This is a genomic window from Microbacterium sp. LRZ72 (genome assembly GCF_033792225.1).
Lineage (GTDB): Bacteria > Actinomycetota > Actinomycetes > Actinomycetales > Microbacteriaceae > Microbacterium.
On the sequence record NZ_JANGEX010000004.1, the window covers coordinates 113,244 to 226,461 of the forward strand.

Below are 113,218 nucleotides of genomic sequence, written 5' to 3' on the forward strand. Positions count from 1 at the left end.
CCGCCTTCATCAAGGGATTCATGCGCGACGAGGTGCTCGAGGCGGTGCAGAAGCTCACGCCGATCGCGCAGCAGGCCGGTCTGAGCATGCCGCAGCTGGCTATCGCGTGGGTGCTGCAGAACCCCAACGTTGCCGCCGCCCTCGTGGGCGCGTCCCGTCCGGAGCAGCTCGCCGACACGGTGAAGGCCTCGGGCGTGACCCTGGATGCCGATACCCTCGCCGCGATCGACACGGCCCTGTCCGGGGTCGTGCAGGACGATTCCGCCGCCACCTACGAGACCTCCCCCAAGCGCCGACTCGTCTGATCGCGGGCGGAGCGCGGACCGCCGACACCCGCGCGGGGCGGGCGCGCCGGCGGGGTGAACTGACAGAATCGCCCCATGCCCCGCTGGCTCCTCGTCGTCATCGCCGCGATCGTCTTCGCGCTCGTCGCGGCGTGGGTCATTCGCCGTCTGCTCGATGTCTACGTCGGCTGGCTTCGGGCGACGATCACGTCCGTCGTCGTCTTTCTGGTGGCGATTCCCGTCGCGACGTGGTCGTTGACGGCGGCGGATGTGATGGTGGACGGCCGGGTCGCGGTCTCGGGCGGGATCGCGCTCGCCTTCTTCGCCCTGACCCTGGGGTGGATGTTCGCCGCGGTCGTCATCGTGGTGCTGACGCTGGAGTTCCTCTGGCCCTCGCACCGGATGCGCAATCCGCTGCGGGTGGTGCGCGAGGCGATCCGCCGACGGGACCGCGCGCGGCGCTACGCGCAGATCATCGCGATCGGCTCGCGGCACGGGCTCGGCTTCTACGAGAGTCGGCGGCGCGGCGACGACGACGAGCTCCCGTCCGCGCTCGTTGCGGCGATGAACGAGGCGGGCGTCACCTTCGTCAAGCTCGGTCAGGTGCTCTCGTCCCGGCAGGACGTGCTTCCTCCCGCCCTGATCGAGGCGTTCTCCACCCTGCAGATGGACTCGACGCCGATTCCCTGGCCCGAGGCCGAGGCGGCGATCACGCGCCAGCTCGGCCGGCCCGTCGACGAGGTGTTCGCTGAGATCGACAGGACGCCGCTCGCGGCGGCCTCCGTCGCACAGGTGCACGCCGCCCGGCTCGTCAGCGGCGAAGACGTCGTCGTGAAGATCCAGCGTCCTCGCGCACGGGCACAGGTGACGACGGACCTGGACATCCTCGCGCGGCTCGCGGCGGATGCGGAGCGGCGCACCGACTGGGCGAAGGACTACGGCATGCGCGCGCTCGTCGAGGAGTTCTCGCGATCCCTGCGCGACGAGCTGGACTACCGCATCGAGGCGGTGAACACCGAGATGCTCCGGGCCACGGTAGCGGCATCCCCGACACAGGTGCTGCGGGTGCCGCGCGTCTTCGAGCAGTACTCGACGCCGCAGATGCTCGTGCAGGAGCGGGTGATCGGAACTCCGTTCGGGCGGCTGGCAGCGGACTCGCTGGCGCCCGAGCAGGCGAGGGCCGTCGCCGACGCCCTCGTCGACGCCGTGATCGATCAGATCGCCGTGCGCGGGGTGTTCCATGCCGATCTGCATCCGGGCAACGTGATCCTCGGCGAGGACGGCGCCGTCACGCTGATCGACTTCGGCTCAGTGGGGGTGCTCGAGGCGAGCATGCGCCGACTGCTGCTGCCGATGCTGATCGCGATGGCGAACGAGGACGACATCGCCGTGACCGACGTGGCCCTGCTCATGTGCGGCCCGCCCGCAGGCGACGGGGACATCACCCTGCTGCAGCGTGACATCGGGGTGATCCTGACGCGGATCCACAACGCGCACCTCGACCAGAACGTCTTCCGTCTGCTGCTCGACGTGCTGCGCCGGAACCGGATGGCACTGCCGCCCTCGCTCCTGCTCGTCTTCCGCACGCTCGCCTCGCTCGAGGGGACGCTGCGGCGGCTCGTGCCCGACTACGACATGATCTCGCGTGCCCTCGAGATCGCCCCGCGTCTGGCGCTGTCGCTGCTCTCGCCCCGCGGGGCGGCCCTCACCGCGCAGACCTGGGCGGCTCTTCTCGCCGAGCAGACGCGCCGGATGCCGCGCCGCCTCGAGTCCCTGACGCGCTCCCTCGACGAGGGCACGCTCTCGGTGCGACTGCGGGCGTTCGAGGGCGACGAGGAGCGCTCGTGGGTCGAGGGGCTGGCCGGCCGGATCACCACCACGATCATGGGCGTCACCCTCGTCATCGCCGGGATCCTCCTGGCCGTCGACGACGGCGGTCCCATGCTCACGGGCGACGCGCCGGCCTTCGGGTTCCTCGGCAGCGTGACCGGGCTGGGGGGTCTGCTTCTGCTTCTGCGCACCCTGCGCAGCGCGCTGCGTCGGCGCTGATCTGTCGAGCTTCTTCTGTATGCGCTCTTTGGTTCGTGGGGGTGGATGCTGCGCCCTTTCTGCCCTAATGTATACATAGAGCGGGGAGGGGATGCGGATGCGGCAGAGCGAACGGGCCTACGCCACGCTCCTCGATGAGATCCAGCGCGGCGTCCTGCCGCCGGGCGCCGTGCTCGGCGAGGTCGAGCAGGCCGCGCGGCTCGGCGTGAGCCGAACTCCCCTGCGCGAGGCGCTCGGCCGTCTCGCAGCGGTGGGGCTCGCCGTGCAGCAGTCCCCGCGGGTCACCGTCGTCGCCGACATCGACGCCGACGACATCCGTCAGCTCTTCGAGGTTCGTGCGATGCTCGAGGCCGGTGCCGTACGACTCGCGGCGGTGCGAGGCGACACGGCCGTGTTCACGCGGCTTGCCGAGGAGTTCACCGCGATCGGTCGGCGCGGCCCCGAGGCGGCGACCGACGCCTCGGACGACTACTACGACCTGATCGCGCGCCTCGACGCCGCGATCGACGCCGCCGTCGACAACGACCATCTCGCACAGGCCCTGGCCACCGTGCGCACCCACCTCGTGCGGGTGCGCCGACTCGCCCGCGACAAGCCGGAGCGATTGGCGGCCTCGGTCGGGGAGCACCGGCTGATCGCCGTCGCTCTCGCCGCCCGCGACGGCGAGCTCGCCACCCACGCCACGCATGTGCACCTGCACAACGCTCTTCACAGTGCCCTCGAGAGTGCCCTCGACAGTGCCCTCGACAGTGCCGTCCCAAGCGCTCCCGCAAGCGCCCCCGAGTCCCCTCCGAGAGGAAACCCATGACCGCCATCCACCATCTGCGGGTGCACCGCAGCGACGAGAAGCTCGCTCGCGAAGGGCAACTCGCGTGGCGCATCGCCGAGGTCGCCGTCGACCAGGTCGCCGTGCAGCCCGACGTGACCGAGATGATCATCAACCGGGTCATCGACAATGCGGCCGTGGCCGCGGCATCCCTCTCTCGTGAGCCGGTCAGCGCGGCGCGCGCGCAGGCGCTCGATCACCCCGTCTCGATCGGCGGTCGAGGCGCCACGGTCTTCGGCGTCGATCCGGGGCGGCGTACGAGCCCGGAGTGGGCCGCCTGGGCCAACGGGGTGGCCGTGCGAGAGCTCGACTACCACGACACGTTCCTGGCCGCGGAGTACTCGCACCCCGGTGACAACATCCCCCCGATCGTCGCGGTCGCGCAGCACACCGGCGCCGACGGCGCCGCCCTCGTGCGAGCTCTGGCGACGGGGTACGAGATCCAGATGGACCTCGTGCGGGCGATCTGCCTGCATCGGCACAAGATCGACCACGTCGCGCACCTGGGTCCCTCGGCGGCCGCGGGCATCGGCACGCTGCTCGGACTCGACACCGAGACGGTCTACCAGGCGGTCGGCCAGGCGCTGCACACGACCACGGCGACGCGACAGTCCCGCAAGGGTGAGATCTCGACGTGGAAGGCGCACGCCCCCGCTTTCGCGGGCAAGATGGCCGTCGAGGCCGTCGACCGCGCCATGCGGGGCCAGACGTCTCCCTCGCCCATCTACGAGGGCGAGGACGGCGTGATCGCCTGGATGCTGGGCGGCCCCGACGCCCGCTACGACGTGCCGCTGCCGGGGGAGGGTGAGCCGAAGCGGGCCATCCTCGACTCGTACACCAAGGAGCACTCCGCCGAGTATCAGGCGCAGGCGTGGATCGACCTCGCCCGCACCCTGCACGGCGAGCACCCCCAGCTGACCGACCCGGCGAACATCGCCTCGATCGTGCTGCACACCTCGCACCACACGCACCACGTGATCGGCTCGGGCGCGAACGACCCGCAGAAGTACGACCCGTCGGCGTCGCGCGAGACGCTCGACCACTCGATCCCCTACATCTTCGCCGTCGCACTGCAGGACGGCGGCTGGCACCACGTCGACTCGTATCTGCCCGAGCGGGCGGGACGGTCCGACACGGTCGAGCTCTGGCGCAAGGTCACGACCGCCGAGGACGAGGAGTGGACAAGGCGGTATCACTCCGAGGATCCGGACGAGAAGGCGTTCGGGGGTCGCGCCGTGATCGCCCTGGCCGATGGCACCGTGATCGAGCGGACGATCGCGGTCGCCGACGCGCATCCGCTCGGTGCGCGACCGTTCGCCCGCGCCGATTACGTGCGCAAGCTCCGGCTTCTTGCCGAGCCGGTGCTCGAACCCGCCGAGATCGAGCGCTTCCTCGCGCTCGTCGAGCGGCTGCCGGAGCTGACGGCCGACGAGGTGGCGCAGCTGACGATCGTGGCGAAGCCGGGCGTGCTGGCCGCCGCTCCGGCCCCGAAGGGATTGTTCTGATGCTGTACGCAAGCACCCCGGCATCCGGCAAGCGCCGTCTGTTTCGAGAGCGGCTCGCGTCGGGGGAGCTGATGCGGCTGCCCGGCGCCTTCAACCCGCTGAGCGCTCGGCTGATCGAGCGCAAGGGTTTCGAGGGCGTGTACATCTCGGGGGCCGTGCTCTCGGCCGAGCTGGGCCTTCCCGACATCGGTCTGACGACGTCGACCGAGGTGGCCGCCCGAGGCGGCCAGATCGCCGCGATGACCGACCTGCCGACGCTGATCGACGCCGATACGGGGTTCGGCGAGCCCATGAACGTCGCGCGCACGATCCAACAGCTCGAGGATGCGGGCGTGTCGGGCGCCCACATCGAGGACCAGGTCAACCCCAAGCGCTGCGGGCATCTCGACGGCAAGGCGGTGGTCGACGAGCAGACGGCGGTCAAACGCATCCGCGCCGCCGTCGACGCGCGGCGCGACCCGGACTTCCTGATCATGGCGCGCACCGACATCCGTGCGATGCACGAGGGGCGGGCGGGACTCGACGCCGCGATCGACCGCGCGAAGGCGCTGGTGGATGCGGGTGCCGATGCGATCTTCCCCGAGGCGATGCGCGACCTCTCGGAGTTCGAGGCGGTGCGGGCGGCACTGGACGTGCCGATCCTGGCCAACATGACCGAGTTCGGCAAGAGCGAGCTGTTCTCGGTCGAGCAGCTGCGCGACGTCGGGGTGAACATCGTGATCTGGCCCGTCTCGCTGCTGCGCCTGGCGATGGGCGCCGCGGAGCGAGGGCTCGAGGACCTCCTGAGCGCCGGGCACCTCACGGGCAGGCTCGACCAGATGCAGCACCGCGCCGACCTGTACGACCTGGTCGACTACGAGGGGTACAGCCGCTTCGACACGAACGTCTTCACGTTCGACGTCCGCCGGCCCTGACCGCCGTTCGTGACCGCCGACGCGGCATCCACCCCACTCATGTCCCACCTTTTCAGCCCACACGGACGCCTATGCCTGCAAAGGTGGGACATGGACGCGGGACGGGGCCACCGATCGGAGGAGAGCGAATGACCGAGACGACCGAGATCAAGAAGGGCCTCGCGGGGGTCGTCGTCGACACGACGGCGATCAGCAAGGTCAACCCCGACACGAACAGCCTGCTCTACCGCGGCTATCCCGTGCAGCAGCTGGCCGCGACCCAGCCGTTCGAGGCCGTCGCGTATCTGCTCTGGCACGGAGAGCTGCCGACGGACGCCCAGCTCGAACAGCTGCGCGACGAGGAGCGTTCGCACCGCGACCTCGACGACAACGTGAGAGCCGCGCTCGATCTGACGCCGCTCACTGCCCACCCGATGGATGCCGTGCGCACCGCAGTCTCGGTGATCGGGGCCAACGACCCCGAGGCGTCCGATTCGTCAGCCGAGGCCGATCTGCGCAAGAGCGTGCGGCTGTTCGCCAAGCTGCCGGCCATCGTCGCCTATGACCAGCGCCGGCGGCGCGGGCAGGATGCCGTCGCCCCTCGCGACGACCTGGACTATGCGCACAACTTTCTCTGGATGACGTTCGGCGACGAGCCGCACGAGGTCGTCGCTGCGGCTTTCGGCGTATCGATGATCCTGTACGCCGAGCATTCGTTCAACGCCTCCACCTTCACCGCACGGGTGATCACATCGACGCAGGCCGATCTGCACTCGGCCGTCGTCGGGGCGATCGGGGCGCTCAAGGGGCCGCTGCACGGCGGAGCCAACGAGGCCGTGATGCAGATCCTCGACGAGATCGGCGAGGCAGACGCGGTCGAGGCGTGGCTGGATGACGCGCTCGCGGGCAAGCGCAAGATCATGGGCTTCGGCCACCGCGTGTACAAACACGGCGACTCCCGCGTGCCGACCATGAAGGCGGCGCTCGACACGCTCGTGGAGCACTACGGCGCGCAGGAGCTCGCCGCGCTCTACGACGCGCTGGAGGCGGATTTCGTTGCGCGCAAGGGCATCTATCCGAATCTCGACTACCCGTCGGGACCGGCATACCGGCTGATGGGCTTCGACACCGAGATGTTCACCCCGCTGTTCGTCGCGTCGCGTGTGACGGGCTGGACGGCGCACATCAGGGAGCAGGCGGCATCCAATGCGCTCATTCGCCCGCTCTCGCTCTACGACGGCCCAGACGAGCGCGCCGTGCCGGGCGCGGATCAGTCGGCCGGGTAGAGCTCCCCGATCAGCGCCCGCGCCATCGTCGTCGCGGGGTCCTGCCCCGCCGCCGTCGGCGCGAGGTTCGCCCAGACGACGAGTGTGACGCCGGCATCGGGTTCGTGTCCCATGAAGGCGTTGTATCCCGGCAGCTCGCCCGTGTGCCCGAGGAAGGGGCCCAGCTGGGCCAGGGCGTAGCCGTAGCGGGGAGCATCGGCCGCGTCGCTCGTCGGCTCGAGGCTGTCGAGGCGGGCCTGGTGCGTCTCGGCGTCGAGCGCCGCACCGGTGCCGAGCACCTCGGCCCAGTCGGCCAGGTCCTCGGCCGTCGAGATGCCGGCCCCCGCCGCCCATCCCCACGAGGGATTCACGAGCGTCTGGTCGTTCGGCAGCAGCGAGCCCTCCTGGGCCGCCGCCTGCAGGTCGGCGGGCAGGGCCGCGACCGACATCGTCATCACGTTGTCGGTGTACATGTAGCCGCGCGAGAAGGGCTCCGGAAGCGTGTTCACGTCGCGGGCGGGCAACAGCGTCTGGTCGAGACCGAACGGTTCGAACAGACGCTCGGCCAGGATCTGCTCGAGCGGCGCGCCCTCGATCTGCTCGGCGATCAGGCCCAGCAGCACGGTGTTGGTGTTCGAGTAGTGGTAGCCCTCGCCCGGCGCGAAGTAGGGCGGCAATGCCAGCCCCATCGCGACGAGATCCTCCGGGTCCCACGCCTTCCCGGGTTCGGCGTCGAGCGCGGCATTGAGCTCGTAGGTCTCGGTGTAGTTGAACAGGCCGCTGCGCATGTTCAGCAGCTGGGCGATCGCGATGTCGTCGCCGCCGGGCACCTCGGGCCGATACGTGGAGACGGCATCATCGAGCGAGAGCGCGCCCTCCTGGGCGAGCTGCAGGATGACGGTGCCTGTCATCGTCTTCGTGTTCGAGCCGATCCGGATGTGCTGATCGGTCGTGACGGGGACGTCGCCGCCCAGTTCTGTCACGCCGTACGTCACGGTCTGCTCGCCGTCGGGTGTGCGCAGCAGCATGACCGCCCCCGGCACGCCCATCTCGAGCGCCATCGTCTCGACGACCTCCTGCAGCTCCCCGGTCTCGCGAGCCTGATAGGTCGGGGCGTCCGGCCCATCGGGTTCGTCGGGTGCGGGCGCGGCGGTGCAGCCGGCGATGGCGATCGTGAGGGCGGTGAGGGTGGCGACGGCGGCTGAGGCGGAGCGGATCCTGGTCACCGCCGCAGGCTAGCAGGGCAGCCCTCCGCCGGTCGGCGCCTGCGACAATCGAGGCATGCGATCAGCGGTCATCGTCGACGTCGTCCGCACGCCCTCGGGTCGCGGCAAGCCGGGCGGGGCGCTCAGTGGTGTGCATCCGGTGGACCTGGCCGCGCTGACGCTGCGCGCACTGCTCGAGCGCAGCGACCTCGACTCGCACCGGGTCGACGACGTGATCCTCGGCTGCGTGAGCCAGGTGGGCGAACAGGGGATGAACGTCGCGCGCCAGGCCGTCCTGGCCGCCGGCTTCGACGAGACCGTGCCGGGCACGAGCGTGGACCGCCAGTGCGGCTCGAGCCAGCAGGCGGTGCACTTCGCCGCACAGGGGGTGATGGCCCGCGCCTACGACGTCGTCATCGCGGGCGGGGTCGAGTCGATGAGCCGGGTTCCGCTCGGATCCTCCACCGCCGATGCCTCGCCCGTCTCACCGGGCCTTCGCGCCCGCTATCCCGAGGGGCTCGTGAACCAAGGTGTATCGGCCGAGCTGATCGCCGCCCGGTGGGGACTGGAGCGCCCGGAGCTCGACGCCTACGCGGCGGCATCCCACGCCCGAGCCGCGGATGCCGCCGCGGCCGGCGCCTTCGCCGACCAGATCGTCCCGGTGCCGCTCACCGGCGCCGAGACCGTCGACGCCGACGAGACGATCCGTCCGGGCACGAGCGTGGCTGCGCTCGCGGCGCTCCCCCCGGCATTCCGCACCGAGGCGACGGCCCGCCGCTTCCCCGAGCTTGACTGGCGCGTGACGGCCGGATCGTCGTCGCCGCTGACCGACGGGGCCTCCGCCGCGCTGATCATGGGTGAGGACGTCGCGGCCAGGCTCGGGCTGCGCCCGCGGGCGAGGTTCCACGCATTCGCGGTCGTCGGCGACGACCCCCTGATGATGCTGACCGGGCCCATTCCGGCGACCCGCCGCATCCTGGACCACGCGGGACTCTCAATCGACGACGTCGACGCCTACGAGGTCAACGAGGCCTTCGCGCCCGTGCCGCTGGCGTGGGCCGCCGAGCTGGGGGCCGACGCGGCGCGGATGAACGCGTGGGGCGGGGCCATCGCCCTCGGTCATGCGCTGGGCTCGTCGGGCACCCGGCTGCTCGGCACGCTGCTCGCCCGCCTCGAGCGCGACGGCGGGCGTTTCGGCCTGCAGACGATGTGCGAGGGTGGCGGGCTCGCGAACGCGACGCTCATCGAGCGGCTCTGACGGGCACGGGGGGCGCGCCCCCGCGCCCTAGAATCGTGGGGGCGGAGGGGTGACGCACGTATGAGCAGCACGGTTCCGGGCGCCTCGCGCCCGCCTGTGGACCCGCGCTCCCCGCACCGTCGCACTCGTTTCGGCCGGCGGATGCTGATCGCTCTGCTGGGCGGCGCCGCGCTGCTGTACGCGGCCGGCATGACCGTCGCGGCGGCGCGCTGGCTGATCAGCCTGGACGACGTGCGCGCGTTCCTCGTCGCCTACCCCGGCGCCTACGCGCTGCCGGCCGGCACGCCGCCCGGCTTTCCCACGTGGCTGCAGTGGCAGCACTTCTTCAACGTCTTCCTGCTGGTGCTGATCGTGCGTACCGGCATGCAGGTGCGCAGGGAGAAGCGGCCCGCGGCGTTCTGGTCGCCCCGGCGCGATCGCAAGCGCCGCATCAGCCTGAACCTGTGGCTGCATCAGGCCGTTGATGTGCTCTGGCTGGCCAACGGGGTGATCTTCGTGGTGCTGCTGTTCGCCACGGGTCACTGGCTGCGCATCGTGCCGACGAGCTGGGAGGTGTTCCCGAATGCGCTCTCGGCCCTGCTGCAGTACGTCTCGCTGGAGTGGCCGACCGAACGCAGCTGGGTCAACTACAACGCGCTGCAGCAGCTCGCCTACTTCACGACGGTGTTCGTCGCGGCGCCGGCGGCGGTGATCACCGGGGTGCGCTTGTCGGGTTTCTGGCCGAGCAACGCTCCACGGCTCGATCGCGCCTACCCCGCCGTGTGGGCGCGCGCGCTGCACTATCCGGTCATGCTCTACTTCGTGGCGTTCACCATCGTGCACGTCGCGCTGGTGTTCGCCACCGGCGCGCTACGCAACCTCAACCACATGTACGGCGGCACCGACGCGGTGAACTGGGCGGGCTTCTGGATCTTCACCGCATCCACCGCACTCATCATCGGGGTGACGGTCGCCGCGCGTACGGCGGTGATCGCGCCGATCGCGGCCCTGTTCGGAACCGTGAAGCGCCGCCGCTGATACGGGGGAAAACCCCACCCGATCACTCCGGCTGACTCGGGCGCGCCCGCAGCCTGCCGCGCTCTACCTTTGAGCCATGACCACTCCTGTTCCCTCCCCGCCCCGCGCCGCAACGGCGCGTCCGTGGCGCGTCGCGGGCGCGATCGCGCAACTCGCGGCACTCGGCATCGTCGGCCCCGTGGCCTTCACCATCCTCATCACGCTCCTGAGCGTGGGCCTCAGCCTCGTTCCGGTGCTCGGCATCGGCCTGCTGCTGCTCATCGGCTTCGTCTACGCCCTCTACGCGCTCGCGTGGCTCGAGACGGCGCGCGTCGACGGGCTCTACGCGTTCGGGCTCGCTCCTCGGGTGCCCCGCCGCAGTCCCAAGAGTGGCTTCGGTGGATTCCTGCACACCCTCTGGCTGCAGTCGATCGACCCCGCCATGTGGCGCGCCGTCGCCAGTGCGGCGATCGCCACCGTGCTGGGCCTCATCGTGCTGCCGCTGGTGAGTCTCGTCGCATCGGGCATCGTGCTCGCCTTCTCGCCGCTGTTCACGCCCGCCGCTCAGGTGCGCCTGGGCGGCACCGGAATCGAGATCCTCTCCGTCTGGGCGGTGCCCACGGGCGCGCTCGCCGCGCTCGTGGCCCTCGCCGCCATCGTGGGTCTGGGGCTGCTGCACGGCGTGCTCGTCCGCGCGATCCTCGTCCCCTCGCGCGAGGCCCAGCTGGCGGCCGAGGCCCGCACGTCGAACGTGCAGCGTGCCGGGGCGGTGCGCGCCGCCGAGGTGGAGCGCACCCGGATCGAACGCGACCTGCACGACGGCGTCCAGCCCCGGCTGGTCTCGGTGGGAATGACGCTGGGGCTGGCCCAGCAGAAGGTCGACGACGATCCCGGTGCCGCCAAAGAGCTCATCGCCGAGGCGCACACGTCGACGAAGGCGGCGATCACCGAGCTGCGACAGCTGGCCCGCGGCATCCACGCCTCGGTGCTCGATGACCGGGGACTGGATGCCGCGCTGTCGGCGCTCGCGGCCCGGTCGCACGTGCCGGTCGTGCTCGATGTGCGACTGACGGCGCGGTGCAGCCGCACGGCCGAGGCGGCGGCCTACTTCTCGATCGCCGAGGCCCTGACCAATGCGGCCAAGCACTCCCGGGCGAGCGAATGCCGTGTGCTGGTGCGTGAACGCGAGGGCGGCATCCTGTGGGCACGCGTGGAGGACAACGGCATCGGCGGTGCACACGTCGTTCCCGGCGGCGGACTGGACGGCATCGCCAACCGGGTGCTCGCAGCCGGCGGCACGTTCGACGTCGTGAGCCCGACGGGCGGCCCGACCACGGTGGAGGTGAGCGTGCCATGCGCATCCTGATCTGCGAGGACTCGGTGCTGCTCCGGGAGGGCCTCGTGCGCCTGCTCGATGACGCGGGCCACGAGATCGTCGCGGCGCTGCCCGACGCCGATGGGCTCGACGAGGCGGTCGCCGAGACGTCGCCCGACCTGTGCATCCTCGACGTGCGCCTGCCCCCCACCTACACCGATGAGGGCATCCGTGCGGCACTGCGACTGCGCGCGGCACGGCCCGATCTGGCGGTGCTGGTGCTGTCGCAGTACGTCGAGGAGCGATACGCGAGCGACCTGCTCGCCGGACGCGGCGGCGCGCTCGGATACCTCTTGAAGGACCGGGTCGCCGACGTGGGCGAGTTCGTCGAGACGGTGGGGCGGATCGCGGGCGGGGCGACGGTGTTCGACCCCGAGGTCGTCGCGCAGCTGCTCGGACGCCGCGCGCTCGACGACCGGATGAGCCGGCTCACCGATCGCGAGTCGACGGTGCTGGCGCTCGTGGCCGAGGGACGCTCGAACCAGGCGATCGCCCAGGCCCTGCACATCAGCGGCGGCAGCGTCGAGAAGCACATCACCGCCGTGTTCCAGAAGCTCGAGCTCGAGCAGGAATCCGGCAACCGGCGGGTGCTTGCAGCCCTCGCCCACATCGAACACGGCGGACACACGCCACAGACAGGAGCATCCCGATGAGCACCACCCTCACACCGCCCCCCGTACCGCCGGCGGAGCCCCCCGCCGGGCCCCCGCGCAAACCGCGGCCCGCCTCGCGCGTCATCGCGATCCTCATGATCGCGCTCGGCGCCGTCGTCGTGCTCGGCGCCATCGCGAGCGCCGCCTTCACGGCGATCGCCGCGGCGAGCGTGCGCACCGACACCCGCACGGTGGATGCGGCGGGTCTCGACGCACTCGATGTGAACATCTCGGGCGGCTCGCTGCGGATCGTCTACGCCCAGGTCGACGAGGCGGCCCTCGACGTGACGAGCGGTTCGGGCGCGGACCGGTGGCGTCTCGACCGGGAGGGAGACACCCTGGTGCTCGAGTCGCCGAACTCGCTCTTCGGCGGATGGTGGTTCGGGGGCAACGGCCGGGCCACGCTCACGCTGCCCGCCGAGCTCGAGCGAACTGAGCTCGACGCCACGCTGGCGCTCGCCGCCGGCGACCTGGAGGCCTCGGGCCGCTTCGGCCAGCTCGCCGTCGAGATGGGCGCCGGCGACCTCACGGTCTCGGGTGCCGCGCGGGACGTCACGGCGGACGTGAGCGCCGGGCGCGCGCAGCTCGACCTCGACGGGGTGAGCCAGGCGCAGATCGCGGTGTCGGCCGGTCAGCTGATGGGCCGGTTCACGGGATCGGCTCCGACGGATGTCGGCCTGACCGTCAGCGCGGGCTCGCTCGAACTGGCGCTTCCCGACGAGACCTACGATGTGCGCGCCGACGTTTCGGCGGGCGATCTCGACAACCGCCTCGACACGTCGAACGCTTCGCCGCGCGTGGTCGAGGCCGAGATCAGCGCGGGTCAGGTGATCCTGCGCAGCGGGCGCTGAGCGCGCGTTTCGTCTCGCGGCTGCGCCGCTCGCTCAACGCCCGGCATCCCGCCCGGTGGTTGAGCGAGCGGAGCGAGACGAAACCGCTCAGCGCACGAATCGCACCTCGGTGATCGTCTCGCCGAGGAACGGCTCTTCCTGGCTGGCCCCGTCGAGGGCGAACCCGTTGCGCACATAGAAGCGGTGGGCGCGGGGGTTGTCTTCCGCGACCCACAGGTAGATCGGCGCGCCCTCGGGTGCGACGGCGTCGAACAGCTTCTGGCCGATGCCCGTCCCGTGCCATGCATCGAGCAGGTAGATGAAGTACAGCTCGCGGTCTCTCGGTGCGTCGTCGTCGCGGGCCGGCCCGGCCCCGACGAATCCCACGATCTCGCCGCCGACCAGCGCCGCGTACTGCACGTAGTCCGGGCCCTGGCTCATCCAATGCGTCCAGAGCTCGGCCATGCGCTTGGCCGACACGCTCTCGAGCGTGGCCTGGCTGACGAGATGGTCATAGGTCTCGTGCCAGCAGGTGGCGTGCACGCGGCCGAGGGCCTCGGCATCCACATCACGGACCGGACGGACGACGACGTCGGCGGGAAGCTCGGCTTGCATGGCCAGACTCTACGACAGCGATCTGACGGTGCGAAATCCTGGTGCCGACGATCGAAACCTTGTATTGATCACACAACGAGATGCCGGATTCGATCACGAATGGCTACGCTCGGCTCCCGTGAATGTGATCTGGCGCACCCTGCTCGTGATGCTCGCGGCGCGACGCCGGCTGCGGCGCGAGGGTGCGGTCGCCCCGTCCTCGCTCGGTCGCCTGCGACTGCGGACCCTGCCGACCGACATCGACGTGCTCCGCCACATGAACAACGGGCGGTATCTGTCGCTGTTCGACCTCGGCCGGTGGGACCTGCTCATCCGGGCCGGACTCGTCGACGCGATGCGCGCGCAGGGCTGGTACGGCGTCGTCTCGGCCGAGACCGTGACTTTTCGCAAGTCGCTCGATCTGTGGCGCCGCTTCACCCTCGAGACCCGGTTCATCGGACACGACGACCGCGCGATGTACCTGGAGCATCGCGCGGTGGTCGGCGGCGAGGTCTACGCCCGCGCGATCATCCGCACCCGCATCCTCCGGCGCGGTGGTGGCACCGTCCCGCACGACGAGCTGTTCGCGGCCGTGGGCAGGCCGGAGGGCCTCCCCGACGTGCCGGACTGGGTGCACGAGTGGGCCGCGGCATCCGCCCTGCCCTCCACCCGGCGCCCCGCGCCGAGCGTCTGGGACTGACGGCGGCGCGTCCCGCCCGGCAGGGCGCCGGGGAAAGGGGCACGCGGCGACCTACTCTGGTCACATGGTGAGCACCGCCGACTCGGACGACGCCGGCACGCCGGCCCCGCACGATGCAGAGCAGGGCGAGGACCTGTCTGCGGCGGCCGTGCGCCTCGCGCATCGCTGGATCGACGAGGGCGGCTCGGCTCCGATCGACGCGGCAGCGGAGCGCCTGGCCGCCGTCATGCGCGACCGGCGCGGTCTTCCCTTCACCCTCGGCTTCGTCGACGGGGTCCTGCGCCCCGAGTCGCTCGTTGCGGCGGCATCCGGGCTTCACCGCGTCGCGCCGCTGGTTCCCGATCTGCTGCCCTGGCACCTGCGGCAGGCCGTTCGGGTGGGCGGCTCGGTCGCGCCCGCCCTGCCGGCGCCCGTCGTCCTCGTCGCGCGACGGATGCTGCGCGAGCTCGTGGGTCATCTGATCATCGACGCCCGGCCGAACAAGCTCGGACCCGCTCTCGAGAAGCTGCGCGCCGACGGCGCCAGGCTCAACCTCAATCTGCTCGGCGAAGCGGTGCTCGGCGAGGACGAGGCGGCCAAGAGGCTGGAAGGCATCCGTGAGCTCGTGCGGCGCGACGACGTCGACCACGTGTCCGTCAAGGTCTCGGCGATCGCGAGCCGCCTGTCGCCCTGGGCGTTCGACGAGATGGTCGACGAGGTCGCCGACACGCTCCTGCCGCTGTATCTCGAGGCGGCCACGAGCGACACGTTCATCAACCTCGACATGGAGGAGTACCGCGACCTCGATCTCACGATCGCGGTCTTCACCCGCCTGCTCGAGGACCCGCGCCTGCGGCGGGCCGAGGCGGGCATCGTGCTGCAGGCGTACCTGCCCGATTCTCTGGCGGCGCTGCGCGAGGTCTCGGCGTGGGCGCGTCAGCGGGTGGATGCCGGCGGCGCGCCCGTGAAGGTGCGGCTGGTCAAGGGCGCGAACCTGCCGATGGAGCGCGTGGACGCCGCGATGCACGGCTGGGCCTCCGCGCCCTACGAGACGAAGGTCGACACCGACGCGAACTACCTGCGCATGCTCGACGAGGCCCTTCGGCCCGAGCGCACGAGGGCGGTTCGCATCGGCGTCGCCGGGCACAATCTGTACGACATCGCCCACGCCTGGCTGCTGGCCTCGGAGCGGGGTGTGCGCGACGCGATGGATGTCGAGATGCTGCTCGGGATGGCGCCGGCGCAGGTCGCGGCGGTATCACGCGATGTCGGGTCGGTGCTGCTGTATGTGCCCGTCGTCCGGCCCGACGAGTTCGATGCGGCCGTCGGCTATCTGGCGCGTCGCCTGGAGGAGAACGCCGCCGCCGAGAACTTCCTCTCGGCGGCGTTCGAGCTGCACCACGACGAGCGGCTGCGCGACCGGGAGCGGGAGCGGTATGTCGCGTCGGTCGAACGCGCCGCCAGCCCGGCGCTCGGAGCGCATCCGCGTCGCCGGCAGGACCGCGCCGGCGGGGAGAGGGCGGTGGCGACGGCGCTCACGGCGGAATCAGCCGGCAGCGATGCGGATCGGGCCGGCGGTGCCGACGTGGACGGTGTCGACAGGGACGGTGCCGACGTGGACGATGCGACCATCCCGATCCGTCGGCCCGCGCCCCCGGCGGAGGAGGGCCTGACGCAGGTCGTGCTCGGGATCGGACGGGGAGCGACCGACGACGGCGCCACCGCCCCGCTCGCGCTCGACGCGCAGCAGCTGTTCTTCGGGGGCGCCGCGCTGGTCGAGACGGCCGTGTACGCGCCGCGGCAGCGGTCCACGGCAGCCGCGGGCGCGCCCGGTTTCGTGAACGTGCCCGACTCCGACCCCGCGGTCGGGGCGACCCGGGCGTGGGCGCGGCGCGTGCTCGAGCAGGTCCCCGGTTCGGCGCTCGGCCGGGACCTCGTCGAGCGCGCCCGCGTCGATGACGCCCCCGCCCTCGATGCCGTGCTCACCCGCGTGCGGGCGGCCGGCCGCTCCTGGGCGCGCCGCGGGGCCGACGAGCGGGCGACGGTGCTCGAGCGGGCGGCGGCAGTGCTCGCCGGTCGCCGAGGCGCCCTCATCGAGGTCGCGGCATCCGAGACCGGAAAGGTCTTCGCCGAGGCCGACGCCGAGGTGAGCGAGGCGATCGACTCCGCCGCCTACTACGCGGCCACCGCACGGGAGTTGGATGCCGTCAGCGGCGCCGTCTTCGTGCCCGACCGCCTCACGGTCGTGGCCTCGCCCTGGAACTTTCCGCTCGCGATCCCCGCGGGTGGGGTGCTCGCCGCGCTCGCGGCGGGCTCCGGCGTCGTGCTCACCCCGGCTCCCCAGGCCCGCCGGTGTGCGGCCCTGATCGTCGAGGCGCTGTGGGATGCCGGCGTTCCGCGCGATGCGCTCGCGCTCGCCGACATCGACGAGGACGAGCTCGGCCACGCCCTGATCACGCACCCGCGCGTGGACCGCGTCATACTCACCGGGGCGTGGGAGACGGCCGCGATGTTCCGCTCGTGGCGGCCGGACCTCGAGCTGTCGGCCGAGACGAGCGGCAAGAACGCGATGGTGATCACCCCCTCCGCCGACCTCGATCTGGCGGCCGCCGACCTGGTGCGCAGCGCGTTCGGTCACGCGGGACAGAAATGCTCGGCGGCCTCGCTCGCGATCCTCGTCGGCCCCGTGGCCCGTTCCCGTCGCTTCGCCCGCCAGCTCGTCGACGCGACGACCTCGCTGCGGGTCGGACTCCCCGAAGATCCGCGCAGCGAGGTCGGCCCGCTCATCGAGCCGCCGACCGGCAAGCTCGAGTGGGCGCTCACGACGCTGGACGAGGGCGAGCGGTGGCTGGTGCGCCCCCGCCCCCTCGACGACGAGCGCAGGCTGTGGAGCCCCGGCATCCGCACGGGTGTCGAGGCGGGGTCGCGCTTTCACCGGGAGGAGTTCTTCGGCCCCGTGCTGGGCGTCATGCACGCCCGCAACCTCGACCACGCCATCGAGCTGCAGAACGCCGTCGACTACGGCCTCACCGCGGGGCTCTACACCCAGCAGCCCAGCGATCTGGCCCGTTGGCTGGCGCGCGTCGAGGCAGGCAATCTCTATGTCAACCGCGGGATGACCGGCGCGGTCGTGCAGCGCCAGCCCTTCGGGGGGTGGAAGAGGTCGTCGGTGGGCACCGGCGCCAAGCCGGGCGGGCCCAATCACCTGGTGGGGCTGGGTGCCTGGCGCGCGGCATCCGGCACGCCCTCGTCGTCGCTGCACCTGCGGGGACTGGACTCGCGCCTGACGACGGTGATCGAGGCCGCGCAGCAGACCCTCGACTACGAAGGGTTCGACTGGGTGCGCCGCGCGGCGCTCTCGGACGCCGTCGCCTGGGACCGCGAGTTCGGCCAGGTGCGCGACGTGACGGGGCTGGGTGTGGAGCGCAACCTGTTCCGCTACCGGCCGGTGCCGGTGGCGGTGCGCGCCTCGGGCGATGCCCCCTGGCCGGCGGTGCTGCGGGTCGTGCTGGCCGGGGTGCGCTCGCGTTCGTCCTTCAGTCTCAGCACACCCGTGGGTCTGCCGGCGCCCGTGCGGCGCGCCCTCGCCGAGCTCGACGTGCCCGTGCAGGTCGAGTCCGAGGCGGAATGGCTCGAGCGGATGTCGCGGCCCGGCGGTGCATCGTCCGCCCGGGCCGACGAACCCCGGCCCCCGCGGGTGCGGTTGGTCGGCGGCGGGGAGTCGGTGCGTGCACTGCGCCGGGCACTGGCCGACGCCGTGAACGGCGACCCCGACCTGACGATCCACGCCGGCGAGGTCACGACGGCCGGGCGCATCGAGCTGCTCACGTTCCTGCGCGAGCAGTCGATCTCGATCACGGCCCACCGTTTCGGCACTTCGGATCCCTGGTCGACCGAGGTGATCTGACCCGCCCCGCGCCCCTGATCGGCATGCGAGACTCGTCGCAGCCCACGATCATGGAGGAGACCATGGCTCTTGCAGATGTCCCCGTCACGACGATCACGGGGGAGCAGACGACGTTCGGAGAGCTGACCGGCGGAGGCGTCGCACTGGTCGTCAACGTCGCCTCGCGGTGCGGCCTCGCACCCCAGTACGAGCAGCTCGAGCAGTTGCAGCGCCGATACGCCGAGCGTGGATTCACGGTGATCGGCTTCCCGAGCAACCAGTTCATGCAGGAGCTCTCGTCGGAAGCGGCGGTGGCCGAGTACTGCTCCACCACGTGGGGCGTCACGTTCCCGATGTCCGAGAAGGTCAAGGTCAACGGCCGCAGCGCCCATCCCCTCTACAAGCAGCTGACCGGCACGCCGGACCTGGCCGGCAAGTCGGGGCGCATCACCTGGAACTTCGAGAAGTTCGTGGTGGGCCCCACCGGCGAGGTGCGGCGCTTCTCGCCGCGCACCGCCCCGGACGCACCCGAGGTCGTGCAGGCGATCGAGGACTGGCTGCCCGTCGACGGCTGAGTCCCGCGGCCTCTGCTCGGCGGAGGAGGTCTGCCGTGGCGAGGTGGCGCTGGCCGGTTTGGGTCCTCCCTCCGGCAGTGCCCCTCTCCCCGGCAGAGGAAGGGCCGGATGTCGGGGCCCGCACTTTCCCTTGATTCAAGCGTTTGAACGACCTATCGTGAAGCACGATATGAATCACCCGACACTGAAGGACGTGGCGCGCCGCGCCGGTGTGTCGGTCTCGACGGTGTCGTACGCGCTCAACGAGGCGAGCACGCTGCCGCTCGCCGCCGCGACGAAGGATCGCGTGCGCCGGATCGCTCGCGAGATGGGCTACGTGCCGAACGGCCTCGCCCGATCGCTGCAGTCCCAGGCGAGCCGCACGATCGGGGTCGTGCTGGGCAAGCCGCTGACCAGCCGCCGCTACGCCGCCATCGTCGAGGGACTCGCGCGGGGACTGGACGCGCGCGGACACCACCTCGCGCTGCTCGCGGAGAGCTCCGCGCTCGCCGCCGTCGACGAGGTGCGGGCGCGCCGCCTGGACGGCCTGGTGTTCATCGGTCACGACGATCAGGGCGTGCCCGATGATCTGGCGGCGGCCGTCGAGGAGTACTCCGTGCCCTTCGTCGCCGTCGACTGCGGGACGCCCGATGCGCACGCGCGCTCGGGCAGCGTGGACTTCGACTACGCCGCCGGCGTGCGACAGGCCTTCGCGTACCTCGCATCGCTCGGCGTGCGAACCGTGCTCTACGTGCGGCCCGACATCGAATCACGTGCCGAGCGCATGCGTGAAGACGCCATCGCGGACGAGCGGATGCGGCATCCGGAGATCGTGGTGACACCGGTGTCGACCGGCGTCACCGTCGACGCGCTCGCACGCCTCGACGCCGAAGAGGCGGGATGGATGACGCGGGCTGCCGCGCTCTCGGCGCGAGTCGCGCAGGCTCTCGACGAAGCGGGTTCCCCGCCGTCCACAGCCGTGCTGTGCGCCTGGGGCACCGACGCCGAACCCGCCTACCAGGCCGCTCGCCGGCACGACGAGCGCGTGCGGGTCGTCGCCCTCGCCGCCGGGGCACTGTCCGACGCCTTGTGGCCGAGGCTTGCGTACTCCCGTCTGCCGCTCGAGACGTGCGGCGGCGAAGCGGGCCGCTTGATCGTCGCGGCCGCAGCCGGCGAAGACGCCGCCGAGCGGGTGCTGCTGGTGCCCGAGCTGGCGACCGAAGACTGAACCGAGAGAAAGAGGCACGAGATGGGTACGCCCAACGTCATCTTCATCATGTCCGACGACCACGCCGCCCACGCCATCTCGGCGTACGGCAGTCGCCTGAACCACACCCCGCATCTGGATCGCATCGCCGAGGAGGGAATGCGCCTCGATGCCGTCTACTGCACCAACTCGATCTGCAGTCCCTCGCGCGCCTCGATCCTCACCGGCACCTACAGTCACGTCAACGGCGTCTCCTCGATCTGGACCGAGATGGACTACCGGGTGCCGACCTTCGTCGAGGTGCTGCAGCAGCGCGGCTACAGGACGGCGATGTTCGGCAAGTGGCACCTGGGCGAGCAGGGGGAGGCGCTGCCGCGGGGCTTCGACGCGTGGAAGATCTTCCCGGGACAGGGCGACTACCTCGACCCCGAGATGATCGACGCGAACGGCTCCGCGAAGGTGACGGGCTACGCCACCGACATCGTCACCGACCTGTCCCTCGACTGGATCGACGGCCTCGAAGATGACGAGCCATTCTGCATGCTGGTGCACCACAAGGCGCCGCACCGGCCCTGGATGCCCGATGAGAAGCACAAGCACCTCTACGCCGACGGCGACATCCCCGAGCCCGAGACGTTCTTCGACGACAACGCGACGCGCAGCAAGGCGGTGCAGGGCGTGCACATGACGATCGCCGACGACATGGGGGCCGAGGATCTGAAGACCCCGGTGCCCGAGCATCTGCGCGGTGAGGAGAACCGCGAGGCGCGCATGCGCTGGAAGTACCAGATCTACATGCGCGACTACCTGCAGTGCATCCAGTCGATCGACGACAACGTCGGCCGCCTGCTGGATCACCTCGACGAGCGCGGGCTGGCCGAGAACACCCTGGTCGTCTACACCTCGGACCAGGGATTCTTTTTGGGCGATCACGGCTGGTTCGACAAGCGGCTCATGTTCGACCAGTCGCTGCAGATGCCGATGCTCATGCGCTGGCCCGCCGAGATCGCCGCGGGCAGCAGCTGCGAGGCGATCATCACGAACGTCGACTTCGCGGCGACCTTCCTCGATGTGTGCGGCGTCTCGGCCGACGAGGCGCTGCCGACGTCGCAGGGACGCAGCTTTCGTCCGCTGCTGCGGGGCGAGCAGGTCGAGGACTGGCCGGATGCCGCGTACTACCGCTACTGGGAGCACGACGACCCGTTCCACGCGGCGCCCGCGCACTACGGCATCCGCACCGCCGACCACAAGCTCATCTACTACTACGGCGCCGGCCTGGGCGTGCCGGGCGCGTCGGACCGGGTGTTCGAGCCCGAGTGGGAGCTCTACGATCTGCAGGCCGACCCGGCAGAGCTGCGCAACGTCGCGGACGACCCGGAGTACGCGCAGGTCCGGGCCGGCCTCGAGGTGAAGCTGGCGGAGTACCAGCGGCACTATCGCGACGAGCCCTACGTGGGGCCGGGTACGCCGCACCCGGAGTGGGCGCCGCACGACGAGGAGGCACTGGTGCGGGTGGAGCGCTACGTCGCGAAGATCCGCGCGACGAGCTGATCCCCCGGCTGCACGCCTCTGCCGAGCCGAGGCTCGTTGCCGGGGAGAGGGGCGAGCCGCCGCATCCGCTCCTCTCCCTGGCAGTCCGCCTCTGCCCGGCAGGGGGCGGGGACGGGATGGGAGGGAAGCGGCAGGGGCGGATGCCGTCGGCGCCTTCCGCCGGCGTCAGGTGACGCGGTACGCCGTGTACCGCACGGCGTCCGCCTCGCGCACGCAGGAGGTGACGTACAGGCTCGCCTCGAATTCACGCAGGCGCGACGCCGAGGTCTCGATCGTCACGGCGGTGCGGAAGTAGTACTCGGAGGGATCAACCTGCTCGCCATGCAGGAGTGCCTCGAGCACGGCGGGTGCTCCGCTTCGCACCCCGACTGAGTGGATGAGCAGCAGCTCACCCTCGTTCGTGCGGGCGGAGTAGTGTCCGTTGATCTCGATCGAGCCGTCGGCGCGCACCACCTGCCAGTCGGCACCGCCGGCCAGCAGCGTGCCCTCGATCTGGCCGGTGATGGTGCCACCCGCGACGGGGATGACGCGGCGATGACCGGCTCGGGTCATGCCGTGGTCCTCGAGCGGACCGAGTCGAGCTTCCACGTCGAAGGCCGGTTCGAGGGCGGGGATCGGAGGGGTGGGAGCCATGCCGGCCACGGTAGCAATCACCGCCGTGCTCTGCGGAGACGAGGAGCATTGCCGGGGCGAGGATCGGCGCGCGGCTCTCGGACCTCGCTTCGGCAGAGACCCTCTGCGGGGCAGAGGGCGAGCCAGGCCACGGGCGTGCCCGCGTAGCGCGGTCAGCCCACCGCCACCGTCACCTCGTGCCAGCCGGTCGCGCCGTCGGGGACGACGCCGACTCGCTCCGAGGTCTGCGTCTCGCCCTGCGCGTTCGTCGCACGGCAGCGGATGCGGTGCTCCCCGGGCTTCGCGGTCCAGGCCAGGCTCCACTGCACCCAGGTGTCGTCCGACATCGCGCGTGCCAGATCCGCCTGCTGCCAGGGCCCGTCGTCGACCTGCACCTCGACGCCCCGGATGCCGACGTGCTGCTGCCACGCCACTCCTGCGATCACTCGCTCTCCGGCATCCACGGAGCCCTGCGGCACGTCGATGCGCGACTGCAGCTTCACCGGGCCCCGCTCGGACCAGCCGCGGTCGGTCCAGTAGGCCGTCGCGGCGTCGAACCGCGTGACCTCGAGATCGACGACCCATTTGGTCGCCGAGACGTAGCCGTACAGGCCCGGCACGACCATGCGCACGGGGAACCCGTGCTCGGCGGGAAGGGGCTCGCCGTTCATGCCGACCGCGAGGATCGCGTTGCGCTCGTCGGTGAGCACCTCGAGGGGCGTCCCCGCGGTGAAGCCATCGACCGAGCGCGAGAGAACCATGTCGGCATCCGCCGAGGGCACGGCTCGCGCGAGCAGCTCCCGAATCGGGTAGCCGAGCCACATCGCGTTGCCGATCAGTCCGCCGCCGACCTCGTTTGACACGCAGGCGAGGGTGACCGCGCTCTCTTCGAGCGGCAGATCGAGCAGCTCCTGCCAGTCGATCGTCACCTCGTTCTCGACCATCCCGTGGATGCGCAGCGTCCACTCCCCAGGGTCGACCTGCGGCACGACGAGGGCGGTGTCGATGCGGTAGAAGTCGCGGTTGGGGGTGATGACGGGCGCCAGGCCCGGAATCTCGAGATCCGCGGCGTCGGGCACCGGCGGCGCGGGGACGGCTGGCTCGGGGAGCCGGATCGCATCGCGCACCATCGTCGCGGTGCGTCGTCCCGCGCCGGCCGCCGCCGAACCGAGCGCCGCGAGCACGCCGAGTGCCGCTGCGCCCCCCGACCACAGCAGAAAGCGACGCCGATCGGGCGCCGTCGTCGCGTCTTCCGGGTCGTCGTCCGGAACGGATGCCGTCGGAGCGGGGAGCCGGCGCACCAGCATCCCGAGCGTGAACATCGACACGATGCCCGCCACGGCCGAGGGCACCCACGACAATCCGGTGGCGTTCGCCCGGCTGAGTGCCGCCGCCAGTCCGAAGGCCGCGAGCAGCAGCAGCGCGACGCGTCCCCACGGCGGCCGCAGAAGCTCCAGCACCCCCGCCGCGGCGGCGACGAGGGCGAGGACGATGCCGATCCCGATGAGCAGGGCGATCTTGTCGAAGGTGCCGAACAGCTCGATCGCGGCGTCCTTGGCCCAGGGCGGCGCGATGTCGATCATGAAGCCGCCGATGGCAGCGAAGGGGCTCGACGGCGGAGCGAGCAGCGCGGCGGTCAGTTCGCCGAGCCCCGCCCCGAGCACGGCGGCAGCGACTCCCGCCCAGGCTGCGCCGACCAGCCCGGTGCGGGTCGGACCGCCCGCGCCGGCGCTGTCGGGGTGCCGCGTGGTCACGCCACGAGCCTAAGCGCGCCGGGGCCCCGTGGGGCCGTTCCGAGCACGTGCGAGGCGGACGCGCGGAAACACCGAGGCAACACCGGCGGCGTTAGGCTCTGACGCATGGGTGATCTCTTCGACGGCTACGGTTCGACCCTCGCGCCGCGGAGAACACCGGACGGCGGGCTGGCGTTCGACGAGATGTTCGGTTCGCCCGCGCATGCGGGGGCACCCGCCGAATCGCGCACCGCCTATCGTGAGCTGTACGCGGCGCTCGCCCGCATGACCCAGGAGGAGCTGCGCGGCCGTACCGAGTCTCTCGCCACCTCGTACCTGGCGCAGGGTGTCACATTCGACTTCGCCGGCGAGGAGCGTCCTTTCCCGCTCGACGCGGTGCCGCGGGTGATCGACTTCGACGAGTGGTCCGAGGTCGAGGCCGGCATCAAGCAGCGCGTGCGGGCCCTCGAGGCGTTCCTCGACGACGCGTACGGCCGGCAGAACTGCGTGCGCGACGGGGTCGTGCCGGCCCAGCTGATCGCGTCGTCGCAGTACTTCTATCGGCAGGCCTACGGCATCCACTCGGCCAACAACGTGCGCATCCAGGTGTCGGGCATCGACCTGATCCGCGATGAGCACGGCAAGATGCGGGTGCTCGAAGACAACGTGCGGGTGCCCAGCGGCGTCAGCTACGTCATCTCGAACCGGCGGATGATGGCGCAGACCCTGCCTGAGCTCTTCGTCTCGATGCGGGTGCGTCCCGTCGGCGACTATCCGAACAAGCTCCTGGCCGCCCTGCGCGCCTCGGCGCCGCCCGGCATCGACGAGCCGAACGTGGTGCTGCTCACGCCCGGCGTCTACAACTCGGCCTACTTCGAGCACACACTGCTGGCGCGGCTGATGGGCGTCGAGCTCGTCGAGGGCCGCGACCTGCTCTGCATGGGGGGCAAGGTCTTCATGCGCACGACCCGCGGTCCCAAGCGCGTCGACGTGATCTACCGCCGGGTCGACGACGACTTCCTCGACCCGCTGCAGTTCCGCGCCGACTCGATGCTGGGCGCCCCGGGGCTGATGCTGGCCGCTCGCCTGGGCAACGTGACGATCTCGAACGCCGTCGGCAACGGCGTCGCCGACGACAAACTGCTCTACACCTACACGCCTGACCTCATCCGCTACTACCTGTCGGAGGAGCCGATCCTGCCCATCGTCGACACCTGGCGGCTCGAAGAGCCCGAGGCCCTCGAAGAGGTGCTCGACCGCCTCGATGAGCTGGTGGTCAAGCCGGTCGACGGGTCGGGCGGCAAGGGGCTCGTCGTCGGGCCCGATGCGTCGCGCTCCGAGCTCGACGCGCTGCGCCAGCGGCTGCTCGCCGACCCGCGGGGCTGGATCGCGCAGCCGGTCGTGATGCTCTCGACGATCCCGACTCTCGTCGAGGACGGCATGCGGCCCCGCCACGCCGATCTGCGTCCGTTCGCCGTCAACGACGGCGACGACATCTGGGTGCTGCCCGGGGGGCTGACCCGCGTGGCGCTGCCCGAGGGGCAGCTGGTCGTGAACTCCAGTCAGGGCGGCGGTTCCAAGGACACCTGGGTGGTCGGCGGATCCGCGCCCGGCCACGTCGAGTACGGGCAGGGCAAGGGTCTCGCCGGCCTCGTCGCCGACCAGGCGAGCGTCACCTCGGCCATCCCGATCATCCGCGACGGCATCGCGCCCGACGCGGACTCTCCGGGCGCGGGACAGCACCGCATCGAGCACTCGCCCGCCGACCGCCCGCGGTCCTCGACGGAGCAGCAGGAGCAGCAGCAGATGCGGCAGGGAGGCGCTTCGGGCGTTGAGCGAGGAGTGCGGCGACGAGACGAAACGGCGCAGTCGACAGGGAGAGAGGCGTCGTCATGCTGAGCCGCATCGCCGAGTCGCTGTTCTGGATCGGGCGCTACATCGAGCGCAGCGACGGCACCGCCCGCATCCTGGACGTGCACCTGCAGCTGCTGCTCGAAGATCCGTGGATCGACGAGGACACCGCGTGCCGCTCGCTGCTCGGCGTCATGGGATCGCTGCCCGCCGACGCCGCCGAAACATACACCAAGGAGGATGTGCTCGCGCGCCTCGCCGTCGACCGCATGAATCCCGCGAGCATCGTCTACTCGCTCAACGCCGCGCGCGAGAACGCACGGCGGGCCAGGGAGATCGTCTCGACCGAACTGTGGGAGTGCCTCAACACGACCAACGCCCGGATGCCGCGGCGCCTGCAGATCGAGAAGGTCAGCGAGTTCTTCGGCTGGGTGCGTGAGCGCGCCGCGCTCGCCGTCGGCATCGTCGACTCGTCGACCAGCCGCGACGAGGCGTGGCAGTTCTTCGCCCTCGGGCGGGCGATCGAGCGCGCCGACATGACGGCACGCCTGCTGGCCACGCGGTCGCTCACCGAGGTGTCGGGGCCGTCGTGGACGACGATCCTGCGCTCGTGCGGAGCGTACGAGGCGTACCTGCGCACCTATCGCGGCATGCCGAGCGCGCGCAACGCGGCCGAGTTCCTGCTGCTGGACCGGCTCTTCCCCCGCTCGATCATCTTCGCGATCCGCCGGGCCGAGGAGTGCATGAGCGCGATCGACCCGCGCGAGGACCGCGTCGGGCATTCCAACCTGGTGCTGCGAGCGCTGGGGCGCATCCGCAACGACCTCGAATACAGCGCGATCAGCGAGATCCTCGGCGAGCTGCCGCATCACATGCTGCGCGTGCAGTCGGTGACGCGGGAGGCGTCGGAGGCCGTCCGTCAGAGGTTCTTCCCCGTGCATGCCGAGCCGAGCTGGATCGGAGAGATCTCATGAAGCGCATGCGCATCGAGCACACCACGGGTTTCAGCTACCCGGGCGAGGTGTCGGCGTCGTACAACGAGGCCCGGATGCTGCCCGGCACCACCGAGAGCCAGTTCGTGCTCAGCTCGGGCCTCGACATCGAGCCGGCGACCTCGGTCAACAGCTACGTGGACTATTTCGGCACGCGCGTCAGCGCCTTCGACGTGCTCTCGCCGCACCGCGAGCTGAACATCACGGCACGCTCGCTCGTCGAAGTCCGCCCCCGTCCGTTCGAGCATGCCGGCATCAGCTGGGCGCGTCTGGCGACCGAGTCGGCGCGCTCGATCGAGCCGGTGGAGCAGCTGGTGCAGACGCCGCGCACCGCCCCCCATGCGGAGGTCGTCGACATCGCCCGTTCCATCGCGGACCGGCACGAGGATCCGAGCCGCGCGGCGCACGACATCGTGTCGGCGGTCGGTGACGCGGTCGAGTACATGCACGGCATCACGGGCGTGCACTCCACCGCCGGCGAAGCGTGGGAGGCGCGCAAGGGCGTCTGCCAGGACATCACCCATATCGCCCTCGGCGCGCTGCGCGCCGTCGGCATCCCCGCGCGCTACGTCTCGGGCTACCTGCATCCGCGGCCCAACGCCGACGTGGGCGCCACGGTGAGCGGCGAGTCGCACGCGTGGGTGGAGTGGTTCGCCGGCGAATGGCTCGGGTTCGACCCCACCAACAACATCGAGATCGGCGACCGTCACGTGCTGGTCGGCCGTGGCCGGGACTACAATGACGTGCCGCCGCTGCGGGGCGTGTACGGCGGGCCGTTCAAGAGTCAGCTGTTCGTGCGGGTGTCGATCACGCGCGAGGCGTAATGCCCTACCCCGAGCGCGCGGCGAACAGCGCGAGCTTGGCATAGAAGTCCTCGAACATCAGGCGGTTGTCGATCGCGGTGTACACGCGCATCGGACGCCCGTCGGGGCGGTGCACATAGCGGCCCCGCTCGTCGATCGCCGGCGTCGGCCGCGTGACGTACGTGCTGGATGACGGATCCGACTCGAACGCGGAATGCAGCGCGGTCAGCAGCACGAGGGGCTGGTCGCCCATGCAGTAGGTCTCGCCCATCGGGAAGTGCTCTTCGACGGACCGCGCGAGCTCGTCGATCGCGTCGGCGAGGCGCCGTCCGACGACACCGTGCGAGCGGACGCGCACCTCGATCTCAGCGCGCGAGATCAGCGCCTGCCGGTAGGTGTCGCGCGGCACCTGCCAGAGTGTCACGTCGGAGTCGAAGACCGCTTGCGCCGCCGGCAGGTCGATCGCCAGGTTGTACTCGGTCTGGGGTGCGGCGGGGAAAGGCAACCCGAGACCGGGGTGCTCCTCGCCGCCGATCCACACGGCCGTGAGGCGCTGCGCGATGCGGGGCTCGGTCAGTACCGCCGAGGCGAGCTCGGTCATCCCGCCGCCGACCGCGATGAACAAGGGCAACTCGGTGTCGTCGCGCAGCGCCTCCCGGATGATCGCCTCGGAGGCGGCGCTCGGCACCGGCGTCCGAGGATCGGCGAGACCGGTGTTGCTGCCGGCGATGACCGGCACGTCGCTGCCGAGCAGGCCCGCCCATTCCGTGGCGACGCGGGCCGCGTTGTCGGCCTGGCTGGTGCTGGGGTCGAAGTGGTCTCCGGGCCGAAGGTGCGAGCCGACGATGAACGGGATCTCGACGGAGGGGCTCAGCAGATGGTGAACGAGTGCATAGAGATCGTCGGGGTCGCCCGAGAAGTCGTTGTCGATGATCACGCGAAAACGGGGCTTCATGCACTCTCCTCGGCTGGGGCTGCGCGGGGAGTCTGCGCAGCAGCATCCACGCTACGCCTGCCGAGGACGCGTGCTAGGGGAGCGGTGCAGAGTTTCTCACGACGAGTTCGGGCGGGAACATCGTGACCGTATGGCGATGCTGATCGCCATCGGTGATCTCGCTGAGCACCTTGCGCACGGCCGCGCGCCCCATTTCGGCCTTCGGCTGGGCGATGCTCGTGATCTGGGTGTCGCCTTCGGTCGCGAGAGTCAGGTCCCCGAAGCCGACCACCCGTGCGTCGATGGGCACCGTGAGTCCGGAGTCGCGCAGACCGCGAATGACACCGAGCGCCAGTTGGTCGTTCGTGCAGAAGATCCGGCGCGGGCTGTTCGTGGATGCGATGCGCCGGCCGATCTGGAAACCCTCCTCGACCGTCATGTGCGGACTCTCGAATTCGACGACCTCGTCTCTCGCTCCGCGCGCGTGCAGCGCTTGCATCACACCGCGCCGGCGGTCGGCGCACTGGGGAATCGTGTGCGGCCCGTTGACGAGAGCGATGCCCTCGCCTGCGGTCGAACCGAGAAGGTGCTCTGCCGCCATCCGGCCTCCCAGCACGTCGTCCATCGCCACGGAGCACCCGTTGTGCTCGTCGACGATGCGGTCGATCAGCACGAGGTGGGTTCCCACCATCTGGAGCTGGGTGAGTCGATCCGCCGACGCGCCGAGCGGCACCGCGATGGCGCCGGCGGCGCGATGCTCGGCGAGCATCTCGAAGTGCCGTAGCTCGGCTACGGGGTCGTCGTGACTGACGCACAGGGCAAGCGCATACCCGCGTGCGCCGGACTCCACCGCGATCGCCTCCGTGATCGCGGCGTAGAACGGGTTCACGATCTCGGGGACGACAAGACCGAGCAGCCGGTTCGACCCCATGCGTAGAGTTGCAGCGGCGCGGTTGGGGACGAAGTCGAGGGCATTCATCGCATCGACGATGCGGGCGCGCGTGGCTTCGGCGACGAGATGCGGACGGTTGATGGCGTTCGACACCGTCGCGACCGAGACGCCTGCTGCTTCGGCGACCCGTGCGAGCCCGAGGCCCTTCGTCGCGGCCATCACCACCTCGCACTTCCCGCTCGATCGATGCTATCGGCACGCTCACGCGTGGAATGACCAAGCTCGTGCTTGACATCAAGGCCTGAGACACTAGTCTTGAAGAAGATTTAATCGATTAAATCACTCGATGGGGAGGTGATGCACGCAAGATGAAGCAGCGAAATGTTGCCGCCGACGATGGCCGCGCCGTGCTCGCGTTGCGCGGAGCGGTCAAGACGTTCGGTCCGGTTGTGGCATTGGCCGACGGCACGGTCGTCCTCGAGGCGGGTGAGATTCACGCACTCGTGGGCGAGAATGGTGCCGGCAAGTCGACGCTCGTGAAGATCCTCGCCGGCGTGCACCATCCCGACGCCGGTGTGTTCGAGATCGACGGCAGACCGGTATCGTTCCGCAGCGTGTCGGACAGCAAGGCTGCAGGCATCTCGGTCATCTATCAGGAGCCGACGCTGTTCCCCGACCTGACGGTCGCCGAGAACATCTTCATCGGCCGTCAGCCGCGGGGCCGTATGGGTCTGATCCGGCGAAGCGAGATGCGCGACGATGCGCGTGCGCTCTTCGACAGACTCGGAGTCCCGATCGACCCTGACCGTCCGGCGGCGGGTCTGTCGATCGCCGATCAGCAGATCATCGAGATCGCCAAGGCGATCTCGATGGACGCGCGCGTGCTCGTCATGGACGAGCCGACGGCCGCCTTGAGTGGGGCGGAGGTCGATCGCCTGTTCGAGGTCGCACGTTCACTGCGTGACGAGGGGGCGGCGATCCTGTTCATCTCGCACCGCTTCGACGAAGTCTTCGCCTTGACGGATCGGATCACCGTCATGCGGGACGGGCGCTACATCGCGACCCACGACACAGCTTCGGCGACGATCGAAGGCATCGTCCGTGAGATGGTCGGTCGTGACGTGGATCAGCTCTTCCCCAAGACGCCCGCCGACATCGGCGAACCCGTGCTGACCGTCGAAGGACTCACTCGCGTCGGGGTCTTCACGAACATCTCGTTCCAGGTGCGTGCGGGAGAGATCGTCGGGCTGGCGGGTCTGGTCGGTGCAGGCAGGACCGAGGTCGCGCGCGCGGTGTTCGGCGTGGACGGCTACGACGAGGGGACGGTGACGCTCAACGAGGCTCGGCTCCCGCGTCGATCCGTTCAGAAGTCGATCGACGCCGGAATCGGCTTCGTCCCCGAGGACCGGCGCAAGCAGGGTCTTGTCATGGATCTCTCGGTCTCGCGCAACGTCACGCTCGCCCTGCGCGACAGGCTTGCTCGATTCGGCATCATCTCGGCGGCACGGGAGGGTCGGAGCGCTGCGGAATGGTCTCAGCGGCTGCGGGTCAAGTCGGGGTCGCTGGAGTACGCGGTCTCGACTCTGTCGGGGGGAAACCAGCAGAAGGTCGTGCTGGCGAAATGGTTGTCGACGCAGCCGTCCCTGCTCATCGTGGATGAGCCGACGAGAGGTATCGACGTGGGCACGAAATCGGAGGTTCATCGCCTTCTGTCCGACCTCGCCGGGCGAGGCATCGCCATCCTGATGATCTCGAGCGAACTCCCCGAAGTCCTCGGCATGGCCGATCGGGTCGTCGTCATGCGCGAAGGTCGCGTGACCGCGACTATCGACCGCAGTGATGCGACCCCCGAATCCGTCATGCACGCAGCCACGCACGCTGCGGCCAACAGCCGATCCGGAGGTCGCTCATGACCGTCGTGCAGAAGACTCCGGCCTCGACGTCCGCCTCGACCCGAACGCCGTGGCTCACGAGCGTGCTTCGGACGCGTGAGCTTCCCGTGACTGTCGCGCTCATCGCGCTGGTCCTCCTCACCTACCTCGCCAACCCGCTGTTCCTTTCTCCTCAGGGCGTCAAGGATCTGCTGCTCAACGCGACGATCATGATGATCCTCGCTGCAGGCCAGACGCTCGTGATCATCACGCGCAACATCGATCTCTCGGTCGGGTCGATTCTGGGGCTGGTCGCTTTCATGACGGGAACGCTCTTCGCCAACGTGCCGGGGATACCGATCTGGGTCGTCTTCGCGGCAGGACTGGCGTTCGGGGCCCTGCTGGGCGCCTTCAACGGGTTCCTCGTCACCGTCGCGGGCGTTCCCGCACTCGTCATCACGCTCGGCACGCTCTACGTGTACCGCGGCTTCAACAACTGGTGGGCCGGAGGCACCCAGTATTTCGCGGATGATCGCCCCGACGCCTTCGGCGCGCTCGCCGTCGACACGATCGTCGGCTTTCCGATCATTACTCTGGTCGCTCTGGTCGCCGTCGCCGCCATCGCCGTGTACCTCGTCGGTGCGCGGTCCGGTCGTGACCTGTACGCCATAGGTTCCGACCCCGCCGCAGCGAAGCTGTTCGGCATCAAGGTCGGACGCCGTGTCTTCGTGGCCTTCGTCGGCAATGGTCTGCTCGCAGGCCTCGCGGGCGTGCTCTATACGGCCCGATTCAATTCGGTGGGCGCGACCACGGGTACGGGCATGGAGCTCGACGTCGTCGCCGCGGCGGTCGTCGGCGGTGTCGCGATCTTCGGAGGGTCGGGGAGCGTGGTGGGCGCGGCGCTGGGCGCCGTGCTTCTGACAACGATCACGAGCGCATTGACCGCCGTGCGCGTGGACAAATTCTGGCAACAGGCCATCGTCGGCATCCTGATCCTCTTGGCGATCGTCATCGATCGCGTCAGCGCCTTGCGAACGGCCCGCCGACTCCGACTCAGTGAGGCCCGAGATGAGTGATTCCGAAACCTCGACGACTCTGACTCCCGAATCGACGTCGACACCCCTCGCCGAAGAACCGAAGGGACGTACGGGCGTGTCGCGCCTGCTGCTGGGGCGCGACGCGATCATGATCTACGTTCTCTTCGCGACGATCGCGATCTTCAGCCTCACCGTGCCGAGATTCGCATCCCCGGTGACGACCGGCTTCCTGCTCCTCGATGTCGTCCCCGTGCTCCTCATGGCGATGCCGATGACGCTGATCATCATCACCGGCGAGATCGACCTCTCGGTCGCCTCGATCGCGGGGTTGACCAGTGCCGTGCTGGGCGTGCTCTGGGAAGGGGGCCTCGACATCGGGACGGCGCTCGTCCTGAGCCTTGTCGTCGGCATGGTGGCCGGCGCATTCAACGGCTTCCTCGTCGCCGTGGTGGGGCTCCCGTCGCTCGCCGTCACCATCGGCACGCTGGCACTCTTCCGCGGGCTCGCCCTCGTCGTGATCGGTGACAACGCCGTCGCGAACTTTCCCCCCGCGCTCAACCAGTTCGTCACCTCCAAGCTCGGGGCCACCGGCATCCCGACCGTCATGCTCATCGCTCTCGTCGTGATCGTGGTCTTCGGGGTCCTGCTCCACTTCACGCCCTTCGGACGCGGGCTGTACGCCATGGGCTTCTCGAAGGAGGCCGCGCGATTCGTCGGCATCGACGTCGAGCGCGCCAAGTTCTGGCTGTACGTCTCAAGCGGTCTGGTCGCCGGTCTCGCCGGAATCTACTGGACCCTTCGCTACTCGAGCGCGCGCTCGGACAACGCGGCAGGTCTCGAACTCACCGTCATCGCGGCTGTGCTCCTCGGAGGGGTGTCGATATTCGGTGGCAAGGGTTCGATTCCGGGTGTCGTGGCGAGCGTCCTGCTCATCGGCACCATCAACTACGCGCTTCGTCTGGGACGAGTCTCGGATGTCGTGCTGATCATCGTCACCGGCGCGCTGCTCATCGTGTCGGTCATCATCCCGAGCATCACCTCCGCGCTTGCCCGTTGGCGGCATGAGCGACGAATGCGACACGAACTTCCCCAGGGCACGTCCTCGGGAACGGTCGGCGCCTAGCACCAGGCGCCCTGCGAAAGGAAGAACAATGGAGTTGAACCTGAATCGAGGTCGCCGAGGGCGACTCGCTCTCATCACGGCACTCGTCGCCTCGGCGACACTCGCTCTCACCGCGTGCGCGGGAGGTGGCGATGCGGGGGGCGGAGCCGCCGATGGTGGCGGCATGGAAGACCTCAGCATCACTTTCATCCCGAAGCAGCTCAACAACCCGTACACCGACGTCGTGCTGGGTGGAGGAGAAGACGGCGCCGAAGCGGCGGGCTTCGCGGCATCAGAGGTGGTCGGGCCGCTCGATGCGAGTGCATCCAGTCAGGTCTCGTTCATCAATGCCGAGACCCAAGCCGGCACGGACGTCCTCGTGATCGCCGCGAACGACCCGGATGCTGTGTGCCCGGCCGTCGAGGAGGCGCGCTCCGCCGGAGCGAAGATCGTCGGCTTCGACTCCGATCTGAACTGCCGCGATCTGTTCGTCAGCCAGGTTGTCGCGAAAGACGTCGCTCTGATCCAGCTCGAGCTCATCTCGGAGCAGATCGGTGGTGAGGGCGAGATCGCGATCCTGTCTGCGACCGCCAACGCCACAAACCAGAACGAGTGGATCGCCTTCATGGAGGAGGAGCTCGCATCGAACCCGGAGTACGCAGACATCGAGCTCGTTGCGAAGGTCTACGGAGACGATGACGACACCAAGTCCTTCCAGGAGGCTCAGGGGCTGCTCCAGGCGCACCCCGACCTGAAGGGAATCATCTCGCCTACGACCGTGGGCATCGCGGCAACGGCCCGATACCTCTCCACCTCGGAGTACAAGGGCGAGGTCGCCCTGACCGGTCTCGGTCTGCCGAACGAGATGCGCTCCTTCGTCGAGGACGGCACGGTGACCGAGTTCGCGCTGTGGGACCCGGCACAACTCGGCTATGTGGCGGCATTCGCGGGGATGGCGCTTGCCGACGGCTCGATCACCGGGGCCGAGGGTGACACGTTCGACGCCGGAGATCTGGGCGAGAAGGAGGTCGGCCCCGACGGTGTCGTCATCGTCGGGCCCCCGACCGTCTTCAACGCGGACAACATCGACGACTACGACTTCTGATCCACCTGGTGCCGGGGTCGGCTCTACCGGCCCCGGCACCCACTCGATCCGGGCTCGAAGGGCATCCGCTGTGCGTGCCCTGCGACCCCGGCTCGATCCTCGGCGGATCCGAGACTCGCACGCTCACGAAGGAGAACACCATGATCGACGGCGCCCACGCGGAACTCGCCCGACTGCTGCCTGCGACGCAGCGCCGCAAGCCCCGCATCGGTCTCGTCGCCGGTGGACTGGGTACGTACTGGCCGCAGTTCCCGGGGCTGCTGCCGCAGCTGCAGGAGTCGTCACGGTATGTCTCCGAACGATTCGCCGAGATGGATGCCGAGGTGGCCGACGCGGGATTCATCTCGGACGCGCAGGAGGGCGCTGCCGCAGCAGAACTGCTCCGCAGGGCGGATTGCGACCTCATCGTCTTGTTTCTCACGACCTATCTCACCAGCTCGATGGTGCTGCCCATCGCTCAGCGTTCGGGAGCGCCGATCCTCGTTATCGACCTCCAGCCGACCGAGAAGATGGATCATGCCTCATTCGACACCGGCGCATGGCTCGCCTACTGCGGTCAGTGCCCCGTGCCAGAGGTCGGCAACGTGTTCGGCCGCGCCGGCATCCCCTTCCGGTCGGTGTCGGGCTGGCTGCGTCAGGAGTCGGCATGGATGCGGATCGAGGAGTGGATCTCGGCCGCACATGTGCGCGCTGCGCTGAGGCATGCGCGCCACGGGCTGATGGGACACCTCTACCCGGGCATGCTCGACGTCTCGACGGACCTGACGCTGCTGCCCGCGACATTCGGCTCACACGTCGAGGTGCTGGAGTTCGACGATCTGCGTGTTCGGGTCGACGCCGTGACCGAGGCCGAAGCGTCCGAGCGCATGGCGCTGGCCAGGAAGATCTTCACCCTCGACGACACGATCGTCGACGACGACTTCGCGTGGGGTGCGCGCGTATCCGTCGGGCTCGATCGGCTCGTCGAGGACTTCGAGCTCGACAGCCTGGCCTATTACCACCGAGGGCTCGACGGGGAACAGCACGAGCGGCTCGGAGCCGGCATGATCCTCGGCGCCTCCCTCCTGACCGGGCGAGGCATCCCGACCACGGGCGAGTACGAGTTGCGGACGACGCTCGCCCAACTCGCCACGCAAGTCGTCGGCGCGGGCGGCTCGTTCTGCGAGATCCAGGCGCTCAACTTCGAGGACGGCGTGGTCGAGATGGGCCATGACGGCCCTGCGCATCTTGCGGTGTCCTCCCGGGACCCGTTGTTGAGGGGTCTCGGCGTTTATCACGGCAAGCGCGGCTGGGGGGTCTCGGTCGAGTTCGACGTTCAACACGGTCCTGTGACGCTCCTCGGCCTCGGCCAGGACAGGGACGGATCCATGTCGTTCATCGTCTCCGAGGGAACAGTCGTTCCGGGCCCGCTCCTCGAGATCGGCAACACGACCAGTCGGGTCGACTTCGGCCGCGACCCCGGGGAGTGGGTGGATGAGTGGTCCGCCACGGGTGTCGGGCACCATTGGAGCCTCTCGCTCGGTCACCGCTCGGGTACCTACCGCGCCGCGGCCTCGCTGCTCGGCATCGACTTTCGGGCGGTGTGAGATGCCTGTCTCCGTTGTCGCGGTGCTCACGGCCAAGCCCGGCTGCGGGTCGCGTGTGATCGATGCTTTCCGTGAGGTGTCCGCCCTCGTGCACGCCGAGCCCGGGTGCGAGTTGTACGCTGCTCATCTCGAGCACAAGGGCGACACCGTCATCATGATCGAGCGGTGGGCCACGCAGGCCGATCTGGATGCACACGCCACCGGGGCGCCGCTTGCGCGTCTCAACGAGCTGAACGCTGATCTCCTCGTGCGCCCGTACGACGTGTGGTTCCTCGACGCCGTACCCCTGGGTGACTCCACCAAGGGTGTGCTCGGCCCGGGTGCGCGATGAATCGCTACTGCTTTCAGCTGCAGGTCTCGCCCGAGCATCTCGAGGAGTACCGACGGCGTCACACCTCGGTCTGGCCTCGCATGCAGCAGGCACTGCGTGAGGCCGGATGGCGAAACTACTCTCTGTTCCTGCGGGCGGACGGTCTGCTGATCGGCTATTTCGAGTCCGAGCTGACGCTTGACGCCGCGCTCGCGCTGATGGCCGCGACGGATGTCAACGCCCGATGGCAGGAGTCGATGGCGCCGCTGTTCGCCACCCAGGAGAACGCGGATTCGGCGCTCGTCGTGCTCGAGGAGGTCTTCCACCTCGACGATGAGCCGGTGCCGCCCGATGCGGTGCGCGAGCAGCGGGGTCGATGAGCCGAGCGGCACCACCGGTGTGGTCAGCCCGGCTCACATCCGGGGCGTGAAAACGTCGGGGGACGTGGGGAATGGCTCGGTTTCGACCCCACCACATCGAGATCGGCGACCGCCACGTGCTGGTCGGGCGAGGCCGGGACTACAACGACGTGCCCCCATTGCGGGGCTCGTAGCCAACCGGCGTGACGGACGCGGCCACCGTCGCGCGAAGCGTCTCGAGCGTCGCGTCGTCGCCGAACCATCCGAGCGCGCGCCCCTGCACGAGCACGTTGCCCAGCGCGGTCGCCTCGACCGGGCCGGCGAGCACGGGCAGCCCGGTGCGGTCTGCCGTCGCCTGGCAGAGGGGACGGTTGAGCGACCCGCCGCCCACGATGTGCACCGTCTCGAGCCGCCGGCCCGTCAGGCGCGCAGCGGTGTGCACGGCGTCGGCGAAGGCCTGGGCGATGCTCTCGATGATCGCGCGCACGAAGGCGGGGCGTCCGACGGGCGCCTGTGCTCCCGCTGATCGCAGCACGGCCGCGATGCGGGCGGGCATGTCTCCCGGCGCCGACAGGCTCGGGTCGTTCGCGTCGAAGAGGGGAACGGGCCCGTCGACGCCGGCCGCGGCATCCAGCAGCGCCGGCAGGTCGATGGCGGCGCCGTCCTCGTCCTCCCACGCGCGCAGCGTCTCGCTGAGCAGCCACAGGCCGGTCACGTTGTGCAGAAAGCGCACGCGGCCGTCGACGCCGCCCTCGTTGGTGAAGTTCGCCTCACGCGCGGCATCGGTGACGAGCGGCTGCTCGAGTTCGACCCCCACGAGACCCCAGGTGCCGCACGAGATGTAGGCCGACGTCGCGGGATCCGCCATCGGCACGGCGACGACGGCCGAGGCGGTGTCGTGCGAGCCGACCGTCACGACGTCGAGAGGCGCGCCGACGCGGGCGGTCAGCTCGGGGGTGAGCCTGCCCAGGTGCGTGCCCGGTGAGACCAGATCCGGCAGCAGAGTGGGCGGGATGCCGATGCGCTCGGCGAGAGCGGTGTCCCAGCTCGCGTGAGCCACGTCGACGAGCCCGGTCGTCGACGCGTTCGTGCGCTCGGCGACGCGCGCGCCGGTGAGCAGATACGCGACCAGATCCGGGATCAGCAGTGCGGTGTCGGCCTCGGCCACCGGGGCGTCGACCGCGAACTGGTACAGCGTGTTGAAGGGCAGGAACTGCAGACCGTTGCGGCGATAGAGCTCGTCGAACGGCTCGAGGGCGTGCACGAGGTCCACGCCGGCTTCGGTGCGGTCGTCGCGGTAGTGGAACGGCTCGGCGAGCAGCTCGCCGTCGCGCAGCAGGCCGTAGTCGACGGCCCACGAGTCGATGCCGATACTTGCGAGCTGCGGTTCGCGCGCGACGGCCTCGGCGAGACCCGTCACTATGTGCTCGAACAGGGCGCGGAAGTCCCAGTGCAGCCCGTCTGCGTGCGGTACCGGACCGTTCGGAAAGCGCGCGACGGCCTCGAGCGAGACGATGCCGTCGGTGAGGCGTCCGATCATCACCCGCCCGCTCGTGGCGCCCAGGTCGACGGCCGCGACGGCGCCACCGCGTCCGCCCCCGTGACCACCGGAGCCGCCGGTCACGGCCGGGTCTCCCCTCCGCCGCGGCTGCACTTTTCGGCGCGGGCGGAGGCTATCAGTGCCGCCGCGGCCGAGAAGTGCAGCCCAAAAGGAAGGGGGAGGGCTGCCGGATCGCCCGCCTTCATCGGAGGAAGGCGGCGGCGACGCCGGAGTCGACGGGGATGTGCAGGCCCGTGGTGCGCGAGAGTTCGGGGCCGGTGAGCACGAAGACGGCGTCGGCGACGTTCTCGGGCACGACCTCGCGCTTGAGGATCGTGCGGTTGGCGTAGTACTGGCCGAGTTCCTCTTCTTTGACGCCGTAGGTGGCGGCGCGGTTCGCGCCCCAGCCCGAGGCGAAGATGCCCGACCCGCGCACGACGCCGTCGGGGTTGATGCCGTTGACGCGGATGCCGTGCTCGCCCAGCTCGACGGCCAGCAGCCGCACCTGGTGCGCCTGGTCGGCCTTCGTCGCGGAGTAGGCGATGTTGTTCGGCCCGGCGAACACGCTGTTCTTCGACGAGATGTAGATGATGTCGCCCCCGAGCTTCTGCTCGACCAGCACCTTCGCGGCGGCCTTCGAGACCAGGAACGACCCCTTCGCCATCACGTCGTGCTGCAGGTCCCAGTCCCTCTCGGTCGTCTCGAGCAGCGGCTTCGACAGCGACAGGCCGGCGTTGTTGACGATCAGGTCGACACCGCCGAAGGCCAGCACCGCGTCGTCGATCGCAGACTGCACGCCCTCGGCATCCGCGACGTTCGCGGCGACGCCGATGGCGACATCCGTGCCGCCGAGCTCCGCGGCGGCGGCCTGCGCCTTCTCGAGGTCGAGGTCGGCCACGATGACGCACGCCCCCTCGGCGGCGAGCCGCGTGGCGATCGCCTTGCCGATGCCGGATGCCGCGCCGGTGACGAACGCGATGCGCCCCTGGTGCGGCTTGGGCTTGGGCATGCGCTGCAGCTTGGCCTCTTCGAGCGCCCAGTACTCGATGCGGAACTTCTCCGCATCCGAGATCGGCGCGTACGTCGACAGCGCCTCGGCGCCGCGCATCACATTGATCGCATTGAGGTAGAACTCGCCTGCCACCCGGGCGGTCTGCTTGTTCGCGCCGTAGCTGAACATGCCCACCCCGGGCACCAGCACGATCAGCGGATCCGCGCCGCGGATCGCGGGCGACTGGGCCGTCGCGTGCGCGTCGTAGTACGCCTGGTAGTCGGCCCGGTAGCTCTCGTGCAGCTCACCCAGCCGCGCGATCGCATCCTCCACCGACGCCCCCGCGGGCAGGTCGAGGGTCATCGGCTTGACCTTGGTCCGCAGGAAGTGATCGGGGCAGCTGGTCCCCAGCTCCGCCAGCCGCGGCGCGTTCTCGGACGCCAGGAATTCCAGCACCCGCGCGTCGTCGGTGAAGTGCCCGACCATGGGCTTGTCCGTCGACGCTAACCCCCGGATGGTGGGCGCCAGAGCCGCGGCCTTCGCGCGCCGCTCAGCCTCGGGCAGCGGCTCGAAACCGGCGCGCACCCCGCCGAACGGGGCATCCGCGCCGTGCTGGTCGATGTAGGCGGCGGCTGTGTCGATGATCCACAGCGAGTTCGCCTCGGCCTGCTCCGACGTGTCGCCCCACGCGGTGATGCCGTGCCCGCCCAGGATGCAGCCCACGGCATCCGGGTTCGCGTTCTTGATCGCCGCGATGTCGAGCCCCAGCTGGAACCCCGGCCGCCGCCACGGCACCCACACGACCTTCTCGCCGAAGATCGTGCGCGTCAGCTGCTCACCATCCACCGCCGTCGCGATCGCGATCCCCGAATCCGGGTGCAGGTGGTCCACGTGCGCCGCATCCACCAGCCCGTGCATCGCCGTGTCGATCGACGGCGCCGCTCCGCCCTTGCCGTGCAGGCAGTAGTCGAACGCCGCGACCATCTCGTCCTCGCGCTCCACCCCCGGATACACGTCCACGAGAGCCCGCATCCGATCCAGCCGCAACACCGCCAGACCCTTCTCGGTCAGCGTGCCCAGATCACCGCCCGAGCCCTTCACCCACAGCAGCTCGACCGGCTCGCCCGTGACCGGATCGATCTCCGACCCCTTCGCGGAGGTGTTGCCACCCGCATAGTTCGTGTTCTTCGCATCCGCACCCAGGCGGTTCGACCGGGCGATCAGGTCACTGACGGCGGGGCTGGTCATGAGAGGTCTCCTTGTTCGAGGTGTGCGCTGTCGGGGCGTCGGCGGCGGGCGGAGGGCTTACGCGCCCCAGCCCGCCTGAGCGCCGCCCACACGGTCGGCGTTGATCTGGGCCTGGTAGCCGGATGCCGCATACGCCGCCATCGGGTCGGCCGGCAGTCCGCGGGACTCGCGCCACTGCGCCAGGGCGGGTCGCACGTCGGTGTAGAAGGCGTCCATCAGCACCGCGTTGGCCGCGAGAACGTCGTTCGCCACCTGCGCCGCGGCCAGGGCCTCGTGGTCGACGAGCAACGCGCGCGCCGTCATCTCCTGCACGTTCAGCACCGAGCGGATCTGACCGGGGATCTTCTCTTCGATGTTGTGGCACTGGTCGAGCATGAATGCCACGTCGGGGTTGTTCAGCCCCCCTCCGCGGATGACCTCGAAGAGGATCCGGAACAGCTGGAACGGGTCGGCCGCGCCGACGATGAGGTCGTCGTCGGCGTAGAAGCGCGAGTTGAAGTCGAACGAGCCGAGCTTGCCGAGGCGCAGCAGCTGCATGACGATGAACTCGATGTTCGTGCCCGGCGCGTGATGCCCGGTGTCGAGGCACACCATCGCCTTGTCGCCGAGTGCGGCGACCTGCGCGTACGAGGTGCCCCAGTCGGGAACGTCGGTGTGGTAGAACGCCGGCTCGAAGAACTTGTACTCCAGCACCAGGCGCTGCTCGTCGCCCAGGCGCGCATAGATCTGCTGCAGCGAGTCGTGCAGACGGTCCTGCCGGGCGCGCAGGTCGTTCTGGCCCGGGTAGTTCGACCCGTCGGCGAGCCAGATCTTGAGGTCGCGCGAACCCGTCTCGTGCATGATGTCGATGCACTCGAGGTGGTGATCGATCGCCTTGCGCCGGATGCCGTCGTCGTTGTGCGTGAGCGCGCCGAACTTGTAGTCCTCGTCCTGAAAGGTGTTGGAGTTGACCGTTCCCAGCACCACGCCGTGGTCCTCGGCGTGCCGGCGCAGGTCGGCGTAATCGTCGACCTTGTCCCACGGGATGTGCAGCGCGACGCTCGGGGCGAGCGCCGTGTGCCGGTTGACCTGCGCGGCATCCGCGATCTTCTCGTATGGGTCCCGCGGGGTGCCGGGCGTGCCGAACACGCGGAACCGCGTGCCCGAGTTGCCGAACGCCCATGACGGCAGCTCGATGGCCTGGCCCTCGAGCGCGGTGAGGATGTCGGGGCTCAGCGTGGTGGTCTCTGGCGTCGTCATCGGTGATCGCTTTCTGTCGGTGCGGACACAGCGGCGAGCTGGTCGCCGAGGTGGAAGATCTCGGTGAGGGGCGTGGCGGCCTGGTCGGGGCGCCCCTCGAGCCCGACGAAGAACGGGGCCATCTCGGCCTCCCAGGCCGCGGCGATGGGCGAGGCGTCGAGGTAGGCCTGTGCGGCCCGGTCGTCGTCGGTTTCGTAGTAGCCGATGAGCATGCCGCCCTCGCCGAGGAACAGCGAGTAGTTGCGCCGTCCTGCGGCCGCGATCTCGGCGAGCATCTCGGGGCGCACCGGCGTATGGCGCGCGATGTACTCGTCGAGCATCTCGGGCCGGATCTGCAGGCGGAAGCAGACGCGTGTGCCGTTCGTGCTCGTCATCGAGGGCTCCTTGGGCTGTGAATCGATTCAATCGTACCCGCCGTCGCCGTTCCCGACAACCGTGCGGCGATGACGATCGCCTCGCTGCGGTACTGTCGCAGGACATTCGTGGGTGCGTGTCCACCACGTTCCGACAGCGCGCACGCAACGGGAGGACCGGGTTGGCAGCGAGCGTGCGAGACGTGGCCGCGGCCGCGGGGGTCTCTGTGGGCACCGTCTCGAACGTGCTGAATCGTCCGCACAAGGTCTCGGCCGACACCGTGGAGCGTGTGACGCAGGCCATCGAGCGCCTCGGATTCGTGCGCAATGACGCGGCCCGGCAGCTGCGGGTGGGGCGCAGCCGCAGCATCGGCCTCATCGTCCTCGACACGGCGAACCCGTTCTTCGCCGCCGTCGCGCGCGGCGCCGAGGCCCGCGCCGACGAAGCGGGCATGTCGGTGCTCCTGGGAAACGCCGACGAGGATGCCGAGCGGGAGGGCCGCTATCTCGAGCTGTTCCGGGAGCAGCGTGTCAACGGCGTGCTGATCACGCCGACGACCGAGGACGTCGCCCGGCTCGCGCGGCTGCGCGACGCGGGCACGCCGGTCGTGCTCGTCGACCGCGAGATGCCGGGTGCCGGGTTCGATTCCGTGTCGGTCGACGACGTGGAGGGGGGATACGTCGCCGCGGCGCACCTGCTCGCCGGCGGGCGCCGCCGCATCGCCTTCATCGCGGGGCCCCTCTCGATCAGGCAGGTCTCCGACCGGCTGGAGGGGGCCCGCCGCGCGGTCGAAGAGACGCCCGGCGCGACGATCGAGGTGTGGGAGTGCCCCTCCCTCACGGTGCTCGCGGGCCGCAGCGCCGCAACGTCACTGCTCGAGCGCCGTCCGTCCGAGCGCCCCGATGCGGTCTTCGCGGCGAACGATCTGCTGGCCGTCGGTGCCATCCAGGCCCTCGCGATCATGGCCGGCGTGCGCATTCCCGACGACATCGCCGTCATCGGCTACGACGACATCGACTTCGCCGCAGCGACGGTCGTGCCGCTCAGCTCGGTGCGCCAGCCCGCGTCGGTCATCGGCTACACCGCCGTCGACCTGCTGCTGGCGCAGTTGGAGGACCCGCAGGGCGTGCGCGAGCGCAATGTGAGGTTCCGTCCCGAGCTCGTCGTGCGCGCCTCGACCGGCGGCTGAGGCGGCGGGTGCCCGAGCGCACACGCTGCGCGCGAGTGCACACGAAATCAGCGTGTGGGCTCGCGCACCGCGTGTGCACTCGTCGGGGGATCGGTCTCACTGTCCTGCACCGGCAGGGCGGTGCCGCCGGCCACCTGGTCGCTGAACTGCTCGGGAGCGGGTGCGACCGGTATGGGCATCGTCTCGGAGATGCGCAGCGCGAAGCGGCGGTGCTCGTGGCGCCGGATGCGGCCCGACACCAGCATCCACGTCAGCCCGATGCCGAACGCGAGGATGCCCGCCGAGGCGCCGACGAGGATCGCCACGCGGGGTCCGAACTCGCCCGCGATGGCGCCGATGATGGGAGCGCCCAGGGGCGTGCCGCCCATGAGGATCGCGACGTAGAGCGCCATCACGCGTCCGCGCACCGCCGGGTCGGTGGTCGTCTGCACGTACCCGTTCGCCGTCGTCAGCGTCGTGACGACCATGAAGCCGACCAGGATGAGCGTGAGGGCGTACCCCCAGTACGAGGGCATCAGCACCGAGGCGATCGAGGCGAGCCCGAAGCCCAGCGCGGCGAGGATCAGCACCCGGATGCGGGCGCGGTCCCGCTGCGCCGCCATCAGGGCCCCGGCCAGCGAGCCGACCGCCAGGATCGACGAGAGCAGGCCGAAGCCGTCGGCCTCCTGCCCGAACTCGAGCGCCATCGTCGATGCGAAGATCGGGAAGTTCATGCCCATGGCGCCGATGAGGAACACCATCGTGAACGTCACGATCAGGTCGGGACGGCGGGCGACGTAGCGGAACCCGTCGGCCAGGCGCGCCCCGCTGGGGCTCTTCGCCCTCGGCACGAGCTCGGCGGGCCGGATGAGGAACAGGGCCACGCCCATCGCCAGGAACGTGACGGCGTTGACGAGGAAGACCCAGCCGGTGCCGACCGCGACGATCATGACTCCTGCGACAGCCGGGCCGATCATGCGGGCGCCGTTGAACGACGCCGCGTTCAGGGCGATCGCGTTCGACGCTCTCTCGCGCGCGACGACGTCCGAGACGAAGGTCTGCCGCGCGGGGTTGTCGAAGGCCATGACGACGCCGGACGTGAGGGCGATCCCGTACATCATCCCCAGGGTCATCACGCCCGTGAGCAGCAGGATGCCGGTGGTCAGGGCCAGCAGCAGCAGCGCGCTCTGCGTCGCGATCAGCAGGTGCCGCCGGTCGAATCGGTCGGTCACCCAGCCGCTGACGCTCACGAGCAGGAGGGGCGGGCCGAACTGCAGCGCCATCGTGATGCCCATGGCCGCCGGGTCGTTGTCGGTGAGCTCCGTCAGCACGACCCAGCTCTGCGCCGTGGCCTGCATCCAGGTGCCGATGTTCGACACGAGCGCGCCGATGAACCAGACGCGGTAGTTGAACACCGCGAACGAGCGGAACATGCCGGTCATCGGGCCGCCAGCCGCGTCATCAGCGCCGCCGCCTCGGCGAGGGTGCGGCGCTCCTGCTCGCTGAGCGAGGCGAGGGCGTCGCCCAGCCAGGCGTCGCGCCGCCGCAGCGTCTCGCGCACCACTGCGGTGCCGGCATCCGTGAGCGCGATGATCACCCGGCGCCGATCCTCGACGTCGTTCGTGCGGGTGAGGTAGCCGTCCTGCTCGAGGCAGTTCACGGTCCTGTTCATCGAGGGCGCCGACACGCGCTCGCGCTCGGCGAGTTCGCCGAGGGTGTGCGGACCGCGGAACATCAGCGAGCCGAGCACCGCGATCTTTCCGTCGCTCATCGCGTCGTCGGCCCGCTCGTTGCGGAGCCGACGCGAGAAGCGGATGACGGCCATGCGCAGCGCGGACGTCTCGGACGTGGACTCGGAAGCGGGCGCGTGGTCGGACATTCTTTTCGTCAGCCTAGGTCATTAGCATTGCTAAGCAAACCCTTCGGATGCCACGGCGACCTATGATCGAGCCGTGCCCGAGTTCACCGATGCGCACGGCATCCAGATCGTCTACGACGTCCACCGCGCGCAGGGCGCGGTGCGGGGCATCGTGCAGCTGCTGCACGGCGTGGGCGAGCACGCGGGTCGTTACGGCGAGCTCATCGATGCGCTCACGAGTGCCGGTTTCACCGTGTACGCCGACGACCATCGCGGGCACGGACGCACGGGGATGCGGCAGCACGGGGATGCCGATCGGCTCGGCACGCTGGGCCCGGGCGGGCTGCAGGCCGCGCTGGCGGCGGTGTGGCAGCTGACCGGCATGATCCGCGCCGAGAATCCCGGAGTGCCGATCGTGCTGCTCGGCCACTCGTGGGGGTCGTTCCTCGCGCAGATGCTGCTCGACCGGCATCCGGACGCCTACGACGCCCTCGTGCTCTCGGGGTCGGCCCTGCGCTGGCCGGGTTCGCTCAACGCCGGCGACCTCAACGCCCCGTGGGCCGGGGGCGACCCCACCGGGCTGGCGTGGCTGTCGACCGACCCCGCCGTCGCGGACGAGTTCGCCGCCGACCCCCTGACGACCTCGCGCCCCCTGCTTCGGCTGTTCGGCGTCGTCGACTCCGCCCGCCTGTTCGGGCGCCCGCGCCGCGGGCTGCGCGCGAAGGCCGGGCGAGAGGTGCCGGTGCTGTTGATGGTGGGGCGCGACGACACCGTCGGCGGACCCGTATCGGTGCACCGCCTGGCCCGCGCCTACCGGGAACGGGCGGGCCTCGGCGATGTCACGACCCTGGTCTACCCGGGCATGCGCCACGAGATCTTCAACGAGATCGGGCGCGAACGCGTGCGCGCCGACCTGCTCGCCTGGCTCGACGCCCGCCTGCCGGCTCGCTGACGGTGACGGCGTCCTAGGCTGAATGCATGCACGGCGAGTACAAGGTCCCCGGTGGAAAGCTCGTGGTCGTCGACCTCGACGTGCGGGGCGGGCAGATCGCCGACTTCCGGCTGTCGGGCGATTTCTTCCTCGAGCCGGACACCGCGCTCGAGACGATCGACGCGGCCGTGAACGGACTCGATGAGACCGCCGACGTCAGCGCCATCGCGACCGCCGTCCGCTCGGCACTGCCGCCGGGCACGCAGATGCTCGGCCTGACGCCCGAGGCGATCGGCACGGCGGTGCGCCGCGCTCTGGTCACGGCGCCGGGATGGCGCGATCTGGAATGGGAGGTCGTGCACGACCGGGCCGTCTCGCCGCACATGAACCTCGCCCTGGACGAGGTGCTGACCGGCCGGGTGGGCGACGGCCGACGCCGGCCGACGCTGCGGATGTGGGAGTGGGATTCGTCCGCCGTCGTGATCGGGTCGTTCCAGTCGCTGCGCAACGAGGTCGACCCCGACGGCGCCGCACGGCACGGCTTCGACGTCGTGCGACGCATCTCCGGCGGCGGCGCCATGCTGATGGGGGCGGGGCAGATCATCACGTACTCCCTGTACGTGCCGGCCTCGCTCGTCGCCGGGCTGACGTTCGCCGATTCCTACGCCTTTCTCGACGACTGGGTGCTGCAGGCGCTGCGTTCGCTCGGCGTCGAGGCGACGTATCAGCCGCTGAACGACATCGCGAGTCCCACCGGAAAGATCGGCGGCGCCGCGCAGAAGCGCCTCGCCAACGGGGGCGTGCTCCACCACGCGAAACTCAGCTACGACATCGACGGTCAGATGATGTCGGAGGTGCTGCGGATCGGCCGGGAGAAGCTGTCGGACAAGGGCACGACGTCGGCCGCCAAGCGGGTGGATCCCCTGCGCCGGCAGACCGGGCTGTCGCGGCAGGCCGTGATCGAGCGGTTCCTCGAGACGTTCGGGCGGCTCTACGGGGCGCAGGCCGGGCACATCTCCGAAGAGGAATACGCCGAGGCGGAGGGGCTCGTCGCGAGCAAGTTCGCGACCGACGCGTGGCTGAAGCGCGTGCCGTGAGCGTCGACGACGGGCGAGAGCCCCCGCCATCGGTCGAGATCATCGAGGGGGACAACCTGGCCGCGATGGCATCGATGCCGACGGGAGCATTCACGCTCGCCTACCTCGACCCGCCGTTCAACACGGGGCGCATGCGTGAGCGTACGGTGGCCGGCGACGATGCGGGCACCACGCCGGCGTCGGTGCGCCCCCGCGACATGCAGCGGGGATTCCACGGCCGCGACTACGCGCGGGTGCGCGAGCTGCTGGGGGTCTACGACGACCGGTTCGAGGACTACTGGGGATTCCTCGAACCGCGCCTGCTCGAGGCCTGGCGGCTGCTCGGTGCGGAGGGGACCCTGTACCTGCACCTGGACTACCGCGAGGCGCACTACGCCAAGGTCGCCCTCGACGCCCTCTTCGGGCGCGAGCGGTTCCTGAACGAGATCATCTGGGCCTACGACTACGGTGCCAAGTCGCGGCGACGCTGGCCGACCAAGCACGAGACGATCCTCGTGTACGTCAAGGAGCCCCGCGGGTATCTCTTCGATGCGGATGCGGTCGACCGTGAGCCCTACATGGCGCCGGGGCTGGTCGGCGCCGAGAAGGCGGCGCGCGGCAAGTTGCCGACGGATGTCTGGTGGCACACGATCGTGCCGACGAGCGGGCGCGAGCGCACCGGCTACCCCACGCAGAAGCCGGAGGGGATCCTGCGGCGCATGATCGCGGCATCCACGCGGCCCGGCGACGCCGTGCTCGACCCGTTCGCCGGCAGCGGGACGACGGGGGCCGTCGCGGCTCAGCTCGGCCGCCGCGCGGTGCTTATCGACGCCAACCCCGGCGCGATCGAGGTGATGGGCAGGCGGATGCCGGCGGCCCGGGTCTCTCGTCAGGCGCCGCCGGACGCGGTGCCTGACACGGGGACGAGCGCGGCGGTCGAGGCGTAGGCGTCGTGCATCACGGTAGCCGCGGCGGGGTCCGCGTCGAAGATGCGTGCCGGCCCGGCCGGGCCTTCCGGCGCAGGCGACCACCCTGGCGCCCCCGTCGTGAGGAACGCGACCGCGGCTCGGTGCACGGCGTCGGCCAATGCGCGCGGCGGTGAGGAGCCGGCGATCTCGTCGACGCGCGGCGCCTCGAGCACATCGAAGAGGAACGGCACGTCGAGGCAGTGCAGGGCGATGCCGTGGGTGGGGGAGCGCCAGGTGAAGCGGTAGAGCCAGGTGGCGGCGCGCTCGCCACGCCCGCTCGGTGCCTCGTCGCGGGCCTGCGCGACGGCCGCCGTCGGCGCGCGGAAGATGCGGTCGGTGAGGTACCTGCCCAGCAGCGCGGCGGTGCCGCGACGGTGCACGTCACGGTTCGCGTCGAGGTAGGCGGATGTCTGGGAGCGACCGAGGCCGAGCAGGCGCAGCGCCGGCCGGGCGGGCACGAAGCGCAGCTTCTTCGCAGCGCCTGTGGTGATCATGGTGAACTCGTCGTCGTTCGCGCCCAGCACGAGGGGCTTGTCGGCGCCGACGCCGGCCGCCAGCGAGGCCGGGGTGGGACGCCGGATCAGGTCGCCGTCCACGACCGGACCGTACCCGGAGCCGTCACGGAGCAGCTCGCGGGCGAGGGCGAGACGGCGGATGCCGCGGGCCCGGGGCGCGCGCACCTGGGCCTCGAGGATGCGCTCCTCCGTCACGCTCCGGAACCCGTCCCGGTCGGGCGCGACGCCGAGCTCGCCGGCCAGGCGTGCCGCGGTGGCGCGGGAGCGCTCCTCGGGGATGTCGGCGAGCGCTCCCGACGAGCACCACACCTGCTGGAAGAGGTGCTGTGCCGACGGCATCCCGAGCAGCGTCAGCACGGCCCCGCCGCCCGCGGACTGGCCGGCGATGGTGACGCGAGCGGGGTCGCCCCCGAAGGAAGCGATGTTCTCGCGCACCCATTCGAGGGCGGCGACCCAGTCGCGCACGCCCCGGTTCTGCGGGGCCCCCTCGATCCAGCCGAAACCGTCGAAGCCCAGGCGGTACGACAGCGTCACGGTGACCACGCCGTCGCGGGCGAAGGACGAGCCGTCGTACCAGGGACTCGCCGGCGAACCAGTCGTGTAGCCGCCGCCGTGTATCCACACCCATACCGGCAGGCGGGCGCCGGGGTCGGGAGAGGGCGTGAACACGTTGACGCTCAGCGTGTCGGCGCCGCTCACGGCGGGCTCGGGGATGAGCGTGGTGTCGCCCAGATCCGTGCGCAGCGGCGTGGGCCCGTACGCCGTCGCTTCGCGCACGCCGCTCCAGGGCCGGGGCGGCTCGGGCGCGGCGAACCGCAGTGCTCCGATCGGCGGCTCGGCGTAGGGGATGCCGAGGAACGCGGCGCCGGGGCCGTGCGCGACTCCTCGCACATCACCCTGTCGTGTGCGTGCCTCGGGGCGCTCGCTCATCGTCATGTCTTCCCCTCGCTGCCGTCGCGGCTGTCCGCGCTCCACGTTCGCGTATCGGGGAGCCTTTGCCAAGAGCGCACCCTCAGTGGGTGGGCGGCCCACCCTCCCGTTGCGGCTGCACTTGTCGGCGGCGGCTGCGTCTATATCTGCCGCCCGCGCCGATAAGTGCAGCCCCAAGCGGTGGATGCCGGGAGCACATCGCCCCGGCATCCACCGTCTTTCAGGACTTGAGGAAGGCGAGCAGCTCCTCGTTGACCTCGTCGGCGTGGGTGACCAGCATTCCGTGCGGTGCCCCGGCGATCTCGACGTAGGTGGCCTCGGGCAGCAGCTCGCGAAAGCGGCGGGCCGTCGCGTCGATCGGCAGCACGTTGTCGGACGTGCCGTGCACGATCATGGCGGGCACGTCGATGCTCGGGATGTCGCCGCGAAAGTCGGTCGGCCAGGTGAGGGGCGCCGCGGCGATCGCGGTGTCGCCGGCCTTCTCCGCCACCTGCATGCTCGCATCCACCTGCTCCTGTGTGATGCGGGAGCCCAGGTTCTCGTCGAGGTTGTAGAAGTCCCCGAAGAAGCCGGTGAGAAATGCGTGCCTGTCGTCCGCGACCGCCGCGGCGATCCCGTCGAAGAAGTCCTGCGGCCCCGCGCCGTCGGGATTGTCGTCGGTGACGAGCAGGTACGGCTCGAGCGAGCCGATGAACACGGCGCGGGCGATCCGCTCGCTGCCGTACCGCGACAGGTAGCGCGCGACCTCGCCCGTGCCCATCGAGAAGCCCACCAGCACGGCATCCCGCAGGTCGAGGGCCTCGATGAGCGCGTGCAGGTCGTCGGCGAACGTGTCGTAGTCGTACCCGGTCTCAGCCTTGCTCGAGGAACCGAAGCCGCGCCGGTCGTAGCTGATGACGCGGTAGCCCGCGTCGAGCAGGGCGGCCCCCTGCCGGGCCCACGACTCTCCGTCCAGCGGGAAGCCGTGGATGAGGACCACGGGTTGGCCGGCACCCTCATCCGTGTAGAAGAGCTGGATGTCGGCGGAGCCCTCGGATCCGACGGTGATTCGTCCCATTCGCTTCCCCTTTCGTGCGGTGGCGGATTCGTGCGGTGGCGGATTCGTACGGTGGCGGGCACGATCTGCGCCTACGACCCGACGATAGGCGCGAGCGCCGCGCGGCGCGAGGGGATTGACCTGGCGCGAGGGCTCTTGCGCTCCGGCAGCCCTCGTCCCGTGCGGAAGTCCTCGCGCGGGGCCGGTCCGGCGCCGGCTACGCCTCGCGGCGAGCGCCCGCGGAGGGCACGAGGGGAAAGACCAGCGGCGCGATGAAGCCGCGATCCTCGAATGCGAGGCCCACGGCATCCGTCACCTGCCGGGCCAGGTCGGCGGGGACGAGCGCGATCGCGGCGCCGCCGAAGCCGCCGCCCGTCATGCGGGCGCCGATCGCGCCGGCGGCCAGGGCCGACTCGACGGCCGCATCGAGCTCGGGTACCGAGATCTCGAAGTCGTCGCGCATGGAGGCATGCGAGGCGACGAGCAGCTCGCCGATCGCTCGCGGCCCCCGCTCGCGCAGGGCGCGCACGGTGTCGAGCACCCGCTGGTTCTCGGTGACGATGTGCCGCACGCGACGCAGGGTGACGTCGTCGAGCACACGCTCTGCCCGGGGCAGATCATCGACGCTCAGATCGCGCAGGGCGCCGACCCCCATCCCCGCGGCGCCGGCCTCGCACGACGCCCGCCGTTCGCGATAGCCGCCGTTCGCGTGGGAGTGCTGCACGCGGGTGTCGATGACGAGCAGTTCGAGCCCCGCGGCGGCGAAGCCCAGATCGACGCTCGCGGTCTCGAGCGTGCGGCAGTCCAGAAAGATCGCGGCATCCGCGCGCCCCATGATCGAGGCGACCTGGTCCATGATGCCGGTGGGTGCGCCGACGGCCTCGTTCTCGGCGGCACGGCCGATCCGTGCCAGATCCAGGGGCGACAGGCCGAGTCCCCAGGCGTCGTTCAGGGCGGATGCCGCGGCCCCCTCGATCGCCGCGGAAGACGACAGTCCCGCTCCGACGGGCACGTCGGAGGCGAAGACGATGTCGAGCCCGCACAGCTCGCGCGGGTCGGCGCCCGCGACGCGAAGGGCCGCCCAGGCGACTCCGAGGGGGTAGCGGGCCCACTCGGGGACGCGCTGCCGGTCTGCGGGTGAGTCGAAGAGCGCCGGCACCTCGTCGAGGCGCACGTCGACGGCGTCGTCGGCGAAGGTGGAGGCGACGCGCACGATGCGGTCGGTGCGGCGTCCCAGCGCGGCGTACGTGCGCTGTCCGATCGCCACCGGCAGCACGAACCCATCGTTGTAGTCCGTGTGCTCCCCGATGAGGTTGGCCCGGCCGGGCGCCGACCACACGCCGCCGGGCGCATCATCGGTCAGGTGGGTGAAGGCCGCGACCGCGGCATCCCGGGCCGTCACCCGTGCACCGCCGCACGCAGGCGCTCGGCACTCTGCTCGGGGGGGATGTCGCCGATCCATGCCCCCATCGCCGCCTCGGAGCCCGCGAGGTACTTGAGCTTGTCGGCGGCCCTCCGTGGCGAGGTCAGCTGCAGGTGCAGCCGCGCCGTGTCACGCGCAGCGTGCACGGGAGCCTGGTGCCAGGCGGCGATGTAGGGCGTGGGGGAGTCGTAGAGAGCGTCGATCCCGCGGAGGAGCCGCGGGTAGACGTCGGCGAGTTCGTCCCGCTCCGCCGCCGTCGTCGCGGCCAGATCGGGTGCGTGCCGGCGCGGCGCCAGGTGCACCTCGATGGGCCACCGCGCGGCGAACGGCACATAGGCGATCCAGTGCTCGGCTTCGAGGATCACGCGGGGGCCCGCGGCTTCGAATGCGACGATGCGCTCGAACACGTCGGGCCCTTCGCGCACGATCGCGTCGAGCAGCAGCCGCGTGCGCGGGGTGATGTACGGGTAGGAGTAGATCTGCCCGTGCGGATGGTGCAGGGTCACGCCGATCTGCTCGCCGCGGTTCTCGAACGGGAACACCTGCTGGATGCCGGGCAGTGCCGACAGCGCCGCGGTGCGGTCGGCCCACGCCTCGATGACGGTGCGCACGCGGGTGGGGGGCAGGCTGCCGAGCGACCCCTCGTGCTCGGGCGAGAAGCAGATCACCTCGCAGCGTCCGACGGCGGAGCGGGTGCGCCCCAGCCCGGGAGCGTCGAGGTCGGCGAGATCGTGCGGCGGATCGTCGGCGCGCGGCGCATCGGCGGTCGGGGTGGTGAGCCCCGGGCCGAACGAGGGCGACCTGTTCTCGAAGACGACCACGTCGTACGAGGACGGCACCTCGGAAGGGTTCGATGCGGTCTGGGGCGCGAGTGGGTCGAGGTGAGCGGGCGGCAGGAACGCGCGGTTTTGGCGCCCGGCGGCCACCGAGATCCAGTCGCCCGTCAGCACGTCGCGACGCATCGGGGCGGTCGGCGGCCGGGCGTCGAGCGTGCGGGCGTCGACGCAGCGCTCGGGCGGCAGCGTGGTGTCGGCGTCGTCGTAGTAGATCAGCTCGCGGCCGTCGGCCATGCGGGTCGCGCGGCGCACCACGCCCGCGCCCAGCGCGGCGGGCGTAACGGGGGTCGGGGCGGCGTCGTCGCCATTCCCGGGATGGTCGTCGGCGGGTTCCCCCGCACGGAACTCAGGCATGTTCACGTCAACACGGTATCCGGAGCATCGTGGTAACGTCAACACGCGCGGGGAGACTGAGCTGTGGACGGAGGGTCGGATGACCGAGCGTCGTGTCTCGATGGCCGACGTCGCCGCCGCGGCGCAGGTCTCGGGCCAGACCGTCTCGCGCGTCGTCAACGGCTCGGTGCGGGTCGACCCCGGCACGCGCGCTCGCGTCGAGGCGGCCATGGCCCACCTGGGCTATCGCCCGCACCGCGCCGCACGTGCCCTGCGCACCGGCCGCACGCACACGTTCGGGGTGATCGTGCAGACGCTCGCGACCGTCGGCAACACCCGCATGCTAGAGACGATCGTCGCGGCCGCCGCGCGCAGGGGGTTCGCCGTCGTGGTGGCCAGCCCCGTCGGTTCATCGGGAGCGGATGCCGAGGCGGCCTTCGCCGCCCTCGCCGATCAGGGTGTCGACGGCGCCATCGTCCTCAACGAGGCGACGCCCTCGGCCCTCGCCGCCCGCATCCCTGTGGCGCTGCCGGTCGTCGCACTCGATTCCGGCGGTGACCCGCGCGTCATCTCGGTCGAGTCCGACCACGCCGGCGGCGCCGCGCAGGCGACGCGTCACCTGCTCGCCCACGGCGCCCCGACCGTCCACCATCTCGCCGGACCCGCCGGCTCCTACGCCGCGAACGAGCGCGAGCGCGGCTGGCGCGAGGCGCTGGCCGCCGCCGGTCTCGCGGCGCCCGATGTGCGCCGTGGTGACTGGACCGCGGCATCCGGTTACGACGCCGGGAGGGCGTGGGCCGCGGACGCGGACGTGCGCGCGATCTTCGCCGCGAACGACCAGCTCGCCCTCGGTGTGCTGCGCGCGCTGCACGAGGCCGGTCGCGCGGTGCCCGAAGACGTCGCGGTGGTCGGGTTCGACGACGTGCTCGACGCCGCTGAGTACTGGCCGCCTCTCAGTACCGTGCGACAGGATTTCGCGGCCCTCGGCGAGCAGGCGGTGGCGGCTCTGGTCGAACCGGACGCGCCCCGCTCGCGCACGGTCGTGCCGACGACGCTGGTCGTGCGGGCGAGCAGCGGTTCGATGGCCGGTGCCGCAGACTGGCGGTGGTAACCGCCACGTGCGACGAGAGAGCGAGGAGCACGCCGTCATGCCCGCACCCACCCGTCCCGCACCCGTCGTGGTCGCCCCCGACGCGTTCAAGGGCTCCATCGGCGCCCGCGCCGCCGCCGACGCCCTCGCCGAGGGGTGGCTGAGCGTGCGCCCCGGCGCAGCGATCGAGCGGATGCCGATGGCCGACGGCGGCGAGGGCACGCTCGACGCCTTCGCCGCCGCGATCCCGCAGGCGCAGCGCATGCCGGTGCGGGTGACGGGACCGGAGGACGCGCCGGTCGACGCAACGTGGCTGCTCCTGCCGCCGACGGCCGACGCGCCCGACGGCACCGCGGTGGTCGAGTTGGCGTCGACGTCGGGGATCGAGCTGCTCGGATCGCCGCCCCGGCTGCGTCCCCTCGCCGCACACACGCGAGGTTTCGGCGAGGCGATCCAGGCGGCGCTCGCCCACGGCGTGTCCCGGTTGGTGTGCGCCCTCGGGGGCAGCAGCTCGACGGACGGGGGCGTCGGGCTGCTGAGCGCCCTCGGTGCGCGATTCACCGACTCGTCGGGTGCTCCGGTGCCCGCAGGTGGGCGGGGCCTCGCGGTGATCGCCGAGGCCGACCTCTCGTCGCTCCCGCCGCTGCCGGTCGGCGGCGTCACCGTGCTCGCCGATGTCAGCGCCCCGCTGCTCGGCACCGGCGGCGCCGCACACGTCTTCGCCCCGCAGAAGGGCGCGTCGCCGCTGCAGGTGGCCGCACTCGACGCGGGCCTGGCGGTACTCGCCCAGCGGCTGGGCATCGACCCCGGGCGTCGCGGGGCGGGCGCCGCGGGGGGAGCCGCCTATGGCCTGCTCGCCTGGGGAGCCCGGCTGGTGCCGGGGGCGGATGCCGTGGCCGACCTGATCGGTCTCGACGAGGTCGTGCGCGCGGCATCCATCGTCGTCGCGGGCGAAGGGGCGTTCGACGGCTCATCGGCGGGGGGCAAGGCCGCCGCGCACGTGCACGAGCGCGCGGCATCCGCCGGTGTGCCGGCCGCGCTCGTCGCCGGCCGTATCGCCGCGGATGCGCCCACCGAGGGCTTCGTTGCGACCCTGTCGCTCACGCACCTGGCCGGCTCGGCGGATGCCGCGATGGCGGACCCCGCGCGATGGCTGCGCGAGGCCGGGGCGATACTCGCCCGCACGCTCCCGTCGTGATGCCGGGGCGCGCCGGTCAGCCGCCGGTCAGGCGCCGAGCGCCGCCGAGACCACCGCGCGCGCCTCTTGCTGCACCTGGGCCAGGTGCTCGGGGCCGCGCAGCGACTCGGCGTACAGCTTGTAGACGTCCTCGGTGCCGGAGGGGCGCGCCGCGAACCACGCGTGCTCGGTCTGCACCTTGAGCCCGCCGATCGCCGCGCCGTTGCCGGGCGCGTGCGAGAGCTTGGCGGTGATCGGCTCGCCCGCCAGTTCGGTCGCGGTCACGGCATCCGGCGCCAGTTTCGCCAGGGTCGCCTTCTGCTCGGGCGTCGCCGGCGCGTCGACCCGCTGGTAGGCCGAGGCGCCGAACTGCTCCTCGAGTTCGGCGTAGCGCTGCGAGGGGGTCTTGCCCGTCACGGCGAGGATCTCGGCTGCGAGCAGGCAGAGGATGATGCCGTCTTTGTCGGTCGTCCAGACCCCGCCGTCCATGCGCAGGAACGACGCGCCCGCCGACTCCTCGCCGCCGAAGGCCACCGAGCCGTCGAGCAGGCCGGGAACGAACCACTTGAAGCCGACGGGCACCTCGAGCAGGCGCCGTCCGAGCGCCTCGGTCACCCGGTCGATGATCATCGACGACACGAGGGTCTTGCCCACGGCGGCGTCCACGGGCCAGCCCGGCCGGTGCGAGAACAGGTAGTCGATCGCCACGGCGAGAAAGTGGTTGGGGTTCATCAGGCCGGCATCGGGGGTCACGATGCCGTGCCGGTCGGCGTCGGCGTCGTTGCCCGTGAGGATGTCGTACTCGTCACGGCGCGCCACGAGCGAGGCCATCGCGCTCGGCGAGGACGGATCCATGCGGATCTTCTCGTCCCAGTCGAGCGTCATGAACTTCCAGGTCGGGTCGACGTCGGGGTTCACGACCTCGAGGTTCAGCCCGTACATCTCGCCGATCAGGGCCCAGTAGTCCACCGACGCTCCGCCGAGGGGATCGGCGCCGATGCGCACGCCGGCTTCGCGGATCGCCTCCAGGTCGATGATGGCGGCGAGGTCCCGCACGTACTCCTCGCGGAAGTCGTACTGGCCGAGGGTCTCCAGCACGATGTCGGCGTGCCGCACGCGGTAGACGCCGACGAGGTCGGCCGCGATCAGGTCGTTCGCCCGCTTGGCGATCCAGCTCGTCGCGTCGGTGTCGGCCGGGCCCCCGTGCGGCGGGTTGTACTTGAAGCCGCCGTCGCGGGGCGGGTTGTGGCTGGGGGTCACCACGATGCCGTCGGCGCGGTTCGGGTCGGCGGCATCCAGGTCGCGGTTGTAGGCGAGGATCGCGTGGCTGAGGGCGGGGGTCGGCACCCACTCGTCGCGGGAGTCGATGCGCACGTCGATGTGGTTGGCGACGAGCACCTCGACGGCCGTGCGCTCGGCGGGCCGCGAGAGCCCGTGGGTGTCGCGACCGAGGAACAGCGGACCGGTGATGCCCTGCTCACGGCGGTAGTCGACGATCGCCTGCGTCGTGGCGAGGATGTGGTCCTCGTTGAAGCTCGTCGTCAGCGACGAGCCGCGGTGGCCGCTGGTGCCGAACGCGACGCGCTGCTCGGGCACGGCGGCATCCGGCTTGCTGTCATAGTAGGCGGCGATCAGTGCATCGATGTCGACCAGGTCGGATGCTTCGGCGGGCTGTCCTGCGCGGCTCATCCTCTTAGTCTGCCTCGCCCTGACCCCGATGTCCCACCTTTCCATCCCAAGACGGGCCATGCGCTGTAAAGGTGGGACATCAACGGGGCGCGGGGCGGCGATAGGCTGGTGTTCATGCCGTCGGATGCCGCGATGCCCGAGCCCCGCACGTACAGCTACCTCGGGCCGGCGGGGACCTTCACCGAGGCCGCGCTGGCGCAGGTGCCCGAAGCGCGCGGGCAGCGGTGGCGTCCGGTGCGCAACATCGGCGAGGCGCTCGCGGATGTGGTCGAGGGCCGTTCGCACGCGGCGATGATCGCGATCGAGAACTCGGTCGACGGTGGGGTGTCGACGGCGCAGGACGCGCTCGCCACCGTGCCCGGGCTGCGGATCATCGGCGAGTACCTCGTGCCCGTCAACTTCGTGCTCGTGGGGCTGCCGGGCACAACGCTCGACGAGGTGCGCACGGTCGCGGCCCATCCCGTCGCCTACGGTCAGTGCCTGCGGTGGCTGACGTCGGCGCTGCCGGGTCACGCGCATCTTCCCGCCGCGAGCAACGTCGCGAGCGCCGTCGGGTTGCTCGATGGGACCAGCGCCGCGGATGCCGCCGTCTCGCCGCCGACGATCGTCGAGCATCACGAGCTCGACGTGCTCGCCGAGAACATCGGCGACAACCCGAACGCGGTGACGCGGTTCGTGCTGGTCGGGCGCACGGTCGCGCCGGCGCCGCCGACCGGTGCCGACAAGACCTCGCTCATCGTCGAGCTGCCCGAGGACCACCCGGGCGCCCTGCTCGAGCTGCTGGAGCAGTTCGCCACGCGCGGCATCAACCTGTCGCTGCTCGCCTCACGCCCCATCGGCGATTCGCTCGGTCGCTACCGCTTCGTCATCGACGCGGACGGCCATGTGAAGGACGAGCGGATGGCGGATGCGCTGCTGGGGCTGCGCCGTTTCAGCCCCAAGGTCATCTTCCTGGGCTCGTACCCGCGCGCCGATCGCAGCGTGGTGCGCTACCCCGATCGCTACTCCGACGACGTCTTCGTCGAGGCCCGCGACTGGCTGCGCGGCCTGCTCAGCGGCGAACCCGAGTCGTAGGTTTCTCCCCGCGCCCCGCCCCCGCCGGGTCGCCAGGAAGTGTCGCCTGGGTCGCGCGGAGGCTACGTTTTCTGGCGAGCGATGCCGGGGGTGCGGCATCGGATCGCAGGACGGATGCCGTCAGCCGACGCGCGCCGAGACCCCGGCGGTGACGAGCTCGAGCGTCTGGATGCGGCCGGTCGCGGCATCCATGGGCTCCGCGTCGTACGCCCCCGCGACGGGCGAGAGCATCACCTCGTCGACCCCGTGCCTGGCGGCGAACGCCGTGAGCTCGTCGGCGACGGAATCGCCGGTGCCGACGAACCACCGTTGCCGGGCCGAGGCGACGAACGATTCGGCCAGGGGGTCCATTGGCGCCGACTGCGCCTGCTCGATCGACTCGAGCGCGGTCAGCGGCTTGTTCGTGCGCAGGCGCGCCATCATCCGCAGCTGAGGCAGCGCCCGGGCCTCGGCCTCGTCGGCGGTCGGCGCGGCGACGACGTTCACCGTCAGGAACGTGCGCGGCTCGGGATGCGTCTCGCTCGGCCGGTACTGATCGCGGTAGAGCGAGAGTGCGCGCTCGAGGCCCTCGCCAGAGAAGTGGTTCGCGAACACGTACGGCAGCCCGAGCGTGGCCGCCAGCTGCGCGGAGTAGTCGCTCGATCCGAGCAGCCACACCTCCGGCGCGCCGGTCGCGGCTGGTGTCGCGTGCACGTCGTAGGTGCCCCCGCTGGTGAACCGCACCGTCGCGCCCTCGGGCGAAGCCATCGCCACGATGTCGCGCACGTGGTCGGGAAAGCGATCCACGTCGCTCGTCGTGCCCGACTGCCGGAGCAGCTGCGTGATGACGGGATCGCTGCCCGGCGCGCGGCCGAGCCCGAGGTCGATGCGCCCGGGTGCGAGCGCTTCGAGCGCCGCGAACTGCTCGGCGACGATCAGCGGCGAGTGGTTGGGCAGCATCACCCCGCCCGAGCCGACGCGGATGCGGGAGGTGCGGGTCGCGGCGGCGGCCACCAGCACGGGCGGGGTCGTCGAGGCGACCGCCGGCATGTTGTGGTGCTCGGCGAACCAGTAGCGGCGGTATCCGAGCTCGTCGGCGCGCTGGGCGACGTCGAGGGATGCCGTGACGGCCTGCGAGCTGGTCTGCGCGTGCCGCACGGGTACGAGGTCGAGTACCGACAGAGCGGGGGCGGGTGTGTTCATCGTGGGATGCAACGCGCGGACCGGCCGCCTGCATTCCCGCGTTTCGTCTCGCTGCGCTCGCTCAACGCCCGGACGCGCGGGTGGCCTGCTTGACCTGCTCGTAGGCGTCGAGGGCTTCGGCGCGGGAGCGCTTCAGGTCCACGATCGGCTCCGGTGCGTCCGCACCGCCATGCTCAGGCGCCCAGGCGCGCACGTACACGCCGTCGGGGTCGAACTTCTTCGCCTGCAGCTCGGGGTTGAAGATGCGGAAGTACGGTGCGGCATCCGCCCCCGACCCGGCCACCCACTGCCAGTTGAACGGGTTCGATGCGCCGTCGGCGTCGACCAGGGTGTCCCAGAACCACTCCTCGCCCCGGCGCCAGTCGATGAGCAGGTTCTTGATGAGAAAGGATGCCGTGACCATGCGGATGCGGTTGTGCATCATGCCCGTGCGCCATAGCTCGTGCATGCCGGCGTCGACGAGGGGGATGCCGGTGCGCCCCTGCTGCCACGCCTCGAGCTGCGTCGGCCGAAGCCGGGGCCAGGGGAAGGCGTCGAAGTCGCGCCGCAGGTTCACCGTCGCCAGGTCCGGATGATGGAACAGCACGTGGGCGGCGAACTCCCGCCATCCGATCTCGGAGAGGAACCGCGAGGCCGCGCCGCTCTCGGCGCCCGACTCGCGCGCCGAGACCGTCTCGTGCCACACCGTGAACGGGCTGATCTCACCCCACCGCAGCCGCGGCGACAGCTGCGAGGTGACGCCCGCGGCCGGCTCGTCGCGGGCCCGGTCGTAGTCGGCCAGGTCGTCGTTCAGGAACTGGCGCAATCGCGCCCGAGCCGCCGGCTCGCCCGGCTCCCACGTCTCGCGCAGGCCCCCCGCCCAGTCGGGGCGGGTGGGCAGCAGCTCCCAGTCCTCGAGTCGGTCCGACGCGAGGCGCGTTCCCGCACCGGGCACCTCGCCCGGCTCGGGCAGGGGCGCTCGCGGTGCGGGCAGCGCCAGGCACGCCTTCCAGAACGGCGTGTAGACCGAGTACGGCCCGCCCGCACCCGTCTTCACGGTCCACGGCTCGAACAGCAGCGAGGCGCCGAATGACGCCACCTCGACGCCGTCGTCGCGCAGCGCGGTCTTCAGACCGGCGTCGATCTCGCGCTCGGCCCCGCCGTAGCGGCGATTCCAGAAGACCGCACCGGCTCCGGCATCCGCGACGACCTCACGCACGACCTCGTCGGCCGGGCCCCGGCGCAGCACCAGGTCTCCGCCCTTGTCGCGCAGGCGTTCGCCCAGCGAGGCGAGCGAGCCGTGCAGCCACCATCTCGCTGCTCCGCCGAGGGGCCGGATGCCGGGCGAGGCCTCGTCGAGCACGTACAGCACGATCACGGGCCCGTCGCGGTCGAGCGCGGCGCGCAGGGCGGGGTTGTCGGCCAGGCGCAGGTCGTCGCGCAGCCAGACGATCGAGGGGGAGGGCATGTGCGCCGATGCTACTCGCCAGGCCAGACTGGGGTCACCGATCGCTACCGAGAAGAGTCCCGTGCACCGTTCCGGCATCGCCGTCGCCCTCCCGCTCGCCATCGCGATCGTCGCCCTCGCAGGCTGCACCGCCGATCCTTCGCCCGCGCCCAGCGCTGCGTCGCGCGAGGACGCCCGCCTGGCCGACGACATCCGTGCCGCCGTCACCCAGCAGCAGGAGGATCTCGACCTTCGTGCGGTGATCGTCCGTGTCACGCGCGGCGACCACGAGATCGTGACCGACGCGTGGGGCGAGTCGATGACCGGCGTGCCGGCGACCGCCGACATGCACTTCCGCAACGGCGCGATCGCCATCCCGCAGGTCTCGACCGTGCTGCTGCAGCTCGTCGACGAGGGAGAAGTCGTCCTCGACGACACCATCGACACGTGGTTGCCGCAGGTGCCGCACGCGGACGAGGTCACGCTGGGTCAGCTCGCCCAGATGACATCGGGATACGCGGACTACCTGTGGAGCGAGGACTTCCTGGCCCAGCTCGCCGCCGACCCGTTCCGGCACTGGCAGCCGGAGGAGCTCTACGCGTTCGGCACCGACGAGCCCCTCGTCTACGAGCCGGGCACGAATTGGAACTACTCGCACACCGACTACGTGCTGCTGGGGCTGGCGCTGGAGCGCATCACGGGCGATCCCCTCGACGAGGTGATCCGGGAGCGCATCCTCGACCCGCTGGGGTTGGAGAACACGGCGGCGCCGGGCACCCCCGCGATGCTCGAACCCGCACTGCACGCCCTCGACGCCGAACGCCGCGATCACCTCGGCATTCCAGCAGACGTCTCGTTCGTCGAGGACTCGACCCACTGGGACCCGTCGTGGACGCTCGCACGGGGTGCAGTGCAGAACACGGATGTCGCCGACACCGCGACCCTGTTCCGCGCGATCGGTCGCGGCGAGCTGCTCAGCGACGAGTCCCACGAGCGGCAGATCGCACCGACCCTGCGCGACCAGACGACCGCGGTCGAGGGGTGCCCGTCGTGCTTTCCCCAGGACGAGCGGTACACGTTCGGCTACGGTCTCGTGCTGCACGGCGACTGGATGCTGCAGAATCCGGCCTTCCACGGCTACGGCGGCGTCGCCGCCTATCTGCCGGCGCAGGATGTGTCGGTCGCGGTGGTCGTGACCTATCTGCCCGGCGCCTTCGACGCCGAGGGAGAGGTGGGCAATGGGGCGAACAGCGTCTTCCGCGCCATCGCCGAGATCGTCGCACCCGGCTCGGTGCCCTGATCCGGGTATCGAACGGTCTGAGCGCCGGCTACAGCACCGACGTGTCGTGCCCCTCGGGCAGCACGATGGTCAGCGCGCCGCGCTCGATGCGGCAGCGCAGCCGCACGGCCTCACCGAACTCGTCGCCGTCCAACTCGATGGGCTGACCGGGGCTGGTGGCCAGCTCGATCGCCTCGCCGTGCAGGTAGCGCACCGAGCTGTTCCGGCCCCGGCGCTCGAGCACCCGGCGGCCGGCGCGGAAGCGCCGCAACACGCTGTTGTCCCACCACACCTTGCGCCACACCCCCACCCAGCCGAACCATCCCGCGGGCTGGAGCATGGCGACATCCAGCACACCGTCGGTCACCGAGGCCTCGGGAATCAGCGCGATGCCGGCGGGCAGGGCGCCGCAGTTGGCGAACAGCACGCTCTGCACCTTGGTCGAGTGCAGCTTCTGGCTGCCCTTCATCTGGTACATCACGCGGAACGGCTTGGAGGTCGCCAGCGATCTCGCCGCGCCGTCGACGTACGCGACCCAGCCGACCGACTTCTTCAGCTGCGGATTCGTGTTGGCGATCATCGCCGCGTCGAGCCCGATGCCGGCCATCACGACGAAACCGTGGGTGTCGCGTGAGCCGTCGGCGCGGCGGACGTCGGCGAAGCCGATGTCGACCGGATGGGTCACACCCGCGAACGTGGCGGCGACCATCGGTTCAGCGTCGCCGAGCGGCAGGTTCAGGTTGCGGGCGAGCAGGTTGCCGGTGCCGCTCGGCACGATCGTGAGGGGGACGCCGGTGCCGGCCATCGCCTCCGACACCGCGCGGACGGTGCCGTCGCCGCCCGCGACGAGCACGGCATCCGCCCCCTCATCGAGGGCCTGCCGGGTCACGTCGTCGCCCAGGTCGTCGACCGTGGTCTCGAAGAACAGCGGCTCGCCCCAGCCCGCGGCATCCGACAGGCGGGTGACCGTCGCGCGCAGGGCGTCCTGGTTGACCTTGATCGGGTTGTAGACGAGGGCGGCGCGCCGGCGTGCTCCGTCGGCGGGGGGCCGCATGGGCCTCTTCTCACCCTCGGGCGTGACCTGGCGGGCGGTGCCCTCCTCGCCGTCGGCCTTGTCGGGCTCGACGTCTTCGGGCTCGTGGATCTCTTCGTCGGGCTTCGCCGCTTCGGCGGGATCGGGCGCATCCGGCGCCCCCGGTTCTCCGGGCGAGATGTCCGCCTCGTCGGCCGGCGACGCCTCCGGATCGTCGCCGCGCCCGCGCGCGGCCTCGTCGGGGGGATCGGATGCCGCGGTCATGGCTCCAACATAGAGCCGCTCCGGTGCCGACAGCCGCCGTCCGCGCCGCGAAATGCGGCGCCTAGACTTGCAGAGTGATCGACCTCGCACTCCTCCGCGACGACCCGGACCTCGTCACGCGCTCCCAGGTGGCCCGCGGACACGACCCCGGCACCGTCGACGCCGCGCTGGCGGCCGACCGCGAGCGTCGCTCGGCGATCACCTCCTTCGAGGAGCTGCGCGCCGAGCAGAACGTGTTCGGAAAGCGGGTCGCCGCGGCGTCCAAAGACGAGAAGCCCGCCCTGGTGGCGCAGGTCAAGCAGCTGGCCGAGCAGGTCAAGCAGGCGCAGGCCCGCGCGACGCAGGCCGAGGAGGCCGCGGCATCCGCCCTCGGACGCATCGAGAACATCGTGATCGAGGGGGTCCCCGCCGGCGGCGAGGAGAACTTCGTCGAGCTGCGTCGGGTGGGCGAGATCCCGCACTTCGAGACCGAGCCGCTCGATCACCTCGCCCTGGGCGAGAAGCTGGGCGCGATCGACATGGAGCGCGGCGCGAAGGTCTCGGGAGCGCGCTTCTACTTTCTCAAAGGGGTCGGCGCGCGGCTCGAGCTGGCCTTGATGAACCTCGCGCTGAACACGGCGATCGAGAGCGGCTTCACGCCGATGATCACGCCGACGCTCGTGCGACCCGAGATCATGCGCGGCACCGGCTTCCTCGGCGAGCACGCCGACGAGGTCTATCACCTCGGCGAAGACGACCTCTATCTCACCGGCACGAGCGAGGTGGCCCTGGCCGGGTACCACAAGGACGAGATCCTCGACCTGGCGGCCGGGCCGCTGCGCTACGCCGGCTGGTCGACCTGTTACCGGCGCGAGGCCGGCTCGCACGGCAAGGACACCCGCGGCATCATCCGCGTGCACCAGTTCACCAAGCTCGAGATGTTCGTCTACACCACCCCCGACCAGGCCGAGGCCGAGCACGCGCGCCTGCTGGAATGGCAGGAGCGGATGCTGCAGCCGCTGGGGCTGGCGTACCGCGTGATCGACGTCGCCGCGGGCGACCTGGGCTCCTCGGCCGCGCGCAAGTACGACATCGAGGCGTGGATCCCCACGCAGGGCGCGTACCGCGAGCTGACCTCGACGTCGAACTGCACGACCTATCAGGCCCGGCGCCTCGACATCCGCCACCGCCCGGACGGCGGCAAGACCCAGCCCGTCGCGACGCTCAACGGCACCCTCGCCACGACCCGCTGGCTCGTGGCCCTGCTCGAGACGCATCAGCGCCCGGACGGCTCCGTCGCGGTGCCCGAGGTGCTGCGGCCGTACCTGGGCGGCCTCGACGTGCTGGAGCCCACCGCGTGACCGAATACCGCAGCTCCGGCGACCGTGACGACACGTCGCTGCCCGAGACCGGCTCGGTCGAGATCGTCGAGCCCGAAGAGGCGATCGACCTCGTCGAGGACATCGCGCAGGGCGTCGCCGAACCCGCGGATGCCGCGGACTCGCCCATCCTCGTCGTGCTCGACATCGACGGCACGATCCTGCTGGAGGACGAGACCCTGAGCCCCGGCATCGTCGAGGCGGTGAAGGACGCGCGGGCCGCCGGCAACGAGGTGATGCTCGCGACGGGCCGCAGCTGGGAGGGCACCCGCGGCATCCTGCGGGCCCTCGACATCTCACCCGAGTACGTCGTGTGCTCCAACGGCGCCGTCGTGCTTCAGCGGGTGGATGCCGCCGACGTGCACTACGAGCGCGTGCACACCGAGACGTTCGACGCGACGACCGTGCTGACGCTGCTGCGCGAGCACCTTCCCGACGCGCATTACCTCGTCGAACTGCCGACGGGGGAGCGCATGTACACGCAGTACCTCGAGGACTGGAATCTGCTGGCCGCCCATCGCGTGCCGTTCGAGGAACTGACCCGGCATCCGGTCTGCCGCGTCGTGGTCGTCTCACCCGATCACGACGAGCGCGACTTTCTGACGCTCGTCGAAGACATCGGCCTCAACCAGGTGTCGTACGCGATCGGCTGGACGGCGTGGCTCGACATCGCGCCGCAGGGGGTCGACAAGGGCACGGCGCTCGAGATCGTGCGCACCTGGCTCGGCATCACCCCCGAGCGGGTGCTCGTCATCGGCGACGGTCGCAACGACGTGGGCATGTTCCGCTGGGCGCTGGAGCACGGCGGCCGGGCGATCGCCATGGCGCAGGGCCCCGACGAGGTGCGCGAAGCCGCGGGCGAGATCACCTCGTCGGTCGAGGAGGGCGGCGTCGCCGCGATCCTGCGCGACCTGCCCCGCGGTCGTTGAGCGGCCGTTCCGGCCGTTGAGCGAGCGCAGCGAGCCGAAACGCCGCGACAGGCGACCGGCTAGACTCGTGCGTCGACGGCGCCGCTGCGCGGCCCGCCGGGAGGGTTGTCCGAGCGGCCGATGGAGCTGGTCTTGAAAACCAGTGGGCAGAGATGTCCCGTGGGTTCGAATCCCACACCCTCCGCTGTTGCACACCCTCCGCTGATGCGGCGGAGGCCCCCGGAGGGGGTCGCCGGTCGCACATCGCCCTCTCAGGCGCTCTTGCATATGATGAGCCTCGTCCGTCGATGAGCTGTGTGCGTCGGGGGAGACCGTCGAGCGGAGTGTCGCGGCATGGTTTCCGCCCCCGCCCCTCATGCTCGTCAGGACGGTATTCGTGCCCGAGAGGACCCGTGTGAGCAAGCCGACCAAGGCGCCGAAGCGTCGTGTGACCGTCGCCCGCCACGGCCAGCTGTCGTCGCCGAGCGCCTGGAGCCAGATCTTCCGCTTCTTCGCGGTCAGCCTTGCCGTCGTCCTTGTGGCCGGCATCGGAGTCGTCGCGGTCTCGACCGTGACGGCGGTGAACGACTTCACGGGTTCTTCCGTCGCGCTCGAGGGGCAGGAGAGCGTGCCGCCCAACATCGGCGAGATCGAGGGCGGGGTCAACCTCTTCCTCGCGGGCACGGACGCCTGCGAGCCCGAGTACGCGCACATCTTCGGAGACCGCTGCACGGGGCCGGATGCCGGGGGAGAGCTGAACGACGTCAACATGCTCCTGCACATCTCGGACGACCCGCGCCGGGTCACGGTGATCAGTTTTCCGCGTGACCTGATGATTCCGATTCCGGAATGCACCGACCCGGAGACGGGCGCGACGTCATCGGCGATGAGCAAGCAGCCTCTGAACGCGACCTTCTCGTATGGCGGCCTCACGTGCGCCGTCAAGACGATCTCGGAGCTGTCGGGGCAGAGCATCCAGTTCGCGGCGGCCGTCACGTGGGGCGGCGTGATCGAGATCACCGACGCCATCGGCGGCGTCGAGGTGTGCATCGCCAACGGCATCCAGGACTACCACACGGGTCTCGACCTGCCCGCCGGTGACGTGACGCTGAAGGGGGTGGAGGCGCTGCAGTTCCTGCGTACCCGCCACGGCGTCGGCGACGGGGGCGACCTGGGCCGCATCTCGAACCAGCAGCAGTACATGTCCAAGCTGGCGCGCAAGCTGGTCAGCGAGGACGTGCTGTCGAACCCGGCGACGCTATATCAGCTCTCGACGACGGCGCTGTCGAACATCACGCCGAGCGAGTCGCTTACGAACCCGCTCACCATGGTGCAGATCGCGCTCGCGGTCAAGGATGTGCCGTTCGAGGAGATCGTCTTCGTGTCGTATCCGGTGTTCGCCGATCCGGACGACGAGAACAAGGTCGTGCCCGACTACGCCTCGGCCGATGCGCTGTGGGCGGCGCTCGACGCGAACCAGTCGCTCGAGCTCTCGGGCAAGGCCGGCCTCGGTGACGGCGTGATCGTCGAAGAGGGGGCCGAGCCCGAGGAGACAGCGGAGCCGACCGAGCCGGCCGAACCGACCGAAGAGGCCACCCCCGGTGCCTCCCCGGAGCCCGACGACACCGCGGTGCTCCCCGAGTCGATCGCGGGCTCGACGGCGGCGATGGACACCTGCTCAAACGGCAACGTGCGCTGATCTCGATCGATCGGTCGGTTCGCGGGGTTCGGCCCACGGGCGCACAGCGGTTAGTATTGCGGGGTGCATCCGTGGCTTCGGCGGGCGGATGCCTGGAGACGTCGCATAGTCAGGCCTAGTGCACCACCCTGCTAAGGTGGAGTCCCCTCACGGGGACCGAGGGTTCAAATCCCTCCGTCTCCGCCAGAAAAGACCTGATCAAGGCACTTTTTGCTTGTCGGTCGCCCGCTGATTGCCCACGGTTCGGCGGCACCCATTGCGAATTTTGGTGATGCGTGTATGCGCCTTCACCGCTTCCATCTGGTCAATTGGCGTTTGTCGGCGCGAGTACGGTGCACTTTTTGCTTCATTAGTATCATCCTTAGTGATACAATTCAAGCATGAAAGCCAGGAATGCGCTCCGCGAACTGGCCGAGATGTCTGCCCCACAATGGGGTATGGTGACCTCCGCTCAGGCCGCCGCACGTGGGGTGACTCGGCTCGACCTGTCACGCCTGACTGAGTCCGGCGATCTGGTTCGGCTCGCGCATGGCGTCTACAAGGATGCTGGCGCACCCAGTGGCGCACACCTCGACGTGCGCGCGGGGTGGCTCAGTAGCGAACCCGCTCGCCTCGCAAGCGACCGCCTCGCCGACGGTCATCGCGGTGTTGTGGTGTCGGGGCAGACTGCCGCGTGGCTGCATGACATTGGCGACCTGCGTTCGAACCGCACCGAGCTGACCTCCCCGGTCCGTCGACAAACGCAGCGCGCCGATCTCCACTACCGCCGGCGCGACCTGCCAGAGGAAGACGTTACCGTCCGCGATGGGCTGCCTGTGACGACGCTGGAACGCACGATCGCTGACCTCGTCGAGGACCGCACGGACCTGTCGGTCGTCGCCGACGCACTGCGTGACGCGAGTCGGAAGTCCGAGCTTGATCTCGGACTGCTCGCGAATCGCCTCGCCCCGCTGGCGGAACGCAACGGGCATCGCAAGGGTGACGGCGTAGCCCTGCTCGACAAGCTCCTCGTGATCGCCGGACTAGACCGTGAGACGATCGCTAGGCAGATTGCGTCGCTGGATGGGATCGGTGCGCTTGTGGCGCGGAACTATCTGATGAATATGCCGAAGATCGACTTCGCCGGGCTGGTCGATTCGGCTGCCCTGCAGAGTGCGATGGATGCGGCGGTGCCTCAGGATATTCATCTCGAAGCGGTGCTCACAGCGCTGAGCAGCATGAATGCAGCCACGAACCATGCCGACCGCCAAGATGCTCGAGGGACGTGCAACAAGTGAGTGGTGGGAAAACATGAACTCGGCTCTTCTTGCGCAGATGAAGGCGCTCGATTCCACGCTCGTCGCCCGGTCTGCTGCAGCGCTGGATCGTACGAGTACGGCGCCGCAAGAGGCTGAAGTGTGACCGAACCTTACCAGAGCGCGGCAGCAGTCGAGTCAGCGATTCGCGATGCTGCCCGTAAGGCCTTCGCTGCCGACAAATCCATGTCCACTCAGGACCGGATTCGTCAGGAGTACTTTCGGCGCTTCCTGAGTCGGATCTTTTCCGAACGCGAGGATTCAGACTGGCTTCTTAAGGGCGGCACGGGAGTCCTGGCGCGGGTGGCGTCGGGTCGACGCACCACTGACGTCGATCTCTTCCGCGCCAACAACACCCTTGACGGTGCCCTCGCGGACCTGGTCCGCCTTGCCAGCATCGACCTCGGCGACTTCTTCCGATTCGTCTATACGAAACACGGATCCGTCGTGGGCGGAGACCAACAGACCTATACCGACGGTTACAGCGTCGACTTCGACGTCTATATCGGCGCTGACAGGAAGGAGCCGTTGCACGTCGATCTCGTCGTCGGAGTCATAGTCACCGCCGACGTCACGGTCACGGCACCGGCCAACCGTCTCGATTTGCCGCGACTCCCCAGCAACGATTACCGCCTCTATCCGATCGTGGACCAGATCGCGGACAAGGTCTGCGCAACGATGGCGGACTACAGCGGTAGGCCGTCCAGCCGCGAGAAGGACCTCGTCGATCTCGTTGTCATCGCCAAGACGCAGACCTTGAGTGCCGATGAGCTGGGGCGCGCCATCTACGGGGAGACCCGCGCGCGATCACTTGTCCCGTTCACCGAGCTGATCATCCCCCCAGCTTGGGGACGTTCGTACTCGAAGCAGGCGAAGGAGGTGCCATATTGCGCTGACTATCGTACGACGGAGCTCGCGCGCGAGCTCATGCGCACCTTCATTGACAGGGTCCTGCGGGACGAGGTCCCCGGCAAGGTATGGTTCCCGGATTCGCTCGCCTGGATTTGAGGGCTCGCGTGTTGCCTGGTCAGGGCCATTCACGTCTCGGAGCCGACCGCTAAAGTCCTAATCAGGATGGGCGACAGGCATTTGCCTGCGGGATCTGAGGGCGCCGGATGGGGGATCGCCCCTATTGAGGGCGGGCAGAGGAGGCACCAAATGACCTACCAGTGGTCAAGTCCCCGGTAGTGGTGTAATGCTCGGTCCTTCGATCTGAGGGTTAGGCGCTGAGTTCGAGGGCGGTGTCGGTCACCTCCTCGATGCCGGTGTCTGCGACCAGGGTGAGGCGGCTCTTGGCGAGGATGTCGAGGCCGAGGTAGCGGCGGCCTTCGGCCCATTCGTCGGTCTGCTCGGCGAGGACGGCGCCGACGAGGCGGATGATCGCGTCCCGGTTGGGGAAGATGCCGACGCAGTCGGTGCGGCGACGGATCTCGCGGTTGAGACGCTCGTTCGGGTTGTTGGACCAGATCTGCTGCCAGAGGCCCTCGGGGAACCCGGTGAACGCGAGGATGTCGGCGCGGGCGGTGTCGAGGTGTTCGAACGCGTCGGGGAGTTTCCCATCGACGTAGTCGAGTAGTCGGTCGAACTGGGCGTGCACGGCTGCGGTGTCGGGCTGGTCGTAAACGGAGTGCAGCATCGCTTTCACCGCCGGCCACATGCTCTTCGGTGTCACGGACATCAGGTTCGCGGCGTAGTGGGTTCTGCATCGTTGCCAGACAGCTCCGGGCAGGTTCGCCGCGATCGCTTCCACCAGCCCGGCGTGGGCGTCGGAGGTGACAAGGCGAACACCTGCGAGGCCGCGGGCGACGAGGTCGGCGAAGAAGCTGTTCCACGCCGCCCCGCTCTCGCTGGTCGCGACGCGCAGGCCGAGGACTTCGCGGTGCCCGTCGGCGTTGACGCCGGTTGCGACGAGGACGACCGCGTTGATCACCCGACCGCCCTCGCGGACCTTCATCGTGAGCGCGTCAGCAGCGACGAACGTGAACGGGCCGGCATCACCCAACGGCCGGTGCCGGAACTGCTCGACGTGCTCGTCGAGCTCGGCCGCCATCCTCGACACCTGCGACTTCGACAACGAGTGGATCCCCAACGTCTTCACGAGCTTGTCCATCCGACGCGTGCTCACCCCGGCGAGGTAGCAGTCGGCGACGACGGTGATCAGCGCGGTCTCTGCTCGTTTGCGGCGCTCCAGCAGCCACTCCGGGAAGTAGGTTCCGGTGCGCAGCTTCGGGATTTGAACGCCGATCGTGCCGACGCGGGTGTCAAGGTCGCGGTGCCGGTAGCCGTTGCGTTGCGCGACTCGATCCGTGGACGCCTGGCCCCATTCCGCGCCGACGACTGCGTCGACGTCGGCGGAGAGGAGCGCGTTGATCATGGTCTGCAGCAAGCTGCGCATCAGATCCGGCGACGAATCGGCGAGGGCTTCACCGAGCAGGCGGGCAGGGTCGACAATATGAGGTGCGGTCATCGTGATGATGCCTTTCGAGTGGGATGTGAGAGTTTCCTCGAAGGATCACACGGTGGCCGCGCTCACGTCGTGAGCAACGAGCCGGCCACCGGGCTACACCACTTTATGGGGCCCTACTGAGCCGTCACTCTGGCCAGAACTCATAGAGCACCTCGACGACCTTCCGAACACCTACCGGGATGAGGCATACGCGCGGCTGGAAACAACCCGGATTCGCTTCACGGAGGACGAGCAGTTCGCGGCCTGGGAAGCTCTGGACAAGCTCGCTCGCCGCCACCGTGAACACGCGGAAACCAAATGGGCGCTCGGGGCCAAGGAGCGAGAACGGCTGGAAGAAGTCGCAGCAGATCTCCGGCCGGTGCCTGCATCACTGAGTGAGCGGTGGCTGTTCGATGACTTGATGCCCGACCTCGGCATCAAGAAGGCATCCGATCGGGACAACTACGAGGCGGAACTGAGTCGGTTGCGCGCCGATGCGGTCCGCGCCATCTCGACTGAAGGTGGCCTCAGAGTTCTCCTAGAAGTTGCACAGCAGATAAAGGAACCGTGGTCGTTTGGCTACGCGTCCGGCGCCACGCTCGATCTCCCGCTTGAAGCTGTTGCCGACCTTCTGGACACGGACATCAAGTCGGTTTCCGACTTCGCAACTGCAGCCGTGCGAGCCAAGACCAAGGGCGACTTCACTGAGCTCGAGCCCCTCATAGACTATTTCGAAGGACGCCCCGATGTTCAGGCGCGGCTCTTGCTCATGGTCGATGACTTGCCCAGGGCATGGGCGGCGGCGGAAGCAGCAAGCACTGAGGTCGATGCAAAGTACTGGTCTGGCTTCTACCCCTTCGGCAGGGGCGCAGACTTCCCGCTCGTGAACGAGACGGCGCGAAGACTCGTCGAGCACCGGCGATGGGCGACCGCACTGGATCTCATGAGCCACTTCGTGGAGAACGGGAATCTCGACGAAGCGTTGGTCATCGAAGCATTCACGTCAATGCTTCGCGAGGGCGACCCGGAAACGCGCGTTCTGTCTCAATACGAAATCACCAACCTCGTGACGTTCCTGCGCGAGTCGGATCGCGTCGATGACGGGACGCTCGCCCGGCTGGAGTGGCAGCTGCTGCCGGCGCTCGACTCGCACCCAGACACGTCCACCCTTCAACGCACATTGAGCGAGTCGCCCGAGTTCTTTGTCGAAGTGATCTCGTTGATCTATCGACCCAGAACGGCGACGGAGGAGCGCTCGGCCACCGAAGGAGAAAAGAACATGGCGGGAAATGCCTGGCGCCTTCTTCATGAGTGGAAAAGGGTGCCCGGAACGGTCGATGCCACCCACGAAGTCGACCTCGACGCTCTCGTCGCCTGGTCAGCGAAGGCTCGCGAGCTTCTCAAGGAGGCGGATCGCCTCGAGGTCGGTGAGTCACAGATCGGTCAGGTGCTGGCTTACTCGCCCGCAGATGAGGACGGAACCTGGCCCGCGAAGGCCGTCCGCGACTTCATCGAAGCGCACGGATCCAAGAAGGTGCTCGATGGGCTGAGTGTGGGCGCTTACAACAAGCGTGGTGTGACGTCTCGCGGAATGACCGAAGGCGGAACCCAGGAGTACAACCTCGCCGAGAGATACGCCAAATGGGCGGGAACTGTCAAAGCGCAGTGGCCCAAGACAGCCCGAGTCCTCCGGGACCTGGCTGAGGGTTATCGCCGCGAGGGTCAGCGAAACGATGAGGAAGCGCAACGCGTCCAGGAGGGCTTTCGCCTCTAGGGTCATAGCGTTCCACGCTCCAGCAGTCCTGAATTTGGTTGGCACGGCGGTCGACGCTTGGACCAACGTCGTAGGAGAATTCGTCGATAGCCTTCTCGGCCAGGGGCGCCCCGGCGAGGATTTCTTGCCGGTGACGCTGCTCGGGTGCTCAGCCCTGTTTCGTCAGCAGGTCGGACGGGTCTCGGCCCGTCAGCGCCGTGTGCGCCTGCGGTACCGGCCCATCACCCACTCTTTGCGACGCCACGTACCCGGCTCCCAGACGCGCGCGGCGTCTGGCTGGCCGATTGCGAGGGTGCCCTCGAAGCGGGGAACCGCCTTATGGCTCAGGTCCTCACCGAGGGCGCGATCGGCGATCTCGCGGGCGAACGTGCCGATGCGCTCGGGCATCCGCGCGACCCGATCCGTCGCCAAGCCCGCGGGCAGCTCGGCGACGGAGGTCTCCACGGCGTCGGGCAGTCGCGCAGCCAGTTCGTCGAGGCGCGCCATGAACTCGTCGCGCGGTGTGCGTAGTAGATCGGCGGCGCGGGCGAGGTTTCGGCCGGAGATCTGCCGGTACTTTCGTTCCTTGCCGTAGCGGACGGCAGCTGCGGACCGGTACTTCACCCGGTCGGCGGGCCATATACCGTGTGCCGAGATCAGGTCGTATGCCGGGGCAAGGCGGGAGGCGGGGCCTGCATGCAGCATGCTGTGGTTCTTCGCGTGTGCGTCGACGCCGGCCACGAGGAGGTTGAATGCGAACAGGTCGGCGAAGGCCTGCAGGTCGCTCCTGCGGTACCACGGCGATGAGGTCTCTGCCACAAGCCGCATCATGTCGGCCATCGTCGGCCCGCCGTCCTCCTCGTACTTCAGCGACGGGTAGACGCTGAGAGCCTGGCAGAAGTCCTCCTGATGGATCCGTCTGACGACGCCGTCACGATCCTTGCGTCGGTCAAAGCGCGTTGTGACGAATGCCGGCACGCCCGCGAAGTCGAGGATGTCCACGGTCGCTGCGTGGACCCCAAGCGCGCGCGCAGCGCGCATCGTGACGAACTCCACCGCCTGGACGTCGTTGTCGGTGCGGCCTGAGGCCAGTGCCATCCCGGGCTTGACGATGTGAGTGCTCGGCGCGCGCCCGTTCGGTTCGAACCACGCGTCGCCGATCCGGGCGAGGGCGAACTTGCCCTGTTTGCCACCCAAGGAGAACCGGCTCTCGTCCTCGTCGGTGTCGTCCACCCAGTGGTCTGGGTCATCCAGAATCGCTTGCACGCGTCTCGCGATATCGGCATCGCTGAGCTCCGACAGGGCCCCCATCCCGGCAGGCACCACATCCTCGGGAACGACCTGAACCGATCCTGGCGCATCCTCTCCCATATGGCCCAGCAGTGTGAATGGGTCGGTGCGGCGCTCGTTGAACTTCGCCGCCCAGCGGCTGCGCACCTCCTCCGAATCGGGGAGCAGGTTCGATAGCCACGGCAAGATCGTGTCCGGGCCGTGGGCCGTGGAGCCCTTGGGCATGCTCGCGCCGACAGCGGCGTCGAGGATGGGTCCTCTCGGTAAGCGTCGTCGTAGAGGAACTCGACCTGATCCCGCTCCCCTCGCATGAGCTTGCCGGCGAACCTGCCGTCCAGCCATACGTCCAGAACGTTCTTCACCCGAGGTCCTCGAAGATCTCGTCGAGCACGCTGGACGACTCGCTCCGCTCGAGGGAAACGGTGAATCCCAGCACTGCGGCGACCTCGATCGCAGCGCTGAGTGAAGGCGTCACCTTTCCGGACTCGATGTCGTGCACCCATCGCCGGGTCTTACGTACCGCCTGTGCAAGTTCCTCCTGCGTCATGTCCATGCGAAGCCTGCCGCTGCGCACGAACGAGGCGAACGCGATCGCCGAAGGCAACTGCATCAGATCTCCCCGTTGGTGAAGAATACTTCCCATTAGTTGTAATGAGTAGTTTACTTCACATTATCCGCCAAGGGAAGTATCCTTCTCATTAATTGTGGCGAGAACTACTTTTCTCGATCAGGTTGCTCGTGACGCCGCCGTGGGAGGCGCGTCGGCACGGCTTCGGCTGCGAGTGGGGCGGCGGTCACCCGGTCTTCGGACCGCTGGTGGTATCGGCGGATCAGTGGCACCGAAGTGAGGGCGTGGAGGGTGATGCTGAGGGCGATCGTCGTGACGATCGTGGGGATGACGACGTCATCATCGGGCACGCCCTCGCCGATCGCGATCAGGAGGAACACCAGCGACGCGAGTCCGCGGGGTCCGAACCAGCCGATGAATGCGACGGTCGGCAGTCCCACGCGACTGCCCGCGAGCGCAATGGCAACGGGGATCATCCGCACGATTGTGAGGCTGAGAACGGCGTACATGGCCACCTGCCAGGTGACGAGTGGCAGTGCGAGTGTCACGGCGAGGGCGCCGAACAGCACCCACGTCGCGGCGGCGAGCAGATCGCCTGCGCTCTCGGTGAAGACGCCGATCTCGGCGCGTGCCGTGCCCACGGTGCGCCCGAAGGCGAGGCCGCCGACGAAAGCAGCGATGAACCCGCTGCCGCCGAGAACTTCGGCGAGCACGAGGGCGAAGATCGCGGCGACCAGCGGGAGCGTCTGCCGCCAGCGACCGTCGATCCAGCCCTTCCTCGATGCCAGGCGGAACAGCACCCCGCCGGCGGTGCCGGCGATGATCCCGGCGGCGAAGCCCCATCCGATCTGCTCCGCGATGTTGACCGCGACCGCCGACGGGACGCTCGACTCCAGCTCTGTGTTCGCCACGGACAGGGCGACGAGGAACAGCGGCACCGCGATGCTGTCGTTCAGTCCGCTCTCGACGTCGAGCGCCTGCCGCACGCGCGGCGGAACCGCGGTGTCCTCGACCACACGCTGCCCGAGGGCGGCATCCGTGGGGGCGAGCATCACGGCGATCATCACCACCGAGATCACCGCGATGCCCGGGAAGAGCAGCAGGCCCACGCCGATCCCGCTGAGCACGGTGAGTGGAAGCCCGATGAGGAGGAGGCGGCTCGGCCACTCCAGGTGGCGGCGCAGCGCGCGCAGGTCGATGCGCATCGCATCGCTGAACAGCAGCAGCACCAGCGCGACCTCGGCGATGCGCTCCGCCCCAGCCGGATCGGTGTCGACATCGAGAGCGAACGCATCGGGGAGCACGAGGCCTGCGGCCACGCCGACGGTCGCGAGAAAGAGCGCGGCCGTGACACCACGCCGCTGCAGCGGGCCCGACAGTGCACTCCACGCGGCGAGGGCGAGGAGCACGGTCAGTACGGCGATCACCCCTCGGACGCTAGCCGACTCCGCGCTGGTCGGGAAACATGACGTACAAGACGCGCACGTCATCCCGTCCGGGCGGCGGAGCGCTCCACTCCGTCAAGGACGAAGTCGAGTCCTGCTTCGAAGGAGTCTGCGAAGTCGTAGCCCGGCTGCATGACGTGTTCCGCGGTGAAGCGCAGCAGCGACGGGTACCTCTCGGGCGAGAGCGGAACGACGATCTGCTCGCTCGCCTCGGTGAGATCGCCGCTGGCGTCGTCGCCGAATGGCAGTGCAGCCTCTTGCAGCGCGAAGCCGTACACGAAGGCATCGACGACCGCGATGCCGTGCGCGATGATCGGCAGTGGGAAGCCCGTACCGATCCACGTGGCGAGCATCGCCTCGTGATGGTCGAGGATGTCGGCGCCAGGTGTGCGGCGTGACTCCATGATCGGGATGGCCCAGGGGTGTCGGCGCAGCGCCGCTCGCAACGATCGGGCGCGGTCCGCGATCGCATCCCGCCACGGCGCTGTGGGGTCGGGTCGTTCGATCTCATCGAACACCCGTCCGACCATCCCGTCGACGATGTCGTCCTTGCTCGTCACGTAGTGGTACAGGCTCATCGGGCGCACTCCGAGGTGATCCGCGAGCCTCCGGATGGTGAGGGGATCGAGGCCGATATCGTCGGCGAGCTCGACCGCGCCATCGATGATCCTGTCGCGATCGAGCCCCGCGCGCGAACGCCCGCCCGTTGATGCCATGACGCATTTCCTCCTTCGCTCTTGACTCATCGTACAAAGTATGGCTAACGTTCGACGAATCAGCGTACTTAGTACTAATCGCGAACGAGGAGATGAATGTCATGACCACGTCCACCGCCGCCCCGCCCACGATGACCGCTGTGGTGCAGCGGGGCTACGGCTCCACCGATGTGATGCACGTCGAGCACATCGCGACCCCCGAACCGATGGAGGGGCAGGTGCTGGTGCGGGTGCACGCCGCCGGGCTCGACCGCGGCGTCTGGCACATCATGGCCGGACTGCCATACATCGTGCGGCCGATGTTTGGCATGACGACTCCGCGCCAGCCGGTGCCGGGCCTCGATGTCGCCGGTGTCGTCGTCGCGCTCGGCGCCGGCGTGACCGACGTCGCCGTCGGCGACGCCGTGTTCGGAACCGCCGACGGCAGCTTCGCCGAGTACGCGGTGGCCGACGCCGCCAAACTCGCGCGCATCCCGGCGGGGATCGGATTCGACGAGGCGGCGGCCGTTCCGGTCTCGGGTCTTGCCGCCCTCGAGGCGGTGCGCGAGCACGGCCTCGTCGAGCCCGGGCATCGCGTGCTCGTCATCGGCGCCTCCGGCGGCGTCGGCGGTTACGCCGTGCAGATCGCCGCGGCTGTCGACGCCGAGGTGGTCGGAGTGGCGAGCGCCGCGAAGGCCGACTTCGTGCGCTCGCTCGGCGCGGCGCGCTGCCTCGACTACGCCACGACGGATGTCACAGCTCTCCCGGATCGCTACGACGTCGTCATCGACATCAACGGCCGCCTCCCGCTCGGTCGGCTCGAGCGCATCCTGACCCCGACAGGCGTGCTCGTGATCGTCGGAGGCGAGAACGGCGGCGCGCTCACCGGCGGCATCCAGCGCCAGTTCGGCGCCCGCATCCGCTCCCTCTTCACCCGGCGCCGTCTCGGCTTCTTCATCTCGTCCGAGTCCCGTGCCGGACTGCACGAACTCGTCGGACTCCTCGAGTCCGGCGCCGTCCGCCCGACGGTGGACACCGTGCGACCGCTCAGCGCCGTGCGCGAGGCGATCGACGATCTCTTGGCCGGCCGCATCCTCGGCAAGGCCGTCATCCACGTGACGGACTGACGTCACCTACCCGAAGGAGAACACCACCCATGTCCACTCATGCCGACACCACCCGGCGCACCGCCGCTCGCGTCGCCGGGGGCGGTTACGTCGCCCTCTTCGTGCTCGCGATCTTCGCGAACTTCATCGTCAAGCAGGGGATCATCGACCCCGCCGACGCCGAGGCGACCGTCGCCGCCATCCGCGAGCAGGAGACCCTGTTCCGCATTGGCCTCACCGCCTTCGTCGTCGTCTTCCTGATCGACATCCCCGTCGCCTGGGGCCTCTACGTGTTGTTCGCCCCGGGCGGCCGCGCACGGTCGCTCCTGGTCGCCTGGTTCCGCATCGCCTATACAGTCTTCCTCGGCGTCGGCGCGGTGTTCATGTTCGTCGGGCTGCAGGTCGCCACGGGAGCCGCCGGCCTCGCGCCAGACGTCGCCCTGCTCATGTTCGCGGCGTTCGACTTCGCCTGGTACGTCGGGCTCATCGCGTTCGGGGTGCACCTCGTGCTGCTCGGGGCTCTGATCATCCGTTCGCGCATGGCGCCGCGCGCCGTCGGCATCATCCTCGCCATCGCCGGAGCCGCCTACGCCCTGGACACGCTCGCGCACGTGCTCCTGACCGACTACGCCGCGATCGCCGACGCGATGCTCACGGTCGTCGCGATCCCATCGATCGTCGCGGAGCTGACGTTCACGGTGTGGCTCCTGCTCGCCGGCCGCCGCTCGAGCCCGGTCACTCGCGAGGATGTCCGCATCCCGGTGGCCGTCTGAGGCTGCCGCGTCACCCCACCATCCGCCAGGAGAAGAAGAATGAACATCCGTGTCCTGTTGCCGATCCTCGGGCTCGCTCTGAGTGCCGCCGTACCGGCTGGCCTTGACTTCGCCACGCCGACGACCACCCCGGCCGGGGCGATTGAGCAGCTGATCGACCGCGAGATGCCCGCCTCCGGCGTGCCCGGCCTGGCGTACGCCGTGGTGCAGAACGGCGAGATCGCCTCGGCGGGCGCGCGCGGTGTCCTCGAGATCGGCGGCGACGCCACGGTCACGCCCGACACTCCTTTCGTGATCGGCTCGATCTCCAAGAGCTTCACGGCCCTCGCGGTGATGCAACTCGTCGAGGCGGGCGAGATCGATCTGGATGCTGAGATATCGCGGTACCTCGAGGTCTTCTCGGGCCGCACCTCCGGCGCGATCACGATCCGGCAACTGCTCAGCCACACGAGCGGATTCTCCACCGGGCAGGGGAACGCGCCGCATCCGGGCGCGCTGGAGGAGAAGGATGCGCTCGCGCACGGGGTCGCCCAGCTCGCGGAGGCGACTCCCGCCCACGAACCAGGCTCCACATGGGAGTACTCGAACGCGAACTACGAGATTCTGGGGCGTCTGATCGAGGTCGTGAGCGGCGAGGACTACCAGACCTATGTCACGGCCCGCATCCTCGAGCCGGTCGGCATGCACGACAGCTTCGTCGCCGATGGCGAGGTGCACGACCCCGTGGCCACCGGCCACGTGCCGTGGTTCGGCACGAAGGTCCCGCTGGCCGACGGCCCGACCGACCGTGCGACGGCCCCCCAGGGCGGCATCTTCGCGAGCGCCAACGACATCGCTCGCTATCTGCAGATGATGATGAACGACGAGGACGACGTGCTGAGCGCCGACGGCAAGGCGCAGATGATGCGCCCGGCGAGCGAGGTCTCGTCGTTCTATGGCTTCGGGTGGTACCTGGAGTCAGATGGCGCGGTCTGGCACACCGGGGTGAGCCCGGGTGTCGAGACCCTCGCGACGATGATCCCCGCCGAGAAGGATGCTGTCATCGTGCTCGTCAATGCCGGCAGCGGGATGGGCTTCGAAGAAACCGCCGCCCTCCGCGTGGGCGTCTCCGACACGGCGCTCGGCCTTGACTACGACGGCGGTTCGCCGGCGTGGAGCCTCCAGCTGCTATTCCTCGGCCTCGTGACGCTGCCGATCGTCTACTTGCTGAGCATGGTCTGGGCGTGGCTGCGCCGTACCAAGATTCGCGCCAAGACCCGCTCGGGCGCTCCGGGGCTCTTCAGCCTGTGGTTCCCGCTGCTCACGACGACCGCCGCCGCGTGGGTGCTTCTCGGCCTCGTTCCGAGCCTGAACGGCACGCCCCTCATGCGCTGGGCGCTCTTCCAGCCCGATGTCGTTCTGGCGATCGTCGCCTCGGCGGTGACAGGCGTGATCTGGGCCGGGTTCCGTCTCGTGGTGGCGTACACCGGCAGGCCAAACCCGCCTGTCTCGGAAACAGGGTCGAGCACAGTCGTGTCCGATCCGTCCCAGCCCGAGCGTCTCAGACGAACCTGACCCAGTTCGCCCCGGCACCGGTCTCGGCCCGCTGCAGGAGTTCGAGCCGGTCGCCCTCCACGGCGTAGAGCGACACGGTCGTGGAGCGTTCTCCCGCGGCGACCAGGAGCGACCCGTCCGCGCTGAGCGCGAATCCACGGGGCTGCGGCTCGGTCTCGTGGAAGGTCGTCGGCGACGAGACCGCGCCGTCGGCATCTACGGCGGCCGCAGCGAGCGTGCTCTCGGTGCGCTCGGAGGTCCACAGCGCTTGTTCGTCGCCGCCCCAGTGCACGTCGGCGCCCCAGAGGAAGCGGTTCTCGGGAGGGTCGGCGCCGAAGACGCTGTGGCCCAGTCCCCTCGTCGGGTCGGCGACGGACGTCGCGTCGTGAAACGCGAGTGCGCCTGTCGCGGTGTCGCGGGTGAAGTGCAGGATCTCACCCGAGAATTCGGTGATCACGTACACCGCATCCTGTGCCTCGTTCAGCACGAGGTGGCGTGGGCCGCTTCCCTCGGGCGCCGCGACCGTCTCGGGGTCGAGCGGTTTCAGGCGCAGCTCGTCGTCGAGGGCGTACTGGGCGATGAGGTCAGCGCCGAGCGACACGAAGTAGGCGAACCGGCCGTCGGTGCTGGGTAGCACCGAGTGCAGATTCGGGAAGGCGATCGTGCTGACCGGCTCACTGACCACCCCGTCATCGACACGGCAACTGATGCCGTAGCCGCCGCTGTAGGCCGCGCCGAGCAGCGCGGTTCCTGCTCGGCCGAGCGCAAGAAAGTTCATGCCGCCGCCGCGAAGGTCGAGCCGGCTGTGTGGCGTGAGTCTCCCGGTGCTGCGGTCGAGCTCGACGCTCAGGATGCCGGCGGGCTGGCCGGGCTCGCTGCCCTTGACACCGGCGTAGACGAGGTCGCGTGCCGGGTCGACGGCGAACGTGGAGCATCCTGTCAGCCCCTCGTTCACGGCGATGCGCTCCAGCGTGCGGCCGACAAGACGGAAGACGCTGATCGACCCGTCGATCGCATTGGCGACGAGCACGAGAGGAGTGTCGATCATCCTTCGATCGTACGTGCGGGCCTCCGCTCGCCCGTCGCCGCCGTGCCACCCCGCGACTGAACCCGCAGGCAGCGCGTCGGCAGCGGCCGAGGAGCGGTCGGCGGCTCGAGACCCCCGGTAGTGTGAGGGCACCCGTCGAGCGGATCAGCCGGCGCCGGCAGCGAGGGAGGGTGGATGCGCGTCGCAGCCGACACCCCGGACGCCCCGCGTCGGCGTGGCCCGTACCGCAAGTCGGGCGCCCGCCGGCGCGAGATCCTCGACGCGGCCTTCGAGGTGTTCTCGACCGCGGGTTTCCGTGCGGGGTCGCTGAAGGACGTGGCAGGGCGCATCGGCATCGACGCTTCGACGATCCTGCATCATTTCGGCTCGAAGGAGGCTCTGCTGCGGGCCGTGCTCGAGGACAAGCAGGTGCGCGACAGCGGACCGGATCTCGAGTCCCTGGAGCCGGCCGAGGTGCCTCACGGCCTGCTCAAGCTCGCCGAGCGAAACGATCGGGTGCCGGGTCTGATCTCGCTCTACGCCGTCCTCTCCGCCGAGTCCACGACGGCGGATCATCCGGGGGCGGAGTACTTTCGCGAACGCGCGGCACGCACGCGCGATGCGTTTCGCTACGGATTCGAGCGGATGGCGGGGGAGAACCTCCTCGCCCCCGGCGTGTCCGCCTCGTACGCCGCGGAGTCCACGTTCGCCCTGTGGGACGGCATCCAGGTCCATTGGCTCATCGATCCCGACTCGGTCCGCGTGACAGAGGTTCTGCGGCAGCATCTGCGACTGATCACCGTCGTCTCCGTCTGAGTTGCCCGCCGTTTGAGTTGCTCCCCGTCGGAGCGCGGGATAGGGTCTGTCCGACGAACATCCATCGCGTATTGGATTTTCGTGCCTCCCGATCAGAGAACGCAAAGGCGCATCATGAAGAAGACCCCCTTGCTCACCGACTGGTCTATCTCGCCGAAGCGGGGTCTGTTCGACGGCGTCAACGGCAAGACCGCTCCCTCCGTCGCGGTCACTCTCCCGCACGACGCGATGCGCGAGTTCGAGCGCACGGCCGACGCCCCGTCGCTCGAGCACGGCGGCTATTTCCCCGGTGGTGCCGTTGAGTACAGCCGCACCCTCGAGGTGGATCCGTCGGAGCACGGCCTCGTGCACACGCTCGTCTTCGACGCGGTGTATCGCGACGCGATGGTCTTCGTGAACGACAACTTCGCCGCTCAGTGGCCGGGGGGCTACTCCCGCTTCGCGGTCGACCTCGATCCCCTCCTCGTCTTCGACGAGCCGAATGTCATCCGCGTGGAGGCCCGTGCGCACCGCGACTCCCGCTGGTACTCCGGGCTCGGCATCCACCGCTCTGTCTCGCTCGCCACCGGCCCGCTCGTGCACATCGGGCTCGACGGCGTGCGGGTCTCGACGCCCGATGTCGACGACGAGGGCGCGCTGGTGCAGGTAGAGACGACGGTCGCCAACGAAGGGCGTCACACGCGCACCGCCGTCTGTGCGGTGACGGTCACCGGTCCTGACGGGGCGGTCGTTGCCCGCGGTCGCGCACCGATCACGCTGCTCGCCGGCGAATCCGGCGTCGTGCGCGAGCGCTTCTGGGTGCAGACCCCGCAGCGCTGGAGTGTCGATTCACCCTCTCTCTACCGCGCCGAGGTCACAGTCGAGAGCGAAGCGGACCACACCCGCGACGAGGATGCCGTGGCCTTCGGCATCCGCACGTTGCAACTCGATGCGCGGCATGGGCTGCGCATCAACGGCGAGACGGTCAAGCTGCGCGGGGCCTGCATCCATCACGACAACGGCATCATCGGAGCGCGGGCGATCGCTCGCGCGGAGGAACGCCGCATCCAGATCCTGAAGGATGCGGGCTTCAACGCGATCCGCAGCGCCCACAATCCCCTCAGCCCCGAGACGCTCGACGCCTGCGACCGCATCGGAATGCTCGTCATGGACGAGACCTTCGACATGTGGGCCGAGGCGAAGTCGCCGTTCGACTACTCGCTGGCCTTTCCCGAGTGGTGGGAACGGGATGTCGAGTCGCTCGTGGCCAAGGACTTCAACCACCCCTCCGTGGTCTTCTATTCGATCGGGAACGAGATCCCCGAGACGGGGCGCCCGCACGGTTCGCGCCTCGGACGACTCATCGCCGAGAAGGTGCATGCCCTCGACCCGACGCGCTTCACGACCAACAGCATCAACGGTCTCGTCTCGGTCATCAAAGAGATACCGAGCCTCGGGGGCTCGGACGATGCCGCGGGTGACATCAACGACACCATGTCCGACGCGAGCGAGATGATGACGACTCTCGTCGCTTCCGATCTGGTCACCCAGCGCACCGAGGAGAGTTTCGCCGCGGTCGACGCGGCCGGTCTCAACTACGGCGACAGCCGCTACGCGTCCGAGGCCGCGGCCTTTCCGAACCGGGTCCTCATCGGCACCGAGACCTTCGCCACGCGCCTGCACATCGGCTGGCCGCTCATCGTCGCCAACGACAACGTCATCGGCGAGTTCACCTGGACGGGCTGGGACTACCTCGGCGAGGCGGGAATCGGCCGCGTCGACTACGTCGAACCGGGAACCCTCATGAGCTTCGCCGGCACGTCGGGTCCGTTCCCGTGGCAGCTCGCATGGTGTGGCGACATCGACATCACCGGCTTCCGTCGACCGGCGTCGTACTTTCGCGAGATCGTTTTCGGGCTGCGAACCGCCCCTTACATCGCGGTTCACCGGCCCCGCACCGACGGCCTGGTCGCCGTCGGCGGACCGTGGTCGTGGTCGGACAGCGTGTCGTCGTGGTCCTGGTCGGTCGAGCCGGGCACGCCGGTGACGGTCGAGGTCTACAGCGCGTCGGAACAGGTCGAGCTGCTGCTCGACGGCGCGTCCGTCGGCACGGCGCCCGCCGGACCCGAGCACCGCTACACCGCGACCTTCACGGTGCCGTACGCGCCGGGCGAGCTCGTCGCCGTGTCGTCCAGCGGCGGCGCCGAGACGGGGAGGGAGACCCTCCGCTCGGCCGCGCCCGACGTGACGCTCCGGGCCGAGGTCGACCGCCACAGCATCCGCGGCACGCTCGACGACCTCGCGTACGTGACGATCTCGCTCGTCGACGCGCACGGCATCGTGTGGCCGGACCGCGACCAGCAGGTCGAGGTCTCGGTGGCTGGGCCCGCCGAACTCCTCGGTCTCGGCAGCGCGGACCCGCGCACGACCGATCCGTATGGCGCCGCGCACACTCACACGTTCGACGGTCGCGCCCAGGCGGTCATCCGCCCGAGCGGACCGGGCGAGATCACCGTGAGGGTGTCGGCGGAGAGCCACCCTGCGCAGACGCTCGTGCTCCAGGCGGCGGGGGAATGACACGCCCGCTTCGGGTCGCGGTCGTCGGCACGGGCGAGGTCTCTCGCCAGGTTGCGAGCGACCTCGCCCTGACGCCCGCGGTAGAACTCTATGCGGTCTCATCCCGCAGCAACGAGACGGCGGCGGCGTTCGCGGCACGCCTCGGCGCGGAGAAGGCGTACGGCGACTACGACGACTGCCTGGGCGATGCGGAGGTCGACCTCGTCTACCTCGGCACCCCGCACTCCACGCATCACGATCTCGCCCTGCGGGCCATCCGCGCGGGCAAGCACGTGCTGGTCGAGAAGCCGATGACGATGGATGCCGCCCACGCGCGCTCCCTCGCCGATGCCGCACGCACGACGGGCGTCTTCCTCATGGAGGGGATGTGGACGAAGTTCAACGGGGTGATCCAGCGCGTGGCGCAAGTGATCGCCGAGGGCGGGATCGGCGAGGTCCGCAGCCTTCGTGCGTCGTTCGGAGTGCCCTTTCCCCGCGACGAGGGCAGCCGCTGGCATGCCGAGCTCGGCGGCAGCTCCCTCCTCGACCAGGGCATCTACCCGATCACGCTCGCCCGGATGATTCTCGGCGATCCGATCGCGCTCCACGCGAAGGGAGACGTGCGCGAGGACGGGGTCGACCTGACCGGGCATCTGACGCTCGAGCACACCGAGGGACGCTTCGCGCAGCTCGCGTGGTCGATGGTCGAGTTCATCGATCTGTCGGCCGCGATCAGCGGCACGCAGGGGTGGATCACCATCCACCCGGCGTTCTGGTCACCCGAACGAGCGACCTTGGTGCGCTCCAGCGGTCCGCTTGCGGCACCGCCGGAGAGGAGCGAGATCGAGATCCCTCGGCGGGGTCACGGTTTCGTGCCGATGCTCCAGTCGGTGGCCGAATCCATCGAGGCCGGGCACCTCGAGAATCCGCTGCACCCCATGTCGGAGACGATCGCCGTTCTCGAGCTGATGGATCGGTTGAGAGAAGCGCTCTGACCCGAGGTCACCGCCGGCCCCTTCCGAAAAGGAACGCTGTATGAGACACCGGCGTGATCTGCCAGTATCGATCCCATGTCAGACGCCGTCGCACCCCGCTCGAACCCCACCGCCTGGGCCGCCTTCTGGGTCGCGCTCGCCGGCCTCGTTCTCATGCCCATCCCCTTGTTCATCGGGCTGATCGTCGGCGGCGGCCTGTCGCTCGTCGCGGCGGTACTCGCCGTGATCGCGCTGCTCAAGGGGCTCGCCCGCAGCGGCAAGGGCATCGCCCCCGTCGTCTTCGCGGCGATCTTCATCGCGATCACCTGGGGCGGAATCTCTGTCGGCGGCGGCATCATCTGGTGATCGCGCCCCGGACAGGCCGATGCGAGAAGTTGTGCGCATCGGCCTGTCCAACGGCCCGAGGTGCATCGACGTGATTATGGCACGGAGTGCAATAATTGCTCTCACCACATTCAGGAAGGGGTCCCACGATGCTGTTGGAAGGCAAGAACTCTCTGGTCACAGGAGCCGGTTCGGGAATCGGTGAAGTCACCGCGAAGCGGATGGCCCTCGAAGGTGCGAAGGTGCTCGTGGTCGATATCAACGAGGAAGGAGGCCGTCGAGTCGTCGACGAGATCGTGACGGCCGGCGGTGTCGCAGCCTTCCACAAGACCGATATCTCGAATGCCGACGAGGTCGATTCCATGGTCGATACCGCCGTGGAGAAGTGGGGCGGTCTCGACCTCGCGGTGAACAATGCGGGACTTGCCGAACGCCCGGGCCTGTTCCACGAACTCGATCCGGCGGAGTACCACCGGGTGCTCGGGGTCGACCTGCACGGGACGTTCTACTCGATGCGCGCGGAGCTTGCCCACTTCGTGAAGCACGGTGGCGGTGCGATCGTGAACACGGCGTCAGGGGCAGGTCTCAAAGCGACCCCGCGGCTGACGGCCTATTCCACGGCCAAGCATGGAATCGTCGGCCTCACGCGAACCGGCGCGATGGACTACGTGCAGGACAACATCCGGGTCAATGCTGTGGCTCCCGGCACGATACTCACGCCGGCCATGCGGGCCGCGGGTGAGTCTCAGATGGCCGAGTGGGCGAGCCTCGTTCCGATGGGCCGCATGGGTGACCCGGCCGAGATCGCCGCCGCGATCGTCTGGCTGCTCTCAGACCAGGCTTCGTTCGTGACCGGCACCGTGCTCGAGGTCGATGGCGGCTACATGCAGGGCTGACGGCGGGACGGTGCTGCGGCGGCGCCGTCTACCGGATCGATCGATTCGTCGAGTCGGCGTAGCCCATAGCTTCTCGCAGAGTTTCGTGCCAGTCCTCGTCGTGGGGCTGCAGAGTCCGTAGCGTGGGGGAATGGCTCACGACGATTTTCGGCCGGAGGACCTCTACACCGGCCCCATCGACCTCTCCGGAATCACCCTGGACGACGACGGGGAGACCGAGTCTGAGAAGAGCGAGATCAGCTACGACGAGCAGCGCTACCCCGCGCGGCCGAGGCGGCTGCGCCCGCGCGACCAGTTCCGGGCCGGCAGCGTGCGCCGCGTCGCGACCGACCCGCGTACCGCGAACGGTACCAACCCGTCGTACGTCGAGTGGCTCGTGCGGCAGTCGATGCTCAAGGACGGCGACGTGCTCGCCCGGCAGCTCTCGGGGCAGCCCGCGATGTGGCGCAATCCCTACGCTCATCCCGACGCGCGGCGCGCCATCGAAACCAGCGACGTGTGGTTCACGGCGTATCCGATCTCGCTCATCACCCGGCCGGGGCAGTCGTTCCTGGCCGCGCTCGGCGACGACCAGCTGTGGTCGGTATTCGAGCGCGTCGGCATCACCGCGATCCACACGGGTCCGGTCAAGCGGGCGGGTGGCATCGCCGGGTGGCTCGAGACGCCCAGCGTCGACGGTCACTTCGACCGCATCAGCACCTCGATCGACCCCGCCTTCGGCACCGAGGACGAGTTCCGTGCTCTGGCCGACGTCGCCGAGAACCACGGCGGCAGCGTCATCGACGACATCGTGCCCGGCCACACAGGCAAAGGCGCCGACTTCCGGCTCGCCGAGATGGGCTTCAAGGACTACCCCGGCATCTACCACATGGTCGAGATCCCCCCGGAGGACTGGTCGCTGCTTCCTGACGTGCCCGACGGGGTCGACAGCGTCAACCTCGACCCGGCCACCGAGAAGGAGCTCGCGGGCCGCGGGTACATCATCGGCGCCATGCAGCGCGTCATTTTCTACACCCCGGGGGTGAAGGAGACGAACTGGAGCGCGACCGCCCCGGCGACCGGCCCGGATGGCGTCACGCGCCGCTGGGTCTACCTGCACTACTTCAAGCAGGGGCAGCCCTCGATCAACTGGCTCGACCCCACCTTCGCGGGCATGCGTCTCGTCATCGGTGACGCCCTGCACTCGCTCGGCGATCTCGGCACGAGTGCCCTGCGCCTCGACGCGAACGGCTTTCTCGGCGTCGAGGTGAGCGCCGAGGGGCTTCCCGCGTGGTCGGAGGGGCATCCGCTCTCGCACGCGGCGAACCACATCATCGCCGGAATGGTGCGCAAGGTCGGGGGTTTCACCTTCCAAGAGCTCAACCTGGCGATCGAAGACATCCGCGACACGGCGGCGGTCGGAGCGGACCTCTCTTACGACTTCGTCGGTCGCCCGGGCTATCACCACGCCCTCGCCACGGGGCAGACCGAGTTCCTCCGGCTCGCACTCACCACATCGCTGGAGCTGGGCGTGCAGCCCGTGCAGCTCGTGCACGGGCTGCAGAACCACGACGAGCTCACCTACGAGCTCGTGCACTGGGCCACCCGTCACGGCGACGATCTCTTCCGCTTCCGCGGACGCGAGATCTCGGGCGGCGAGCTCGCCGAGGAGGTGCGCGCCGATCTCACCGAGAGCCTGACCGGCGCGGCCGACTTCAACCGCGTGTTCACCCAGAACGGCATCGCCTGCACGACGGCGTCGCTGATCGCGGCGACGCGCGGTGCGGCACGACTCGACGACATCACCGAGACAGATGTCCCCGCCATCCGCGACGCGCACCTTCTGCTCTGCGCCTACAATGCATGGCAGCCGGGCGTCTTCGCGCTCTCGGGCTGGGATCTGACCGGCATGCTCACCGTGCCCTCCGATGTGGTCGCCGACCTGCTGGTGGCCGGGGACACGCGGTGGATCGAGCGCGGTGCACACGATCTGCTCGACGTCGATCCTCAGGCAACCGCCTCCGCGGCGGGCATGCCGCGCGGGCGGGCCCTCTACGGCTCGCTTCCCGCCCAGCTCGACGACCCGTCGTCGTTCGCCTCGCGCCTGTCGCGCATCCTCGACCTGCGACGCGAGCACGGCATCGCGACCGCGACGCAGGTCGACATCCCCGAGGTCGCACACGCGGGGATGCTGGTTCTCGTGCATCGGCTCGACAACGGCGATCCCGAGGCCGAGGCACGGATGCAGGTCACCATCCTGAACTTCTCGCCCGAGGCGACCGAAGGCACCGTGCGGTCGGAGCAGCTCGTTCCGCAGAGCGAGGTGGTGGATGCCGCGTCCGGCGAGACACTCGGACGCGTCGACGATCTGCAGAGCTTCACCGTCTCGCTGCCCGCGTACGGCGCGACCTTCCTCATGCTGGAGCCGGAGGAGCCGGTCGTCGAGTGATCGGCTGATCCGCTCAGGTGAGCGCGGAGTCGATGCCCGCGAGTGGCACCGCGAGCCAGTCCGGGCGGTTGCGGGCCTCGTAGATCGTCTCGTAGACCGCCTTGTCGAGCACGAGCGCTCGCAGCAGCACGGGGTCGAGTTCGGTCGAGCCCGCCGTGCCGCTGTAGGCGGCCAGGAAGCCCGCGTGACACGCGGCCGCCCACCCGGCGGGCGCGCCGCCGACAGCCGCCGCGTAGTCGAACGAGCGCAGCATCCCGGCGACGTCGCGGGGAGGCAGGTCGGGGATCGCCCGCTCCTCCATCGGACGCAGGGGCTCGCCCTCGAAGTCGACGATGCGCCACCCGCCGTGCGGCACGGCGAGAACCTGACCGAGATGCAGATCGCCGTGGATGCGCTGCATGCGTGGCCACGGTCGCTCGAGTGCGGCGTCATACAGGTCATTGACGGCCGGGAGGCGTTCGGCGACGGCCGGCACCTCGGCGGTGGCGATCGCAAGGCGCCGCCGCCAGGTGACAGCCGTCGCCGTCACGTCGTCCGGGCCGGCATCGGCGGTCTCCAGCGTCTCGCCGAGCGCCGCGTGCACCCGCGCGACGGCGGTGCCGAGGTCGCGCGCGGCCTCGGTGAAGTCGCGGCCGTCGCGGGCCGCCTCGAGGGCGATCGCCCACCCGTCGCGCACACCGGGAAGGAACTCCTGCGCGAAGGCGAGAGTCCCGTGAGCGCGACCCGATGTGCGCCCGACATCCGGCCACTCGGCCTCGATGCTCCCCAGGAATCGCGGGACGAAGGGCGAGCCCGCCTCGCTCAGTGCACGTTGCACGGTGACATCGGGGTTCTCCCCATGGTGAAGAGTGCGGAAGATCTTGAGAATGATCGTCGGCCGCCCGTCCTCGTCGAACACGATCGAGGTGTTGGACTGCTCACCCGTCAGCACGCGGGAGCCCGTCACCCGGCTGACGTCGATTCCCATCTCGGCCAGCATCCCCACCGCGAAGTCCGCGTGTCGGGTGGCGTCGACGAGATAGCCGGCGCCGTCGTGCGCGACGACCTCATCCGCGTCGGCGGGCGTCGTGACGAGCGAGAGGGGCACGTTGTAGAGCGCCGGAAGCGACCCCGCGTCGTCCATGAGTAGGTAGCGCGTGGCGGCGCGGGCGGGCTGCGCCTCGAGCATCCGGAACCTCGGCTCGTGACTCTTGCCCGCGTACCACCGCTGCCGAGCCACCCACGTACCCACGTCCTCCGTCACATGCATGCTCCCCACCATGACCCGAAGAGACCCCGCAGGCAAAGGGGTGGACGCGAACTTCGGCGTGGCGTAGTGCCGCGCCGGTCGAAGCACCTTGGCCGCAGTGCGCGCCTCAGTCGTCGGACGCGTCTTCGGCGCGGTCTCGGTCCTGCTCGACGGCCTCGTCGCGCCGGTCATCCGTCACCTCTTCGGCCGAGACCTCGTCGTCATCCGCTGCGGGCGCCGTGTGCGCCGCACCCCCGAACGCCGCCGTTCCGGGCACCGTGGGTTGCGCCGGCGCCTCGGGCGTCCAGCCGAAGCCTGCCTCGTCTCCTGCCTTGGGCATCTGTGGGTCCTCCCTCGTTTGTCGTGCCTGAGAACGTCGCGGCATCGAGCCAACCGCATCCGCTCCTTCTCCGCGAGCGCCTTGTGCTGGAGCAATTGCTCGACTAGTGGCAGAGGGGCATCCGAACGAAGGTCAGGAAGAAGGCGTTGTCTCTCGCCCGAGAGAACCCCGGCGGCGACTCCTGCTCGACCGAGTGGCGTCGAAGACGGCCGCCTCGTACGAGGCTCCGGCATCCGTGAGCATCTGTTCGACCTCGGTCTGAGTCCGCTGCCGCCTCGGCCCGTCAGCGGCGGGGTGCGTCAGCGGCGGGAAACGTCAGCGGCGGGTGCGCGGCGGCGCCGCCGTGACGTCGATCTGCTCCTGGCCGCCGTGCGACGACCATGCGCTCTCGCGCCCCTCGGCCGCGTGCGCCGCGGCGCGCACGGCTCGCTCGTCCGCCCACTCGTTCAGCACGTGGCCCGAGTGCCCGCGCACGTGCTGCAGCTCGGCGTCGGGCAGGCCCGCGGCCCGCCGGGCGTCGCGGGCGACGATCAGCTGTTCGAGGATCTCGCGGTTCTTCACCGGGGCCCCCGCGGCGGTCTTCCAGCCGCGGCGGGCGTGCGCCGGCATCCACTTTGTGTAGGTGTCGATGACGTACCGCGAGTCCGCCTGGATCACGAGGTCGGCGACGCCGGCGTGATCGCGCAGGGCGTTCAGCAGCCCGAGCAGCTCGCCGATGTTGTTCGTGCCCTCGATGATGGACCCGGCGGCCCAGTGGCCGTCCTCGGCGACCCACGCCCACCCGGCGGGGCCGGGGTTGCCTTTGCACGCGCCGTCTGTCGCGACGATATAGCCCTCGGTCACCCCCCTATCCTCTCGCGTCGTGACCGCTGGTCGGGACCACGGGGGTCAGCGGATAGCCTGAGGGACGATCATGAAGAAGCTCAATGACGACGGACGCGCGTTCGCCGACGAATACCACCTCGCCACCCTCTCGACCCTCGGCCCCACCGGCCTCATCCACGCCGTCGCCGTCGGCTTCACCTTCGACGGCGAGGTCGTGCGCATCATCACGAACGACGGCAGCCAGAAGGTGCGCAACGTCGAGCGCGACCCTCGCGCGAGCGTGACGCAGGTCGCGGGCGCGCGGTGGCTGAGCCTCAGCGGGCGGGCCGGCATCGAACGAGACCCGGATGCCGTGGCGCACGCGGTCGCCCTGTATGCGCAGCGCTACCGCACCCCGCGTCCCAACCCGCAGCGCGTGGTCATCCGCATCGTGCCCCAGAAGCTGCTCGGATCCGCCGCGCTGCTCGAGGGCTGACCCGGTGGAGGTGACGACGGCCGGCTGGGCGCTGCTGGCCGTGGCCGCCATCATCGTCGGCCTGTCCAAGGCGGCGCTGCCGGGCGCGAACACCATCGCCGTCGCCATCTTCGCGGGTGTGCTGCCCGCCCGGGAGTCGACCGCGGCCTTGCTGCTGCTGCTGATCGTCGGCGACCTGTTCGCGCTGTGGGCCTATCGCCGGCACGCCGACTGGCGCGCCCTGGTGCGACTGGCGCCCGCAGTCGTCGTGGGACTCCTGCTCGGCGCGCTCTTTCTCGCGGTCGCCGACGACGCCTGGGTTCGGCGCACGATCGGGGTCATCCTGCTGCTCGTCATCGCGGTGACCCTCTGGCGTCGCCGTGCCGCGAAGGCGCCCGTTCCAGGCCCGACACCGGTGCGGCCGCGCTGGCCGGCTGCCGTGGGTTACGGCACCGTCGGCGGCTTCACGACCATGGTCGCCAATGCCGGCGGTCCCGTGATGTCGATGTACTTTCTCGCGTCGGGCTTCCGTGTGATGGCCTTCCTCGGCACCGCCGCGTGGTTCTTCGCGCTCGTCAACCTCGCCAAAGTGCCGTTCGCGATCTCGCTGGGACTGCTCACCCCGCAGACGCTCCTGCTCGATCTCACGCTGGTCCCCGCCGTGCTCATCGGCGCTTTCGCCGGGCGCGCCATCGCGTCGCGCATCCCCCAGGCCGTGTTCGAACGGGTCGTGATCGTGCTGACGGTTGTCGGCGCGGTGTACCTGCTGCTGTGAGGCGGCCGCTCGCCGTGGATCCCCGCCGGGCCGCGTGCGACCTATTAGTGTCGGATCCATGGCACCGACGCAGCATCCGCCCGACGACGAGGTGGATCTGATCATCGACGCGTGGTCGCGACTGCTGCCCGACGTCGACCTCACCCCGCTCGATGTCATGTCGCGGTTGCGCCGAGTGTCGCTGCGGCTCACCCGACTTCGCGCGAAAGCTTTCGCATCGGCCGGGCTGACGGTGTGGGAGTTCGACGTGCTGGCGTCGCTGCGCCGTGCCGACGCCCCCCACGAGCTGAGTCCCGCGCAGCTGATCGACGCCACCATGATCGGCAGCGCGGCGATGACGACGCGACTCGACAAGCTCAGCCGGCGCGAGCTCGTGGCCCGGCGCCCCAATCCGCTCGACGGGCGGGGCGTGCTCGTGCGGCTGACCGACGACGGCGCCGCGCGAGTGGATGCCGCGATGACCGAACTCGCGCGCGTCGAGGCCGTCGTGCTGCGCGGGATCAGCCGTGAGGATCAGGCGACGATGGTGCGGGTGCTGCGGCAGCTCAGCTGACGGGTCGCGCGGGCGCGACGGTGCGGAATCCCGCGTTGCCCATCGACGAGTCGGGGGTGTTCGACGAGCGGGCCGCGTTGCGATACCGGTTGCAGTACGAGATGTGGCAGAGGTAGCTGCCACCGCGCAGCACGCGGGCGGAACCGCGTTCGGGGCCGCCCGGGTTGCGGGCGGGAGAGCGGCCGTAGTAGCCGGGGTCGAACCAGTCGGCGCACCACTCCCAGACGTTTCCGACCGGCTGCCACAGGCCGTAACCGTTGGGCTCGAAGGTACGCACGGGCGCCGTGGTCAGCCACCCGTCCTCACGGGTGTTGTGGCGCGGGAACTCGCCCTGCCAGATGTTCGCGCGCCAGCCGTCCTCGTGCGGCTCGGCGTCTCCCCAGGGGTACTTCGCGCTCCCGATGCCGCCGCGGGCGGCGTACTCCCATTCGGCCTCGGTCGGCAGCCGTCTTCCGGCCCACTCGGCGTAGGCGACGGCGTCGTTCCAGCTGATGTGCACGGCCGGATGGTCTCCCAGCCCCTCGATCGACGAATCGCGACCGCCGGGGTGCGCCCAGTCCGAGCCCGTGACGCCGAACCACCACGGGGTGCCGGCGGCGGCGCCCATGATGTCTTCGCGCGGCGCCGCGACGGCCAGATGGAACACCGCGGAGAAGCCGAACGTCTCGGCCTCGGTGCGGTAGCCGGTGTCGGCGACGAATCGCGCGAACGCATCGTTGGTCACGCTCGTCGCATCGATCTCGAACGCGTCGAGCGTCACCTCGTGCAGGGGCACCTCGCCGTCGCCCGGGTTGCGGTCGCCGGAGGAATCGCCCATCACGAACGTTCCCGCCGGTACGGAGGCCTGGGGGATGCCATGCCGGCCCGTCGCGGTCACCTCGGACACGGCGGCGCCGGGCGGGGGAGTGAGGTCGACGAATGCGCTGCGTCCCGGCGCCCCGCACGCGCAGGATTCCGCGTCGCACGCGGTGGGCTGGTCTTGCTCGGCCATGCCTCCACCGTATCCGCCGTGGGCCGGGCGCCGGCGGTCAGAGGATGCTGAGCACGCCCAGCGACAGCGCGCCGAAGGCCACGATCAGCAGGATGTCGGGCACCTTCGCCACGCGATGGATGAACGGCACGCTCGCGGCGAGCACGATCGATCCCGCGATCGCGACCGCCGGCGGCATCCCGGCCCCCTCGGCGATGCGCCCGCTGGCGTGCAGCAGCGATACGGATGTCGAGGCCAGCAGACCGCAGATGACCGGGAGGATGTAGGTCGAGATGTTGTGCACGAAGACCGAGTCGCGGGCGCGGTCGTAACCCGCGAGCAGCATCAGGGCGAGCGCCGAGCACACGCCGACGGCGATGAGGAACGCCCCGGCGGCGAGAGCGACGCCCACGATCACCGACCCGGTCTCGGCGCCGACGGCGTAGGCGACACCCGCGGCGATCTTGACCAGGATGGGACCCGGCAGGGCGTTCGCGACAGGAACGATCTGCCCGTAGAACGTCGCCGAGTCGACCAGGCCGGGCACGACGAAGAACCCGTCGGCGACCCCGACGTAGGCCTCGCCGCCGCCGAAGGACGACACGGTCGAGACGAGGATCAGCCCGAGCAGCGATGCGGTGTCGCCGTCGGGCGACATGGCCAGGGCCACGCCGAACCCGGCGACGCAGACGAGCAGGAACACGAGTACGCCCGTGAGAGCGCGGCGCGCACCGGCCGGTGCGTGCGACGGGTCGGTGGCTGCCGCGCGACGCGGGCCGCGCAGCAGCTGCCACAGGCTCACGATCGCGATGCCCGACAGGGCGACGAGCACGAGACCGAGCGCCGACAGCTCGGGCAGCATCCAGGCCGGTTCGAGGTCGGCGAGGTCGTGGCCGAGGGCGAGGGTCTTGCCCGCGCCCGTGAGCAGGAACGCGAGGATCGCGATGGCAAGCGGAAGCAGCTGCAGCCGGCCGCCCGGAGCCAGCACCTTCATGACGTAGTGCGCGAGCAGGTACAGGATGAACGCTGAGATGCCGAGAGCCGCGTACTCGATCACCGAGATCGCACCCGCCCCGAGCACCGAGAACATCGCCAGCAGGGCGACGGTGGCCGCGGTGCCGGGAACCGCGACTGCGAGCGCCCCACCCACGGCCGCCGTCTTGCCGCTCAGCTGCGTACCGGCCAACGCGGCGATCTTCACCGGCAGCGCTCCCGGCGTGATGTTCGCGATGACGGTGTCCTGCACGAACTCGCCCTCGCGCAGCCGCGTCGGGTGTACCAGCTCCTTCTCCACCACCGGGATCAGGGCGCTGCCGCCGCCGAAGCCGATCACGCCCACCTTGCTCATCGACAGGACGTGGTGCCACCGGCCGCCGCGTCGCTCGGGTGCCGGGGAAGACGAGGCATCGCTGCTCACGGGAAACCGTTCGGGGAGGAGACTGGGTGCGCGGATGCCGCGCGGGTACTGTCGATTCTGACATTGCTCCACGGCGTGGAGAAATTCACCATCGCGAGAGCGGACGACGAGGAGGTGCGGCGGGTGGACAAGCGGTTCCCGAAGCGCGTGTTCCGGCAGGGTGCGGATCCCGATCCGCGTTTCAGCCTGGCCAACGAGCGCACCTTCCTCGCCTGGATCCGCACGTCGCTCGCCCTGGTCGCGGCCGGGGTCGCGCTCGAAGCCCTCGACGTGCCGATCGACCCGCGCTTCCGCGTCGCGGCCGCCGCCGTGTTCGTCGCGCTCGGGCTTCTCGCCGCGGTGCAGTCGTGGGTCGGCTGGGTGCGCACCGAGGCTGCGATGCGCGCCGGGCGCTCGCTGCCCGGACCGGCCATCGGTGCGGTGATCGCCGTGGGTCTCGTCGTGGCCGTCGTGCTCGTGGTCATCGGCTCGTTCTTGTGACGCACGAGCCCCCGTTCGACGCCGGGCTGCAGCCCGAGCGTACGCTGCTCGCGTGGCGGCGCACCGCTCTGGCCCTCGCCCTCGGGAGCCTCGTCGGGCTGCGCTTCACGCTGTACGACTTCGGTCCCCTCGCCGTCGCGGTCGGCGTCGGCGGCACAGTCGCCGCGGCCGCGGCCTACGTCTCGGCCGCGGCCCGCTATCGGCGCACGCACCGGGCGCTCGTGGCCGGGGGCACGCTGCCGCCGCAGGCGCGCGCCGTCGCCCTGCTCGCGATCGCCGCGCTGCTGGTCGCCCTCGCCGGCGCAGGCTACCTGCTGACCATCGTCGTGCCGTTCATGCCGTGACGCGACGTCCGCTCAGCGACCGGCCGCAGCCGCGTACACCGCGTACTCGAGAGCGAGCGCACCCCCACCGCTGACACCGGCATCCGGCAGCTGCGTGCGGCGGATGCGCACCGCGTCGCGCACCAGGGGGAAGACCCGGGAGCGGGTGCGGCTCGTCAGGTCGGCGAGCATGCGGTCGGGGGCGTCGCGCAGGGCGCCGCCGAGCACGATGTCGGTGGGGCTCAGCAGGTTCACCACCACCGCAAGTGCCCCCGCGAGGGTGTCGATGGTGTCGTCGCGCAGGGCGGTGCCGCCCGGGTGCGGGGCGGCGTGCTCGAGCGCGAGGGCCAGCGGCGCGTCGACGCCCTCCGGCGGCTCGATCCCGACCGCGCGCAGCGCCGTAGCAATCCGCGGAGCCGAGAGCACCGTCTCAAGGCACCCCCGGCCGCCGCAGGCGCAGGGCTCGCCCGGCTCACGCACGCGCAGGTGCCCCAGCTCGGTGACCGCGTGCGACCCGCCGAAGAGCGGTTCTCCGCGCAGTATCAGCCCGAGCCCGACGCCCGTGCGCACGTAGACATAGGCCAGGCTGTCGGCGCCGAGCGGGGTGTAGCGCGCCTCGGCCAGCGCCATGGCACGCACGTTGTGATCGATCACGACGGGAATGCCGAGCTCCTGCTCAAGGCGGTCTGCGATGGGTACGTCGTGCCAGCCGAGGTTGATCGAGAGCAGGTTGCGCCGGTGCGCGGCATCAACGACGCCGGGGGCCGCCACACCCACGGCGATCGGCTGGGCGCCGCCGTGATCGTCGCTCACCGCCTGGAGCAGCTCGGCCGCCTGGCCGAGCACCTCGATCGCACGGGTCCCGACCACGATCGCCCGGGTGGCCGTCGCGAGCACCACTCCGCGCCCGTCGACGAGTCCCACCTTGAGCAGGCCGGCGCCGAGGTGGATGCCGCCGACGATGATCTTCTCGGGGACGAGCGACAGCGAGATGGCGGGTCGCCCGGCACCGCTCGTCGCCTCCGGCGGGCGACGGGCCTCGCGCACCCACCCACGCTCGAGCAGGGGCGTCACGAGCTTGGTGACGGTCGTGGGCGCGACGCCCGTGAGTTCGGCCAGCTGCGTCCTCGACCGCGGCCCACGGTCGCGCAGGATGCGCAGGACGGCGCTCGTGCGCGGATCGGATCCCCCGACCGGGTGTGAGAGCTGCCCGCCCACGGCGGCCGATTGATGAGACACACGCCCATCCTCCCCGATCGGTGCGGGTGGGCGTGGCCGCAGTCACCCGACGGGGTAGGGACGCTCCTGCAGCACGGCGGCCAGGTGGGCGGCGTTGCGCGCGGCGCCCGCAGTGGCGCTGGCGGTCGGCGACGGCGTCTCGTCCAGATCTTTGTAGTCGGTGGTGTGCATCGCCTGGCCGTTCCAGTACGTGCCCCCCTGCGAGGGGATGCTGAACCCGGCGTCCGCGAGGGCCTGGTAGAGGACGGCGGTGATGTGATGCGCGCCGTCCTCGTTTCCCACGACCGCGGTGATCGCGACCTTCCCGCTGAGGATCGGGCGGCCGGCATCGTCGGTCTCGGCGAGCTCCGCGTCGAGGCGTTCGAGCACTCGCTGCGCGATGCTCGAGTGCTGACCCATCCACGTGGGCGTCGCGAGCACCAGGATGTCGGCGGCGAGCACGCGTTCCCGGATCGTCGGCCACTGGTCCCCGGGGCCCATGTGCTTCTCGACACCGGGGGCGATGTCGTAGTCGACGACGCGCAGCTGCTCCGTCTCGACGCCGTGCTCGGCCAGCTGCTCGAGCACCTGGTGGGCGAGCAGGCCCGTGCTGGATTCGCCGGGCGACGGCGTGAGGGTGCAGTTCAGTGCGAGTGCGCGGAGCATCGGTCGTCCTTTCGTCGGCGGACTCCCGACGGTAGGACACCGGGGCCGCACCGGTCAGGCCCTTGACAGGTCCTCACCGATGGGACACGGGACCGAGGGGCCCGTGAAGGGCCCCTCGCCGGTATGGGGAACGTCGCCCCCCAGCGCATTCCGCGTACCGGTCAGTCAAACGGAGAGTTCCGCTGCCACCCGAACTGCCGCAGTGGGTCTCCGTGTGTAACCGTGTCGCAGACGACGCTAAGCGAGGTTGCGAATATCGGGCTGGGGGTTGTGTCGCACATAGCCGTCTGATAGAAAACGGCCTGCCGAGAAGCGCTCCTACGAGCGCCCGGTGTTCGAGCGGCTGCGGCCCCCGCGTGAACCGCGGCGGCGGCCGTTGCCGGACCCCTCGCCCCGCGGCGCGCCGGGACGGCTCGGCTCCGAGCGCGAGGCGCCGGATGCCGAACGGGTCGCACCCGAGGCGTGTGCCGCCCCGCGCCCGCCGCCGTGGTTGCCGCGCGATCCACCGCGACCGCGTGCGGCCGGCTGAGCCACCACGGGCGCGGGCGTGACGTGCGGAGCCGCTTCGCCGATGAGCTCGACGATGGCGGGGTGCCCGGCCTGCACGGGCTCGAACGGCGCAGAGATCTTGGCCTTGCGCAGCAGATCGGTCACGTCACGCCGCTGCGAGTCGACGGCGACCGTCACCACGGTGCCTGCCGCGCCCGCGCGGGCGGTGCGCCCGGAGCGGTGCAGGTACGCCTTGTGCTCGACGGGCGGGTCGACGTGGACGACCAGCTCGACGTCGTCGACGTGCACGCCGCGCGCGGCGACGTCGGTGGCGACGAGCACGCGCACGCCGCCCTTGCCGACCTCGGCGCCGAAGGCGGCGAGGTTGCGCTCGCGCGCCGCCTGCGACAGGTTGCCGTGCAGGTCGACGGCGGGGATGCCGGAGGCGGTCAGCTGCTTGGCGAGCTTCTTCGCCTGGTGCTTGGTGCGCGTGAAGAGAATGCGGCGGCCGTGGCCCGAGGCGAGCCGGCTCACGAGGTCCGGCTTGCCGGCGGCATCCACGACGAAGACGCGGTGCGTCATGACGCCCTGCGGCTCGTCGGCCTCGGCGACCTCGTGACGCACCTCATCGCGCAGGAAGCGGCGTACGAGCGTGTCGACGCCGCGGTCGAGGGTGGCGCTGAACAGCATCCGCTGCCCGCCCTGGGGCGTCGCGGTGAGGATGCGCGTGACGCCCGGGAGGAACCCGAGGTCGGCCATGTGGTCGGCCTCGTCGAGCACGGTGATCTCGACGCGGTCGAGGCCGATGACCTTCTGCTTCATGAGGTCCTCGAGACGACCGGGGCAGGCCACGACGATGTCGACGCCGGCGCGCAGCGCCTGCTCCTGCGGGCGCTGGCCGACCCCGCCGAAGATCGTCGTGACGTTGAGCCCGACGGCCTGCGCGAGAGGCGCGATGGTCGCCGCGATCTGCGTGGCGAGCTCGCGGGTGGGAGCCAGTACGAGCCCGCGCGGCTTCATCGGCGTGCGGCGGGCCGCGTGGGCGCCGCTCAGACGCGCGACCATCGGCAGCGCGAACGCGAGGGTCTTGCCGCTGCCGGTGCGACCGCGGCCGAGCACGTCGCGTCCGGCGAGCGAGTCGGGCAGCGTGTCGTTCTGGATGGCGAAGGCCTCGGTCTTGCCCGAGGTGGAGAGGACGGTGGCCAGCGGTGCGGGCACGCCGAGATCAAGGAAAGAAGACATAGAGGAAGAGCTTTCGGGTGTGGCACGACCGAAGGGAACGTGCGGGTGGGGCGACGGCGCGGGATCGCGCATCGGTTCGCCGCTCGAGAAGACCGCGGCCCGAGGGGCCGGAGAGCGTATCGACGACGCAGGCGCAGAGAAGCACCGTGCCCAACACTAGCAGTGCCCCCCGCGTGAACGCTGTGTGACGCCCGCCTGAGCATCCACCGCACATCGCATGCCATATACGCGGGCATGCATGACGCGCCCCCTAGTCTGGCGAAAGCGATCGGCATCCGCCTTTGGCTTCACCAGCGGTCGGTGACCCGGCTGCCGATCGAGTAGGTGCGATATCTCCGCCACTGCCACTCCCGCGCCCGTTGTCAGCGGCCTGGGCGCGATCCGCCAGACGTACGCCTCGAACGACACCTTCCCGCATCTGACGCGCGCCTACACCGAGGTCTCGCAGGTCGTGCGCGAGACCGGCCTGCTCAACCGTGCACGCCGGTTCTACGCCGTCGTCGGCGGTGTGCTCGCCCTCGCGTTCGCCGGCTGCGTGGCGGGGTTCATCCTGCTCGGCGACAGCTGGTTCCAGCTGCTCATCGCCGGCGCGCTCGGCATCATCTTCACGCAGGTCGCATTCCTCTCGCACGAGGCCGCGCACAAGCAGATCCTGGCCTCGGGTCCCGCCAACGACCGCCTCGCACGGTTCCTCGGCAACGGGATCGTCGGAATGAGCTTCTCCTGGTGGAACTCCAAGCACACCCGCCACCACGCCAACCCCAACCGCGTCGGCCGCGACCCCGACATCGAGGTCGACACCATCTCGTTCCTCGAAGAGGACGCGGCGAAGGCATCCGGCTTTCTGGGCTTCATCACCCGCCGCCAGGGCTGGCTGTTCTTCCCGCTCCTCATGCTCGAGGGCCTCAACCTGCACTTCATCAGCATCAAGCACCTGCTCTCGCGCGGCGAGGTCAAGGGGCGCTGGACCGAACTGGCCATGATCACCGTGCGGTTCGCCATCGTGCTCACCGCGGTGTTCTGGATGCTGCCGCTCGGCATGGCGTTCGCGTTCCTCGGTGTGCAGCTGGCCGTCTTCGGCGTGTACATGGGCGCGTCCTTCGCCCCGAACCACAAGGGCATGCCGGTCATCGCGCACGACGCGAAGCTCGACTTCTTCACCAAGCAGGTGCGCACCTCGCGCAACGTCTCGGGCGGCTGGTGGGCCACCTGGCTGATGGGCGGCCTGAACTACCAGGTCGAGCACCACCTGTTCCCGAACATGCCGCGCCCGCACCTCGCCCGCGCCCGCGACATCGTGCGCGACCAGTGCGCCACCCTCGGGGTGCCGTACACCGAGACCACGCTGTGGCGCTCCTACGCCATCGTCATCGCGTACCTCAACCGGGTCGGGCTCGCGGCGCGCGACCCGTTCGAATGCCACATCGTCTCGCGGTTCCGCAAGGCGTGACGCACGACCGGCCCTGACCCGCCCCGCGCCGCCCCCGCCCGAGTCTGCGCGCCCGGCGGCCTCGGCTTCGCGCGAGGACTCTCGCGCGACACGAGGACGGGTGGGCGCGAATCATCCTCGCACGGCGCGTTAGTCCTCGCGCCGCGCCGGACCTCAGCGGATCGGTTCGCCGCGGAAGTGACGGTCGAGCACGCGCCGCCACCGGTTGGCCGGCAGGCTCGGGTCGAGCGCGGCGAGCCCCGTGCCGTACTTCGACAGCGAGGTGGGGCGGATGCCGTGGGCCCAGAGCGCGCGGTCGAGGGCTCCGGCCTGGCGCCCCGACTTCGTCTCGACGATCACCGCCGCGGGCAGGGTCAGGCTGGCATTCGCGTGCGGGCGCTGCCAGGCGAGATCGACGTCGATCGTGCCGCGCGAGGTGTCCCGGTCGCCGGAACCGGGGATGAGCAGGGTGACGCGACGGTAGGCGGTGATGAGCTCTTGTCGCAGGCGCAAGGCGATGCCATCGGCATCCCGGATGCCGGCGGCCGCGAGCGTCTCGGCTGCGTACGCCGTACCGCGGGGATCGAGGCGGCCCGGCGAGTCGGTCGCGAGCGGCATGCGCTCCTTCACCGTCGTGGAGAGCCCACCCCGCGTCTTGACTTCGAGAAAGCTGACGCCGGAGTCGACGTAGCGGCGAGCGCGCACCTTGAAGCGCCGGCGCCGTCCCCGTGCCGCCCCCGCGTAGCTGGTCAGCTCCGGGGTGTCGAAGTAGTGGGATTCGTAGCGCGGGGCCCACTGATCGTCGTGTTCGAGCAGGCGGGTGCCGGCGGGCAGGGTGCGCAGCACGGCGCCGAGCTGCGGCAGCGGGAGGATGTACTTGCGGTCCACGCGGGTCTGCAGCTGGGCTTCGGCGTTGAGCTGTTCGAGTGTGACGGAGTTCAGGCCGACGACCGGGTCGAGGGCTCGGGCGACGGAGGACGCGAGCCGACCGTTCACGAGTGCACCTCGGAACGGCGCGGCGAGGCCCAGTCCTGGGTGGGGACGATGCCCGTGTGTACCGCCGGAGGGAGGGCCTTCTTCGGCAGGGCATACCGCACCGAGATCGAGGTGGTGTCGTTCACGAGGTCGAGTTCGGTGACCTCGAGCACCAGCACGCGCGCCCCGAGCAGGCCCTCGACGTGCGAGCGCAACGCGACCTCGTCGGTGTAGGCGCGGTCGAGCCGCAGCGTCTGTTCGCGGTAGCGGTGCAGCATCCGGCGGTTGTCGATGACCGCGAGCACGCCGACGACGAGGGCCATCAGCCCGGCAGCCGACCAGACGGCGGCGAACGTCGCGTCGGTGGCGGTCGTCGCCGCGGCGGCGGAGAGACCCGCGATGAGACCGAGGGCGAGGGCGGCGAAGTAGTAGGCCACCTCGGTCTGGTCGATCTCACGTGAGCGCAGGCGGATGATCGAGAGCACACCGAACAGCCCCAGCCCGAGCCCGGCGCCGACGGTGCTGGTGCCCAGCACGAGCGACACGGCCAGAACGCCGACGTTGACGCCGACGAAGGCGACGGCGAGATCTCGACGGCGGTTGCGGGGAAAATAGACGGCGAACGCGAGCACGCAGATCGCGACGAGGTCGAGGGCGATGACGATGATCTGAACCATGGGTCCTCCTGATTGGTGGACTCATTCAGCGGCACGGCGCTATGAGGCGGCTATGGCGCGCTCCAGGGGCGGTTGCGAATGTGGCGCGAGTCGCGGGGCGGGTACCCTCGATACAGGGGGTGCCGTGAGCCCGAAGACATCGCCGGACGTGCCGGAGGCGGCAGCAGCCGCGGCCGGGGCCGCGTCGCGCGCGAAGCCGCCGAAGCTCGCCGAGGTCGTCTCGGAGGGCATCTATATCGCGGCCGCCGCGACACGTCTGCGGCTGAAGAACCGCATCCTGATGGAGACGATCGCCGGCGGCGAGGGGTACGACCTCGAGCGCTTCATCCCCGACGCGCGCGAGGCCCTGCTCACCTTGGCCGAGGAGGCCGAGGATGTCGTCGCCCGGCTGCGGCGGGAACGCAAGGACGCCTGGCGGCACTTCTCCGACCCCGACAGCACGCACGACTACGGCACGCGCGATCTGCGCAACCTGCGGCGCCGGCTGCGGCAGTCCAAGCGCATCGCCAAGGAGCTGCGACTGCGTGCCGCGGACGAGGACGAACTGCGTCGTCTGGTGGTCGCCGCTCGGGATGCCGCGTGGGATGAGCTCGCGCTGAACATCGACCGCACCCTGCGCATCGAGGCCGCGCGGCCCGACCTCGAGCCCGACTACGAGCAGATGCGCGAGGCCCGCATGCAGTCGCTGCGCCTTGTGGACCTCGCCGCGCTCAGCTCGCAGCAGCGTCGCCGGGTGAAGGCGCGCTCGGCGTCGGACGATGCCGATGACGAGCAAGCGGCGCCGTCCCCCGATTCGCCGTGAGCGCGGGCGTGGGGTATTCTGGTCGCTGGTGTGCGCGAGGGTTTCGACCCGAAACGCGCACCGGGCGCCCGTAGCTCAATGGATAGAGCATCTGACTACGGATCAGAAGGTTGGGAGTTCGAGTCTCTTCGGGCGCACACTGTGTTGAGACAGTGCAAACACGAAAACCCGCGGATATCCGCGGGTTTTCGTGTTTGTCGCCGGTCTCAGTGGCGCGGCTTGCGGTCCTCGCGCTTGGCCGAGTTGCCGAAGCGATCGGGGCGCAGCTCAATCAGCTTGCCGCCGATGCGCGTGTTCTCGAGGCGCTTGAGGGCGTCGCGCGACAGGTCCGACGGCAGCTCGACGAGCGAGAACTCCGGGCGGATCTGGATCGCGCCGAAGTCTTCGCGCCGCAGCCCGCCCTCGTTGGCCAGGGCACCCACGATCTGCCGGGGCTCGACCTTGTGCCGCCGGCCGACCGCGATCCGGTAGGTGGTCCTGGCGCCGTCGCCGGAACGGGGGCGGCGCTCGGGCCGCTCGCGGCCGTCGCGCGCGGGCCGGTCGCGTTCGAACCGCGGCTCGGGGGCGGCATCCGGATCGAGCAGCAGGGGAGTGTCGCCCTGCGCCACGACCGCGAGCGCTGCGGCGACGTCGGCCTCGGGCACGTCGTGGTGCTCGACGTAGTGGGCGACGATGTCGCGGAAGACGCTCACCTGCTCCGGGTCGGCCAGCGCCGCGGTGATCGCGTCGTCGAAGCGCGTCAGGCGGGTGGCGTTCACGTCTTCGACACTCGGCAGCTTCATCTCGGTCAGCGGCTGACGCGTCGCCTTCTCGATCGAGGTCAGCATCCGCCGCTCACGGGGGGTGACGAAGCTGATCGCGGCGCCCGTGCGACCCGCGCGTCCCGTGCGGCCGATGCGGTGCACGTACGACTCGGTGTCGATGGGAAGGTCGTAGTTGACGACGTGACTGATGCGCTCGACGTCGAGACCGCGGGCGGCCACGTCGGTGGCGACGAGGATGTCGAGCTTGCCGCTCTTGAGTTGGTTGACCGTGCGCTCGCGCTGCGCCTGGGCGACATCGCCGTTGATCGCGGCGGCCGTGTACCCGCGGGCGCGCAGCTTCTCGGCAAGCGTCTCGGTCTCGTTCTTGGTGCGGGTGAACACGATCATCCCCTCGAAGTTCTCGACCTCGAGGATGCGGGTGAGCGCATCGACCTTCTGCGGGTACGAGACCACGAGGTAGCGCTGGGTGGTGTTGGCCGAGGTCGTCGTCTTGGACTTGACGGTGATCTCGTCGGGATCGTTCAGATACTGGGCCGAGATGCGGCGGATCTGCGCGGGCATGGTGGCCGAGAACAGCGCCACCTGCTTGCCCGTCGGCGTGTCGGCGAGGATCGTCTCGACGTCTTCGGCGAAGCCCATCTTGAGCATCTCGTCGGCCTCATCGAGCACGAGAAAGCGCAGCTCGGACAGATCGAGCGTGCCCTTGTCGAGATGATCCATGATGCGACCCGGCGTGCCGACGACGATGTGCACCCCGCGCCGCAGGGCCGAGAGCTGCTGGCCGTAGCCCTGACCGCCGTAGACGGGCAGCACGTGCACCCCGCGCAGGTGCGAGCCGTACTTCTCGAAGGCCTCGCACACCTGCAGGGCGAGCTCGCGGGTGGGCGCCAGCACGAGCGCCTGCGGAGTCTTCTGCGACAGATCGAGCTGCGACAGGATCGGCAGCGCGAATGCGGCGGTCTTTCCGGTGCCGGTCTGCGCGAGACCGACGACGTCGCGGCCCGCGAGGAGCGGGGGGATCGTCGCGGCTTGGATCGCCGATGGCGTCTCGTAGCCGACGTCCTTGAGGGCCTTCATGACGGCGGCGTCGAGACCGAGTTCGCTGAAGGTGGGTTCGGCGTCCGCGGGCGCTGCCTCGACGGGGGTGTTCTCGGTGCTGGGGGCCATCCTCCGACGGTACCGGAGCGGTCGCCGCAACGCGCGGCCTGCGGCATCCGGGAGCAGGATTCTGTGGCGATCGGTGAGCGGGGGATGCCGCGGCGCCCGCTCGGATCACCGGTGCGCGACCAGACCGAGTCCGATGAAGACCAGACCGCCCGCCCCGAGGATGGCCGCCGATGCCCAGCGGTAGTCCGTGCGCATCAACCTTGCGTACAGGCCCGTCACCCGTCCGGAAAGGGTGGGGACGCGGGACCAGAGCCAGGCGAGGGCCACGAAGGGTCCGACGAGCGCGAGGAGGAAGACGGTGTAGGCGACGAGGCGAAGAGCGATGTCGGAGCTGAGCCCCGCCGTGACGCGACCGGTCATGTACATGATCGGCAGCGTCGTGAAGCCGATGACGGCGCAGCTCAGCCCGAGCGGAAAGTACGTCATTGAACGCGCGTTCGGGGTGCGCTCCCGTCTCGGGTGCACGGCACGCACCGGGACGCGGAGCGCCCACGCGGCGAGAACGGCGGCCGCGACGAGAAAGATCGATCCCGCGGCGATGTCCACGCCCCGGCTGAGCAGGGCCCTGTCGACGTCGCCGCGCACGGCGGTGACGAGGCTCGTCGGGTCGAAGGTCTGCAGCAGCGCGAACAGCACCGTGGCGCCCGTGACCAGGCCGGCGACCATCCACCCCATGCGTGCGGCGACCTGCGTATTGCGGGCGAGCATGTCGGCGGTGGCGCCGTAGAGCGCGGGATTGAGACCCATCGTCAGTCCGAAGCCCACGAGAGTCGACAGGGCGACGACCCACTTGGCCAGCTCCTGCACTCCGTGATCTCCTCTTGACCGTTGCTCACCCGCATCCGCGCGGCACTGTCCAGCGGGCCGCCACGCTCGCGTCTCTGCATCGTAGCCGTGGCCTTGCTCTAGGGTGGGCACACCCTATTTCTCCTCATCGGAAGAGCAATCGATGCGCGTACTGGTCACGAGTTCGAGGAACACCTTCGCCCTGGACGCGATCCGAAAGCTCGGGAGCACGGGCCACACGGTCGTGGCCAGCGACACGTACGGCGGGGCCGTCGGCAGCCACTCGAAGTACCTGAAGGCACACGCGGTCACGGCCTCCCCGCGCTTCGAGACGGATGCCTTCATCGACGACGTCAACGGCATCGTCGAGCGCTACGAGATCGACCTCATTCTGCCCACCTTCGAGGAGGCGTTCTACCTGGCCGCCCGAGCGGGCGACCTGCCCGATGGCGCTCGCGTCTATGCCGGCCGCTTCGACAAGCTCGCGCGACTGCACGACAAGGCGAGTTTCAAGCGGCTCGTCACCGAGGCGGGCGTGCCCGTTCCGCAGACCGTGGTCGCGACGGACGATGCCTCTCTGGCCGAGGCCATCGTGCGGTTTCCCCGGTACTTCGCGCGCGCCGCGTTCTCGCGCGGAGGCGTGGGTCTTCTCACCAACACCGGCCCCCTCGCCGGCAAGATGTCGGCGAGCGACTGCCACCCGACTCCCGATCAGCCGTGGCTCGTGCAGCCGTTCGTCGATGGGCCGATGGTGTGCACCTACAGCACCATCGTCGACGGCCGTGTGACGGCGCACTGCACCTATCGCGCGCCCGAGCAGTGGTCGCACAGCACGGGCATCACATTCCTCGCCGTGGACAGCACCGAGACGCTCGACTACACCCAGCGCATCGTCGACACCCTCGACCCCGGCTTCACCGGACAGCTGTCGTTCGACTTCGTCGACAACGACGGCGAGCTCTTGGCCATCGAGTGCAACCCCCGCCCGACCAACGGGATCATCCTGCTCGGCGCGGAGGAGTTCTCTCGCGCTCTGACGGGCGAGGCCGACGAGGTCGCCGTGGTGCAGCCGGGGGTCGAGCGCCAGGTCACGCTGGCCGTGCTCGCGGATGCCTTCGCCGAGCCCCTCAAGCACCTGCCGACCTCGCTGCACGACCTGGTGCACGTGCGGGACGTGGGGTGGAAGTGGCACGACTCGCTCGCCATGATGTGGAGCCCGGCCACCCTGGTCCACGGAGCCGAGCTCAGCCACGGGCAGCGCAAAGAACTGCTCGCCGCGCTCAGCGACGACATCGTCTGGAACGGTGAGCGGATCACCGGGATGACCGAGGCAGACGCCGAAGCCCTCGAGGCCGTGCACGCACAGCAGGTCTGAGGTCTCTCAGCGGCGCGAGGCGCCTTCGAGCCGCACCCCGGCGCGAAGCCAGCTCGGCAACCGCCCCGCCAGGCTGGGACGCGGCAGGCGATCCAGCCGGGAAGCGAGCGCGGGCAGCCGGTGATGACGGCCGGCGGCGAGATGCCGCATGGCGTTCAGCAGCACCGCCGGATGCGTGTCGAGCGCGCTGTGGCCGTTGTCGATGCCGACGATCGTCGCGTCGGGGAGGCCGGACGCGACACGTCGCGCGGCATCCGGCGGTGTTCGCAGGTCGCGCGCGCCGACGAGCAGCACGACGGGCCAGGTGAACGCCCGGGATTCTTCGAGCAGATCGAAGGGCTCCCCGTCGAATCGCGGAAACCGATGCGCGAGTGCGGCGTAGGTGCCCGCAGGATCGAGAGGATGGCCGTCCGGCGGAGCACCGTAGTGCAGCTCTCGGAACCCGATCGCCCCCGCGATCGCGAACTCGTAGTGATACGGGATGCGAACGATGGACTCGTCGCGCCCCGCGTACATCTCGAGCGCCTTCCATGTGAGGCCCCGTGTGCCGGCGAGCCGGGCCGCCACGAGGGGGCGGACGAGGCGCTCGCCGTCGAGCTCGAAGGCCGCGCGGATCACTTCGAGCAGGTGGGGTCCGCCCCCGCCCGTGGCGTGCAGGCGTCGCACGGCGTGGGCGATGTCGTCGTCGTCCCAGAACAGTTCTCGGATCCGCTCACGTTCGAGGGTGAGGACGCTCGTGGACTGGAGCGTCGAGTCGAGGATCATGCCGGCCACGCGATCGGGATGCCGCGCGGCGAACGACGACGCGAGGTAGCTTCCATACGATGAGCCGACGATGAAGGCCGACGTGACGCCCTGGTCGTCGAGCACGGCCGCGATGTCGTCGATCACCTCGCGGATCCACATCGCCGAGAAGGGGAGCGGCCGGCCCGACTCGTCGCGGCGGGAGTGGCCCACGCCGCGATGCTCGATCATGATGACGTCGAGCCCGCCGCGCGCCGCGTGGCGCCGAAGTGCCCGGTACGGCTCGATGGACGCGAGTCCGGGGCCACCCGGGATGACCACGATCGGCGTCTGCGACCGCGGGCCGGTCCGCACGTAGGCGAGCGAGAACGCGGGTGCGCGGGCGGTCGCCGGTCGGAGGACGCGGTGGATGCGTGTCACCCCCCGAGCGTATTGCGTGCGTTCCGCTCCCCGCCGAAGGCGATGCCGCCCCAGGGCCAGCCCGCGTGGTGTTAGGTTCACCTCAAGCACGACGGGGACGACGGGGGATGTCATGAGACTGCTGCAGGTGGCCCAGCGGGCCGAGGATCTGGACCGCGCGGCGGCGTTCTATGCGCGCCTGCTGGACGCCGCACCGATCGCGCGCTTCGCCGCGCCCGACCTCGTGTTCTTCGAGATGGCGGGGGTGCGTTTGCTGCTCGATCGCGAGGCGCCGTCGGCGGTGTTCTCGTTCGAGGTCGACAACGTGCACGAGGCGATCGAGCGGCTGGGGGGCGAGGCGCACGTGCTGCAGCATCCGGCCGTTGCGGTGCGTCATGAGGACGATTCGATCGGTCCGACCGGATACGACGAGTGGCAGTCGTTCATCGGCGACAGCGAGGGCAACCGCATCGGACTCGTGTCGTTCCAGCGGCCCTGAATTCTGCTCCCGCAGGGCTGGCACTCGACCATGGAGAGTGCTAATCTGAAGCTACTTGAGTCGATGTGACTCAAGTACCGAGAACCTTCAGAAGAACCAAGGAGAGCATCATGGCGACGTATGACCCGTTCCGTGACATCGACCGCCTCGCGTCGAGCCTCTTCGACAGCCGCCGCGGACCGCGGCGCATGCCGATGGACCTCTACCGCGATGGCGACCACTACGTGCTGACCGCCGATCTGCCGGGGATCGATCCCGGCTCGGTCGACATCGACGTCGATGGCCAGCTGCTGACCATCCGCGCCGAGCGCACGCTGGCCGCCGGCGAGGGAGTCAAGTGGATCACCCGCGAGCGCGAGGCCGCAAGCTTCCTGCGGCAGCTCAACCTCGGACAGGGCATCGACACCGAGAGCATCTCGGCGACATACAGCAACGGCGTGCTGAGCGTGACAATCCCTGTGAGCGAGAAGGCCAAGCCGCGCAAGGTGGAGGTCAAGACCGGCGCCGATGCGCCCGTGCTGACCGCGCACGAGAACAGGGCTGATCAGAACGGGGCCGGCGAGGCATCCGAGAGCAGGGTGTCGCAGAACGCCGCCGCCCAGCCGCGTCCGGTCGAGTAGCAGTACGAGACCGTATGGGTGCCGCGGGTCTTCGGGTCCGCGGCACCCGTCGTCTCAATCGCAGGAGGTCCGCAGCTTGGCGGTGAGCTCGCGCAGCGTGCACAGCTCGTCGTCGGTCAGCTGCGACATGCGCTTGCTGATCGTGCGCGCGTGGCGCGTGGCCGTCTTGCGGAACGCCGCGGCGCCGTCCTCGGTGGCCGTGACGAGCGCCCCCCGCCCATCGGACGGGTCGGAGCACTTGGTGACGAGCCCCCGGGCGACCATGCGATCGACGAGGCGCGACACCGAGGGCTGGCTGACGAGCATGAGCGAGGTCACGTCGCGCAGCCGCGCCGTCATCCCGGGCGCGCGGGTGACGGTGAGCAGCACGTCGTACTCGGCCTGGCCGAGCTCGCCGTGGCGAAAGTCGTCGCTGATCTCGTCGAACACCTCGTGCTGCGCACGGAAGAGGCTCTCCCAGGCGTCGACGGCGAGGTGGCGGTTCTTCATGCGCAACAGAGTACGCCCTGACGCGTGTCAGCGGCGGGGGTTGCGGTGACGCCGCGGAGTCCTCTCTAGGCTGGCGGGATGCAGAGCGAACATCGGCGGTGGCGGGGAAGGTTCGCCGCCGCCGCGGCATCCCTGACCGTCCTTATCGCCGCACTGGCCGTCGTGCCCGTGCAGGCGGCGACGGCGTCGACCGGGGACCCGGACGACTTCTCGTTCGAGAGTCTCGAGGTCGACTACACGCTGACCCGGGCCGAAGACGGCACCAGCCGGATGCGGGTGGTCGAGACGTTCGTCGCCGAGTTCCCCGACAGCGACCAGAACCGGGGGATGCGCCGCGCCATCCCGGAGAGCTACCTCGGCATCCCGCTGTTCGCCGAGTTCGAGTCCGTCACCGATGAGGACGGCGATCCCCGCCCGCTCGAGGTCGAGGAGGGCGACGATGCGCTCGTCGCGACGTCGCGCGCCGACGAGTATCTGCACGGAGCCCAGACCTTCGTCTTCACCTACGAGCTGCAGAATGTGACCCGCTACTTCGAGGACACGGGCGTCGACGAGTTCTACTGGGACGTCAACGGCACCGAATGGGAGCAGCCGTTCGGGAGCGTGCAGGCACGACTGCATCTGGAGGGCGCGCTCGCGGACGCGTTGACGGGGGATGCTGCCTGCTACGTGGGGGAGCAGGGGTCGACGCAGGAATGCACGGTCGTGATCGACGACAGCGCCACCGGCGCCGTGGTTCGTGCCGGCGCCGACGACGTGGGTGCCGGTGAGACCGTGACGATGGCGGTCGCCTTCGAAGAGGGCACCTTCACGCCCTTCGACACGTCGCCGTGGCGCTCGCCGTTCTGGTGGCTGCAGCTGGCGTCGTTCGCCGGTGCGCTCGCCGCCGTCATCGCCGCGGCGGTGGTGCGTGCGCGTCGACTCGGCGACGCGCCGGGGCGTCCGACCGTGATCGCGGAGTACGCGCCGCCGCGCGGCATCGATGCCCTCGAATCGGCTGTGCTGATGGGGCAGTCATCCCGCGGGATCCCGGCCGAGGTGCTCGAACAGGCGATCGCGGGCTCGATCCGGGTTGTGGAGGGGCCCCGCAAGTGGGGCAAGACGACGTTCGATCTGCAGCTGATCGATCGTTCCCGAGCCGACGAGAACGGGCGTGAGCTTCTCGACGGCATGTTCGCCGGCGGGCGCACGGAGTACCGCCTGGGACGCAGTGACTCCCGGCTCTCGCGCACCGCGAGCGGGATCCTGAAGGACGCTGCGGCGCAGCTGCGCCGAGACGGTCTGCGCCGGCGGGTGCCCGGGCACGTGCGCGCGCTGCCCATCGTGGTCGCGGTCGCCGCCGCGGTCGGGGTCTTCGCCTTCGGCATCACCGCGATGTCGGCGGGCGTCGACCCGCTCGGGCCGCTCCTGCTGATCGTGGCCGCCGGAATCATGGTGTTCGTCGTGGCCGCTCTGGTCTCGCGCACGCCGTTGACGCCCGAGGGCGCGGAGGCGCGCGACCACCTGCGCGGGGTGAAGATGTTCATCGAGTGGGCCGAGGCCGACCGCATCCGCATGCTGCAGTCGCCCGCCGGCGCCGAGCGTCGGGCCGTCTCGGTCGACGACTCGCGCCAGATGCTGCGACTGTACGAACGCCTGCTGCCGTACGCGGTGGTCTTCGGGCAGGAGACGGAGTGGGCCAAGCGGCTGGCCTTCTACTACGAGGACTCGGCGCCCGGGTGGTACTTCGGGCACGGGGCGTTCAACGCCGCCGCCTTCTCTGCGAGCGTCGCGTCGCTGTCGACGGTGTCGGCCTCGAGCACCGCCTCCTCGACCGGAGGCTCGGCCGGCGGCGGCTCCGCCGGTGGCGGCGGTGGCGGCGGCGGTGGCGGCGGCGTGTAGGCGCCGCGCACCTCAGGTCCTATGAATGGGGGGTCCTGAAGTCCTTGTGGGCCGAGGGGCTCGTCGTGCAGATTGATGGCTCATCGCCGGGAATGGGCCCGGGATGCCGACATGCAGCGGCGGCCCTCGGCTGACGGTGCCCGCACCGGTCCGCCGACCCCGCTGGCTCGCCCCAACCCTGCCGCACCGATTCGATGTCCCACCAATGGGGCTCTTCACGAACGAGGGTGTAGTGCGGGTCTGAAGCCTCCGGCTTCGAGTAGCGAGCGGGCGATGTAGTTCGT

At 70.0% G+C, this 113,218-nt stretch carries 100 protein-coding genes, 3 tRNA genes and 2 pseudogenes (1 of these 105 running past the window's edge); 64 read left to right on the top strand and 41 right to left on the bottom strand.

The window, feature by feature from the left end; genetic code table 11:
• The 6 genes from M4I32_RS06480 to M4I32_RS06505 form a co-directional block, all read left to right on the top strand.
• A protein-coding gene (locus tag M4I32_RS06480) for an aldo/keto reductase family protein (RefSeq protein WP_319033661.1) crosses the window boundary here: on the top strand, positions 1 to 305 show its final stretch. The gene continues 709 nt to the left of window position 1, outside the view; 305 of the gene's 1,014 nt are visible here — the last part of the coding sequence; its start codon lies off the left edge, out of view; its stop codon occupies positions 303 to 305.
• Between the two features lie 75 nt (positions 306 to 380).
• Positions 381 to 2,333 carry an ABC1 kinase family protein gene (locus M4I32_RS06485; RefSeq protein WP_319033662.1) on the top strand — a complete coding sequence of 651 codons (1,953 nt, stop codon included), beginning with the start codon at positions 381 to 383 and terminating at the stop codon, positions 2,331 to 2,333.
• A 97-nt stretch (positions 2,334 to 2,430) separates the two neighbouring features.
• Complete coding sequence (locus M4I32_RS06490; RefSeq protein ID WP_319033663.1) at positions 2,431 to 3,141, top strand: GntR family transcriptional regulator; 711 nt, start codon at positions 2,431 to 2,433, stop codon at positions 3,139 to 3,141.
• Positions 3,138 to 4,664 carry an MmgE/PrpD family protein gene (locus M4I32_RS06495; protein WP_319033664.1) on the top strand — a complete coding sequence of 509 codons (1,527 nt, stop codon included), beginning with the start codon at positions 3,138 to 3,140 and terminating at the stop codon, positions 4,662 to 4,664. Before M4I32_RS06490 ends, M4I32_RS06495 begins: the two co-directional genes overlap by 4 nt.
• Positions 4,664 to 5,578: a methylisocitrate lyase gene (gene prpB / locus M4I32_RS06500; RefSeq protein ID WP_319033665.1), complete on the top strand. Its 915-nt coding sequence runs from the start codon at positions 4,664 to 4,666 to the stop codon at positions 5,576 to 5,578. The genes M4I32_RS06495 and prpB overlap by 1 nt, the downstream gene beginning before the upstream one ends.
• A gap of 128 nt (positions 5,579 to 5,706) precedes the next feature.
• Complete coding sequence (locus M4I32_RS06505; RefSeq protein WP_319033666.1) at positions 5,707 to 6,843, top strand: bifunctional 2-methylcitrate synthase/citrate synthase; 1,137 nt, start codon at positions 5,707 to 5,709, stop codon at positions 6,841 to 6,843.
• On the opposite strand, the gene M4I32_RS06510 is transcribed toward M4I32_RS06505, so the two are convergent.
• Positions 6,828 to 8,048, bottom strand: a complete 1,221-nt coding sequence (locus M4I32_RS06510; protein ID WP_319033667.1) for a serine hydrolase domain-containing protein — start codon at positions 8,046 to 8,048, stop codon at positions 6,828 to 6,830. The two genes, M4I32_RS06505 and M4I32_RS06510, sit on opposite strands and share 16 nt — an antisense overlap.
• A gap of 55 nt (positions 8,049 to 8,103) precedes the next feature.
• On the opposite strand from M4I32_RS06510, the gene M4I32_RS06515 reads away from it, so the two are divergent.
• The 5 genes from M4I32_RS06515 (at position 8,104) to M4I32_RS06535 (ending at position 13,160) form a co-directional block, all read left to right on the top strand.
• Positions 8,104 to 9,285 carry an acetyl-CoA C-acyltransferase gene (locus tag M4I32_RS06515; protein ID WP_319033668.1) on the top strand — a complete coding sequence of 394 codons (1,182 nt, stop codon included), beginning with the start codon at positions 8,104 to 8,106 and terminating at the stop codon, positions 9,283 to 9,285.
• Between the two features lie 60 nt (positions 9,286 to 9,345).
• On the top strand, positions 9,346 to 10,302 hold the full coding sequence (locus M4I32_RS06520; protein ID WP_319033669.1) for a cytochrome b/b6 domain-containing protein: 957 nt from the start codon (positions 9,346 to 9,348) through the stop codon (positions 10,300 to 10,302).
• 76 nt (positions 10,303 to 10,378) lie between these two features.
• Complete coding sequence (locus M4I32_RS06525) at positions 10,379 to 11,647, top strand: sensor histidine kinase (protein WP_319033670.1); 1,269 nt, start codon at positions 10,379 to 10,381, stop codon at positions 11,645 to 11,647.
• Positions 11,635 to 12,309, top strand: coding sequence for a response regulator transcription factor (locus tag M4I32_RS06530; protein ID WP_319033671.1), 675 nt, complete (start codon positions 11,635 to 11,637; stop codon positions 12,307 to 12,309). Before M4I32_RS06525 ends, M4I32_RS06530 begins: the two co-directional genes overlap by 13 nt.
• Complete coding sequence (locus tag M4I32_RS06535) at positions 12,306 to 13,160, top strand: hypothetical protein (protein ID WP_319033672.1); 855 nt, start codon at positions 12,306 to 12,308, stop codon at positions 13,158 to 13,160. Before M4I32_RS06530 ends, M4I32_RS06535 begins: the two co-directional genes overlap by 4 nt.
• A gap of 87 nt (positions 13,161 to 13,247) precedes the next feature.
• On the opposite strand, the gene M4I32_RS06540 is transcribed toward M4I32_RS06535, so the two are convergent.
• On the bottom strand, positions 13,248 to 13,754 hold the full coding sequence (locus M4I32_RS06540; RefSeq protein WP_319033673.1) for a GNAT family N-acetyltransferase: 507 nt from the start codon (positions 13,752 to 13,754) through the stop codon (positions 13,248 to 13,250).
• Between the two features lie 118 nt (positions 13,755 to 13,872).
• On the opposite strand from M4I32_RS06540, the gene M4I32_RS06545 reads away from it, so the two are divergent.
• The 5 genes from M4I32_RS06545 to M4I32_RS06565 all read left to right on the top strand — a co-directional run bounded on the left by M4I32_RS06545 (position 13,873) and on the right by M4I32_RS06565 (position 21,610).
• Positions 13,873 to 14,433, top strand: coding sequence for an acyl-CoA thioesterase (locus M4I32_RS06545; protein WP_319033674.1), 561 nt, complete (start codon positions 13,873 to 13,875; stop codon positions 14,431 to 14,433).
• Between the two features lie 64 nt (positions 14,434 to 14,497).
• Complete coding sequence (locus tag M4I32_RS06550) at positions 14,498 to 18,319, top strand: bifunctional proline dehydrogenase/L-glutamate gamma-semialdehyde dehydrogenase (RefSeq protein ID WP_319033675.1); 3,822 nt, start codon at positions 14,498 to 14,500, stop codon at positions 18,317 to 18,319.
• Positions 18,320 to 18,381: 62 nt separating this feature from the next.
• Complete coding sequence (locus M4I32_RS06555) at positions 18,382 to 18,873, top strand: glutathione peroxidase (RefSeq protein ID WP_319033676.1); 492 nt, start codon at positions 18,382 to 18,384, stop codon at positions 18,871 to 18,873.
• Between the two features lie 169 nt (positions 18,874 to 19,042).
• Positions 19,043 to 20,080 carry a LacI family DNA-binding transcriptional regulator gene (locus M4I32_RS06560; RefSeq protein ID WP_319033677.1) on the top strand — a complete coding sequence of 346 codons (1,038 nt, stop codon included), beginning with the start codon at positions 19,043 to 19,045 and terminating at the stop codon, positions 20,078 to 20,080.
• 21 nt (positions 20,081 to 20,101) lie between these two features.
• Positions 20,102 to 21,610, top strand: coding sequence for a sulfatase (locus M4I32_RS06565; protein WP_319033678.1), 1,509 nt, complete (start codon positions 20,102 to 20,104; stop codon positions 21,608 to 21,610).
• 165 nt (positions 21,611 to 21,775) lie between these two features.
• Here the strand turns inward: M4I32_RS06565 and M4I32_RS06570 are convergent, their stop codons facing one another.
• Positions 21,776 to 22,243, bottom strand: coding sequence for a DUF3237 domain-containing protein (locus tag M4I32_RS06570; protein ID WP_319033679.1), 468 nt, complete (start codon positions 22,241 to 22,243; stop codon positions 21,776 to 21,778).
• A 152-nt stretch (positions 22,244 to 22,395) separates the two neighbouring features.
• A complete protein-coding gene (locus M4I32_RS06575) occupies positions 22,396 to 23,976 on the bottom strand; it encodes a molybdopterin-dependent oxidoreductase (protein ID WP_319033680.1) in 1,581 nt (526 codons plus the stop codon).
• Between the two features lie 105 nt (positions 23,977 to 24,081).
• Here M4I32_RS06575 and M4I32_RS06580 point away from each other — a divergent pair, with 105 nt between their 5' ends.
• The 3 genes from M4I32_RS06580 to M4I32_RS06590 are packed head-to-tail and all read left to right on the top strand — an operon-like array spanning position 24,082 to position 27,622.
• Complete coding sequence (locus tag M4I32_RS06580) at positions 24,082 to 25,854, top strand: circularly permuted type 2 ATP-grasp protein (RefSeq protein WP_319033681.1); 1,773 nt, start codon at positions 24,082 to 24,084, stop codon at positions 25,852 to 25,854.
• Positions 25,848 to 26,780, top strand: coding sequence for an alpha-E domain-containing protein (locus tag M4I32_RS06585; RefSeq protein ID WP_319033682.1), 933 nt, complete (start codon positions 25,848 to 25,850; stop codon positions 26,778 to 26,780). The genes M4I32_RS06580 and M4I32_RS06585 overlap by 7 nt, the downstream gene beginning before the upstream one ends.
• Positions 26,777 to 27,622, top strand: a complete 846-nt coding sequence (locus M4I32_RS06590) for a transglutaminase family protein (RefSeq protein ID WP_319033683.1) — start codon at positions 26,777 to 26,779, stop codon at positions 27,620 to 27,622. The genes M4I32_RS06585 and M4I32_RS06590 overlap by 4 nt, the downstream gene beginning before the upstream one ends.
• 4 nt (positions 27,623 to 27,626) lie before the next feature.
• Here the strand turns inward: M4I32_RS06590 and M4I32_RS06595 are convergent, their stop codons facing one another.
• A complete protein-coding gene (locus tag M4I32_RS06595; RefSeq protein WP_319033684.1) occupies positions 27,627 to 28,556 on the bottom strand; it encodes a nucleoside hydrolase in 930 nt (309 codons plus the stop codon).
• A 73-nt stretch (positions 28,557 to 28,629) separates the two neighbouring features.
• Entirely contained in the window at positions 28,630 to 29,646 is a 1,017-nt protein-coding gene (locus M4I32_RS06600) for a LacI family DNA-binding transcriptional regulator (protein ID WP_319033685.1), read from the bottom strand.
• A 149-nt stretch (positions 29,647 to 29,795) separates the two neighbouring features.
• Between M4I32_RS06600 and M4I32_RS06605 the strand changes: the two genes are divergently transcribed.
• The 8 genes and pseudogenes from M4I32_RS06605 to M4I32_RS15210 all read left to right on the top strand — a co-directional run.
• Positions 29,796 to 31,340 carry a sugar ABC transporter ATP-binding protein gene (locus M4I32_RS06605; RefSeq protein WP_319033686.1) on the top strand — a complete coding sequence of 515 codons (1,545 nt, stop codon included), beginning with the start codon at positions 29,796 to 29,798 and terminating at the stop codon, positions 31,338 to 31,340.
• The gene (locus M4I32_RS06610) at positions 31,337 to 32,374 is read left to right on the top strand and encodes an ABC transporter permease (protein ID WP_319033687.1); all 1,038 of its coding nucleotides are present in this window, start codon (positions 31,337 to 31,339) and stop codon (positions 32,372 to 32,374) included. The genes M4I32_RS06605 and M4I32_RS06610 overlap by 4 nt, the downstream gene beginning before the upstream one ends.
• A complete protein-coding gene (locus tag M4I32_RS06615) occupies positions 32,367 to 33,458 on the top strand; it encodes an ABC transporter permease (protein WP_319033688.1) in 1,092 nt (363 codons plus the stop codon). Before M4I32_RS06610 ends, M4I32_RS06615 begins: the two co-directional genes overlap by 8 nt.
• Positions 33,459 to 33,486: 28 nt before the next feature.
• Positions 33,487 to 34,542, top strand: coding sequence for a rhamnose ABC transporter substrate-binding protein (locus M4I32_RS06620; protein WP_319033689.1), 1,056 nt, complete (start codon positions 33,487 to 33,489; stop codon positions 34,540 to 34,542).
• A gap of 140 nt (positions 34,543 to 34,682) precedes the next feature.
• On the top strand, positions 34,683 to 36,128 hold the full coding sequence (locus M4I32_RS06625) for an L-fucose/L-arabinose isomerase family protein (protein ID WP_319033690.1): 1,446 nt from the start codon (positions 34,683 to 34,685) through the stop codon (positions 36,126 to 36,128).
• Between the two features lies 1 nt (position 36,129).
• The gene (locus tag M4I32_RS06630) at positions 36,130 to 36,459 is read left to right on the top strand and encodes a putative quinol monooxygenase (protein WP_319033691.1); all 330 of its coding nucleotides are present in this window, start codon (positions 36,130 to 36,132) and stop codon (positions 36,457 to 36,459) included.
• On the top strand, positions 36,456 to 36,818 hold the full coding sequence (locus M4I32_RS06635) for an L-rhamnose mutarotase (protein WP_319033692.1): 363 nt from the start codon (positions 36,456 to 36,458) through the stop codon (positions 36,816 to 36,818). Before M4I32_RS06630 ends, M4I32_RS06635 begins: the two co-directional genes overlap by 4 nt.
• A gap of 66 nt (positions 36,819 to 36,884) precedes the next feature.
• Positions 36,885 to 36,991: pseudogene (locus M4I32_RS15210) on the top strand (transglutaminase family protein); the annotation flags it as partial.
• Here M4I32_RS15210 and M4I32_RS06640 read toward each other — a convergent pair.
• From M4I32_RS06640 to M4I32_RS06655, 4 genes are all read right to left on the bottom strand, one after another.
• Positions 36,958 to 38,421 (bottom strand): rhamnulokinase family protein, encoded by a 1,464-nt coding sequence (locus tag M4I32_RS06640; RefSeq protein WP_319033693.1) that lies wholly within the window; start codon positions 38,419 to 38,421, stop codon positions 36,958 to 36,960. The pseudogene M4I32_RS15210 and the gene M4I32_RS06640 sit on opposite strands and share 34 nt — an antisense overlap.
• 118 nt (positions 38,422 to 38,539) lie before the next feature.
• On the bottom strand, positions 38,540 to 40,576 hold the full coding sequence (locus M4I32_RS06645) for a bifunctional aldolase/short-chain dehydrogenase (protein ID WP_319033694.1): 2,037 nt from the start codon (positions 40,574 to 40,576) through the stop codon (positions 38,540 to 38,542).
• A 57-nt stretch (positions 40,577 to 40,633) separates the two neighbouring features.
• Positions 40,634 to 41,815 (bottom strand): L-rhamnose isomerase, encoded by a 1,182-nt coding sequence (gene rhaI, locus M4I32_RS06650; RefSeq protein ID WP_319033695.1) that lies wholly within the window; start codon positions 41,813 to 41,815, stop codon positions 40,634 to 40,636.
• The gene (locus M4I32_RS06655) at positions 41,812 to 42,189 is read right to left on the bottom strand and encodes an L-rhamnose mutarotase (protein ID WP_319033696.1); all 378 of its coding nucleotides are present in this window, start codon (positions 42,187 to 42,189) and stop codon (positions 41,812 to 41,814) included. Before M4I32_RS06655 ends, rhaI begins: the two co-directional genes overlap by 4 nt.
• Positions 42,190 to 42,350: 161 nt before the next feature.
• On the opposite strand from M4I32_RS06655, the gene M4I32_RS06660 reads away from it, so the two are divergent.
• Positions 42,351 to 43,358 carry a LacI family DNA-binding transcriptional regulator gene (locus M4I32_RS06660; RefSeq protein ID WP_319033697.1) on the top strand — a complete coding sequence of 336 codons (1,008 nt, stop codon included), beginning with the start codon at positions 42,351 to 42,353 and terminating at the stop codon, positions 43,356 to 43,358.
• 47 nt (positions 43,359 to 43,405) lie between these two features.
• Here M4I32_RS06660 and M4I32_RS06665 read toward each other — a convergent pair whose 3' ends face one another.
• The gene (locus M4I32_RS06665; RefSeq protein WP_413466794.1) at positions 43,406 to 44,770 is read right to left on the bottom strand and encodes an MFS transporter; all 1,365 of its coding nucleotides are present in this window, start codon (positions 44,768 to 44,770) and stop codon (positions 43,406 to 43,408) included.
• Positions 44,771 to 44,775: 5 nt separating this feature from the next.
• Positions 44,776 to 45,216 carry a MarR family winged helix-turn-helix transcriptional regulator gene (locus M4I32_RS06670; RefSeq protein ID WP_319033699.1) on the bottom strand — a complete coding sequence of 147 codons (441 nt, stop codon included), beginning with the start codon at positions 45,214 to 45,216 and terminating at the stop codon, positions 44,776 to 44,778.
• A 73-nt stretch (positions 45,217 to 45,289) separates the two neighbouring features.
• On the opposite strand from M4I32_RS06670, the gene M4I32_RS06675 reads away from it, so the two are divergent.
• The 3 genes from M4I32_RS06675 to M4I32_RS06685 are packed head-to-tail and all read left to right on the top strand — an operon-like array spanning position 45,290 to position 48,149.
• Positions 45,290 to 46,147 carry an alpha/beta hydrolase gene (locus M4I32_RS06675; RefSeq protein ID WP_319033700.1) on the top strand — a complete coding sequence of 286 codons (858 nt, stop codon included), beginning with the start codon at positions 45,290 to 45,292 and terminating at the stop codon, positions 46,145 to 46,147.
• 26 nt (positions 46,148 to 46,173) lie between these two features.
• A complete protein-coding gene (locus M4I32_RS06680; RefSeq protein WP_319033701.1) occupies positions 46,174 to 47,223 on the top strand; it encodes a biotin/lipoate A/B protein ligase family protein in 1,050 nt (349 codons plus the stop codon).
• Positions 47,220 to 48,149, top strand: coding sequence for a DNA-methyltransferase (locus M4I32_RS06685; protein WP_413466792.1), 930 nt, complete (start codon positions 47,220 to 47,222; stop codon positions 48,147 to 48,149). The genes M4I32_RS06680 and M4I32_RS06685 overlap by 4 nt, the downstream gene beginning before the upstream one ends.
• Here the strand turns inward: M4I32_RS06685 and M4I32_RS06690 are convergent.
• The 4 genes from M4I32_RS06690 to galT form a co-directional block, all read right to left on the bottom strand.
• Complete coding sequence (locus M4I32_RS06690) at positions 48,092 to 49,621, bottom strand: carboxylesterase/lipase family protein (protein WP_319033702.1); 1,530 nt, start codon at positions 49,619 to 49,621, stop codon at positions 48,092 to 48,094. The genes M4I32_RS06685 and M4I32_RS06690 overlap by 58 nt on opposite strands.
• Before the next feature lie 214 nt (positions 49,622 to 49,835).
• Entirely contained in the window at positions 49,836 to 50,672 is an 837-nt protein-coding gene (locus tag M4I32_RS06695; protein WP_319033703.1) for an alpha/beta hydrolase, read from the bottom strand.
• A gap of 196 nt (positions 50,673 to 50,868) precedes the next feature.
• Positions 50,869 to 52,053, bottom strand: coding sequence for a galactokinase (gene galK, locus M4I32_RS06700; protein ID WP_319033704.1), 1,185 nt, complete (start codon positions 52,051 to 52,053; stop codon positions 50,869 to 50,871).
• Positions 52,050 to 53,144 (bottom strand): galactose-1-phosphate uridylyltransferase, encoded by a 1,095-nt coding sequence (galT, locus tag M4I32_RS06705; protein WP_319033762.1) that lies wholly within the window; start codon positions 53,142 to 53,144, stop codon positions 52,050 to 52,052. The genes galK and galT overlap by 4 nt, the downstream gene beginning before the upstream one ends.
• 199 nt (positions 53,145 to 53,343) lie before the next feature.
• Between galT and M4I32_RS06710 the strand changes: the two genes are divergently transcribed.
• Positions 53,344 to 54,354, top strand: a complete 1,011-nt coding sequence (locus tag M4I32_RS06710; RefSeq protein WP_319033705.1) for a LacI family DNA-binding transcriptional regulator — start codon at positions 53,344 to 53,346, stop codon at positions 54,352 to 54,354.
• Between the two features lie 37 nt (positions 54,355 to 54,391).
• On the top strand, positions 54,392 to 55,531 hold the full coding sequence (locus M4I32_RS06715) for a glycerate kinase (protein WP_319033706.1): 1,140 nt from the start codon (positions 54,392 to 54,394) through the stop codon (positions 55,529 to 55,531).
• 27 nt (positions 55,532 to 55,558) lie between these two features.
• Here the strand turns inward: M4I32_RS06715 and pgm are convergent, their stop codons facing one another.
• Complete coding sequence (gene pgm, locus M4I32_RS06720) at positions 55,559 to 57,199, bottom strand: phosphoglucomutase (alpha-D-glucose-1,6-bisphosphate-dependent) (RefSeq protein ID WP_319033707.1); 1,641 nt, start codon at positions 57,197 to 57,199, stop codon at positions 55,559 to 55,561.
• 114 nt (positions 57,200 to 57,313) lie between these two features.
• Here pgm and pheA point away from each other — a divergent pair, with 114 nt between their 5' ends.
• On the top strand, positions 57,314 to 58,273 hold the full coding sequence (gene pheA, locus M4I32_RS06725; protein WP_319033708.1) for a prephenate dehydratase: 960 nt from the start codon (positions 57,314 to 57,316) through the stop codon (positions 58,271 to 58,273).
• Positions 58,274 to 58,393: 120 nt separating this feature from the next.
• Here pheA and M4I32_RS06730 read toward each other — a convergent pair whose 3' ends face one another.
• Both M4I32_RS06730 and M4I32_RS06735 read right to left on the bottom strand, forming a co-directional pair.
• The gene (locus tag M4I32_RS06730) at positions 58,394 to 59,455 is read right to left on the bottom strand and encodes an LLM class flavin-dependent oxidoreductase (RefSeq protein WP_319033709.1); all 1,062 of its coding nucleotides are present in this window, start codon (positions 59,453 to 59,455) and stop codon (positions 58,394 to 58,396) included.
• Positions 59,456 to 59,516: 61 nt separating this feature from the next.
• On the bottom strand, positions 59,517 to 60,902 hold the full coding sequence (locus M4I32_RS06735) for a deoxyribodipyrimidine photo-lyase (RefSeq protein WP_319033710.1): 1,386 nt from the start codon (positions 60,900 to 60,902) through the stop codon (positions 59,517 to 59,519).
• Between the two features lie 61 nt (positions 60,903 to 60,963).
• Here M4I32_RS06735 and M4I32_RS06740 point away from each other — a divergent pair, with 61 nt between their 5' ends.
• A complete protein-coding gene (locus M4I32_RS06740; RefSeq protein ID WP_319033711.1) occupies positions 60,964 to 62,181 on the top strand; it encodes a serine hydrolase domain-containing protein in 1,218 nt (405 codons plus the stop codon).
• Positions 62,182 to 62,209: 28 nt separating this feature from the next.
• On the opposite strand, the gene M4I32_RS06745 is transcribed toward M4I32_RS06740, so the two are convergent.
• Positions 62,210 to 63,457, bottom strand: coding sequence for a diacylglycerol/lipid kinase family protein (locus tag M4I32_RS06745; RefSeq protein ID WP_319033712.1), 1,248 nt, complete (start codon positions 63,455 to 63,457; stop codon positions 62,210 to 62,212).
• Between the two features lie 74 nt (positions 63,458 to 63,531).
• Here M4I32_RS06745 and serS point away from each other — a divergent pair, with 74 nt between their 5' ends.
• From serS to M4I32_RS06780, 7 genes are all read left to right on the top strand, one after another.
• On the top strand, positions 63,532 to 64,797 hold the full coding sequence (serS, locus tag M4I32_RS06750; protein ID WP_319033713.1) for a serine--tRNA ligase: 1,266 nt from the start codon (positions 63,532 to 63,534) through the stop codon (positions 64,795 to 64,797).
• Positions 64,794 to 65,744 (top strand): HAD-IIB family hydrolase, encoded by a 951-nt coding sequence (locus M4I32_RS06755; protein WP_319033714.1) that lies wholly within the window; start codon positions 64,794 to 64,796, stop codon positions 65,742 to 65,744. The genes serS and M4I32_RS06755 overlap by 4 nt, the downstream gene beginning before the upstream one ends.
• 99 nt (positions 65,745 to 65,843) lie before the next feature.
• Positions 65,844 to 65,928 (top strand) — tRNA-Ser (locus tag M4I32_RS06760).
• 210 nt (positions 65,929 to 66,138) lie between these two features.
• Positions 66,139 to 67,422 carry an LCP family protein gene (locus tag M4I32_RS06765; RefSeq protein ID WP_319033715.1) on the top strand — a complete coding sequence of 428 codons (1,284 nt, stop codon included), beginning with the start codon at positions 66,139 to 66,141 and terminating at the stop codon, positions 67,420 to 67,422.
• 94 nt (positions 67,423 to 67,516) lie between these two features.
• A tRNA-Ser gene (locus tag M4I32_RS06770) sits at positions 67,517 to 67,608 on the top strand.
• A 194-nt stretch (positions 67,609 to 67,802) separates the two neighbouring features.
• Positions 67,803 to 68,699 (top strand): type IV toxin-antitoxin system AbiEi family antitoxin domain-containing protein, encoded by an 897-nt coding sequence (locus M4I32_RS06775; RefSeq protein ID WP_319033716.1) that lies wholly within the window; start codon positions 67,803 to 67,805, stop codon positions 68,697 to 68,699.
• 120 nt (positions 68,700 to 68,819) lie between these two features.
• On the top strand, positions 68,820 to 69,725 hold the full coding sequence (locus M4I32_RS06780) for a nucleotidyl transferase AbiEii/AbiGii toxin family protein (protein ID WP_319033717.1): 906 nt from the start codon (positions 68,820 to 68,822) through the stop codon (positions 69,723 to 69,725).
• Positions 69,726 to 69,936: 211 nt separating this feature from the next.
• Here M4I32_RS06780 and M4I32_RS06785 read toward each other — a convergent pair whose 3' ends face one another.
• A complete protein-coding gene (locus M4I32_RS06785; protein WP_319033718.1) occupies positions 69,937 to 71,184 on the bottom strand; it encodes an IS256 family transposase in 1,248 nt (415 codons plus the stop codon).
• A 400-nt stretch (positions 71,185 to 71,584) separates the two neighbouring features.
• Here M4I32_RS06785 and M4I32_RS06790 point away from each other — a divergent pair, with 400 nt between their 5' ends.
• Positions 71,585 to 72,937 (top strand): hypothetical protein, encoded by a 1,353-nt coding sequence (locus M4I32_RS06790; protein WP_319033719.1) that lies wholly within the window; start codon positions 71,585 to 71,587, stop codon positions 72,935 to 72,937.
• Between the two features lie 189 nt (positions 72,938 to 73,126).
• Here the strand turns inward: M4I32_RS06790 and M4I32_RS06795 are convergent, their stop codons facing one another.
• The 5 genes and pseudogenes from M4I32_RS06795 to M4I32_RS06810 form a co-directional block, all read right to left on the bottom strand.
• Entirely contained in the window at positions 73,127 to 74,287 is a 1,161-nt protein-coding gene (locus M4I32_RS06795; protein WP_413466795.1) for a HipA domain-containing protein, read from the bottom strand.
• Positions 74,288 to 74,311: 24 nt separating this feature from the next.
• Positions 74,312 to 74,517: pseudogene (locus tag M4I32_RS15215) on the bottom strand (HipA N-terminal domain-containing protein); the annotation flags it as partial.
• Positions 74,518 to 74,564: 47 nt separating this feature from the next.
• The gene (locus tag M4I32_RS06800) at positions 74,565 to 74,816 is read right to left on the bottom strand and encodes a helix-turn-helix transcriptional regulator (RefSeq protein ID WP_319033721.1); all 252 of its coding nucleotides are present in this window, start codon (positions 74,814 to 74,816) and stop codon (positions 74,565 to 74,567) included.
• 104 nt (positions 74,817 to 74,920) lie between these two features.
• Entirely contained in the window at positions 74,921 to 76,201 is a 1,281-nt protein-coding gene (locus M4I32_RS06805; RefSeq protein ID WP_319033722.1) for a cation:proton antiporter, read from the bottom strand.
• A gap of 59 nt (positions 76,202 to 76,260) precedes the next feature.
• Positions 76,261 to 76,935 carry a TetR/AcrR family transcriptional regulator gene (locus M4I32_RS06810; RefSeq protein WP_319033723.1) on the bottom strand — a complete coding sequence of 225 codons (675 nt, stop codon included), beginning with the start codon at positions 76,933 to 76,935 and terminating at the stop codon, positions 76,261 to 76,263.
• 101 nt (positions 76,936 to 77,036) lie between these two features.
• Here M4I32_RS06810 and M4I32_RS06815 point away from each other — a divergent pair, with 101 nt between their 5' ends.
• From M4I32_RS06815 to M4I32_RS06825, 3 genes are read left to right on the top strand one after another with little or no spacing between them, the layout of a single operon-like run.
• Positions 77,037 to 78,041 (top strand): NAD(P)-dependent alcohol dehydrogenase, encoded by a 1,005-nt coding sequence (locus M4I32_RS06815; protein WP_319033724.1) that lies wholly within the window; start codon positions 77,037 to 77,039, stop codon positions 78,039 to 78,041.
• A gap of 29 nt (positions 78,042 to 78,070) precedes the next feature.
• A complete protein-coding gene (locus M4I32_RS06820; protein WP_319033725.1) occupies positions 78,071 to 78,793 on the top strand; it encodes a DUF4386 domain-containing protein in 723 nt (240 codons plus the stop codon).
• A gap of 39 nt (positions 78,794 to 78,832) precedes the next feature.
• Positions 78,833 to 80,347: a serine hydrolase domain-containing protein gene (locus M4I32_RS06825; RefSeq protein ID WP_319033726.1), complete on the top strand. Its 1,515-nt coding sequence runs from the start codon at positions 78,833 to 78,835 to the stop codon at positions 80,345 to 80,347.
• Here M4I32_RS06825 and M4I32_RS06830 read toward each other — a convergent pair.
• On the bottom strand, positions 80,334 to 81,374 hold the full coding sequence (locus M4I32_RS06830) for a lactonase family protein (protein WP_319033727.1): 1,041 nt from the start codon (positions 81,372 to 81,374) through the stop codon (positions 80,334 to 80,336). The genes M4I32_RS06825 and M4I32_RS06830 overlap by 14 nt on opposite strands.
• A gap of 174 nt (positions 81,375 to 81,548) precedes the next feature.
• Here M4I32_RS06830 and M4I32_RS06835 point away from each other — a divergent pair, with 174 nt between their 5' ends.
• The 6 genes from M4I32_RS06835 (at position 81,549) to treS (ending at position 89,347) form a co-directional block, all read left to right on the top strand.
• The gene (locus M4I32_RS06835; RefSeq protein WP_319033728.1) at positions 81,549 to 82,169 is read left to right on the top strand and encodes a helix-turn-helix domain-containing protein; all 621 of its coding nucleotides are present in this window, start codon (positions 81,549 to 81,551) and stop codon (positions 82,167 to 82,169) included.
• Between the two features lie 114 nt (positions 82,170 to 82,283).
• Entirely contained in the window at positions 82,284 to 84,725 is a 2,442-nt protein-coding gene (locus tag M4I32_RS06840; RefSeq protein WP_319033729.1) for a glycoside hydrolase family 2 TIM barrel-domain containing protein, read from the top strand.
• Complete coding sequence (locus M4I32_RS06845) at positions 84,722 to 85,699, top strand: Gfo/Idh/MocA family oxidoreductase (protein ID WP_319033730.1); 978 nt, start codon at positions 84,722 to 84,724, stop codon at positions 85,697 to 85,699. Before M4I32_RS06840 ends, M4I32_RS06845 begins: the two co-directional genes overlap by 4 nt.
• 75 nt (positions 85,700 to 85,774) lie before the next feature.
• Positions 85,775 to 86,044, top strand: a complete 270-nt coding sequence (locus tag M4I32_RS06850) for a hypothetical protein (RefSeq protein WP_319033731.1) — start codon at positions 85,775 to 85,777, stop codon at positions 86,042 to 86,044.
• A gap of 128 nt (positions 86,045 to 86,172) precedes the next feature.
• Positions 86,173 to 86,919, top strand: a complete 747-nt coding sequence (locus M4I32_RS06855) for an SDR family NAD(P)-dependent oxidoreductase (RefSeq protein ID WP_319033732.1) — start codon at positions 86,173 to 86,175, stop codon at positions 86,917 to 86,919.
• 130 nt (positions 86,920 to 87,049) lie between these two features.
• On the top strand, positions 87,050 to 89,347 hold the full coding sequence (treS, locus tag M4I32_RS06860) for a maltose alpha-D-glucosyltransferase (protein WP_319033733.1): 2,298 nt from the start codon (positions 87,050 to 87,052) through the stop codon (positions 89,345 to 89,347).
• A 13-nt stretch (positions 89,348 to 89,360) separates the two neighbouring features.
• Here the strand turns inward: treS and M4I32_RS06865 are convergent, their stop codons facing one another.
• From M4I32_RS06865 to M4I32_RS06875, 3 genes are all read right to left on the bottom strand, one after another.
• Positions 89,361 to 90,596 (bottom strand): phosphotransferase, encoded by a 1,236-nt coding sequence (locus M4I32_RS06865; protein ID WP_319033734.1) that lies wholly within the window; start codon positions 90,594 to 90,596, stop codon positions 89,361 to 89,363.
• Positions 90,597 to 90,702: 106 nt separating this feature from the next.
• Positions 90,703 to 90,915, bottom strand: a complete 213-nt coding sequence (locus tag M4I32_RS06870; RefSeq protein WP_319033735.1) for a hypothetical protein — start codon at positions 90,913 to 90,915, stop codon at positions 90,703 to 90,705.
• Between the two features lie 315 nt (positions 90,916 to 91,230).
• Positions 91,231 to 91,758 (bottom strand): ribonuclease H, encoded by a 528-nt coding sequence (locus M4I32_RS06875; protein ID WP_319033736.1) that lies wholly within the window; start codon positions 91,756 to 91,758, stop codon positions 91,231 to 91,233.
• A 70-nt stretch (positions 91,759 to 91,828) separates the two neighbouring features.
• On the opposite strand from M4I32_RS06875, the gene M4I32_RS06880 reads away from it, so the two are divergent.
• The 3 genes from M4I32_RS06880 to M4I32_RS06890 are packed head-to-tail and all read left to right on the top strand — an operon-like array spanning position 91,829 to position 93,522.
• A complete protein-coding gene (locus M4I32_RS06880) occupies positions 91,829 to 92,215 on the top strand; it encodes a PPOX class F420-dependent oxidoreductase (RefSeq protein WP_319033737.1) in 387 nt (128 codons plus the stop codon).
• Between the two features lie 4 nt (positions 92,216 to 92,219).
• Complete coding sequence (locus M4I32_RS06885) at positions 92,220 to 92,969, top strand: sulfite exporter TauE/SafE family protein (protein ID WP_319033738.1); 750 nt, start codon at positions 92,220 to 92,222, stop codon at positions 92,967 to 92,969.
• Positions 92,970 to 93,027: 58 nt separating this feature from the next.
• On the top strand, positions 93,028 to 93,522 hold the full coding sequence (locus tag M4I32_RS06890; RefSeq protein ID WP_319033739.1) for a MarR family winged helix-turn-helix transcriptional regulator: 495 nt from the start codon (positions 93,028 to 93,030) through the stop codon (positions 93,520 to 93,522).
• On the opposite strand, the gene M4I32_RS06895 is transcribed toward M4I32_RS06890, so the two are convergent.
• Complete coding sequence (locus tag M4I32_RS06895) at positions 93,515 to 94,513, bottom strand: formylglycine-generating enzyme family protein (RefSeq protein WP_319033740.1); 999 nt, start codon at positions 94,511 to 94,513, stop codon at positions 93,515 to 93,517. The two genes, M4I32_RS06890 and M4I32_RS06895, sit on opposite strands and share 8 nt — an antisense overlap.
• A 37-nt stretch (positions 94,514 to 94,550) precedes the next feature.
• The gene (locus M4I32_RS06900; protein WP_319033741.1) at positions 94,551 to 95,909 is read right to left on the bottom strand and encodes a chromate transporter; all 1,359 of its coding nucleotides are present in this window, start codon (positions 95,907 to 95,909) and stop codon (positions 94,551 to 94,553) included.
• Between the two features lie 75 nt (positions 95,910 to 95,984).
• Between M4I32_RS06900 and M4I32_RS06905 the strand changes: the two genes are divergently transcribed.
• Together M4I32_RS06905 and M4I32_RS06910 are read left to right on the top strand one after the other, a co-directional pair.
• Positions 95,985 to 96,389, top strand: coding sequence for a YidH family protein (locus tag M4I32_RS06905; RefSeq protein ID WP_319033742.1), 405 nt, complete (start codon positions 95,985 to 95,987; stop codon positions 96,387 to 96,389).
• Positions 96,386 to 96,733, top strand: coding sequence for a DUF202 domain-containing protein (locus M4I32_RS06910; RefSeq protein ID WP_319033743.1), 348 nt, complete (start codon positions 96,386 to 96,388; stop codon positions 96,731 to 96,733). The genes M4I32_RS06905 and M4I32_RS06910 overlap by 4 nt, the downstream gene beginning before the upstream one ends.
• Before the next feature lie 12 nt (positions 96,734 to 96,745).
• Here the strand turns inward: M4I32_RS06910 and M4I32_RS06915 are convergent, their stop codons facing one another.
• The 3 genes from M4I32_RS06915 to M4I32_RS06925 all read right to left on the bottom strand — a co-directional run bounded on the left by M4I32_RS06915 (position 96,746) and on the right by M4I32_RS06925 (position 100,327).
• Positions 96,746 to 97,951 carry an ROK family transcriptional regulator gene (locus M4I32_RS06915; RefSeq protein WP_319033744.1) on the bottom strand — a complete coding sequence of 402 codons (1,206 nt, stop codon included), beginning with the start codon at positions 97,949 to 97,951 and terminating at the stop codon, positions 96,746 to 96,748.
• 42 nt (positions 97,952 to 97,993) lie between these two features.
• Positions 97,994 to 98,596: a flavodoxin family protein gene (locus tag M4I32_RS06920; RefSeq protein WP_319033745.1), complete on the bottom strand. Its 603-nt coding sequence runs from the start codon at positions 98,594 to 98,596 to the stop codon at positions 97,994 to 97,996.
• Positions 98,597 to 98,914: 318 nt separating this feature from the next.
• Positions 98,915 to 100,327 carry a DEAD/DEAH box helicase gene (locus M4I32_RS06925; RefSeq protein WP_319033746.1) on the bottom strand — a complete coding sequence of 471 codons (1,413 nt, stop codon included), beginning with the start codon at positions 100,325 to 100,327 and terminating at the stop codon, positions 98,915 to 98,917.
• A 331-nt stretch (positions 100,328 to 100,658) separates the two neighbouring features.
• Between M4I32_RS06925 and M4I32_RS06930 the strand changes: the two genes are divergently transcribed.
• Complete coding sequence (locus M4I32_RS06930) at positions 100,659 to 101,777, top strand: acyl-CoA desaturase (RefSeq protein WP_319033763.1); 1,119 nt, start codon at positions 100,659 to 100,661, stop codon at positions 101,775 to 101,777.
• Positions 101,778 to 101,930: 153 nt separating this feature from the next.
• Here M4I32_RS06930 and M4I32_RS06935 read toward each other — a convergent pair whose 3' ends face one another.
• Both M4I32_RS06935 and M4I32_RS06940 read right to left on the bottom strand, forming a co-directional pair.
• Positions 101,931 to 102,752: a VTC domain-containing protein gene (locus M4I32_RS06935; protein WP_319033747.1), complete on the bottom strand. Its 822-nt coding sequence runs from the start codon at positions 102,750 to 102,752 to the stop codon at positions 101,931 to 101,933.
• On the bottom strand, positions 102,749 to 103,408 hold the full coding sequence (locus M4I32_RS06940; protein WP_319033748.1) for a DUF4956 domain-containing protein: 660 nt from the start codon (positions 103,406 to 103,408) through the stop codon (positions 102,749 to 102,751). The genes M4I32_RS06935 and M4I32_RS06940 overlap by 4 nt, the downstream gene beginning before the upstream one ends.
• Positions 103,409 to 103,532: 124 nt before the next feature.
• Here M4I32_RS06940 and M4I32_RS06945 point away from each other — a divergent pair, with 124 nt between their 5' ends.
• Together M4I32_RS06945 and M4I32_RS06950 are read left to right on the top strand one after the other, a co-directional pair.
• Complete coding sequence (locus M4I32_RS06945) at positions 103,533 to 104,210, top strand: asparagine synthase (protein ID WP_319033749.1); 678 nt, start codon at positions 103,533 to 103,535, stop codon at positions 104,208 to 104,210.
• Between the two features lie 64 nt (positions 104,211 to 104,274).
• Positions 104,275 to 104,347: transfer RNA gene (locus M4I32_RS06950), tRNA-Arg, on the top strand.
• Positions 104,348 to 104,416: 69 nt separating this feature from the next.
• Here M4I32_RS06950 and M4I32_RS06955 read toward each other — a convergent pair.
• A complete protein-coding gene (locus M4I32_RS06955) occupies positions 104,417 to 106,141 on the bottom strand; it encodes a DEAD/DEAH box helicase (protein ID WP_319033750.1) in 1,725 nt (574 codons plus the stop codon).
• Between the two features lie 105 nt (positions 106,142 to 106,246).
• A complete protein-coding gene (locus tag M4I32_RS06960) occupies positions 106,247 to 106,948 on the bottom strand; it encodes a hypothetical protein (RefSeq protein ID WP_319033751.1) in 702 nt (233 codons plus the stop codon).
• 142 nt (positions 106,949 to 107,090) lie between these two features.
• On the opposite strand from M4I32_RS06960, the gene M4I32_RS06965 reads away from it, so the two are divergent.
• Positions 107,091 to 108,302, top strand: coding sequence for a carbamoyl-phosphate synthase large subunit (locus M4I32_RS06965; protein WP_319033752.1), 1,212 nt, complete (start codon positions 107,091 to 107,093; stop codon positions 108,300 to 108,302).
• Between the two features lie 6 nt (positions 108,303 to 108,308).
• Here M4I32_RS06965 and M4I32_RS06970 read toward each other — a convergent pair whose 3' ends face one another.
• Positions 108,309 to 109,466, bottom strand: coding sequence for an alpha/beta fold hydrolase (locus M4I32_RS06970; RefSeq protein ID WP_319033753.1), 1,158 nt, complete (start codon positions 109,464 to 109,466; stop codon positions 108,309 to 108,311).
• A gap of 112 nt (positions 109,467 to 109,578) precedes the next feature.
• Between M4I32_RS06970 and M4I32_RS06975 the strand changes: the two genes are divergently transcribed.
• Together M4I32_RS06975 and M4I32_RS06980 are read left to right on the top strand one after the other, a co-directional pair.
• On the top strand, positions 109,579 to 109,944 hold the full coding sequence (locus M4I32_RS06975; protein WP_319033754.1) for a methylmalonyl-CoA epimerase: 366 nt from the start codon (positions 109,579 to 109,581) through the stop codon (positions 109,942 to 109,944).
• Between the two features lie 110 nt (positions 109,945 to 110,054).
• Positions 110,055 to 110,564, top strand: coding sequence for an Hsp20/alpha crystallin family protein (locus tag M4I32_RS06980; RefSeq protein WP_319033755.1), 510 nt, complete (start codon positions 110,055 to 110,057; stop codon positions 110,562 to 110,564).
• Positions 110,565 to 110,618: 54 nt separating this feature from the next.
• Here the strand turns inward: M4I32_RS06980 and M4I32_RS06985 are convergent, their stop codons facing one another.
• Positions 110,619 to 111,053: a MarR family winged helix-turn-helix transcriptional regulator gene (locus M4I32_RS06985; protein ID WP_319033756.1), complete on the bottom strand. Its 435-nt coding sequence runs from the start codon at positions 111,051 to 111,053 to the stop codon at positions 110,619 to 110,621.
• A gap of 78 nt (positions 111,054 to 111,131) precedes the next feature.
• Here M4I32_RS06985 and M4I32_RS06990 point away from each other — a divergent pair, with 78 nt between their 5' ends.
• Positions 111,132 to 112,934, top strand: coding sequence for a DUF2207 family protein (locus M4I32_RS06990; protein WP_319033757.1), 1,803 nt, complete (start codon positions 111,132 to 111,134; stop codon positions 112,932 to 112,934).
• Positions 112,935 to 113,218 lie beyond the last annotated feature (284 nt).

What these genes read in the sequence shown, in the direction of transcription:
- M4I32_RS06735 (WP_319033710.1), bottom strand. Translation starts at nt 60,902, where the DNA reads ATGCCCTCCCCCTCGATCGTCTGGCTGCGCGACGACCTGCGCCTGGCC.
- M4I32_RS06655 (WP_319033696.1), bottom strand. Translation starts at nt 42,189, where the DNA reads ATGACGAGCACGAACGGCACACGCGTCTGCTTCCGCCTGCAGATCCGG.
- M4I32_RS06730 (WP_319033709.1), bottom strand. Translation starts at nt 59,455, where the DNA reads ATGAACACACCCGCCCCCGCTCTGTCGGTACTCGACCTCGTACCCGTG.
- M4I32_RS06825 (WP_319033726.1), top strand. Translation starts at nt 78,833, where the DNA reads ATGAACATCCGTGTCCTGTTGCCGATCCTCGGGCTCGCTCTGAGTGCC.
- M4I32_RS06925 (WP_319033746.1), bottom strand. Translation starts at nt 100,327, where the DNA reads ATGTCTTCTTTCCTTGATCTCGGCGTGCCCGCACCGCTGGCCACCGTC.
- M4I32_RS06525 (WP_319033670.1), top strand. Translation starts at nt 10,379, where the DNA reads ATGACCACTCCTGTTCCCTCCCCGCCCCGCGCCGCAACGGCGCGTCCG.
- M4I32_RS06790 (WP_319033719.1), top strand. Translation starts at nt 71,585, where the DNA reads ATGCCCGACCTCGGCATCAAGAAGGCATCCGATCGGGACAACTACGAG.
- M4I32_RS06570 (WP_319033679.1), bottom strand. Translation starts at nt 22,243, where the DNA reads ATGGCTCCCACCCCTCCGATCCCCGCCCTCGAACCGGCCTTCGACGTG.
- M4I32_RS06680 (WP_319033701.1), top strand. Translation starts at nt 46,174, where the DNA reads ATGCACGGCGAGTACAAGGTCCCCGGTGGAAAGCTCGTGGTCGTCGAC.
- M4I32_RS06495 (WP_319033664.1), top strand. Translation starts at nt 3,138, where the DNA reads ATGACCGCCATCCACCATCTGCGGGTGCACCGCAGCGACGAGAAGCTC.
- M4I32_RS06745 (WP_319033712.1), bottom strand. Translation starts at nt 63,457, where the DNA reads ATGACCGCGGCATCCGATCCCCCCGACGAGGCCGCGCGCGGGCGCGGC.
- M4I32_RS06920 (WP_319033745.1), bottom strand. Translation starts at nt 98,596, where the DNA reads ATGCTCCGCGCACTCGCACTGAACTGCACCCTCACGCCGTCGCCCGGC.
- M4I32_RS06845 (WP_319033730.1), top strand. Translation starts at nt 84,722, where the DNA reads ATGACACGCCCGCTTCGGGTCGCGGTCGTCGGCACGGGCGAGGTCTCT.
- M4I32_RS06865 (WP_319033734.1), bottom strand. Translation starts at nt 90,596, where the DNA reads ATGCATGTGACGGAGGACGTGGGTACGTGGGTGGCTCGGCAGCGGTGG.
- M4I32_RS06505 (WP_319033666.1), top strand. Translation starts at nt 5,707, where the DNA reads ATGACCGAGACGACCGAGATCAAGAAGGGCCTCGCGGGGGTCGTCGTC.
- M4I32_RS06490 (WP_319033663.1), top strand. Translation starts at nt 2,431, where the DNA reads ATGCGGCAGAGCGAACGGGCCTACGCCACGCTCCTCGATGAGATCCAG.
- M4I32_RS06595 (WP_319033684.1), bottom strand. Translation starts at nt 28,556, where the DNA reads ATGAAGCCCCGTTTTCGCGTGATCATCGACAACGACTTCTCGGGCGAC.
- M4I32_RS06715 (WP_319033706.1), top strand. Translation starts at nt 54,392, where the DNA reads ATGCCCGCACCCACCCGTCCCGCACCCGTCGTGGTCGCCCCCGACGCG.
- M4I32_RS06515 (WP_319033668.1), top strand. Translation starts at nt 8,104, where the DNA reads ATGCGATCAGCGGTCATCGTCGACGTCGTCCGCACGCCCTCGGGTCGC.
- M4I32_RS06895 (WP_319033740.1), bottom strand. Translation starts at nt 94,513, where the DNA reads ATGGCCGAGCAAGACCAGCCCACCGCGTGCGACGCGGAATCCTGCGCG.
- pgm (WP_319033707.1), bottom strand. Translation starts at nt 57,199, where the DNA reads ATGAGCCGCGCAGGACAGCCCGCCGAAGCATCCGACCTGGTCGACATC.
- M4I32_RS06600 (WP_319033685.1), bottom strand. Translation starts at nt 29,646, where the DNA reads ATGGCCGCGACGAAGGGCCTCGGGCTCGCACGGGTCGCCGAAGCAGCA.
- M4I32_RS06555 (WP_319033676.1), top strand. Translation starts at nt 18,382, where the DNA reads ATGGCTCTTGCAGATGTCCCCGTCACGACGATCACGGGGGAGCAGACG.
- M4I32_RS06990 (WP_319033757.1), top strand. Translation starts at nt 111,132, where the DNA reads ATGCAGAGCGAACATCGGCGGTGGCGGGGAAGGTTCGCCGCCGCCGCG.
- M4I32_RS06485 (WP_319033662.1), top strand. Translation starts at nt 381, where the DNA reads ATGCCCCGCTGGCTCCTCGTCGTCATCGCCGCGATCGTCTTCGCGCTC.
- M4I32_RS06540 (WP_319033673.1), bottom strand. Translation starts at nt 13,754, where the DNA reads ATGCAAGCCGAGCTTCCCGCCGACGTCGTCGTCCGTCCGGTCCGTGAT.
- M4I32_RS06690 (WP_319033702.1), bottom strand. Translation starts at nt 49,621, where the DNA reads ATGACGATGAGCGAGCGCCCCGAGGCACGCACACGACAGGGTGATGTG.
- M4I32_RS06585 (WP_319033682.1), top strand. Translation starts at nt 25,848, where the DNA reads ATGCTGAGCCGCATCGCCGAGTCGCTGTTCTGGATCGGGCGCTACATC.
- treS (WP_319033733.1), top strand. Translation starts at nt 87,050, where the DNA reads ATGGCTCACGACGATTTTCGGCCGGAGGACCTCTACACCGGCCCCATC.
- M4I32_RS06955 (WP_319033750.1), bottom strand. Translation starts at nt 106,141, where the DNA reads ATGGCCCCCAGCACCGAGAACACCCCCGTCGAGGCAGCGCCCGCGGAC.
- M4I32_RS06830 (WP_319033727.1), bottom strand. Translation starts at nt 81,374, where the DNA reads ATGATCGACACTCCTCTCGTGCTCGTCGCCAATGCGATCGACGGGTCG.
- M4I32_RS06835 (WP_319033728.1), top strand. Translation starts at nt 81,549, where the DNA reads ATGCGCGTCGCAGCCGACACCCCGGACGCCCCGCGTCGGCGTGGCCCG.
- M4I32_RS06520 (WP_319033669.1), top strand. Translation starts at nt 9,346, where the DNA reads ATGAGCAGCACGGTTCCGGGCGCCTCGCGCCCGCCTGTGGACCCGCGC.
- M4I32_RS06580 (WP_319033681.1), top strand. Translation starts at nt 24,082, where the DNA reads ATGGGTGATCTCTTCGACGGCTACGGTTCGACCCTCGCGCCGCGGAGA.
- M4I32_RS06610 (WP_319033687.1), top strand. Translation starts at nt 31,337, where the DNA reads ATGACCGTCGTGCAGAAGACTCCGGCCTCGACGTCCGCCTCGACCCGA.
- M4I32_RS06710 (WP_319033705.1), top strand. Translation starts at nt 53,344, where the DNA reads ATGACCGAGCGTCGTGTCTCGATGGCCGACGTCGCCGCCGCGGCGCAG.
- M4I32_RS06620 (WP_319033689.1), top strand. Translation starts at nt 33,487, where the DNA reads ATGGAGTTGAACCTGAATCGAGGTCGCCGAGGGCGACTCGCTCTCATC.
- M4I32_RS06820 (WP_319033725.1), top strand. Translation starts at nt 78,071, where the DNA reads ATGTCCACTCATGCCGACACCACCCGGCGCACCGCCGCTCGCGTCGCC.
- M4I32_RS06795 (WP_413466795.1), bottom strand. Translation starts at nt 74,287, where the DNA reads ATGGGAGAGGATGCGCCAGGATCGGTTCAGGTCGTTCCCGAGGATGTG.
- M4I32_RS06550 (WP_319033675.1), top strand. Translation starts at nt 14,498, where the DNA reads ATGGTGAGCACCGCCGACTCGGACGACGCCGGCACGCCGGCCCCGCAC.
- M4I32_RS06635 (WP_319033692.1), top strand. Translation starts at nt 36,456, where the DNA reads ATGAATCGCTACTGCTTTCAGCTGCAGGTCTCGCCCGAGCATCTCGAG.
- M4I32_RS06880 (WP_319033737.1), top strand. Translation starts at nt 91,829, where the DNA reads ATGAAGAAGCTCAATGACGACGGACGCGCGTTCGCCGACGAATACCAC.
- M4I32_RS06695 (WP_319033703.1), bottom strand. Translation starts at nt 50,672, where the DNA reads ATGGGACGAATCACCGTCGGATCCGAGGGCTCCGCCGACATCCAGCTC.
- M4I32_RS06665 (WP_413466794.1), bottom strand. Translation starts at nt 44,770, where the DNA reads ATGTTCCGCTCGTTCGCGGTGTTCAACTACCGCGTCTGGTTCATCGGC.
- M4I32_RS06890 (WP_319033739.1), top strand. Translation starts at nt 93,028, where the DNA reads ATGGCACCGACGCAGCATCCGCCCGACGACGAGGTGGATCTGATCATC.
- M4I32_RS06615 (WP_319033688.1), top strand. Translation starts at nt 32,367, where the DNA reads ATGAGTGATTCCGAAACCTCGACGACTCTGACTCCCGAATCGACGTCG.
- M4I32_RS06535 (WP_319033672.1), top strand. Translation starts at nt 12,306, where the DNA reads ATGAGCACCACCCTCACACCGCCCCCCGTACCGCCGGCGGAGCCCCCC.
- M4I32_RS06980 (WP_319033755.1), top strand. Translation starts at nt 110,055, where the DNA reads ATGGCGACGTATGACCCGTTCCGTGACATCGACCGCCTCGCGTCGAGC.
- prpB (WP_319033665.1), top strand. Translation starts at nt 4,664, where the DNA reads ATGCTGTACGCAAGCACCCCGGCATCCGGCAAGCGCCGTCTGTTTCGA.
- M4I32_RS06965 (WP_319033752.1), top strand. Translation starts at nt 107,091, where the DNA reads ATGCGCGTACTGGTCACGAGTTCGAGGAACACCTTCGCCCTGGACGCG.
- M4I32_RS06815 (WP_319033724.1), top strand. Translation starts at nt 77,037, where the DNA reads ATGACCACGTCCACCGCCGCCCCGCCCACGATGACCGCTGTGGTGCAG.
- M4I32_RS06775 (WP_319033716.1), top strand. Translation starts at nt 67,803, where the DNA reads ATGAAAGCCAGGAATGCGCTCCGCGAACTGGCCGAGATGTCTGCCCCA.
- galT (WP_319033762.1), bottom strand. Translation starts at nt 53,144, where the DNA reads ATGGCCGACGGCCGCGAGCTGATCTACTACGACGACGCCGACACCACG.
- M4I32_RS06840 (WP_319033729.1), top strand. Translation starts at nt 82,284, where the DNA reads ATGAAGAAGACCCCCTTGCTCACCGACTGGTCTATCTCGCCGAAGCGG.
- M4I32_RS06855 (WP_319033732.1), top strand. Translation starts at nt 86,173, where the DNA reads ATGCTGTTGGAAGGCAAGAACTCTCTGGTCACAGGAGCCGGTTCGGGA.
- M4I32_RS06630 (WP_319033691.1), top strand. Translation starts at nt 36,130, where the DNA reads ATGCCTGTCTCCGTTGTCGCGGTGCTCACGGCCAAGCCCGGCTGCGGG.
- M4I32_RS06560 (WP_319033677.1), top strand. Translation starts at nt 19,043, where the DNA reads ATGAATCACCCGACACTGAAGGACGTGGCGCGCCGCGCCGGTGTGTCG.
- pheA (WP_319033708.1), top strand. Translation starts at nt 57,314, where the DNA reads ATGCCGTCGGATGCCGCGATGCCCGAGCCCCGCACGTACAGCTACCTC.
- M4I32_RS06565 (WP_319033678.1), top strand. Translation starts at nt 20,102, where the DNA reads ATGGGTACGCCCAACGTCATCTTCATCATGTCCGACGACCACGCCGCC.
- M4I32_RS06850 (WP_319033731.1), top strand. Translation starts at nt 85,775, where the DNA reads ATGTCAGACGCCGTCGCACCCCGCTCGAACCCCACCGCCTGGGCCGCC.
- M4I32_RS06530 (WP_319033671.1), top strand. Translation starts at nt 11,635, where the DNA reads ATGCGCATCCTGATCTGCGAGGACTCGGTGCTGCTCCGGGAGGGCCTC.
- M4I32_RS06670 (WP_319033699.1), bottom strand. Translation starts at nt 45,216, where the DNA reads ATGTCCGACCACGCGCCCGCTTCCGAGTCCACGTCCGAGACGTCCGCG.
- M4I32_RS06985 (WP_319033756.1), bottom strand. Translation starts at nt 111,053, where the DNA reads ATGAAGAACCGCCACCTCGCCGTCGACGCCTGGGAGAGCCTCTTCCGT.
- M4I32_RS06870 (WP_319033735.1), bottom strand. Translation starts at nt 90,915, where the DNA reads ATGCCCAAGGCAGGAGACGAGGCAGGCTTCGGCTGGACGCCCGAGGCG.
- rhaI (WP_319033695.1), bottom strand. Translation starts at nt 41,815, where the DNA reads ATGACGACGCCAGAGACCACCACGCTGAGCCCCGACATCCTCACCGCG.
- M4I32_RS06625 (WP_319033690.1), top strand. Translation starts at nt 34,683, where the DNA reads ATGATCGACGGCGCCCACGCGGAACTCGCCCGACTGCTGCCTGCGACG.
- M4I32_RS06800 (WP_319033721.1), bottom strand. Translation starts at nt 74,816, where the DNA reads ATGCAGTTGCCTTCGGCGATCGCGTTCGCCTCGTTCGTGCGCAGCGGC.
- M4I32_RS06605 (WP_319033686.1), top strand. Translation starts at nt 29,796, where the DNA reads ATGAAGCAGCGAAATGTTGCCGCCGACGATGGCCGCGCCGTGCTCGCG.
- M4I32_RS06940 (WP_319033748.1), bottom strand. Translation starts at nt 103,408, where the DNA reads ATGGTTCAGATCATCGTCATCGCCCTCGACCTCGTCGCGATCTGCGTG.
- M4I32_RS06645 (WP_319033694.1), bottom strand. Translation starts at nt 40,576, where the DNA reads ATGACCAGCCCCGCCGTCAGTGACCTGATCGCCCGGTCGAACCGCCTG.
- M4I32_RS06810 (WP_319033723.1), bottom strand. Translation starts at nt 76,935, where the DNA reads ATGGCATCAACGGGCGGGCGTTCGCGCGCGGGGCTCGATCGCGACAGG.
- M4I32_RS06975 (WP_319033754.1), top strand. Translation starts at nt 109,579, where the DNA reads ATGAGACTGCTGCAGGTGGCCCAGCGGGCCGAGGATCTGGACCGCGCG.
- M4I32_RS06590 (WP_319033683.1), top strand. Translation starts at nt 26,777, where the DNA reads ATGAAGCGCATGCGCATCGAGCACACCACGGGTTTCAGCTACCCGGGC.
- M4I32_RS06785 (WP_319033718.1), bottom strand. Translation starts at nt 71,184, where the DNA reads ATGACCGCACCTCATATTGTCGACCCTGCCCGCCTGCTCGGTGAAGCC.